Source organism: Nocardia xishanensis NBRC 101358, from assembly GCF_001613365.1.
Lineage (GTDB): Bacteria > Actinomycetota > Actinomycetes > Mycobacteriales > Mycobacteriaceae > Nocardia > Nocardia xishanensis.
In genome coordinates, this window is the sequence record NZ_BDCF01000025.1 from 1 (window position 1) to 100997 (window position 100997).

Annotated in this window: 94 protein-coding genes and 2 pseudogenes; 50 read left to right on the forward strand and 46 right to left on the reverse strand. The window is 68.7% G+C overall.

The genetic code is table 11. The features are described 5' to 3' along the window. Window positions 1–1348 (reverse strand): UvrD-helicase domain-containing protein (locus NX1_RS20330; protein ID WP_157119898.1); only part of this gene is annotated, 1348 nt, incomplete at its 3' end. 154 nt (window positions 1349–1502) lie between these two features. On the opposite strand from NX1_RS20330, the gene NX1_RS20335 reads away from it, so the two are divergent. From NX1_RS20335 to mtnC, 10 genes are all read left to right on the forward strand, one after another. Next, the gene (locus tag NX1_RS20335) at window positions 1503–2279 is read left to right on the forward strand and encodes an alpha/beta fold hydrolase (RefSeq protein WP_068061780.1); all 777 of its coding nucleotides are present in this window, start codon (window positions 1503–1505) and stop codon (window positions 2277–2279) included. Window positions 2280–2355: 76 nt separating this feature from the next. Next, entirely contained in the window at window positions 2356–2676 is a 321-nt protein-coding gene (locus NX1_RS20340; protein WP_068061783.1) for an MGMT family protein, read from the forward strand. Between the two features lie 9 nt (window positions 2677–2685). After that, the gene (locus tag NX1_RS20345) at window positions 2686–3423 is read left to right on the forward strand and encodes a VOC family protein (RefSeq protein ID WP_068061786.1); all 738 of its coding nucleotides are present in this window, start codon (window positions 2686–2688) and stop codon (window positions 3421–3423) included. A 96-nt stretch (window positions 3424–3519) separates the two neighbouring features. Then, window positions 3520–5259, forward strand: a complete 1740-nt coding sequence (locus NX1_RS20350; protein ID WP_084501600.1) for an NTP transferase domain-containing protein — start codon at window positions 3520–3522, stop codon at window positions 5257–5259. Window positions 5260–5383: 124 nt separating this feature from the next. After that, window positions 5384–5554, forward strand: a complete 171-nt coding sequence (locus tag NX1_RS36435; RefSeq protein WP_157119892.1) for a hypothetical protein — start codon at window positions 5384–5386, stop codon at window positions 5552–5554. Between the two features lie 171 nt (window positions 5555–5725). Then, window positions 5726–8038, forward strand: a complete 2313-nt coding sequence (locus NX1_RS20355; RefSeq protein WP_068061789.1) for an arylsulfatase — start codon at window positions 5726–5728, stop codon at window positions 8036–8038. A gap of 129 nt (window positions 8039–8167) precedes the next feature. Next, window positions 8168–8515 carry a DUF1330 domain-containing protein gene (locus tag NX1_RS20360; protein WP_068061792.1) on the forward strand — a complete coding sequence of 116 codons (348 nt, stop codon included), beginning with the start codon at window positions 8168–8170 and terminating at the stop codon, window positions 8513–8515. An 80-nt stretch (window positions 8516–8595) separates the two neighbouring features. Next, complete coding sequence (locus tag NX1_RS20365) at window positions 8596–10263, forward strand: bifunctional S-methyl-5-thioribose-1-phosphate isomerase/methylthioribulose 1-phosphate dehydratase (RefSeq protein ID WP_068061796.1); 1668 nt, start codon at window positions 8596–8598, stop codon at window positions 10261–10263. After that, window positions 10260–10835 (forward strand): 1,2-dihydroxy-3-keto-5-methylthiopentene dioxygenase, encoded by a 576-nt coding sequence (locus tag NX1_RS20370; protein WP_068061799.1) that lies wholly within the window; start codon window positions 10260–10262, stop codon window positions 10833–10835. The genes NX1_RS20365 and NX1_RS20370 overlap by 4 nt, the downstream gene beginning before the upstream one ends. After that, window positions 10832–11515, forward strand: coding sequence for an acireductone synthase (mtnC, locus tag NX1_RS20375; RefSeq protein WP_068061801.1), 684 nt, complete (start codon window positions 10832–10834; stop codon window positions 11513–11515). Before NX1_RS20370 ends, mtnC begins: the two co-directional genes overlap by 4 nt. A 52-nt stretch (window positions 11516–11567) precedes the next feature. Here the strand turns inward: mtnC and NX1_RS20380 are convergent, their stop codons facing one another. From NX1_RS20380 to NX1_RS38060, 4 genes are all read right to left on the reverse strand, one after another. Beyond that, complete coding sequence (locus tag NX1_RS20380) at window positions 11568–12509, reverse strand: hypothetical protein (protein ID WP_068061805.1); 942 nt, start codon at window positions 12507–12509, stop codon at window positions 11568–11570. A gap of 402 nt (window positions 12510–12911) precedes the next feature. Further along, the gene (locus NX1_RS20385) at window positions 12912–13772 is read right to left on the reverse strand and encodes a helix-turn-helix transcriptional regulator (RefSeq protein ID WP_068061809.1); all 861 of its coding nucleotides are present in this window, start codon (window positions 13770–13772) and stop codon (window positions 12912–12914) included. 449 nt (window positions 13773–14221) lie between these two features. Then, window positions 14222–14410 carry a YdeI/OmpD-associated family protein gene (locus NX1_RS38055; RefSeq protein ID WP_245668597.1) on the reverse strand — a complete coding sequence of 63 codons (189 nt, stop codon included), beginning with the start codon at window positions 14408–14410 and terminating at the stop codon, window positions 14222–14224. Continuing rightward, complete coding sequence (locus NX1_RS38060; protein ID WP_245668598.1) at window positions 14407–14640, reverse strand: DUF1905 domain-containing protein; 234 nt, start codon at window positions 14638–14640, stop codon at window positions 14407–14409. Before NX1_RS38060 ends, NX1_RS38055 begins: the two co-directional genes overlap by 4 nt. A gap of 436 nt (window positions 14641–15076) precedes the next feature. Here NX1_RS38060 and NX1_RS20395 point away from each other — a divergent pair, with 436 nt between their 5' ends. The 6 genes from NX1_RS20395 to NX1_RS20420 all read left to right on the forward strand — a co-directional run bounded on the left by NX1_RS20395 (window position 15077) and on the right by NX1_RS20420 (window position 22781). Next, window positions 15077–18832, forward strand: coding sequence for a nitrate reductase subunit alpha (locus NX1_RS20395; protein ID WP_084501601.1), 3756 nt, complete (start codon window positions 15077–15079; stop codon window positions 18830–18832). A 10-nt stretch (window positions 18833–18842) separates the two neighbouring features. Continuing rightward, window positions 18843–20609 carry a nitrate reductase subunit beta gene (gene narH / locus NX1_RS20400; protein ID WP_373864894.1) on the forward strand — a complete coding sequence of 589 codons (1767 nt, stop codon included), beginning with the start codon at window positions 18843–18845 and terminating at the stop codon, window positions 20607–20609. Next, entirely contained in the window at window positions 20606–21286 is a 681-nt protein-coding gene (gene narJ, locus NX1_RS20405) for a nitrate reductase molybdenum cofactor assembly chaperone (protein WP_068061819.1), read from the forward strand. The genes narH and narJ overlap by 4 nt, the downstream gene beginning before the upstream one ends. After that, window positions 21283–22041 (forward strand): respiratory nitrate reductase subunit gamma, encoded by a 759-nt coding sequence (gene narI / locus NX1_RS20410; protein ID WP_068061821.1) that lies wholly within the window; start codon window positions 21283–21285, stop codon window positions 22039–22041. The genes narJ and narI overlap by 4 nt, the downstream gene beginning before the upstream one ends. A 120-nt stretch (window positions 22042–22161) precedes the next feature. Then, window positions 22162–22386 carry a type II toxin-antitoxin system HicA family toxin gene (locus NX1_RS20415; RefSeq protein ID WP_068061823.1) on the forward strand — a complete coding sequence of 75 codons (225 nt, stop codon included), beginning with the start codon at window positions 22162–22164 and terminating at the stop codon, window positions 22384–22386. After that, window positions 22383–22781, forward strand: a complete 399-nt coding sequence (locus NX1_RS20420; protein WP_084501602.1) for a hypothetical protein — start codon at window positions 22383–22385, stop codon at window positions 22779–22781. Before NX1_RS20415 ends, NX1_RS20420 begins: the two co-directional genes overlap by 4 nt. Window positions 22782–22885: 104 nt before the next feature. On the opposite strand, the gene NX1_RS20425 is transcribed toward NX1_RS20420, so the two are convergent. From NX1_RS20425 to NX1_RS20470, 9 genes are all read right to left on the reverse strand, one after another. Beyond that, window positions 22886–23338 (reverse strand): VOC family protein, encoded by a 453-nt coding sequence (locus NX1_RS20425; protein ID WP_068061825.1) that lies wholly within the window; start codon window positions 23336–23338, stop codon window positions 22886–22888. A gap of 106 nt (window positions 23339–23444) precedes the next feature. Continuing rightward, complete coding sequence (locus NX1_RS20430; RefSeq protein WP_068061828.1) at window positions 23445–23891, reverse strand: cupin domain-containing protein; 447 nt, start codon at window positions 23889–23891, stop codon at window positions 23445–23447. 105 nt (window positions 23892–23996) lie between these two features. After that, window positions 23997–24332, reverse strand: coding sequence for a TfoX/Sxy family protein (locus NX1_RS20435; protein WP_068061830.1), 336 nt, complete (start codon window positions 24330–24332; stop codon window positions 23997–23999). Between the two features lie 327 nt (window positions 24333–24659). Next, window positions 24660–25439: a sirohydrochlorin chelatase gene (locus tag NX1_RS20445; protein ID WP_068061835.1), complete on the reverse strand. Its 780-nt coding sequence runs from the start codon at window positions 25437–25439 to the stop codon at window positions 24660–24662. After that, window positions 25436–26680: a uroporphyrinogen-III synthase gene (locus NX1_RS20450; protein WP_068061839.1), complete on the reverse strand. Its 1245-nt coding sequence runs from the start codon at window positions 26678–26680 to the stop codon at window positions 25436–25438. Before NX1_RS20450 ends, NX1_RS20445 begins: the two co-directional genes overlap by 4 nt. A gap of 6 nt (window positions 26681–26686) precedes the next feature. Next, window positions 26687–27082 carry a nitrite reductase small subunit NirD gene (nirD, locus tag NX1_RS20455; RefSeq protein WP_068061844.1) on the reverse strand — a complete coding sequence of 132 codons (396 nt, stop codon included), beginning with the start codon at window positions 27080–27082 and terminating at the stop codon, window positions 26687–26689. 64 nt (window positions 27083–27146) lie between these two features. Continuing rightward, window positions 27147–29684 (reverse strand): nitrite reductase large subunit NirB, encoded by a 2538-nt coding sequence (gene nirB, locus NX1_RS20460; protein ID WP_068061846.1) that lies wholly within the window; start codon window positions 29682–29684, stop codon window positions 27147–27149. Between the two features lie 28 nt (window positions 29685–29712). Beyond that, complete coding sequence (locus NX1_RS20465) at window positions 29713–31170, reverse strand: nitrate/nitrite transporter (RefSeq protein WP_068061848.1); 1458 nt, start codon at window positions 31168–31170, stop codon at window positions 29713–29715. A 263-nt stretch (window positions 31171–31433) separates the two neighbouring features. Next, a complete protein-coding gene (locus tag NX1_RS20470; protein ID WP_373864893.1) occupies window positions 31434–32693 on the reverse strand; it encodes a CynX/NimT family MFS transporter in 1260 nt (419 codons plus the stop codon). Between the two features lie 65 nt (window positions 32694–32758). Here NX1_RS20470 and NX1_RS20475 point away from each other — a divergent pair, with 65 nt between their 5' ends. Then, window positions 32759–33430, forward strand: coding sequence for a FadR/GntR family transcriptional regulator (locus NX1_RS20475; RefSeq protein ID WP_068061851.1), 672 nt, complete (start codon window positions 32759–32761; stop codon window positions 33428–33430). A gap of 256 nt (window positions 33431–33686) precedes the next feature. Then, on the forward strand, window positions 33687–35165 hold the full coding sequence (locus NX1_RS20480; protein ID WP_068061854.1) for an MFS transporter: 1479 nt from the start codon (window positions 33687–33689) through the stop codon (window positions 35163–35165). Window positions 35166–35467: 302 nt separating this feature from the next. Here NX1_RS20480 and NX1_RS20485 read toward each other — a convergent pair whose 3' ends face one another. From NX1_RS20485 to NX1_RS20495, 3 genes are all read right to left on the reverse strand, one after another. Then, window positions 35468–36319 carry a TIGR02569 family protein gene (locus NX1_RS20485; RefSeq protein ID WP_068061858.1) on the reverse strand — a complete coding sequence of 284 codons (852 nt, stop codon included), beginning with the start codon at window positions 36317–36319 and terminating at the stop codon, window positions 35468–35470. Between the two features lie 357 nt (window positions 36320–36676). After that, window positions 36677–37861: an adenylyltransferase/sulfurtransferase MoeZ gene (moeZ, locus tag NX1_RS20490; protein ID WP_068061861.1), complete on the reverse strand. Its 1185-nt coding sequence runs from the start codon at window positions 37859–37861 to the stop codon at window positions 36677–36679. A gap of 94 nt (window positions 37862–37955) precedes the next feature. Further along, window positions 37956–38948, reverse strand: coding sequence for a DUF3152 domain-containing protein (locus tag NX1_RS20495; RefSeq protein ID WP_245668604.1), 993 nt, complete (start codon window positions 38946–38948; stop codon window positions 37956–37958). Window positions 38949–39517: 569 nt separating this feature from the next. Here NX1_RS20495 and fasR point away from each other — a divergent pair. Beyond that, the gene (gene fasR / locus NX1_RS20500) at window positions 39518–40204 is read left to right on the forward strand and encodes an HTH-type transcriptional activator FasR (RefSeq protein ID WP_068061863.1); all 687 of its coding nucleotides are present in this window, start codon (window positions 39518–39520) and stop codon (window positions 40202–40204) included. 94 nt (window positions 40205–40298) lie between these two features. Here fasR and NX1_RS20505 read toward each other — a convergent pair whose 3' ends face one another. Together NX1_RS20505 and NX1_RS20510 are read right to left on the reverse strand one after the other, a co-directional pair. Beyond that, the gene (locus NX1_RS20505; RefSeq protein ID WP_068061983.1) at window positions 40299–40526 is read right to left on the reverse strand and encodes a DUF3107 domain-containing protein; all 228 of its coding nucleotides are present in this window, start codon (window positions 40524–40526) and stop codon (window positions 40299–40301) included. Between the two features lie 153 nt (window positions 40527–40679). Beyond that, complete coding sequence (locus tag NX1_RS20510; protein WP_068061865.1) at window positions 40680–41231, reverse strand: YceI family protein; 552 nt, start codon at window positions 41229–41231, stop codon at window positions 40680–40682. 101 nt (window positions 41232–41332) lie between these two features. Here NX1_RS20510 and NX1_RS20515 point away from each other — a divergent pair, with 101 nt between their 5' ends. After that, window positions 41333–42172 carry a helix-turn-helix transcriptional regulator gene (locus NX1_RS20515; RefSeq protein WP_068061869.1) on the forward strand — a complete coding sequence of 280 codons (840 nt, stop codon included), beginning with the start codon at window positions 41333–41335 and terminating at the stop codon, window positions 42170–42172. A 53-nt stretch (window positions 42173–42225) separates the two neighbouring features. Here NX1_RS20515 and NX1_RS20520 read toward each other — a convergent pair whose 3' ends face one another. Then, window positions 42226–42921 carry a ferritin-like fold-containing protein gene (locus tag NX1_RS20520; protein ID WP_068061872.1) on the reverse strand — a complete coding sequence of 232 codons (696 nt, stop codon included), beginning with the start codon at window positions 42919–42921 and terminating at the stop codon, window positions 42226–42228. Between the two features lie 75 nt (window positions 42922–42996). Continuing rightward, window positions 42997–44043, reverse strand: a complete 1047-nt coding sequence (locus tag NX1_RS20525; protein WP_084501604.1) for an alpha/beta fold hydrolase — start codon at window positions 44041–44043, stop codon at window positions 42997–42999. Window positions 44044–44572: 529 nt separating this feature from the next. Between NX1_RS20525 and NX1_RS37470 the strand changes: the two are divergent. From NX1_RS37470 to NX1_RS20550, 5 genes and pseudogenes are all read left to right on the forward strand, one after another. Next, a pseudogene (locus NX1_RS37470) lies at window positions 44573–46161 on the forward strand (DEAD/DEAH box helicase); the annotation flags it as partial. 1011 nt (window positions 46162–47172) lie between these two features. Next, the gene (locus tag NX1_RS20535) at window positions 47173–48408 is read left to right on the forward strand and encodes an Rv3212 family protein (protein WP_068061880.1); all 1236 of its coding nucleotides are present in this window, start codon (window positions 47173–47175) and stop codon (window positions 48406–48408) included. Between the two features lie 46 nt (window positions 48409–48454). Further along, window positions 48455–49063 (forward strand): acid phosphatase, encoded by a 609-nt coding sequence (locus NX1_RS20540; RefSeq protein ID WP_245668599.1) that lies wholly within the window; start codon window positions 48455–48457, stop codon window positions 49061–49063. Continuing rightward, a complete protein-coding gene (locus NX1_RS20545) occupies window positions 49060–49548 on the forward strand; it encodes a GNAT family N-acetyltransferase (RefSeq protein ID WP_084501605.1) in 489 nt (162 codons plus the stop codon). The genes NX1_RS20540 and NX1_RS20545 overlap by 4 nt, the downstream gene beginning before the upstream one ends. 16 nt (window positions 49549–49564) lie before the next feature. Further along, window positions 49565–50254 (forward strand): endonuclease V, encoded by a 690-nt coding sequence (locus tag NX1_RS20550; protein ID WP_245668600.1) that lies wholly within the window; start codon window positions 49565–49567, stop codon window positions 50252–50254. 17 nt (window positions 50255–50271) lie between these two features. Here the strand turns inward: NX1_RS20550 and NX1_RS20555 are convergent, their stop codons facing one another. Beyond that, window positions 50272–50700, reverse strand: coding sequence for a hypothetical protein (locus NX1_RS20555; protein ID WP_174555500.1), 429 nt, complete (start codon window positions 50698–50700; stop codon window positions 50272–50274). A gap of 128 nt (window positions 50701–50828) precedes the next feature. On the opposite strand from NX1_RS20555, the gene NX1_RS20560 reads away from it, so the two are divergent. Together NX1_RS20560 and NX1_RS20565 are read left to right on the forward strand one after the other, a co-directional pair. Beyond that, window positions 50829–51776: a diacylglycerol/lipid kinase family protein gene (locus tag NX1_RS20560; RefSeq protein WP_068061882.1), complete on the forward strand. Its 948-nt coding sequence runs from the start codon at window positions 50829–50831 to the stop codon at window positions 51774–51776. Between the two features lie 248 nt (window positions 51777–52024). After that, window positions 52025–52279 (forward strand): WhiB family transcriptional regulator, encoded by a 255-nt coding sequence (locus NX1_RS20565; RefSeq protein WP_011211115.1) that lies wholly within the window; start codon window positions 52025–52027, stop codon window positions 52277–52279. A gap of 346 nt (window positions 52280–52625) precedes the next feature. Here NX1_RS20565 and NX1_RS20570 read toward each other — a convergent pair whose 3' ends face one another. After that, complete coding sequence (locus NX1_RS20570; RefSeq protein WP_068061884.1) at window positions 52626–54140, reverse strand: sensor histidine kinase; 1515 nt, start codon at window positions 54138–54140, stop codon at window positions 52626–52628. Between the two features lie 20 nt (window positions 54141–54160). Beyond that, window positions 54161–54376 (reverse strand): biotin/lipoyl-binding carrier protein, encoded by a 216-nt coding sequence (locus NX1_RS20575; protein ID WP_068061886.1) that lies wholly within the window; start codon window positions 54374–54376, stop codon window positions 54161–54163. 133 nt (window positions 54377–54509) lie between these two features. Here NX1_RS20575 and NX1_RS38720 point away from each other — a divergent pair, with 133 nt between their 5' ends. Beyond that, window positions 54510–54584 carry a 50S ribosomal protein bL37 gene (locus NX1_RS38720; protein WP_022597109.1) on the forward strand — a complete coding sequence of 25 codons (75 nt, stop codon included), beginning with the start codon at window positions 54510–54512 and terminating at the stop codon, window positions 54582–54584. 73 nt (window positions 54585–54657) lie between these two features. Here the strand turns inward: NX1_RS38720 and rsrA are convergent, their stop codons facing one another. Beyond that, the gene (gene rsrA / locus NX1_RS20580; protein WP_068062005.1) at window positions 54658–54921 is read right to left on the reverse strand and encodes a mycothiol system anti-sigma-R factor; all 264 of its coding nucleotides are present in this window, start codon (window positions 54919–54921) and stop codon (window positions 54658–54660) included. Window positions 54922–54941: 20 nt separating this feature from the next. Continuing rightward, window positions 54942–55706, reverse strand: coding sequence for a sigma-70 family RNA polymerase sigma factor (locus NX1_RS20585; protein ID WP_245668605.1), 765 nt, complete (start codon window positions 55704–55706; stop codon window positions 54942–54944). A 196-nt stretch (window positions 55707–55902) separates the two neighbouring features. Between NX1_RS20585 and ybaK the strand changes: the two genes are divergently transcribed. Beyond that, the gene (gene ybaK / locus NX1_RS20590) at window positions 55903–56394 is read left to right on the forward strand and encodes a Cys-tRNA(Pro) deacylase (RefSeq protein ID WP_068061888.1); all 492 of its coding nucleotides are present in this window, start codon (window positions 55903–55905) and stop codon (window positions 56392–56394) included. 201 nt (window positions 56395–56595) lie between these two features. Further along, a complete protein-coding gene (locus NX1_RS20595) occupies window positions 56596–56982 on the forward strand; it encodes a hypothetical protein (protein WP_068061891.1) in 387 nt (128 codons plus the stop codon). A 36-nt stretch (window positions 56983–57018) separates the two neighbouring features. Here the strand turns inward: NX1_RS20595 and NX1_RS20600 are convergent, their stop codons facing one another. Next, entirely contained in the window at window positions 57019–57825 is an 807-nt protein-coding gene (locus NX1_RS20600; protein WP_068061893.1) for an SOS response-associated peptidase, read from the reverse strand. A 170-nt stretch (window positions 57826–57995) separates the two neighbouring features. On the opposite strand from NX1_RS20600, the gene NX1_RS20605 reads away from it, so the two are divergent. The 4 genes from NX1_RS20605 to NX1_RS20620 all read left to right on the forward strand — a co-directional run bounded on the left by NX1_RS20605 (window position 57996) and on the right by NX1_RS20620 (window position 62757). Beyond that, complete coding sequence (locus tag NX1_RS20605; protein ID WP_068061896.1) at window positions 57996–59504, forward strand: aldehyde dehydrogenase family protein; 1509 nt, start codon at window positions 57996–57998, stop codon at window positions 59502–59504. Window positions 59505–59624: 120 nt separating this feature from the next. Next, entirely contained in the window at window positions 59625–60920 is a 1296-nt protein-coding gene (gene aroA / locus NX1_RS20610; RefSeq protein WP_068062011.1) for a 3-phosphoshikimate 1-carboxyvinyltransferase, read from the forward strand. Continuing rightward, on the forward strand, window positions 60917–61918 hold the full coding sequence (gene rsgA / locus NX1_RS20615; RefSeq protein WP_084501615.1) for a ribosome small subunit-dependent GTPase A: 1002 nt from the start codon (window positions 60917–60919) through the stop codon (window positions 61916–61918). The genes aroA and rsgA overlap by 4 nt, the downstream gene beginning before the upstream one ends. A gap of 83 nt (window positions 61919–62001) precedes the next feature. Further along, window positions 62002–62757, forward strand: coding sequence for an aminoglycoside adenylyltransferase family protein (locus NX1_RS20620; RefSeq protein ID WP_245668601.1), 756 nt, complete (start codon window positions 62002–62004; stop codon window positions 62755–62757). Between the two features lie 60 nt (window positions 62758–62817). Here NX1_RS20620 and NX1_RS20625 read toward each other — a convergent pair whose 3' ends face one another. After that, window positions 62818–63195 (reverse strand): YybH family protein, encoded by a 378-nt coding sequence (locus tag NX1_RS20625; RefSeq protein ID WP_068062013.1) that lies wholly within the window; start codon window positions 63193–63195, stop codon window positions 62818–62820. A gap of 358 nt (window positions 63196–63553) precedes the next feature. Here NX1_RS20625 and NX1_RS20630 point away from each other — a divergent pair, with 358 nt between their 5' ends. Next, window positions 63554–63970: a hypothetical protein gene (locus NX1_RS20630; protein ID WP_068061904.1), complete on the forward strand. Its 417-nt coding sequence runs from the start codon at window positions 63554–63556 to the stop codon at window positions 63968–63970. A 236-nt stretch (window positions 63971–64206) separates the two neighbouring features. Here NX1_RS20630 and NX1_RS20635 read toward each other — a convergent pair whose 3' ends face one another. Together NX1_RS20635 and secA are read right to left on the reverse strand one after the other, a co-directional pair. Continuing rightward, window positions 64207–65784 carry an AAA family ATPase gene (locus tag NX1_RS20635; RefSeq protein WP_218024157.1) on the reverse strand — a complete coding sequence of 526 codons (1578 nt, stop codon included), beginning with the start codon at window positions 65782–65784 and terminating at the stop codon, window positions 64207–64209. Window positions 65785–65973: 189 nt separating this feature from the next. Beyond that, window positions 65974–68814 carry a preprotein translocase subunit SecA gene (gene secA, locus NX1_RS20640; protein WP_068061908.1) on the reverse strand — a complete coding sequence of 947 codons (2841 nt, stop codon included), beginning with the start codon at window positions 68812–68814 and terminating at the stop codon, window positions 65974–65976. 648 nt (window positions 68815–69462) lie between these two features. On the opposite strand from secA, the gene NX1_RS20645 reads away from it, so the two are divergent. From NX1_RS20645 to bluB, 6 genes are all read left to right on the forward strand, one after another. Beyond that, window positions 69463–70881: a WS/DGAT/MGAT family O-acyltransferase gene (locus NX1_RS20645; protein ID WP_068061910.1), complete on the forward strand. Its 1419-nt coding sequence runs from the start codon at window positions 69463–69465 to the stop codon at window positions 70879–70881. Between the two features lie 13 nt (window positions 70882–70894). After that, window positions 70895–71443 carry a DUF6912 family protein gene (locus NX1_RS20650; RefSeq protein ID WP_068062016.1) on the forward strand — a complete coding sequence of 183 codons (549 nt, stop codon included), beginning with the start codon at window positions 70895–70897 and terminating at the stop codon, window positions 71441–71443. 220 nt (window positions 71444–71663) lie between these two features. After that, entirely contained in the window at window positions 71664–72800 is a 1137-nt protein-coding gene (locus tag NX1_RS20655) for a ferredoxin reductase (protein ID WP_068061912.1), read from the forward strand. Window positions 72801–72922: 122 nt separating this feature from the next. After that, window positions 72923–74362 carry a fatty acid desaturase family protein gene (locus NX1_RS20660; RefSeq protein ID WP_068061914.1) on the forward strand — a complete coding sequence of 480 codons (1440 nt, stop codon included), beginning with the start codon at window positions 72923–72925 and terminating at the stop codon, window positions 74360–74362. 99 nt (window positions 74363–74461) lie between these two features. Next, entirely contained in the window at window positions 74462–75736 is a 1275-nt protein-coding gene (locus tag NX1_RS20665) for a fatty acid desaturase family protein (RefSeq protein ID WP_068061919.1), read from the forward strand. A 108-nt stretch (window positions 75737–75844) separates the two neighbouring features. Beyond that, window positions 75845–76567, forward strand: a complete 723-nt coding sequence (gene bluB, locus NX1_RS20670) for a 5,6-dimethylbenzimidazole synthase (RefSeq protein WP_174555501.1) — start codon at window positions 75845–75847, stop codon at window positions 76565–76567. Between the two features lie 209 nt (window positions 76568–76776). Here the strand turns inward: bluB and NX1_RS20675 are convergent, their stop codons facing one another. After that, window positions 76777–78069: an acetyl-CoA C-acyltransferase gene (locus NX1_RS20675; protein ID WP_068061922.1), complete on the reverse strand. Its 1293-nt coding sequence runs from the start codon at window positions 78067–78069 to the stop codon at window positions 76777–76779. A gap of 407 nt (window positions 78070–78476) precedes the next feature. Between NX1_RS20675 and NX1_RS20680 the strand changes: the two genes are divergently transcribed. From NX1_RS20680 to NX1_RS20695, 4 genes are all read left to right on the forward strand, one after another. After that, the gene (locus NX1_RS20680; RefSeq protein WP_084501609.1) at window positions 78477–79178 is read left to right on the forward strand and encodes a helix-turn-helix domain-containing protein; all 702 of its coding nucleotides are present in this window, start codon (window positions 78477–78479) and stop codon (window positions 79176–79178) included. A 10-nt stretch (window positions 79179–79188) separates the two neighbouring features. After that, window positions 79189–79626, forward strand: a complete 438-nt coding sequence (locus NX1_RS20685; protein WP_157119894.1) for a hypothetical protein — start codon at window positions 79189–79191, stop codon at window positions 79624–79626. A 114-nt stretch (window positions 79627–79740) separates the two neighbouring features. Next, on the forward strand, window positions 79741–80265 hold the full coding sequence (locus NX1_RS20690) for a zinc metalloprotease (RefSeq protein ID WP_245668602.1): 525 nt from the start codon (window positions 79741–79743) through the stop codon (window positions 80263–80265). Further along, on the forward strand, window positions 80262–81425 hold the full coding sequence (locus NX1_RS20695; protein WP_068061932.1) for an MAB_1171c family putative transporter: 1164 nt from the start codon (window positions 80262–80264) through the stop codon (window positions 81423–81425). Before NX1_RS20690 ends, NX1_RS20695 begins: the two co-directional genes overlap by 4 nt. Here the strand turns inward: NX1_RS20695 and hpf are convergent. From hpf to cofD, 15 genes are all read right to left on the reverse strand, one after another. Beyond that, a complete protein-coding gene (hpf, locus tag NX1_RS20700) occupies window positions 81412–82086 on the reverse strand; it encodes a ribosome hibernation-promoting factor, HPF/YfiA family (RefSeq protein ID WP_068062019.1) in 675 nt (224 codons plus the stop codon). The genes NX1_RS20695 and hpf overlap by 14 nt on opposite strands. Before the next feature lie 324 nt (window positions 82087–82410). Beyond that, on the reverse strand, window positions 82411–83073 hold the full coding sequence (locus tag NX1_RS20705) for a ComF family protein (protein ID WP_068061935.1): 663 nt from the start codon (window positions 83071–83073) through the stop codon (window positions 82411–82413). A gap of 41 nt (window positions 83074–83114) precedes the next feature. Then, complete coding sequence (lpqB, locus tag NX1_RS20710; protein WP_068061937.1) at window positions 83115–84923, reverse strand: MtrAB system accessory lipoprotein LpqB; 1809 nt, start codon at window positions 84921–84923, stop codon at window positions 83115–83117. Beyond that, window positions 84920–86821: an MtrAB system histidine kinase MtrB gene (mtrB, locus tag NX1_RS20715; RefSeq protein ID WP_373864895.1), complete on the reverse strand. Its 1902-nt coding sequence runs from the start codon at window positions 86819–86821 to the stop codon at window positions 84920–84922. The genes lpqB and mtrB overlap by 4 nt, the downstream gene beginning before the upstream one ends. Window positions 86822–86907: 86 nt before the next feature. Beyond that, window positions 86908–87585, reverse strand: coding sequence for an MtrAB system response regulator MtrA (gene mtrA, locus NX1_RS20720; protein ID WP_068061939.1), 678 nt, complete (start codon window positions 87583–87585; stop codon window positions 86908–86910). A gap of 78 nt (window positions 87586–87663) precedes the next feature. After that, window positions 87664–88311 (reverse strand): dTMP kinase, encoded by a 648-nt coding sequence (locus tag NX1_RS20725; RefSeq protein ID WP_068061945.1) that lies wholly within the window; start codon window positions 88309–88311, stop codon window positions 87664–87666. 219 nt (window positions 88312–88530) lie between these two features. Further along, window positions 88531–90015 (reverse strand): adenosylhomocysteinase, encoded by a 1485-nt coding sequence (gene ahcY / locus NX1_RS20730; protein ID WP_068062022.1) that lies wholly within the window; start codon window positions 90013–90015, stop codon window positions 88531–88533. A gap of 104 nt (window positions 90016–90119) precedes the next feature. Next, window positions 90120–91214, reverse strand: coding sequence for an alkane 1-monooxygenase (locus NX1_RS20735; protein WP_307651202.1), 1095 nt, complete (start codon window positions 91212–91214; stop codon window positions 90120–90122). A gap of 327 nt (window positions 91215–91541) precedes the next feature. Continuing rightward, window positions 91542–92162 (reverse strand): TetR/AcrR family transcriptional regulator, encoded by a 621-nt coding sequence (locus NX1_RS20740; protein ID WP_068062025.1) that lies wholly within the window; start codon window positions 92160–92162, stop codon window positions 91542–91544. 40 nt (window positions 92163–92202) lie between these two features. Continuing rightward, window positions 92203–92385: a rubredoxin gene (locus NX1_RS20745; RefSeq protein ID WP_068061951.1), complete on the reverse strand. Its 183-nt coding sequence runs from the start codon at window positions 92383–92385 to the stop codon at window positions 92203–92205. After that, complete coding sequence (locus NX1_RS37475) at window positions 92382–92555, reverse strand: rubredoxin (protein WP_068061954.1); 174 nt, start codon at window positions 92553–92555, stop codon at window positions 92382–92384. Before NX1_RS37475 ends, NX1_RS20745 begins: the two co-directional genes overlap by 4 nt. Window positions 92556–92705: 150 nt before the next feature. Continuing rightward, window positions 92706–93941 carry an alkane 1-monooxygenase gene (locus NX1_RS20755; RefSeq protein ID WP_068061956.1) on the reverse strand — a complete coding sequence of 412 codons (1236 nt, stop codon included), beginning with the start codon at window positions 93939–93941 and terminating at the stop codon, window positions 92706–92708. 227 nt (window positions 93942–94168) lie between these two features. Further along, window positions 94169–94687 carry an NUDIX hydrolase gene (locus NX1_RS20760; protein WP_068061959.1) on the reverse strand — a complete coding sequence of 173 codons (519 nt, stop codon included), beginning with the start codon at window positions 94685–94687 and terminating at the stop codon, window positions 94169–94171. Beyond that, the gene (locus NX1_RS20765) at window positions 94684–96027 is read right to left on the reverse strand and encodes a coenzyme F420-0:L-glutamate ligase (protein ID WP_068061962.1); all 1344 of its coding nucleotides are present in this window, start codon (window positions 96025–96027) and stop codon (window positions 94684–94686) included. The genes NX1_RS20760 and NX1_RS20765 overlap by 4 nt, the downstream gene beginning before the upstream one ends. Further along, on the reverse strand, window positions 96024–97022 hold the full coding sequence (gene cofD, locus NX1_RS20770; protein ID WP_174555502.1) for a 2-phospho-L-lactate transferase: 999 nt from the start codon (window positions 97020–97022) through the stop codon (window positions 96024–96026). Before cofD ends, NX1_RS20765 begins: the two co-directional genes overlap by 4 nt. Before the next feature lie 489 nt (window positions 97023–97511). On the opposite strand from cofD, the gene NX1_RS36980 reads away from it, so the two are divergent. From NX1_RS36980 to NX1_RS20795, 5 genes and pseudogenes are all read left to right on the forward strand, one after another. Next, complete coding sequence (locus NX1_RS36980) at window positions 97512–97745, forward strand: WhiB family transcriptional regulator (RefSeq protein WP_029901515.1); 234 nt, start codon at window positions 97512–97514, stop codon at window positions 97743–97745. A gap of 64 nt (window positions 97746–97809) precedes the next feature. Next, entirely contained in the window at window positions 97810–98292 is a 483-nt protein-coding gene (locus tag NX1_RS20780; RefSeq protein WP_169810921.1) for a metallopeptidase family protein, read from the forward strand. A 158-nt stretch (window positions 98293–98450) separates the two neighbouring features. Next, window positions 98451–98828 (forward strand): DUF3499 domain-containing protein, encoded by a 378-nt coding sequence (locus NX1_RS20785; RefSeq protein ID WP_068061965.1) that lies wholly within the window; start codon window positions 98451–98453, stop codon window positions 98826–98828. A gap of 245 nt (window positions 98829–99073) precedes the next feature. Next, complete coding sequence (locus NX1_RS20790; RefSeq protein ID WP_068061968.1) at window positions 99074–100450, forward strand: phosphomannomutase/phosphoglucomutase; 1377 nt, start codon at window positions 99074–99076, stop codon at window positions 100448–100450. 169 nt (window positions 100451–100619) lie between these two features. Next, window positions 100620–100997 (forward strand): annotated as a pseudogene (locus NX1_RS20795) (tobH protein); the annotation flags it as partial.

Here is a 100997-nt window from a genome sequence, read left to right on the forward strand (position 1 = left end):
CGTCGAGCGCGGGCTGTCGCACCGGCACGCCCGCCGCGAGCAGCGCGCGCCGCAGCGGTGCGAGGGACAGCGGCACCGAGCGGACGATCACCGCCATCTCGGACCAGGGAACCCCGCCGGTGAGATGGGCACGCCGCAAATGATCGGCGATCAGGGCTGCCTCTTTGGCAGGCGTGGCGAGCACGCGGACGCGGACCGCCGCGCCGTCGTCCTGCTGGGCCGCCTCGGGATCGGGCGGCGAAAGCCGTTGCGGCGCACTGCCCGGCAACCGGGCCGCGACCCGCGCGACGGCCAGCCGCACCTGGGCGCCGGATCGGTGGTTGTGCCGCAACACGATGCGCCGTTCCTCCGGCGCGCCGGGATCGGCGGCGAATCGAGGGTCGGCGCCGCGGAAGGCGAAGACGCCCTGGTCGGGATCGCCCGCGACGACCGCGCAGTGCGCCGCGGCCCCGATGACGCGAACCAGGGTCGCGGCCTGCGGATCGAGATGCTGCGCGTCGTCGACCAGCAGGTAGTCGATCCTGGACCGTTCGGCGGCAAGCAGATTCGGGTCGCCTGCCAGCGCGTCCAGTGCCGCGCCGATCAGTTCCGCGGCGTCCAGCGCGGGCGCGGTCGCCTCCGGCGCCTCGACGCCGACCGACCAGCGCAGCAGCATGGCTTGCTCGTAGCGTTCCGCGAAGCGGCCCGCCGCTACCCACTCCGGCTTGCCGTGTTCGCGGCCGAGCGCTACCAGATCCTCCGGGCCGATACCACGTTCGGTGGCCCGAAGCATGAGATTGCGCAACTGCTCCGCGAACCCGGCGAGGCCGAGCGCGGGCTGCAACCGCTCCGGCCACAGGCCGGTCGCGCCGTCCGCGATGTCGGCGAGGTCGCCGCGCAGCATCTCGCGGAGCACGGCATCCTGCTCGGCACCGGTCAGCAAACGCGGCGGCGGGTTGCCGTGCGCGGCCGCGTGCCTGCGCAGCACGGCGAACGCATAGGAGTGCAGGGTGCGCACCAGCGGCTCCCTGGTGGCTCCCGGCACGCCGCCTTCGTCGTCGGGGTTCGTGCTGATCGATCGCGCCGTGACGCCGTCGCGCACCGCGGCCGCCGCCTGCTTCGAATGGGTCAGGAGCAGTACCGATTCCGGATCGGCCCCGGCCGCGATGCGAGTGGCCGCGAGATCGGTGAGCAGCGCGGTCTTACCGGTCCCAGGACCGCCGAGCACCTGCCACGGTCGCCATCCGGGGCGCGCGGGCGCGGCGCCCGCCATGGCCTCGAGCAGCGGGCGCACCTCGGCGCCCCAGAGCCGCGCCCTGGGTGCCGTCGCGTTCCGGCGAACAAGTCGCACCGCGCTATCCGATCGCACCACGTCGGCTATTGCAACAGACAGGGCCGACACGCCGTAGGCCCGCTCCGGCCGGAAGTTGTCCACGTCACGGCCACCTCCGCGACACCGGGACGTCGACGGCCCCGGCGGACCGAACGAGCGGACGAGCCGCCCGACCCGACAGAATGGGCCGGTGTCGACTCTCCACGTTCACCGCTTCGGTCCCGCCGAAGGACCGGCCGTGCTCGCCCTGCACGGGCTGACCGGGCACGGCCACCGCTGGGCCGCGCTGGCCGCCGAGCACCTGCCCGATATTCGCGTCGTGGCGCCGGACCTGCGCGGACACGGCCGATCGACGGCGCTGCCGCCGTGGGACTTCGAGACCGTGGTCGCGGACCTCGTCGACCTGCTCGCCGCCGAGACCGAAGGACCGGTGCTGGTGGTCGGCCATTCCTTCGGCGGCGCGGTCGCCGTGCACCTGGCCGCCCGGCATCCGGAGCTGGTGCGCGGGCTCGTCCTGCTCGATCCCGCGATCGCGGAGGACGCGGGCCTGCTCGCCGACATCGCGGCAAGGACCGTCACGCATCCCGACTACGCCGATGTCGACGACGCGCGCCGGGACAAACTCGCCAGCGCCTGGCACGACGTGGAACCGCGGCTGCTGGAGGCCGAGCTCGCCGAGCATCTGACGCCCACCGAACACGGCCGGGTCGGCTGGCGGCTGAACCTGCCCGCCGTCATTTCCTATTGGGGCCAGCTGGCCCGCGCGTTCGTGCTGCCGCCCGCCGAGGTGCCGACGGTGCTCGTGCAGGCGATGAAGGTGCAGCCGCCGTTCGTGACGCCCGAGTTCCGTGCCGCGCTCGCCGCGCATCAGGGATCGCGGCTGACCGTGCACGAGTTCGACTGCGACCACATGGTGGCCCAGGCGCGTCCGGCCGAGACCGCCGCCCTGATCCGCGCGGCTCTGTAGTCGTTCCGGTCTCGGGGAGCCCTTCCGGTCCGCTCCTGCTGTTGACGACCACCGCTCGGCAGGGCACATTTGTCCGGTGCCGACCTCCGACGCCGATATCGAGCGGGTCCGCGAGCTCGTCGCGAGCATTCCCTCCGGCAAGGTCGCCACCTACGGCGATATCGCCGCGGCGGTCGGGCTATCCACTCCCCGCACGGTCGGCTGGATCATGCGGACCGACGCCGCGGACCTGCCGTGGCACCGGGTGCTCGGCGCGGGCGGCAGGCCCGCCGCCCACTTGGCCGACCGCCAACTGCGGCTGCTCGCGGCCGAAGGCGTGCCGATCAGGGACGGACTGGTGGATCTTCGCGCGGCTCGTTTCCGGTTTCCCGAACTTCCGAATCCGCCAAGGCGTTAACGTGGAATCATGCCCACCCGCCTGGCGTGTGTCGTCTTCGATGCGCAGCAGCCGCGCGTCGTCGCGGAGTTCTGGGCGCAACTGCTCGGCTGGTCGGTGACCGTCGACCGGGCGGACCGAGTCGACGTCGCGGCGCCCGATCCCGACGGCATGGACATCGCGCTGACGTTCCTGCCCGTCGATACCGCGAAGGGCGGTAAGAACCGCCTGCACCTCGACCTGGCCAGCCGTTCGCTGGACCATCAGCGGGTCCAGGTGGACCGGGCGCTGGTGCTCGGGGCGCGGCACATCGACATCGGGCAGGGCGGGGTGCCGTGGGCGGTGCTCGCCGACCCCGAGGGCAACGAATTCTGCGTCCTCGAGCCGCGGGAGCAGTACGTGGACACCGGCGCGGTGGCGGCGATCGTGATGGACACCCACGAACCGGCGCGGCTCGCTGGCTTCTGGTCGGCCGCCTCTGGCTGGCCGGTCGCGCATTCGGGCCCGCACGTGGCGGGGCTGCGTTCGGCGACAGGGCTGGGGTCCTGGCTGGAGTTCGTCCGCACCCCGGACGCGAAGAGCGGACGCAACCGGCTGCACCTCGATCTCGCGGCGTTTCCCACCGACGATCCCGCGGGCGAGGCGGCGCGGCTGCTGGCGGCGGGCGCCGTCCCGCTCGGCGACGTCGGACCGAAGGCCGTGTTCGCCGACCCCGAGACCAACGAGTTCTGCCTGCTGCGCCATTCGCCCGACCTGTCGCGGGTCTGAGCTCGGGATCGCCCCGCCGACGGGCTGCCTGCGTCGCGGGCCGAGCGCCCGAATTAGCATTTCGGGCATGGTGTACCTCGCTGCGGAGCCAATCCGGTGACAGCCGCCGACGCGATCGTGCTCGCGGGCGGACGCGCCAGCCGCATGGGCGGGGTGGACAAACCCGCCATCGTGATCGGCGGCCGCTCGATGCTGGACGCGGCGCTCGCGGCGGTCGCGGGTCGCGGGCGCACCGTGGTCGTCGGACCGCACCGGCCGGAGCTGAATCCGGAGATCCGTCAGGTCCGCGAGGTACCGCCCGGTTCCGGCCCCGTCGCCGCGATCGATGCGGGGCTGCGCGCGCTGGCCGGTTCCACCGCGCCGCTCGTGGTGGTGCTGGCCGCCGACATGCCGTTCCTCACGCCCTCGACCATCGCCGAATTGCTCAGGCACGAAGCGGAATCCGGCGCCGAGGCGGTGTTCGCCGCCGACGAGTCCGGCCGCCCGCAGTATCTGATCGGCGTCTGGCGGCGCTCCGCCCTCGGTTCCGCACTCGCCGAACTGGATTCGCTGATCAACCAGCCGATGAAGGCGCTGGTGCCCGCCGACACCAGGATCGTCGCCCTGGCCGGTATCGCCGACTGCGACACCGAGGAAGAAGTGCGCATGGCGCGGGCACTGGCCGCGGACACCACGCCCATGACGCTCGACGAGGCGCGAAACACGCTGCGCGACAGTCTCACCCGCCTCACCGCCTATCGGACGAACCTGCCGAGCGTGCGCGGCGCCGCGCTGGCCGCGCCGCTCATCGCTGCGGATGCGCTGCCCCGCTTCGACGTGTCCGCGATGGACGGGTACGCCGTCGCCGGGGACGGACCGTGGCGATTGCGCCGCGATATCGGCTTCGCGGGCGGACAGCGCCCGGTCGGTCTGCTGCCCGGTGAGGCGGTGCGCATCGCCACCGGCGCGCACGTGCCCGACGGCACCACCACCGTGGTGCGCGACGAGTTCGTGCGGGTGGACGCGGGCGGAACCCTGCACCGGCTGCCCGACACGCCGATCCGTGACGACATCCGCCGCCGCGGCGAGGACCGCGGTCCCGGCGATCTCGTCGCGCCGGAGGGCGCCCCGGTGACCGCCGCGCTGATTTCGGCGGCCGCCAGCGTCGAGGTCACCGAGGCGGCGGTGCGCGGTCCGGTCCGCGCGCGAATCGTCATGACCGGCGACGAGATTCGCAGCGAGGGCCCGCTGCGGGCGGGACAGACCAGGGACTCGATCGGTCCGATCCTGCCCGACCTGCTCGCGGGCTCCGGCATCCGCACCCTGGACCGGGTGCATCTGCGCGACACCCCGAACGGCTTCGACGAGGTCCTCGCCGCCGCCGACGATTGCGATCTGCTCGTCATCGTCGGTGCGACGGGCGGCGGCGCGGCCGATCAACTCCGCGGCGCGATCGCGCGCGCCGAGGCCAGGATCCTGGTCCCCCGCCTGCGGCTGCGTCCGGGCGGGTCCACCGTCGTCGCTGAAACACAATGCGGCACAACCATTCTCGGACTTCCAGGCAATCCTTTCGCGGCCGTCGCCACGCTGCTCGCACTCGCGCCGGCCATCGTCGAGGGACGGACCGGAGCGCACCCGGCCCGCCCGCTGACCGGACCGCTGCACAATGCCGCCGACGTCTCGGGACCGGTCGCGCGCATCGTTCCGGCGCGCATCGCGCCCACCGGCGGCTGGATCGGCGATCCGACCGTGCGCACCGCCCATCTGGGCGGCCTCGTCGACCGAGACGGCCTCGTCGTGGTGCCCGCAGAGGCGTCCGACGGGATTTCCGTGGAATTCCTGGTTCTGCCGCTCTGAAAAACGGCCGCCGACCGGGGCATCTCTACATATTTTCACTCTTCTCTTCCCCGATTGATTCCCGCTCGCTATCGTTGTTTGTCGTTAGGCGAAATCAAATCACTTCGGAAAGGACCGAGTGGAGATGGCTGAAAAGTCGAAGAAAACGCCTAAGAAAATGCCCAAGCAGATGCCCAGGCAGCAGCAACAGCAGCGCCAGGAGCAGGGAATGGGCCGCTCAGGGTCGAATCCCAACGAGCGCATGACCGAAGAGCAGCGCGAGCGCGACCGTGATCGGCGCCACGGTCAAAACTGAATGACTCCGAACTGCGTCTGCCGGTTTCTGCGGAACCGGCAGACGCGGTTCTTTTTCGCACAACATTTTCAATTCGGGCGTATCGCCCGGGTACGGCGCTTGTCACACGGGTTTCGCGCACCCTGCGCCAAACCCTGGTGAGCCATACCTTTTCGATCGTCTACTGAAAAGATGGCAGTTCCATCCTCCGCGCGCGGTTACGAATCCTTCAACGGCGCCGTCGGCCGCACCACCGCCGACTCGACACCCGACTGGACGTATCCGCCCACCGCGCCGGAGGGCGCGCCCAACATCGTCGTGGTGCTGGTCGACGACATGGGCTACAGCGACATCGGGCCGTTCGGCTCCGAGATCGATACCCCGACGCTCGACCGGCTGGCCGCCGGCGGCGTGCGCCTCACCAACTACCACACCACACCGCTCTGCTCGCCGTCGCGCGCCTCGCTGCTGACCGGAATCAACGCCCACCGAGCCGGTTTCGGCTTCGTCGCCAACGCCGATCCCGGCTACCCAGGTCTGCGGCTCGAGCTCGCCGACGACGTGCTGACGCTTCCGGAGATCCTGCGCCACAACGGATACGCCACCTACGCGGTGGGCAAATGGCATCTGGTGCGCGACGCCACGATGAACCCCGCGGCGCACCGGGATTCGTGGCCTACCCAGCGCGGGTTCGACCGGTACTACGGTTCGCTGGAGGGGCTGAACTCCTTCTACTACCCGAACCAGCTGGTCTCCGACAGCTCGGTGGTGGACGTCGAGCAGTACCCGGACGGCTACTACCTCACCGACGACCTGACCGACAAGGCGATCGGCTACATCAAGGATCTGCGCGCGCACGACGCGACCAAACCGTTCTTCCTCTACTTCGCGCACGTCGCCATGCACGGGCCTCTGCAAGCCAAGCCCGTGGATCTCGCCAAGTATCGCGGCCGCTACGCCGCGGGCTGGGACGAGTTGCGCCGCAGCAGGTTCGCCGCCCAGCTCGCCGCGGGTATCTTCCCGCCGGGTACCCAGCAGAAGCCGCGCAATACGGAACCGGGTTACGAAGCGGCCGAATGGGATTCGCTCACCGACGACGAGCGCCGCCGATTCGCCAGGTACATGGAGGTCTACGCCGCGATGGTCGACAGCATCGACCAGAGCGTCGGCCGCATCATCGACACACTGGAACAGCTCGGCGAATTGGACAACACCATCGTGGTGTTCACCTCGGACAACGGCGGCACCGCCGAGGGCGGGCCGGAGGGCACCCGCAGCTACTTCGCCGAGTTCGCGCACATCGACGACCCCGACTGGATCGGCGACGTGCCGCACGACGAGGAGCTGATCGGCACCGAACGGCTCGGCGTGCACTACCCGCGCGGCTGGGGCCAAGCCTCCAACACGCCGTTCCGCTTCTACAAGGGCCAGACGTTCGCGGGCGGCGTGCGGGTGCCGCTGCTCGTCTCGTGGCCGAAGGGGCTGCCGCGCGCGGCGGCCGACGACGGCATCCGCCACCAGTACGCCTACGTCACCGATCTGGCGCCGACATTGCTCGAGCTGGCCGGGCTGACCCCGCCCAGCGTGCGCAACGGCCTGCCCGCCAAGGACTTCGACGGCGTATCGGCCGCCGACTTGCTGCGCGATCCACAGGCGACGACGCGGCACACCGAGCAGTACTCGGAGATAACCGGTCACCGCGGCTTCTACCGTGACGGATGGAAACTGCTGTCGCTGCACGAACCCGGCGGCGATATCGACCAGCCGCACTGGCAGCTGTTCGACGTGCGTGCCGATCCGACCGAGCTGCACGACCTTTCCGAGCGTCATCAGGACAAGGTCGCCGAGCTGGCCGCGGCGTGGGACGAATCCGCGTGGGCCAAAACGGTTTTCCCGCTGCTGACCCGCCAGGATCTGGTCGCGCGACGGCCGGAGGAAGCCCGCTTCACCGCGCCGGTGCGGCTGCTGGCGGGCACTCCGACGCTGGAGCGCTACCGATCTCAGCGCCTGATCGCCTACCGCGACTTCGAGATCGCCGTCGAGCTTGGCGGTTACCGGCCGGGCGAGGAGGGCGTGCTTGTGGCGCACGGCGATCCGCTTGGCGGCTACCTGGTCTACATCGAGGACGGACGGGTGGTGTTCGGCGTCAACAGCTACGGCGACTACGCCGAAACCGCCACCGAGCCGCTCGCGCCCGGCGTGGAACGGATCACCGTCACCGCTCGGGTGCGGCCGCGGCTGCGCTGGGACTTCCGCGTCGAGGTACCGGGCGGCCCGCACGCGGAGCTGACCGACCGGGTGCAGCTGGTCGGCATGTCGCCGTGGACCGGCATCTCCGTCGGCGTCGACGCGCGCGGCCCGGTGTCGTGGGACCTGCGCGAACGCCGCGGCCCGTTCCGCTACACCGGCGACCTGCGCGCGGTCACCTACACGCCGGGCCGGGTCGGGGTCGCGCGCAGGACCATCGAGGCCGTCGAGCGCGAGGCGGAGTTCGTCGCGGAATGAAAAGCCCTGCTCCACCGACCTTTCGACGCTCCGTCATTACCTCGCGGGTAATCGACGCGCGGCGCGGACGGCGATACGTTCGGCGCACCGCTCGCCCCGCAGCGGCCCACCGCGTCGCAGGGAACGATCATGTCCGCATATGGCTTCGCCCACCTGCGCAGCCGCCGTCCGCACCCGGACATCCTGGAGTACCTGGAACGCATCCAGGACACCCTGGACCCGTTCGATGGCCGGTTCGTGATCCACGGACCGCCGGTCGAGGTAGTGGAAGGCGACTGGCCGGGCAGCATGGTGCTGATCGAGTTCCCGGACATCGCGCGAGCCAAGGCCTGGTATCACTCCCCCGCGTACCAGGCGATCCTGCGTCTGCGGGCCGATCACATCGACGGGGACCTGCTGCTCATCGAAGGCGTCGGCCCCGATTACGACCCGCGCGAACGTGCCGCGAAGCTGCGCGCGGAGTCGGCCGGGCACTGAGCCGGGTGTCGGCCGCCGGGGCCGGTCGGATACCGTTTACCAGGCAGTATGCAGTTCTTCGCGACAAAGGATGCGCCTGAATGGACGACAGTTCCCTGGTCTGGGACGACGGTGCGCTGGTCACCATCGACCAGCGCGGACTGCCGCACGAGGTGCGGGAGCTGCGCCTCGGCACGGTGGACGAGATCATCGAGGCCATCAAGACGCTGGCCATCCGCGGCGCGCCCGCGATCGGGATCGCCGGAGCGTTCGGCGTGGTCATCGCGACCGCCGCGCACACCGTCGACGGCGTCGTGGACGAGGCGCGAGTGCAGGCCGAGGCCGACCGCATCGCCGCGGCGCGGCCGACCGCGGTGAACCTGGCGTGGGCCGTCGAGCGGGTCCGCACCCGTGTTCCGGCGGGTGCCGACGCGGTGCTCGCCGAGACCCTGGACATGCTGGCCGAGGACGGCCGCGTCAACCGGGCCGCCGCCACGCACGCCGCCGACCTGGTGCAGCGGCTGTGCGAGGACCGACCGCTGCGGGTGCTGACCCATTGCAACACCGGCCGACTGGCGACCAGCGCTTTCGGCACCGCGATCGGCGCGCTTCGGGTGCTCGCCGAGCGCGGCGCGATCGAGAACGTGCTGGTCGACGAGACCCGCCCGCTGCTCCAAGGCGCGCGACTGACGGCGTGGGAGCTGGCCGAGGCGGGCATTCCACACCGGCTGACCATCGACTCGGCCGCCGCGTGGGCGATGGCAACCGGCCAGGTCGACTGCGTGCTGGTCGGCGCGGACCGGGTCACCGCGAACGGCGACGTGGCCAACAAGATCGGCACCTACGCCGTCGCACTGGCCGCCCACCGGCACGGCATTCCGTTCGTCGTGGTGGCTCCGGAATCGACGCGGGACGCGAACACGGCCACCGGCCGCGACATCGTCGTCGAGGAGCGAGCCGCGGCCGAGGTGACCGGATTCGGCGGCGTCGCAACGGCTCCCGGGAACACCGAGGTGTTCAACCCGGCCTTCGACGTGACGCCGAGCGAGCTGGTCACCGCGGTCGTCACCGAGAACGGCGTGGTGTACGGCACGAACGGTGAAGCGGAAGAAGATGATTCGGCACCCGGCGCGGAACTCGCCGCCATCGCGAAGGAACTCTACGTACGCGGCTGGATGCCGGGCACCGCCGGCAACCTCTCGGTGCGCGCGGGCGCGACCGCCGTGGTCACCGGGAGCGGACTGTCGAAGGGCGAGCTGACGCCCGCGGACATGGTGACCGTGTCCGTCGAGGACTCCGCCCCGCTGCCGGGGCAGCGACGGAAACCCTCCGCCGAGACCTCCATTCACACCGCGGTGTACCGCACCACCGACGCCGCGGCCGTCGTCCACGTGCACTCGCCGTACGCGACGGCGCTGGCGACCGAAGCGGGCGCGGCCGAGCGGGAAACCACGCTGCGCATCACCGATTTCGAACTCGTCAAGGGGCTCGGTTCCGTCGATCCGACGGCGATCGATATTCCGGTGTTCCCCAACTGGCGCGACGTCCCGCGCATCGGCGCCGATATCGAACGCTATCTGCGCGACAACCCCACCGCCCCACCCGTGTTGTGCATCGCCGGGCACGGCATCACCACCTGGGGGGAGAATCTCTCCCGGGCACGTGATCGCGCCGAATGCCTGGAAGCCCTGTGCGAGCTGGTGATTCGCACCGGGCGCAGGCACGCCTTCGCCACCCTCGCCGAGCGACTCGAGATTGGACTGACATGACCCTGCTCCAGGTGATGCCCGCCGGCAACGCCGCCGATGTGCGCGTGCGGACCACCGACGACGCCGTGATCGCCGCCGAGCTCGCGGCGCGCGGCATCACGTTCGACCGCTGGCCCGCACTCGTCGACGCCACGGCGACCTCTTCGGACGACCTGCTGGCCCACTACGCCGATCGGGTCGCCCAGCTGAACGACTCCGGCCGCTACAAGCACATCGATATCGCGCGCATCCACCCCGACGACGCCAACCCCGAATGGCCCGCGATCGCCAAGGGCGCCCGCGAGAAGTTCCTGAACGAGCACCGGCACGCCGAGGACGAAGTGCGCTACTTCGCGGCAGGCCGCGGCTGCTTCTACCTGCACCTGGGTGAGGAGGTGCTCGCGGTGGTCTGCGAGGGCGGCGATCTGCTCTCGGTCCCCGCGGGCACGCTGCACTGGTTCGACATGGGCACCCGCCCCGATTTCATCGCCATCCGCTTCTTCGAGGAGGAGGACGGCTGGGTCGGCGACTTCACCGGCGACCGGATCAGCGAGGGCTTCCCCACGCTCGACGAACTGCTCACCGCGTCGTGACCCGCGCGATCGTCCTCGACATCGAGGGCACCACCAGCCCGACCAGTTCGGTGCGCGAGGATCTCTACGGCTACACCCGGGACCGGCTGCCACAGTGGCTGGCCGACAACAGCGCCGGCGCGGCGGCGCCGGTCCTCGCGGGCGCGAGGGAACTGTCCGGACGCCAGGACGCGGACACCACCGAGGTCGCCGAGATCCTGCGCGGCTGGCTCGGCTCGGACGTGAAGGCGGAGCCGCTGAAGACCGCGCAGGGCCTGATCTGTCACGAGGGCTTCCGCAGCGGCGCCCTGCACGGCGAGTTCTTCCCCGACGTCGCGCCCGCGCTGGCGGATTGGAAGGCGGCGGGGCTGACGCTGTACGTGTACTCGTCGGGTTCGGTCCGCAACCAGCGCGATTGGTTCGATTTCGCGCGCGGCGGCGAGCTCGGCTCGTTGATCAGCGGGTATTTCGATCTGTCCACCGCGGGCCCGAAGCGCGATGCCGCGTCCTACGACAAGATCGCGAGCGCGATCGGCGTGCCTGCGGCGGAGATCCTGTTTCTCTCGGACCACCCGGACGAACTCGACGCGGCCGTCGCGGCGGGATGGTCGGCCATCGGGGTGCATCGGCCCGGCGAGCCCAACCCCCCGCGCCCGCCGCATCGGTGGATCGGCTCCTTCGCGGAGATCGCGCCGGCCTGATTCGTCCGTTTCCGGGCCCCTACCACCCGGACGCGAACAGGTGTGCCGGGTGTCAGGCCCCTGACACCCGGACCTGCTGACGCACGGCGCCGATGCGACCGTGCTGGACCGCGGCGAAGATCCGGCGCGCGTGCACCGCCACCGGGCTGGTCGACCACGGCGCCAGCGCGGTGGTGAACATCAGTTCGCACCACGACAGAGCGGGCACGTCGCCCGCGGCCAGCGTGGCGATGAGCGACATCTCGGTGTCGTTTCCGGCCCATGCGGCCAGCAGCCAGGCCGCGTCCAGACGGCCGAGGAACTCGTCCGCGTCCTCCGGCGGGCCGTGCGGCGTGTCCACCGCGAGGTGCACGGCGGCCGCGATCGCGTGCCGCATCTTGGCGTCGAGGCCGACGGCGTCGTGCAGCAACAGCGCCTCGAGCGCGGCCCGCAGCTCCACGCCGGGGTCCACCGTCGGCTTTCCGCCGATCGGACCGATGTCTCCTGCGTTGCGGATCATGGGCAACCCTTCCTCGATGTCGTTGTTCGTAGGGGTGTCGACTGCGCGTAGATGCCTGCCGGACCTCGGGTCGGGCGCCTCGGCGTCGACCAGACTGACCAACGCGCCGGGATTCCAGTCCAGGCTGCCGAAGACATGGCACCAATCGAGGGCCGGATTGTCCTCCGACCAGACCAGATCCAGCACCAGCCCGGATATGGACGCGGTGCACGCCAGGGTGACGGTATCGATATCCGGTTCGGTTACGGTGAGATGCAAGGTCGCCTCGGCGTGGCCCGCGTCGGCGCGAGCACGGCCCGCCAGCCACACCGCCCGGTTGGCGGCGGCCATCGCCCCCGCGAACCGATCGCCGTGCGGATGGTCGGCGTCGCCGTCCAGAAACGGCCCGTACCACAGCGCTCGTCCCTCCTCGCCACACACCGCGAATGTGCCGTTGGCGCAGTTCGCGGCCGCGGCCAGCGAGATATGCGGTACCAAACCGATGTCATCAACCATGAGCACTCACTCCCCGCAATGTTCGCGCAATCCGTTGTCGTCCGAGATCGAAGCACAGTGTTGCGACTAATTGCCCGACCTCGCCGATAAACGGATCAAATACGTTTCCCGAACCGTTGTCCAGGCGAAGTGGGACTTCCCGCGCGCCCTGTGAGGTACCTACACCACCCAGTGGAAGTACCACCACGTCGGTTACCCGTTCACGACCACGGCATTTATCCCGCAACGCATTTCGACAGCGTAACCCGAGCGGCGCCGGATACCGCGCACCTTCGCCCGATCATGTTTCACCCCAATAGATTTCACGCACACGCAGACCCACGGCGCGACGATGCAACGCCGCACCGAGCAGTCGGCGGGCGTACGCGGGCCCTGGCGTGCTACGCGAAAACCGCGCTGCCGCTAGGGTTTCACGGCGGACGGAGCGCCGCGGGAGCCGTTGACCGCGGCCCGTAGGCCCGCACCCCGCGACGCCGGGTACGGCGTGCGGATGCCGAGGAAGAATTGAATGCGGCCGGGGTGGCTCCCGGAATCCACCCGGAACAGCTGTACATCCAGGCTGAAGTGCTCGCCCGTTTCGATATCGCGCAACCGCATTTGCGGGCTTTCCCGGCCGTACGCGGTGCCGCCCGCCGCCCACATCCGGCGAAATTCGGGATACCGCCCGAGTTCGTCGAGCAATTCGGTGGACCAGTCGCTGCCAGCGGACTGCCCGATGAGTCCGCGCAGCCAGTCGACGGTGAGCGCGGCCTCGCGCTCCCATTCGACCATCACCCTCCTGGACAGCTCGTTGCCGAAGAACCAGCGCAGGATGTTCACGTCCTCGACCAGACCTGGGAAGATCGCAGCGTAGGGGCCGTTGCAGGAAAGAACGTTCCATCGGGTGTCCAGGTAGCCCGCCGCGTTCGGCTCGTGCACCACCAGACCGTTGCGCATGTCCTCGGTGATCTCGGCGCGCAGTTCGGCGACCGTCGGAGCCGACGCCTCGGACAGTCCGGCCAGGTCGAACAGGTGCCTGCGCTCGGCCTCGGAGAGCGGCGCGACCCGATGCAGATATCCGATGAGCGCCTCGACCACCACCTTGGTCGGGTGCGCTCGGTCGCCGCCCTCCAGGTGCGTGATGTAGCTCGAACTCACCCCCGCCGCGAATGCCAGCTTTTCCCTGGATACCCGCCGGTCGTCGCGGAATCTGCGCAACAACCCGCCGAAGGTCGGCGGACGCAGCAGATCTCCTGGGCTGACTTCGGTCGACTTGCGTGACACAGCTATTCGCTCCTATGAAACCGTAGATGTATCAACCATCTGGCTACTTCCAGGTGGCAACGGTGTCGAATCTCCCGAGATGACAGCACCGCGGCCGCGAAGGGGTTGTCCATGGCTCCAATCGTCAATGATTCCGGCTGTTACCCATAGCGGACGATATTAACTGATATCCCTTCTTTATATTCCGCACAAGCTCCGTGTCATGGCTACAATTTGGCAATCTTCGGGGCCGCGAAAAGTGACCTCCGCCACTGCCATTCACATCCAGCCGCCGATTCGGCAACACGCCGGACGAACGGGCGGGTCGGCCTGCGGAGTGCGATTTCGCGCCATTTCCAACCGGTCGGTTTTCTACGTGCGAAATGCGACCTCGCCCAAAGACATTCGAGCGGATCCGATTTCACCGCACCGGAAAGGCGGCCGAGCCGGGAAAGAATCGAGTGCGCATTTCACCCGGCCGCGGCGACCGCCTCGTCGATCCGCCGAGCGCGCGTCTGCGGTCGCTCGGCGGACTCGATCGCACCGACGCGCTGCCCGCGTCGCGAACAGGGAAACGGATCGAAGGCCGCCCGCCCACCCTCCGCCGGATCCTCGGGCACCTCGACCGTCCACTCGGCCGTGTCACGACCCAGGGTCACCGCGACGGTGTCGCCGGGCCCTTGCCGAGCCGCTCGCGAATCGCCTTCAGCACGCCGAGACACGGGCCGCCGCCCATCGACACGATCGAGCCGGTGCACTCGACGCCCTCGAAAGAGGCACACACCGGAATCCGCCCGCCGCCACCGAGGGCAGCGACTACGTCGGCGGATACCGCGATATACGCGCCGCCGCCGCGCGCGGTCTCGATTTCGGCCTCGAATCGCCGCATACGCGCAGCGTAATCACGCCGCCGAAGACCGGTGTCCGATATCGGCAAACGAATGGCGAACCAGAAGACCCTGGACGAATCGGGGTCCGACATGGTAGCCACGACAGCAGTGGGCGGCGCCACAATTCGGCCAGAACAACCCCGTCCGGTTGTGTTAACGATTGTAAACCGCCCGAGAACCCCCGGTTTCCAAAGCTTCACCGGCAAGGCCCCGAAACGCCTGTCCATTGCCGCATTTGACCCGGTCAGCCGTCATCGGCCCAGGTCACGTGAATGTCATGCGAGGACGATCGCAACCGCCCAGTGACCGCCAGGTTGCCGCGACCTCACAACTCACCGGCGGCCATCGCGCGCTGTGAGAGAATCGTTTGGCCGCGCGTCTTCACCTCCTTACAGTCGGTGCAACAGCCCGATTTCACAGCTCGAAGGGGGCGTCGTGGTTAACTCACGCACTCATGTTTCGGCACCCTCCGATCCGGCGGGCCCGCTTACCTCCGACGCCGGCGACGCATTGCTCCGGCTGGGCAAATACTTTCAGCGCGGTGAGGTCTCCGCGGACCAGCGCAGCCTGCACAAGGTGGGCGGCCGCCAGGCCGACGAGTTCTACCGGGACCGCTGGGCGCACGACAAGGTGGTGCGCTCCACCCACGGCGTGAACTGCACGGGTTCGTGCTCCTGGAAGATCTACGTCAAGGACGGCGTGATCACCTGGGAATCGCAGCAGACCGACTACCCATCGGTCGGCGCGGACAAGCCCGAATACGAACCGCGCGGCTGCCCGCGCGGCGCGTCGTTCTCCTGGTACACCTACTCCCCCGCGCGAGTGCGCTACCCCTACGTGCGCGGCACCCTGCTCGAGCTGTACCGGGAGGCCAAGGAACGGCTCAAGGATCCCGTGCTGGCCTGGGAATCCATCGTCGAGGACCCGGAGAAGGCCAAGCGCTACAAATCCGCCCGCGGCAAGGGTGGTTTCGTGCGCGCCGAGTGGTGGGAGGCCGCCGAGATCGCCGCGGCCGCGCACGTGCACACCATCAAGCGCTACGGCCCCGACCGGGTCGCGGGCTTCTCGCCCATTCCGGCCATGTCGATGGTCAGCCACGCGGTCGGCGCCCGGTTCATCTCGCTGCTCGGCGGATCGATGCTGTCGTTCTACGACTGGTACGCCGACCTGCCGGTGGCCTCGCCGCAGGTGTTCGGCGACCAGACCGACGTGCCGGAATCGGCCGACTGGTTCGACGCGGGCTACCTGATCATGTGGGGCTCCAACGTGCCCGTCACCAGGACCCCGGACGCGCACTACATGACCGAGGCCCGATACCGCGGCCAGAAGGTCGTCGTGGTCTCCCCCGACTACGCCGACAACACCAAGTTCGCCGACGAGTGGGTGCCCGCACGGCCGGGAACCGATGCGGCGCTCGCCATGTCGATGGGTCACGTGATCCTGAAGGAGTTCTTCCTCCAGCGCGACACCCCGCGGTTCCTCGACTACGTCAAGCGCTACACCGATCTGCCGTACCTGGTCTGCCTGGACGATCCGGCGGGCTGGGACGCCGAGGGCGTCTACCACCACGACGGCGCGCTGGCGGGCAAGTTCCTCACCGCCGCCGATCTCGGCGAGACCGCCGAGGGCGCGGCGCACAAGCCGGTGCTGCTGGACGACGCCGGAAATCCCGTGGTACCCAATGGTTCTCTCGGCCACCGCTTCACCGAGCGCGACGCGGGCAAGTGGAACCTGGACCTGGGCGACGTCGACCCGCTGCTGAGCCTCTATGGCGCGGAAGGCAATCAGCCCGTCGCGGTGCGCCTGCCGCGCTTCGACACCGACAAGGCGGGCGTGCTGCTGCGCGGCGTGCCGACGATCACCGTCGCGGGCAGGCGGGTGACGACCGTGTTCGATCTGCTGCTCGCGCAGTACGGCGTCGGGCGCGACGGACTCCCGGGTGAATGGCCGACGGGCTACGACGACGCCTCCACCCCGTACACCCCCGCGTGGCAGGAGACCATCACGGGCGTCCCGGCCAAGCAGGCCGAGCGCATCGCGCGCGAATTCGCCGACAACGCCGACCGTTCCGGCGGACGTTCGATGATCCTGATGGGCGCCGGCACCAACCACTGGTTCCACTCCGATCAGATCTATCGCGCCTTCTTCACCCTCACGCTGCTCACCGGCTGTCAGGGCGTGAACGGCGGCGGCTGGGCGCATTACGTCGGGCAGGAGAAGTGCCGCCCGGTGACAGGTTGGTCCACTTTGGCCTTCGGCCTGGACTGGCAGCGTCCGCCGCGCCAGATGCAGGGCACCGTGTTCTGGTACCTGACCAACGATCAGTGGCGCTACGACCCGTTCACCGCGCAGTCGTTCGCCTCACCGCTCGGTAAGGGCGCGTTCGCGGGTCGCACCGCGGCCGACAACATCGCGCTGGCCAGCAGGCTGGGCTGGATGCCGAGCTACCCGACCTTCAACCGCAACCCACTCGACCTCGTCGACGAGGCCGAGGCCGCCGGCGCCACACCGGCCGAGCACGTGGTGGCCGGGCTCAAGTCGGACGAGCTGCGCTTCGCCTGCGAGGACCCGGACGCGCCGGAGAACTTCCCGCGCTGCCTGACCGTCTGGCGCGCGAACCTGCTCGGCTCCTCCGGCAAGGGCAACGAGTACTTCCACAAGCATCTGCTCGGCGCGGACTCCAACCTGCAGGCCACCGACGCGACCGGCGTGCGGCCGCAGGAGCTGGTCTGGCGTGACGAGGCGCCGTCCGGAAAGCTGGATCTGCTGCTCTCCCTGGACTTCCGGATGACCAGCACCACGCTCTTCTCCGACATCGTGCTGCCCGCGGCCACCTGGTACGAGAAGCACGACCTCTCCTCCACGGATATGCACCCGTTCGTGCACGCCTTCTCTCCCGCCATCTCCCCGCCGTGGGAGGCCAAGACCGATTTCGACGCGTTCCATCGGATCGCCCGCGGCTTCTCCTGGATGGCCGAGAAGCACCTCGGCAAGCGCAAGGACATCGTCGCGGTGCCGTTGCAGCACGACTCGCCGGACGCGCTGGCGCAAGCGGGCGGCCGGGTACTGGACTGGAAAGCCGGTGACTGCGAACCGATTCCGGGCAAGACCATGCCGAAGCTGGTGGTCGTCGAACGCGACTACCCGAAGGTCGCGGAGAAGATGGCCGCGCTCGGCCCGCTGATCGACACTCTCGGCGTCACCACCAAGGGCGTCACCACTTACCCCGAAGCCGAGGTGGAGTACCTGGCCGGGGTGAACGGCACGGTGGTTTCCGGTGTGGCGCAGGGACGTCCGTCGCTGGCCAAGGACACCCACGCCGCCGAAGCCATCCTCGCGCTGTCCGGCACCACCAACGGCCGGCTGGCCGTGGAGGGCTTCGAGGCGCTGGAACGCCGCACCGGCACGAAGCTGGCCGATCTGGCCGCCGAGCACGAGGGCAAGCGAATCACTTTCGCCGACACGCAGTCTCGGCCGGTGCCGGTGATCACCTCGCCGGAATGGTCGGGCAGCGAGACCGGCGGACGCAGGTACTCGCCGTTCACCATCAACACCGAACGGCTCAAGCCCTGGCACACCCTCACCGGACGTCAGCACTTCTACCTCGACCACGACTGGATGATCGAGCTCGGCGAGCAATTGCCGATCTTCCGGCCGCCGCTGGACATGACCGCGCTGTTCAGCGAACCCGGCGTGGGTGAGGTCACCGAGAAGGGCGTCACCGTCCGGTATCTGACGCCGCACTCGAAGTGGTCGATCCACTCCGCCTACCAGGACAACCTGCACATGCTCACGCTCTCGCGCGGCGGTCAGTCGATCTGGATGTCGGACAAGGACGCCGCGAAGATCGGTGTGGCCGACAACGATTGGATCGAGGCGATCAACCGCAACGGCATCGTCGTCGCCCGCGCCATCGTGTCCCACCGCATGCCCGAGGGCACCGTGTTCATGTACCACGCCCAGGACCGCGCGGTGGACGTGCCGCGCATCGAGGGCACGCCCGAGGTGAACGACGCGCGCGGCAAGCGCGGCGGCATTCACAACGCGCTCACCCGGATCATGATCAAGCCCTCGCACCTCATCGGCGGGTACGCGCAGCAGTCCTTCGCGCTGAACTACCACGGCCCCACCGGAAACCAGCGCGACGAGGTGACCACTATTCGCAAGCGGTCGCAGAAGGTGGAGTACTGATATGCGTGTCATGGCACAGCTCGCCATGGTGATGAACCTGGACAAGTGCATCGGCTGTCACACCTGCAGCGTCACCTGCAAGCAGGCGTGGACCAATCGCGGCGGCACCGAGTACGTCTGGTTCAACAACGTGGAAACCCGTCCAGGACAGGGTTATCCGCGCCAGTACCAGGATCAGGAGAAGTGGAAGGGCGGCTGGACGCTCACCAAGCGCGGCAAGCTCACCCTCAAGTCCGGTTCGCGAATGAAGCGGCTGCTCAACATCTTCGCCAACCCGGACCTGCCCACCGTGTCGGACTACTACGACCCGTGGAGCTACGACTACGACAACCTGCTGTCCTCCCCCGCCATCGACACCACGCCGGTGGCGCGGCCGAAATCGCTGATCACCGGCGAGGACACGAAGGTCACCTGGGGCGCGAACTGGGACGACGACCTCGGCTCCGGCCCCGAGCAGGTGGGCAAGGACCCGCTGCTGAACCGGCTCTCGGACAAGGTGAAACTGGAGTTCGAAGAGACCTTCATGTTCTACCTGCCGCGTATCTGCGAGCACTGCCTCAACCCGTCGTGCGCGGCGTCCTGCCCCTCCGGCGCGATCTACAAGCGCGCCGAGGACGGCATCGTGCTGGTGGATCAGGACAAGTGCCGCGGCTGGCGGCAGTGCATCACCGGGTGCCCCTACAAGAAGATCTACTTCAACCACAAGACGGGCAAGGCGGAGAAGTGCACCTTCTGCTACCCGCGCGTGGAGGTCGGCATCCCGACGGTGTGCTCGGAGACCTGCGTCGGACGGCTGCGCTACATCGGCGTCATGCTCTACGACGCGGACAAGGTGCTGGAGGCGGCCTCGGTCACCGACACCAAGGATCTGTACCCGTCGCAGCTCGGCGTCTTCCTGAATCCGCACGACCCGCGCGTCGTCGCGGAGGCCGAGCGCGCCGGGATCTCGCCGGAATGGATTCAAGCGGCCCAGGATTCGCCCGTCTACAAGCTGATCGTCGACTACCAGATCGCGCTGCCGCTGCACCCGGAATACCGCACCATGCCGATGGTCTGGTACGTGCCGCCGCTCTCGCCGGTGGTGGACGTGCTCACCGAGACCGGGCACGACGGGGAGAACCACTCGAACCTGTTCGGCGCCATCGACGCGCTGCGCATTCCGGTGGAGTACCTGGCCGAGCTGTTCACCGCGGGTGAGGTCGGTCCGGTACGCGCGTCGCTGCAACGGCTCGCGGCGATGCGGTCGTTCATGCGGTCGGTGAACCTCGGCGAGGAGCCGGACCCCTCGATCGCGCCATCGGTGCGGTTGGAGCCCGAGGAGATCGAGTCGCTGTACCGGCTGCTCGCCATCGCGAAGTACGAGCACCGCTACGTGATCCCGCAGGGCGCGACTTCGCAGGCGCACGAACTGGATTCGCTGGCCACCGGATGCAGCCTCGACACCGACGGCGGGCCTGGCATGACGGCGTTCGACCAGATGGTGGAGAAATTCCATCTGACCGACAGCAATGGCGCTGCGCCGGAGGAGAAGTCGAACCGGATCAATCTGCTCAACTGGGATGGGAAGAGCACCAAGGGATTGGTGCCGTCCGGCAACGGCGCTGGTTCCAACGGCTCTGCATCGAACGGCTCGGCGGCCGACGGCGCCGGGCACAACGGCGCGAAAGCGAACGGCAGCAACGGCGCTGCCGCGGGAGGGGCCGCGAACGGCAGCAACGGCGCTGCCGGGACCGGTTCGTCCGACGTGTCTGCGGCGTCCAGCGGGGCGGCCCGATGAGTCTGCTGAAGCTGCGCCGACGGCCCGAGCCCGCCGTGCGGATGGCCGAGCGGGACCGCCGCCTGGTGTGGCGGCTCGCCGCGCTGCTGCTGGACTACCCGAGCCGGGACACGCTCGCCATGGTGGACCAGTTGTCCAGTGCGGCAGACGAATTACCCGACGAGGTGCGGCCGGGGCTGGCCGGGATGCTGACCCACCTGCGCACGACCTCGCCGATCGACCTGGCCGCCGACTACGTCGCGACCTTCGACATGCGGCGGCGCGCCAGCCTGCACCTGACCTTCTACGCCTACGGCGACACCCGCAAGCGAGGGATGGCGCTGCTGCGTTTCAAGCACGCCTACCGGCACGCCGGGGTGGAGCTGGGCGATCAGGAGCTGCCCGACCACCTGCCCGTGCTGCTCGAGTTCGCCGCGACGGTGGACCCGATCGGCGGTGAGCGCCTGCTCGGGGAACACCTTCCGGTGATCGAGCTGCTGCGGCTTTCGTTGTCCGACAGCGGTTCTCCGTACGCCGGGGCGCTGGGCGCGGTGGTGGCTACGCTGCCGCCGCTCACCACGGCCGATCGCCGGCGCATCGCCGAGCTCGCGGCCGAGGGCCCGCCGGAGGAAGAGGTCGGCCTCGAGCCCTTCTCCATGGACCCCACGATGTTCGCTCAATCGGAAGGCCGTCGATGAACGCCGTCCCGCACCTGCCCGTCGAATTGTGGCTGATCCTGCCGTACGTCGCGTTCACCTCGTTCGTGCTCGGCCACATCTGGCGCTACCGCAACGACCAGTTCGGCTGGACCACCCGGTCCTCGCAGATCTACGAGAGCAAGCTGCTGCGGCTGGGCAGCCCGCTGTTCCACTTCGGCATGCTCGGGGTGTTCTTCGGGCACGTGCTCGGCGTGCTGATCCCGGAGTCATGGACCGCGGCAGTCGGCATCGACGAGCACACCTATCACCTGATCGCCGTCGGCGCCGGTTCGGTCGCGGGGCTTTCCGTGCTGGCGGGTGTCGGCATTCTGCTGTACCGCCGGTTCACGGTCACTGCGGTGCGCAAAGCGACCACCGCCAACGACAAGCTGATGTACGCCCTGCTCACCGCCGCGCTGGTCACCGGCCTGACCAACACCTGGGGCGCCAACCTGCTGTTCGGCACCTACAACTACCGCGAAACCGTCTCCCCCTGGTTCCGCAGCTTGTTCACCCTGAACCCGCAACCGGAACTGATGGTCGACACCCCGTGGCCGTTCCAGCTGCACGGGCTGGTCGTGCTGACCTTGGTCGCCCTGTGGCCCTACACCCGGCTGGTCCACATGTTCAGCGCCCCCATCGGCTACCTCACCCGCCCCTACATCGTCTACCGCCACAAGCAGACCAACGCCGCCGACACCCGCCGCTACGCGCGCGCCTGGGACTCCCCGGTCACCCCGGAACGCTGGCGCTGAACTCCGATTCCCCTCGCCCCCACCGCGATCCGGTGGGGGCGAATTCTTTTGCAATTGAACTAGCCACCACTCCGCCTAGTTCACTAGCAGAAATTTTGCCTAGACTGCTAGCATGAAATCATGATTGCGGAGCAGCCGACCAGGAAGGTCCTGAAGGCCCTCAAAGCTGCGGGCTGGTCGAAACTCCGCGACGGAGCCGGCAGCCACACGATCTACGGATGCCGCACCGGCAAGCACGACGTGAGCGTCCCGGACGGACACACCACCATCTCGCCGGGTGTGGCCAGGTCGATCAGCAAGGCCGTAGCGTCCTGCGACTGCCCGGAGGAGGAAGAGCAGCAGTGAGCAAGGCAATCACCTACAACGTTCACGCGAGCCGTGTGGGGCGGTGGTGGGAGATCACCATTCCCGATGTCTACGGAGAAGATCCCTGCGGCCAGGCGCGCCATCTGACCGATGTCGGATACGAAGCGCGCACCATCATCGCCGCGAAGCTCGATGTGCCGCTGTCGCGGGTGGAATCGCGATTGATCGTCGACGACTTCGGAGACGCGCACGATGTCAACGAGCGGGTAGAGCACATAGCGGAGCTCCGCTCGACCATCGAACGACTGACCGAGGAACTGAACGCGAAGCAGCGCTCGCTCGTCAAAGAGCTTCGGCGGGAAGACGTTCCCGACGTCGACGTTGCCACGTTGCTGAACGTGGCGCGTCAGCGAATCAGCCAACTGGCGAAATAGGCGTCCAGGGTCAGGAGCCGTGTGGGCCGCACCGGCACCGAATGAATTCGCCCCCACCGCGATCCGGTGGGGGCGAATTCTTCTGGTGGAGAGGTGCTTTGCGCTCAGGCGTTGTCGTAGGCGTCGCGGAGGACCTTCAGGTCCAGTTTGGACATGGTGCGCAGGGCGGTGCCGACGGCGGCGGTTTTGGCGGAGTCGGTGCCGGACATCAGGTCGAGGAGGGGTGTGGGGACGACCTGCCAGTGCATGCCGTAGCGGTCGACGAGCCAGCCGCACTCGCCGGGAGCGCCGCCTTCGACGAGCGCGTCCCAGAGGCGGTCGACCTCGTCTTGGGTGTCGACGGTGACCTGGATGGAGGCGGCGTCGGTCTGCGGGTGGCCGGGGCCGCCGTTCATGAATGTGACCGACTGGCCGTCGAGTTCGAGGGCGACCACGAAGGCCGAGCCGTCGGGGTTACGGGTGACGTCGGTGACGCGGGAGCGGGGCACCAGCTCGACGTAGCGGGCGGCGGCCTGCTCGGCCTCGGACTCGAACCAGAAGAAAGTGGTGACGGCCATGATGGGCTCCTTTGGGTTGTTCGACCTTGCTGTCACCCTTCGGTCGGAGCCGATTCGACGGCTTCGACATACTTCGGCGGAAATCTCGAAAGTTTTTTCCGGCGGATCAGGCGCAGTCCGGAGCCGGTGCGTCCCGGAAGAGCGGATCGCCCGTCGGCGGAGCGTAGACGACGTCGAGTACCAGCGGCTCCGTACCGAGGTTCTGGCCGATGTGCACGTTCCACTCCCCCGCCGGTTCGTAGATGAAATCCCCGGCGCGATACACCGGCGCCACACAATCCGGTCCGGGATGAGTGAGCGTGCCGGACCGGACGAACCCGAACACCGGCCCGTCGTGAAAGTGCCACCCGGTGGACCCACCGGGCCCGATGGTGATCTCCCGAACCACCAGATCGGTCCCCGCCACGAACGGCACCACCCCCGCCGGAATCTGCGCCTGCCCAAGGGTGACCGCCGTGATATCCGACCCGGGCGTAGCCTCCGCCCGCCCCACCCCGGCCAGCAACCCGCCGAGCACCGCCCCAACCACGACCCCGCGCGCAATGGGCATCATCGCCGCAGCGTATCGACCGCGAACCGGCAGCGGAAGATTACGCGACGATCTCGCCCGGACTGTCCGTTTCGGGACGGTGGAAGCGCAGCTCGGGGCGGCGAGCGGTCAGCGCTTGGCGGGGAGGGAGCGGGCGTAGCCGACGCCGCGGTCGACCCATTCGCGCAGGGTGGTGTCGTTGGGAAGGGCGGCGGAGGTTACGCGGAGCCAGCCGTTCATTTCGCGCCCGCCCATGATCATTGGTGTCACGGCGTCGCCGTCGATCAAGGCGTCGCCCTCGGCGGGATCGATGCGGACGAGAAGTCCGCCCTGGCGGCTGGCCGCCACCGCCATGTTGCCGCCGATCAGGAAGGCGAGGCCGCCGAACATCTTCTTCTCGGTCACGTCGGGGCCGGGCTCGATCAGGTCGCGAATCCGCTCGGCCAGTTCCTCGTCGTATGCCATGTGTCTCAGTGTGGACCCGGGGACCGACAGGTTCGCGCGAGAACCGCCGGTGCGTGGCAAGCACCTTGCCCGGCGGCCAGCAGCGGCCCGAGTTCTGAATCGAGCCGCGCCACGAGCGGATTCGCTGCATCCTGCGGCGCGGGAAGGGGCAATGGATCCGACTCGGGCTCGGCCTCCACGCCGAACGGGATCAACGGTCCATCGACGTCGAGGAAGGGCAGGGGACGGTGCGGCATGTCCATCACCATCGCACGCCGGACGCAGGACTCGGCCGACGAACGATCAGGTCAGGGCCACCTCCCTCAGCGGCCCTGACCGAAGTCGCGCTCAGCGCACGTGGATGTTGGCCAGTTCAGGGACGGCCGCGCGGTAGCGGTCGGCGATGAGCCGGACCACCGCGGGGTGGACGCCGATGGGTTCGGCGACGCCGTCGGCGCCCGCGTCATGCAGGCGCTGCTGGAACAGGCCGTGCGCGAGCAGGTAGGACGCGATGAACACGCGCCGCGCGCCGGAGGAACGGAGTTCCGCGACCACCTCGGGGACGCGGGGCGCGCCGGTGGCGACGTAGCCGATGCGCACGGGCGCATCGAGGTGCTCGGCCAGCATCGCGGCCGCGCGCCGAACGTCTTGGCGCGCACGGGCATCCGAGGAGCCAGCCGCCGCGAAGACCACCGCGTCGCCGGGCCGCCGTCCCGCCGCACGCAGCCGCATCGCCATGATCCTGGCCAGCGCCGGGTCCGGACCCATGGCCGGGGTGACGGCCACCGCGGCGTGGCCGCTCTCGGCGACCTCGCGCGGCACGTCCTGGTAGACGTGGTAGCCGGACGCGAGGAAGGCCGGAACCACCACGGCGGGACCGGATTCCGTCACACCGAGGAGGTCGCGCAGCACCTCCGACGGCGACGGGCCGAGCACGTCGACGAAGGCGGTGCGGACAACGGGCGCGCCGGTGCCGGCGCCGCGCCCCGAAATCGCGGCGACCAGCTCCGGAACGGCCTGCGCCGCACCGAGTTCACGGGTGACCGCCTCGGCCAGCGCGGCGATCATCTCCACACCCCTGGTGCTCCGGGTGCCGTGCGCCACCAGCACCAGGGCAGGCGCGCTCACCAGCTCCCCATCGCTTGCGGGGCGTACTTGGGAGCACGGAAGGGCGCGCCGACTCCTGGCACCTGCGGCCGCGTCTGCGGCAGCTGGCGTGGATTGTTGTCGATGCACTCGGCCGGATCGAGAGCGAGCCGGTAACCGCGCTTGACCACGGTCTGGATCGCCTTCGGCGTGCCGAGCCCGGCACGCAGCCGGGCGATCGCCGTCTCCACGGCGTGTGTGTCGTCACCACCACCGGGCAGCGCCGCGAGCAAGTCCTCGCGGGAGACCACCCGGCCGGGCTGACGAGCCAGCGAACGCATCAGCGCCATCGGCGCCGGCGCCAGCTGACGCACCTGACCGTCGACGACGACGCAGGCGCCGCGCACGCTGATGTTGTGTCCCGCGGCGTGAATCCGGTTGGCGCGCCGAGGGAGTTCCTCCGCCACGTGCCTGGCCAGCGCACCGAGCCGTGCGCGTCCCGGCATCGAGGTCGGCACGCCGAGCTCTTCCAGCGGGGCCGCGGTGATCGGGCCGACGCACGCCGCGAGCACCCGGCCGCGCAGGGCGTGCAGTACGCCCTCCAGCAGCCCGGTTTCCTTGGCGCGCATCAACAGCGACGCGACAGCGGGCGCGCTGGTGAAGGTCACGCAGTCCATGCTCGCGGTGACGATGGCCTCGATCAGCTGGTCCATCGGCCCCTGATCGGAGGGCGGAGTCCAGCGGTACACCGGCACCGGAACGACATCCGCTCCGGCACAACGCAATACCTCGCAGAAGTCGGGAACCGGCTCCCACTCGGTGGTCGCGCCGTGCAGCTGAACCGCGATGCGAACGCCCTCCACGCCCTCGGCGAGCAGGTGATCGAGCACCTCGGCCGAGGATTCGGAAGCGGGCGACCATTCCTCGCGCAGTTCCGCGGCGCGGATGGCGCCCTTGGCTTTCGGGCCGCGGGCCAGCATGCGAGTGGCGGCCAGCGTGCTGCGCAGGTCTTCGGCCAGCCCCCAGCCTTCGGCCGCCTCCATCCAGCCGCGGAACCCGATGCCGGTGGTGGCCACGGTGATCTGCGGCGGCTCGGCGACCAGCGTCCTGGTGACCCGCTCCAGTTCGGTGTCGTCGGCCAGCGGAATGATCCGGATGGCGGGCGCCGACACGACGGTGGCTCCCCTTCTGACCAGCAGGGTGGCGAACTCCTCGGCCCGCCGCGCCGCCGTGATGCCCACCGTGAATCCGGCGAGACAGGCGCCCGCTTCAGTTGTCGTCATGGATGTTCACCCGTCCGAGGAATCGAGCGTCGCCGGCTCGTTGGAAACCGAAACGATGCCGTCGTCGACACGCACCGCGTACACCGGCAGCGCCGCCGATTCGTCGTCAAGGCATCGCCCGTCGAGCAACGAGAACGCCTGCTTCAGCAGCGGCGAGGCGACAACGGGCACGCCGCCGCGATCACCGACGATCCCGCGCGACATGACGGCCGCGCGACCGAAAGGATCGATATTGCCGACGGCGTACACACTGCCGTCGATCAGTCGGAACAGAGCGGCCTGCTGGCCACCCTTCAGCAACACCGCAACGCCGCGGCCAGGGATCAAATAGTCGAGTCGGCAAGCCTGCGTCCAACCGGTGGCCGTAGCTGGCGAGATGCTGGGTGTATCGATCACGGTCATCGGGTTCCTCCTCCGAACGCCATACTCATTGGTACCGGCGCCCTGTTTCCGCACGGTTAAGTCGTTATTTCCCGTGCGTGGCGGCCGGCATTTGTGGCACACCCAACAGCACCGGCACTTTGCGTTCGCCGCTGTCGTCGAACGAGATGGTCGGGTCGGCCTCTTCCGGCGCGTTGACGAAAGAGACGAAGCGCGACAGCTTCTCCTCGTCGTCGAGCACCGCGGCCCACTCGTCCTTGTAGCCGTCGACGTGCTTGGCCATCGCGGCCTCGAGCTCGTCGGCGATGCCGAGGCTGTCCTCGCAGACGACCGCCTTGAGGTAATCCAGGCCACCCTCGAGCGCCTCCTGCCACGGCGCGGTGCGCTGCAGCCGGTCGGCGGTGCGGATGTAGAACATCAGGTAGCGGTCGATGTACTTGATCAGCGTCTCGTCGTCGAGGTCACCGGCGAGCAGGACCGCGTGCTTCGGGGTCAGACCGCCGTTGCCGCCGACGTAGAGGTTCCAGCCGTGCTCGGTGGCGATCACGCCGACGTCCTTGCCGCGCGCCTCGGCGCATTCGCGCGCGCAGCCGGAGACGGCCAGCTTCAGCTTGTGCGGGGAACGCAGTCCGCGGTAACGCTTTTCGAGCAGCACGGCCATGCCGACCGAATCCTGCTGACCGTAGCGGCACCAGGTGGAGCCGACACAGCTCTTGACGGTGCGCAGCGACTTGCCGTACGCGTGGCCGGATTCCATGCCCGCGTCGACCAGGCGCTGCCAGATCTTCGGCAGCTGTTCGACGCGCGCGCCGAACAGGTCGATGCGCTGGCCGCCGGTGACCTTGACGTAGAGGCCGAACTCCTTGGCCACCTCGCCGATGGTGATCAGCTGCTCGGCGGTGACCTCGCCGCCCGGCATCCGCGGCACCACCGAGTAGGTGCCGTTCTTCTGCAGGTTGGCCAGGAAGTGGTCGTTGGTGTCCTGCAGTGCGGCCTGCTCGCCGTCGAGGATGTGGTCGCTGGAGGTGGAGGCCAGGATCGAGGCGACGGTCGGCTTGCAGATGTCGCAGCCGGTTCCCTTGCCGTACTTGGCGATCAGGCCGGAGAAGGTACGGATGCCGGTGACCTGGACGATCTGGAACAGCTCGGCGCGCGACTGGGAGAAGTGCTCGCACAGCGACTTGGAGACCTCGACGCCGGACTGCTCGAGCAGTTTCTTGAGCATCGGCACGCAGCCACCGCAGGAGGTGCCCGCGTTGGTGCAGCTCTTGATGGCGGGCACATCGCAAGCGCCCTCCGCGATCGCGCCGCAGATCGCGCCCTTGCTGACGTTGTTGCAGGAGCAGATCTGCGCGTCGTCGGGCAGCGCGTCCGCGCCGAGTTCCGCGCCCGCCGGGGAGATCAGCGAGGCGGGATCGGCGGGCAGCGGGCGGCCGACCAGCGGACGCAGCGCGGAGTACGCGGAGGCGTCGCCGACCAGGATGCCGCCCAGCAGGATCTGCGCGTCGTCGGAGACGACGAGCTTGGCGTAGGTGCCCTTGGCCGCGTCGTGCAGCACGACCGACAGCGCGCCCTCGGTGGTGCCGTGCGCGTCACCGAAGCTGGCCACGTCGACGCCGAGCAGCTTCAGCTTGGTGGACATATCGGCGCCGGGGAATTCGCCCGCGCCGCCGAGCAGCCGGTCGGCCACCACCTCGGCGGTGCTGTAGCCGGGGGCGACCAGGCCGTAGCAGACGCCCTCGACCGCGGCGCACTCGCCGATGGCCCAGATGTTCGGGTCCGAGGTCTGCAGGCCCAGGTCGGTGATGATGCCGCCGCGCGGACCGACCTCGAGGCCCGCGTCGCGGGCGATCTGGTCGCGCGGACGGATGCCCGCGGAGAACACCACGAGCGAGGCGTCGATGGTCGACTCGTCGGAGAGGGTCAGCTTCAGCTTGCCCGCACCCGCTTCCTCGATCGACTGGGTGCCGACGCCGGTGTGCACGTTCAGGCCGAGGTCGCTGACCAGGCGCTCCAGGATGGCGCCGCCGCCCGCGTCGACCTGGGCGGGCATCAGCCGGTCGTTGAATTCGATGACGTGCGGGGTCATGCCGAGCAGGCGCAGCGCGTTGGCCGCTTCCAGGCCGAGGAGACCGCCGCCGATCACCACGCCGACCGCACCGGGACCCGCCGCCTCGGCGGTGGCCCGGATGCCGTCCAAGTCCTCGATCGTCCGGTAGACGAAGCAGCCGTCCAGGTCGTGGCCCGGCACCGGCGGCACGAACGCGTAGGAACCGGTGGCCAGCACCAGCGCGTCGTAGGCGATGGTGTCGCCCGCCGAGGTGACGACCTTGCGCGCCGCGCGGTCGATGCTCTCGGCGCGCTGGCCGAGGCGCAGCTCCACCACCGCGTCGCCCGCGTACTCGTTGCCGGGCAGCGCGAGAGCGCTGGCGTCCCAGCTGCCGACGTACGAGGACAGGCCGACCCGGTCGTAGGCGGGCAGTTGCTCCTCGCTGAGGATGACGATCTGCCACTGGTCGGCCTCGTCACGCGAGCGCAGTGCCTCGACGAAACGGTGCCCGACCATGCCGTGGCCGACGACCACCGCGGTCTTGCGCTGGGCGGGATCGACTGTGGGGTTCATGGTGACCTCCCTGGGAATGGTTCGGGCGTCAGGCGCGAGCCGACGAGTTGGACTTGGTTGCGGCAGCTTCGGCTTCGAGGACCAGCGCCTCGGCCTCCTGCACGACACCGGCGTCGGCGGCCATGGAGGGACGGCGGAGGAAGACCAGCCAGGTCACCGCGGCGCAGGCCACGTAGAAGGCCACGAACACCCAGAAGGCGGCGGTAGCCGAGTTGGTCGAGGCGTAGGAGGTGCGCAGCACCAGGTTGATGCCGACGCCGCCGAGCGCGCCGATCGCGCCGACGAAGCCGATGAGCGCGCCGGAGGTGTTCTGCGACCAGGCGGCCTGCTCGGCCGGACCGGCGTCCAGGCTCTTGGACTTGGCGTCGAAGACCGACGGGATGATCTTGGTGACCGCGCCGTTGCCGATGCCGGAGAGCACGAACAGGGCGATGAAGCCGATGACCAGCGCGGTCATCACGCCGCCGGTGGCGACGCCGTTGTTGCCGTCGGCGGCCGTGCTGGCCACGCCGACCAGCAGCGCGGCGGCCATCATGGAACCGAAGACGTACATGCTGACCTTGCTGCCGCCGATCCGGTCGGCCCACTTGCCGCCGTACGGGCGGGCCAGCGAGCCGAGCAGCGGGCCGATGAACGCGATCTGCGCGGCGTGCAGCGCGGCCTGCGCGGCGGTGTCGCCACCGGCCTTGAAGCTGATCTGCAGGATCTGGCCGAAGGCGAAGCTGTAGCCGATGAACGATCCGAAGGTGCCGATGTAGAGGAAGGCGATGGCCCAGGACTGCGGCACCTTCAGCGCCGTGATCATGTAGGAGAGATCGGCCTTCTGGTTCTTCAGGTTGTCCATGTAGAGCGCGGCGCCGATACCGGCCAGCGCGACGAGCACCAGGTAGATCGCGCAGATCAGCGAGGCGTAGCCGTTGCCGAGCGTCGCGATGACCAGCAGACCGAGCAGCTGGATGACCGGGACGCCGATGTTGCCGCCGCCCGCGTTCAGGCCGAGGGCCCAGCCCTTGAGCCGCTGCGGGTAGAAGGCGTTGATGTTGGTCATCGAGGAGGCGAAGTTGCCGCCGCCGAAGCCCGCGAACGCCGCCACGATCATGAACGTGGTGTAGGACGTGCCGGGCTGGTTGATGAAGTACAGCGTCAGCAGCGTTGGGATCAGCAGCATGAACGCGCTGAAGATCGTCCAATTGCGTCCGCCGAACCGGGCGGTGGCCACGGTGTAGGGGATTCGCAGGAACGCGCCGACCAGTGTCGGCATCGCGACGAGGAAGAACTTGCCCGCGGCGTCGATGCCGAACTTGTCGGTGGGCATGAACAGCACCATCACCGACCAGATCGACCACACCGAGAAACCGACATGCTCGGCGAAGACCGACCAGATCAGGTTGCGCTTGGCGATGTCCTTGCCGCCCGCCTCCCAGGCCGCGACGTCCTCGGCATCCCAGTCCTCGATGTTGTGGTTACGCGTCAGCGTGCTCAACAGGGGCCTCCCAAAATCCGGTTGGCCCCAACGGTAGGTAACAGGTATTGCCGAAATGCTGCGGTAAATGACCGCTGAATCAACGGTTGCTCACGATTACCCCGATATCGGGGTGAGTTTCAACCGAATGTTTCACCCGTGTGACACAAGGGTTTCCGCGGGTGACAAACAGCCGATCTCGCGCAAAGCGGCCGGTGAGGTGTGACGCGCACAGCATGCGCCGCACCGCCCCGGCCCGCAACTCGAAACAGTGCCCTTCGCGGAGATCAGGCCCAGCTGTCCTCGAGCACGCGCGGTTTGCACGCCTGCCACGCGCCCGCGAGCAAGATCAGCACCGCGACGCTCAGCGTCGCGAACGGCGCGAGCCAGCCGCCCGTCGCCGAGTGCAGCATGCCGAACAGCAACGGTCCCGCACACGCCACGGCGTAACCGACGCCCTGGGTGAAGCCGGACAGCGCCGCCGAACCGCGCGGCGTCCTGGTGCGCAGATTGATGAGAGTGAGCGCCATCGGGAAGGTGCTCGGGCCGAGGCCGAGGATCACCACCCAGAGCACCGGCGCGCTCATCGGCGCGATCAACAGACCCGCGAACGCGACGAAGAACAGGGACGCGCAAACCACGACCACGGGGAACGGGTTGCGAAAACGCGCGACCAGGGTCGGCGCCGAGAGCGCGGCCACCAACCCGACGAGGGCGAACAGACCGACCATGGTGCCGCCGAACGCGGCGCTCGCGCCCGCTTCGCTGAGTATCTTGGGCAGCCACGCGAAGATCGCGTAGGTGGTCAGCGAGGTCATGCCGAACATGCCCGCCATCCCCCACGCCACCGGCGACCGCCAGACCTGCCCCGCGGGCTCGGTGTGTTCCGCGTCCACACCGGTGGTGTCGGCCAGGTCGCGACCGCGCCGAGCGCGCAGCACCGCGAGCCACGGCACCGCGGCGGCGAAACCGAGCAGCGCCCACAGGCCGATCGAGATCCGCCAGCCGTGCGACTCCGCCACCGGCACGGCGATCAAGGCGGGCACCACGGTGCCCAGCTGCACCATGGTGATGTAGAGCGAGCTGATGACCGCGAGCCGGTCCGGGAAGTACCGCTTGACCAGCGGCGGGATCACCACGTTTCCGATGCCCATGCCGCCGAGCGCGAGCGCGGAGAAGATCAGCAGTTCGGCGGTGCCGTGCACCGAAGCACGGATCAGCATGCCTGCGCCGGCCATCAGCATCGCGGTCAGCGCGGTGCGTTCCAGGCCGAGACGGCGCACCAGCAGCGGCGTCAGCAGGCCCGAGAGGGCGAACATCGCGGTCGGAATCATGCCGAAGACGCCGACGACGGCGGCCGAGTAACCGATGTCGGCGCCGATCCGCTCGGCCAGGGGGCTGAACGCCGTGACGGCGACGCGCAGGACCAGTGCGGACATCACGATCGCGGTGAGAACGAGCAGCCTGCCCTCGACGAGCCCGTGCTGACGCCGCTCGGGGGCGGCGGATTCGTGGCGGGTCGCGGTGTCCGCAAGGGTCGCTGTCACCGAGAAATCATAGGATGACCCGATGATCAGCGGCAACAATTTGTGACGGGCGGTACTCTGTTCCGGTGCAACCCGTCCGGCGCACCAGCCTCATCGCCCAGGTAACCGAACAGCTGCGTGCCGAAATCCGTTCCGGCCGTTGGGCTATCGGCTCCCGCATCCCGACCGAACCGGAGCTCACCGAGCTCACCGGCACGGGACGAAATACCGTGCGCGAGGCCGTCCAGGCACTGGTGCACGCGGGCATGCTGGAACGACGCCAGGGCTCGGGCACCTACGTGATCGCCGCCTCGGAAGTCGGTGGCACGCTGGGCAAATACTTCGCCGATGCCGAGGAGCGCGACGTCCTCGAGTTGCGCCTCGCCCTGGACACCACGGCCGCCGCACTGGCCGCACGTCGCCGCGACGACGCCGACATCGCGAACCTGCGCCGTTTGCTAGAGGAACGCAGCCACCACTGGGACGAGGACACCCGTACCGCCGTCGCGGCCGATGTGGCGCTGCACCGCGCGATCGTGGTCGCCAGCCACAACGCGGTGTACCTCGAGTTCTACGACTCACTGCTGCCCACCATCGAACAGGTGATCCGCTCGCGGACTTCGAAATCCGACGACTCCTACGACGCGGAGCACAATGAATTGGTGCAAGCCGTCGTCGACGGCGACGCCGATCGCGCGGCGCAGGCCGCGCGGTGCTTTCTCGGATCGCTCATCGCGGAATACCCGGACGCCCGATAATTCCAGCCGGTTCTATAGCGGGCGACCAGGTAACCAACCGGTCACCGAGGGCGTTTCCGCCGTGTGAGTCGGATTTGCCCGGAACGTCACGGAACGCCATTGGCGCGCAACAACCGGCTTCTACCTTTGTCTCGACCGTACAAGGCAACTCGACGGCCCCTCTGTCGAATAGAGGGGCGTCCCGAGACGAACAACGTCGCAACGGCGCGACGATTGCCGCGATGAGGGTCGGTCGAGACAGATCGGAAGGAAGCCGATGACTGCCACAGTTGCTGCCACCGGCCAGCAGTCGGAATCGTTCAGCCACCAGAAGCGTGGCCGCTGGCTCGAGCACTGGGAACCGGACAATGCGAAATTCTGGGAGTCGGGCGGAAAACTGACCGCGCGGAAAAACCTGGCCTTCTCGGTATTCGCCGAGAATCTCGGCTTCAGCGTGTGGGTCATCTGGGGCACCGTGGTGACCAGCATGGGCGCGGCGGGCTTCGACTTCCTCGCCGGGCTCGGCAAGGGCAACCCCACCGCGGTCAGCAACGCGCTGCTGCTCACCTCCACCCCGACGCTCGTCGGTGCGGCACTGCGCATTCCGTACACCTTCGCCATTCCGAAATTCGGCGGCCGCGCCTTCACCGCGTTCAGCGCGGCCATGCTGCTCGTCCCGACACTCGGCCTGGCCTACTTCGTGAACCAGCCCGGCACGCCGATGTGGGTGTTCATGCTGCTCGCGGCGCTGGCCGGCTTCGGCGGCGGCAACTTCTCCTCGTCGATGGCCAACATCTCGTTCTTCTTCCCGGAAGGGAAAAAGGGTGCGGCCCTCGGAATCAACGCCGCGGGCGGCAATCTCGGCGTCGCGCAGACCCAGCTGGTGCTGCCGCTGCTGATCACCCTCGGCACCCATCTCACGGCCAAGGATCCGGCGGGCTACCGCTTCGGCATCACGCTCTCGGTGCTGGTCTGGGTGCCGTTCATCCTGATCGCCACCTTCGGCGCGCTGCGCTACATGGACAGCATCAGCACCGCCAAGTCCGACGGCAAGTCCTACAAGCTGGCGCTCACCAACCGCCACACCTGGGTGATGTCGTTCCTCTACATCGGCACCTTCGGCTCGTTCATCGGGTTCTCCTTCGCCTTCCCCACCCTCATCAAGGCGAACTTCCCCGACCTGGCCAAGATCGGCTGGATCACCACGCTCGGCAACCTCGCCTTCCTCGGCGCGCTGGTCGGCTCGTTCAGCCGTCCGTTCGGCGGATGGATCTCCGACAAGGTCGGCGGCGCCAGGATGACCCTGCTCGTCTTCGGCGGCATGTCCGTCGCGGTCGCCGGGATCATGGCAGCGCTGGAGCTGAAGAGCTTCCCGCTCTACCTGACGGCCTTCCTCGCGCTGTTCATCCTCACCGGCATCGGCAACGGCTCCACCTACCGGATGATCCCGTCCATCTTCAACGCGGAAGCCAAGAAGTACGCCTCCGAGCACGGCATGGACATCGCCGAAGCCGCGGCGTCGGCGAAGCGACAGGCGGGCGCGGCGATCGGCGTCATCGGCGCGATCGGCGCCTCCGGCGGCTACCTGCTGCAGCAGGCGCTTCGCCTGTCCAACATCAACTTCGGCAGCATGGCGCCCGCCTTCTGGACCTACGCGGCGGCCTTCATCGTGATGGCGGCCGTCACCTGGTTCTTCTACCTGCGCTCCTCCTTCGCCATCGGCCGCATCCCCTCGCTGGCCTACGCGAAGGTGTAAACCGCACCCGCCGTCCGGTATTCGAACCCGAACCCCGAATACCGGCCCGGGCCGGGCAGCCCGAAACCCTTTCCGGGCCTGCCCGGCCCCCGAATGCCGCTGGGAAAAAGGGCCTCCCAGCGGCATTCGGCGTTGCCGCGCCGCCCACACCGTTGGCCCGGTCCGCGCGAAATCGTGAAAGTTTCAGCGTCTACGGCGAATGCCTACTGCGCAAGATGTCACTCGACGGCAACGGCGTCCGGCCAATCGTTTTCTGTCGATCGGCTTTTCGGGCGCTGACGCATTGCGGCGGAACCCTCCTGTCAGAGCATCAGCCGGACCATGTCCGCGGTGCGGGCAAGGCCGGGGAAGGCTTCAGGTGTGGAGCGGGGATGGAGGGCGTGCACGGCCAAGCGGAATATGACTGCGCGAAGCAGCATTTGGGGCCATTCGGGAAGGTCGGACCAGCGGTCGACCAGGCCGTTGTCGGCGCCACCCCAGGAGAGGGCGTCGATGACGATGACGCCCGCGGCCCATGCGGCGGGGCGCCAGTACGGAGTGATGTCGGTGAGGCCGGGGGTGAAGGCGCCCGCGAAAAGAACGGTGCCGAACAGGTCGCCGTGAACCAACTGGGCCGGGGTATGGACCGGCTTGCGCAGAGTGGCCAGCTGGCCGATGAGTTCCATGCTTCGCCTGCCGTCGGGCGAGGTGGCGGGCATCGCGCCGCCCGCGCGCAGGCTGCGCAGCGGCACCGCCTCCCAGGCGGCGCGGTCGGCGGCCACGAAGACGTCGACGTCGACCCACGGCGCGACCGGTGGTTGCACCAGGAAGCGAGGCCGCTCGAGTTGGGTGGTCGCCTGGTGCAGGCGCAGCGAGATCGAGACGACCTCGTCGTGGCGCGGCTCGGGACTGCCTTCCAGGTAGGTGTCGGCGCGCCAGCCGGAGACCACGTAGCGCCCGTCTGTGGCGCGCACCGGACGGGCGATGCGCAACCCGTCGACCTTCAGCGTCTCGCGGATCTTGGCCGACCACGCCGCCCTGGCATGATCGGCGACCGGGGTCAGCACCACCTCACCGCAGCGCCAACCACCGTCCCAGTCTCCTAGCGGGACCGGCGTCACCTCGCGCAAACCGAACGTGGCGCGCACGTGCTCGGGAGGTTCCACAGAAGTCACGGCCGTACGGTACCGCCGGTGAAGGGCCGGATTCAGACGCCGCGCCGGTCAGGGCGCGCACCTGGTTACCGCACGGATACGGGTCTTGTACGGCGTTTATCCGTCGTATCGCTCCCCTGCGCGTCCGCCAAGCGAACTCGACAGCTCACCGGAAGAGATGCGAAGTCAGCCCGATGCCCGCATCCGGGTCGATCCCGGAGCAGAGGTGCGCCCGACCAAACATCCCCAACCCATACATTCCGCCGGTTGGCGCGCAGCCCGGATGACCAATGCCGAGGCCCGCCGGACCGCGCAAGCGAAACGAAGACCCAGCTGTGCGAAGCCCCACCGCACCTCGCACAGCTGGAACGAAGCCGCTCAGTAAACCGGCAGACTAGTGTCGACCTGGTTGGCCCAGGCGACGATTCCACCCTGCACATGGGTGGCGTCGGAGAAGCCCGCGTTCTTCAGCACCGCGAGCGCCGCGGCGGAACGGACGCCGGTCTTGCAGTGCAGCACGATCGGACGGTTCTGCGGCAGCTCGGACAGCGCCTCGCCGGAGAGGATGCGGTCCTTCGGGATGAGCCGCGCGCCCTCGATGTGCACGATGTCCCATTCGACCGGCTCTCGCACGTCGATGAGCTCGATCTCCTTGCCCGCGTCGATCAGTTCCTTCAGCTCGCGCGCGGTGATGGTCGACCCGGCCGCGGCGGCCTGGCCCTCCTCGGACACCACACCGCAGAACGCTTCGTAGTCGATCAGTTCGGTGATCGGCTGGCGCTCCGGGTCGCGGCGCAGCTTGATGGTCCGGTAGCTCATGTCCAGTGCGTCGTAGACCATGAGCCGGCCGAGCAGCGGGTCGCCGATGCCGGTGATCAGCTTGATCGCCTCGGTCACCATGATCGAGCCGATGGACGCGCACAGCACGCCGAGCACGCCGCCCTCGGCGCAGGACGGGACCATGCCGGGCGGCGGCGCCTCGGGGTAGAGGTCGCGGTAGTTCAGGCCGCGGCCGTCGGGGGCGTCCTCCCAGAAGACCGAGACCTGGCCTTCGAAGCGGTAGATGGAACCCCACACGTACGGCTTGCCAGCCAGCACCGCGGCGTCGTTCACCAGGTAGCGGGTGGCGAAGTTGTCGGTGCCGTCGAGGATCAGGTCGTAGTCGCGGAACAGCTCGACCGCGTTCTCCGGCTCCAGGCGGAGCTTGTGCAGTCGCACCTCGATGCCGGAGTTGATCTCCAGGATGGAATCGCGCGCGCTGTCGGCCTTCGGACGGCCGATATCGGATTCACCGTGAATGATCTGGCGCTGCAAGTTCGAGGAGTCGACCTCGTCGAACTCCACGATGCCGAGGGTGCCCACCCCCGCGGCGGCCAGGTACAGCAGGGCCGGCGAGCCGAGCCCGCCCGCGCCGATCACGAGCACCTTGGCGTTCTTCAGACGTTTCTGCCCGTCCACACCCACGTCGGGAATGATCAGGTGACGGCTGTAGCGGGCGATCTCGTCCTTGCTCAGCTCCGCGGCCGGCTCGACCAGCGGCGGCAGGGACTTCGGTGATGACACGTCCAGGACTCCTCGAATCGAATTGACCGATCGCGATATGCAACGCCGACGATCGAACCGTTCTTCCCACTATCGTCGCGCACCGCTCCGGCGATCAGCCGCGCGGGTACGGCCACGGGTTGAACCGACAGCTCTTGCCGTCCATCGGGACGAGGCCGTCGGGGTCGAGCGCGGCGATGTCGTTGTTCTTGGTGCCGAAGGTCTGCTGCATCATGATCGGCGCGAGACCGCCGTCGGTCTCGCACGGCTGATGCTGGTGGTAGCCGATGGCGTGGCCGACCTCGTGGTTGATCTGATACTGCCGGTAGGAGCCGATGTCGCCTTCGAAGGCGAGCGCGCCGCGCACCCAGCGCACTTCGGAGAGCACCACCCGGTCGAGGTCGGCGTTGAAGCACGAGGAGTCGATCGGGATGTCGAAACCGCAGGATTTCCTGGTGGTCTGGCGCGAGGTGAGCGAGATCCGGAAATCCGGCTTGCCCTGATCGACGCGGCGGAAGGCGAACTTCTTGTCGTGCGCCCAGCTCTTGGGGTTGGCCAGGGTGCTGTCGATCATCTTGGCCACCGACTCGTCGCCGCCGAAGCCGGAGGTGTCGACGCCGTCCTCGATCTCGACGGTGTAGCTGAAGTGGTATTCCGCGCCCGTGCCGAACTCGGCGGTCGCGCCGGGGACCACTCGCCAGGTGCCCGCGCCGTTCTCGGTGAACGGGCCGCCCTCCGGCAGCGCTCCGGTGGGCAGATCGGCGGGGAACTGTCCGTCGCCGGGCGGTGCGCCGATGATGCCCGCGGTCGCGGCGCGCGGACTGAGCCGTCCGAAGCTGGGGGCCACGTTCGAACCACCGCCGGTTCCGCCGCCGCGGACCGCGTCGACAATCACCAGCACGGTGACCACGAACAGCACGGGAAGGGCGTACGCGCGCCAGCCGTAGGTGGAGACGAAACGACCGAGCGCGCTCTGCTTCTTGGTGTTGCGCTCGGGTCGTGGTCCGCGGGCGCGATTCGGATCGGGTGCCGTGGGGTCCCAGCGTGCCCGCAGGGGCTGGTGGGAGCGGTTGACGGCGCCGGGGTAGAGGCCGAGAGGGTCGTAGATCTCGACGCCGTTGGCGTCACGTGGCGGCAGGGGTGTCGGCGCGGTTTCCGCCTCGTCGCCGTCGGGTTTCCGCGGCCACGGATCGATGCGGCTCCCGCGCTCGGGTCTGGATCGGCCGGGCCGACCTGCGATCCCGGACCGCGGTACAGCGCCCGATCGGGCAGCCGCACCCGAACGCGTTTCGGGACCGGACCTTGCCACGGGTCCAGAGACTACGGAATCGGGCGACCCGGAGCCAGTGGGGTCGAGCGCATCGCGCCCGCCGCCGGACACGATGGACGGGCCGGAATCACGCGCCCGATCCCCGTTTGCACGCAGGGTCACATAAGACAGGTTCTCACAGAGCAGGCGACGGCCGGTCGAGCGCGTCCTGAGCGGGGGTTCCGCGCGATACGCGGCCGCTCGGCTCCGCGCACGCCAGACCAGGACCGGCGTCCGGCTGTGCGTCACGTCTCATTGGCCGGACGAGATCGACGGCCCCGATCGGCATGTGAGCTACAACCGGGTATCGTTCTTTGGATACCCGGTGCACAACCCCTTTTGCCGGGGAATCGACTGGGAGAGCCGAAATGACAGACCTCGTGGACCGGATGACGTCCCGCAGAATGTCGTCCGAGGCCATGGTGCCGGCCAAACGCGGTACGCGGTTGCCGCGTGACGAACGGCGGCAGCAGCTACTCCACGCCGCGAGCGAGGTGTTCGTGCTCCGCGGCTACCACGCGGCGGGCATGGACGAGATCTCGCAGGTCGCCGGTGTGAGCAAACCGGTGCTCTACCAGCACTTCACCAGCAAGCTGGAGCTGTACATCGCGGTCCTGCAGAACTATGTCGACATGCTGGTGTCGAGCGTGCGGCAGGCGCTGCGCTCCACCACCGACAACCGCCAGCGCGTGCGCGCCGCCGTGCAGGCCTACTTCGATTTCGTCGACAACGAGATGCAGGGCTTCCGGCTGGTCTTCGAATCCGACCTGACCAGCGAGCCGCAGGTGCAGCGCCGGGTCGAGCAGGCCACCGAGGCGTGCGTGGACGCCGTCTTCGATCTGGTCGCGCACGACTCGGGCTTGGATCCCTACCGTGCGCGCATCCTGGCCGTCGGCCTGGTCGGCACGAGCCAGTTCACCGCGCGCTACTGGCTGGAGGCGGACCGCCCGATCCCCAAGGACGAGGCCGTCGACACCACCGTCGCGCTGGCCTGGGGTGGTCTGTCGCACGTCCCGCTGCATCCGATCGAGAACTCGGGCAACTCCCGCTTCTGATCGCCCGCGCGGTCGACACACAGCGAACGCGAACGAGCCCTCGGATTCTCCGGTCGATGACCGGGAATCCGAGGGCTCGTCCTCTTCGATGTCGTCAGACGGCGGCGAAACCGACCCGGCCGCTGGTCGCGGTGCCGATCTCGACGTAGGCGACCTTCGAGGCCTGGATCAGGAACTTGCGGCCCTTGTCGTCGGTGAGCGCCACCACGCCGCTCGCGCCGCTCAGCGCGTCGGACACCTTCGCCTCGACCTCTTCCGGGGTCTGCGCGCTGTTGATCACGAGTTCGCGCGGGCTATCCGAAATACCGATCTTGACCTCCACGGCCAACCTCCGAACCTAGAGTCCTGTGCGGCGGTCGGACGTCGCGTCCGCCCGAGCGCTCTTGCTGTCCGGTCCAAGGCTAGTGCAGGGCAACGGCCGCACGGCACCGCACTGCCTACGCTGATCGCGAAACCCGGTCGGCCCGACGGTCGGTCACTTGGGTTCGATCAGCTGGATCTCCAGCTCGATCTTCACGGCGTCGCTGAGCATGCCTGGCATAGGGCCGCCGACGCCGAAGTCGGTGCGCTTGATGGTTCCGGTGGCGGAGAATCCGGCGTGCCGGTCGCCGGTCGGGCCGAAGTCCCGCACGCCGCCCCATTCCACCTCGAGGGTGACGGGCTTGGTGACCGGACCGAGGGTGGCCTCGCCCTCGACGGTGAACGTTTCGGCGACCTGCACCGGCCGTGGCGAGCGGAAGGTCAGCGTCGGCCGGTTGGCCACGTCGAGAAAGTCGGCGGTGCGGATGTGAGCATCGCGGTCGGGGTTGCCGGTGTCGAACGAGTCGAGGTAGATGGTGGCGCCGAGCGTCGCGGCGCCCGCGTCGTCGACCACGAATTCGGTCTCGAAGCGGGTGAATCCGCCGCGCACCTTGGAGATGCCGAGATGGCGGATCGTGAACGCGACCGAGGAGTGGGCGGCGTCCAGTGCCCAGGATCCTGGCTTCAGCTGCTGGGTGTCGGCGCTGGGTGCGGAAGTGTTCGTCATGCCATCGACCTTGTCCGGACCGCGGTCCGGTAGCCAGACCGCGGTTATCCTGGACCTGCCAGGGCGAGGCTGAATATCCGCGGAACGGGCACGATGGTGACATGGCACGCAACGGTTTCGCCGAATTCCTCGTCGCCCGTCGCGGCGAGCTCCGGCCCGCCGACGTCGGAATGCCCGAGGGCGGCAGGCGTCGTACGCCGGGACTGCGCCGCGAAGAGGTCGCGGTGCGGGCAGGGGTGAGCGCCGACTACCTGGCCCGGCTGGAGCAAGGTCGCGACACCAACCCTTCGGTGGCCGTGGTCGACGCGCTCGCCGACGCGCTGTTGCTCGAGGGCGCGCAGCGGCATCACTTCGGCTTGCTCGCGCTCGCCTCCGGCAACGAATCCCGTTGTCCCGGTAGCGAATCACCCACCGAACAGCTCGGCGAGACGATCCGCGCGGTACTCGACGCGCTGCAGCCGACGCCGGCGTTCGTCATCGGCAGGCGGCTGAACGTGCTCGGCTGGAACCACGCCTGGGCCGATTTCGCGACCCCGCTCGGCCTGATCGGCGAGCACGGCGAGGCAAACCCGGCCTGGTACACGTTCACCGATCCGCGGGCGCGGCGGACGCTGCGGAACTGGCCCGCCGCCGCGGACACGATGGCGACCGCGCTGCTGTGGGCGAAGCTGCGCTGGCCCGGCGACGAGGAGTTGCTCGGGATGATCGACGCGCTCCAGCGCGAGCCGCAGTTCCTGGAGCGGTGGAAGCCGCACCGGGTCGGCGGCGAGCCGGTGTCGAGCGTGCTGGAGTTCGATCACCCGGTCTACGGCGAGGTCGACGTGCCGTTCGAGACCATGACGACCGACCGCGACCAGAGCGTCGTCGTCTGGCTGCTCGACCAGGCCGCGACCCGCTCGCAGGGACTGCGCCTGGTGCACAACCGGGCCGCGAACGAATAGGGCGATCTCACGGCCGTGCGCGGGTCGAAGCCCGCGCCTGTTCGGGCCGAGGCTCAGATCCCGAGAACGGCCATCCGCTTGGCGTGGCTGTCCTGCATGCGCTCGAACAGCGCGGCGATGCCGTTGAGATCGCCGGTGGCGGTGAGCACCAGATCGGTGAGTTCGTCGCGCTGCGCCATGACGTACTGGGCCTGGGTGATCGCCTCGCCGAGCAGTCGCCTGCCCCAGAGCGTGAGCCGGTCGCGCTGGGAGCGACTGGCCGACACCGCCCGCCGCACCTCCTCGACCACGAACTCCGAGTGGCTGGTCTCGGCGAGCACGTCGCGGACGACGGTGGCCACGTCGGGCGACAGCGCGCCTGCGATCTCGCTGTAGAAGTCGGCGGCGATGCCGTCACCAACGTAGAACTTCACCATCGACTCGAGCCAGGTCGAGGGGTCGGTGGACGCGTGGTAGGCGTCGAGCGCGCGCACGAACGGCGCCATGGCGTCGAAGACATCGATTCCCCGATCGGCGAGCGCCGCCTCGAGGGTCTTGAAGTGGTCCATCTCCGCGGAGGCCATCTTGGCGACGGCGACCTTCCCGCGCAGGGTCGGCGACAGCTTGGCCTCCTCGGCCAGCCGGTAGAACGCGGAGATCTCACCGTAGGCGAGCACGGCGAACAGCTCGGCCACGCCGGGATGGTCTGCGGCGATGGGCGAAGTTGGATCGAACGAAACGCCAAGCGCTGCAGATGACTGTGCTCCCATGCCGCCTAGCTTAATAGGCTCGGCGGAGCAAAGGCGGCCGACAGCCCGTGCGAGGCCGAAGGAAAGGCAGGCCGATCAGTTCTGTTCCGCGAGGAACTTGTCGAGGTAGGCCCAGGTGGTGTCGCGCGCGGTCTCACCGGCGAGGATACCGAGGTGGCTGCCCGGCGAAGTCTCGTAGCGAACGGACGCCGAGCCGGTCAGCGTGCGAGTGCCCGCCTCGACGGCCGCGGCGGGGGTGATGGCGTCGGCAGGCCCGCCGACGAGAAGCACGGGCGCCGTCACGTCGGCGAGCGCGATGCGCCGATCGCCGAGCCGTACGACACCGCGGCCGATGTCGTTGTTCAGGATCAGGCGACCCCACAGCTGTCCGTAGAAGCGGCCGGGATAACCGGGCATCGCGGCCATGAACCGGTCGATGGACTCCATCTTGGCCAGCGTCTCGGTGCGGGCGATGTTGCTCGCCACGAACCACGGCCTGGTGAGTTCGCGGTCCCACGCGGTGACCCGGTAGGCCGCGCGGGTGAGCCGAGCCGGGATGCCGCCCGCCGCCCTGACCGCGGTCGAGGTGGCGATGCCGCCGGTCAGCTCGGCGACCGCGCGCAGCTGCGGGATGCCGGTCATCTTGTCGTAGTCCAGCGGGGAGCCGACGGCGGTGATGGAGCGGATCGGCAGGTGCGCGTGCGCGGCGGCGGTGAGCAGCGCCAGCGTTCCGCCGATCGACCAGCCGACCAGGTCGACCGGCTTGCCGCCGATATCGGCGGACGTGCGCGTGATCGCCTCCGGCAGGATGTCGTCGATCCAGTCCTCGAAGCCCATCCTGCGGTCGGCGAAGGTGATCTCGCCGTAGTCGACGAGGTAGGTGGCGCGGCCGGAGTCGCGCAGGAAGCGCGCCAGGCTCTGGCCGGGACGCAGGTCGAAGCAGCTGGCGGGCGCCGCGAGCGGCGGCACGAGGAGGACAGCGGACGTGCCGTCCGAGGCGCCTCCGTCGTAGCGGCGCAGCAGGCGGTGCGGCTCGTCCGAAAGCACCGTCGACGGGGCCGGGTCCGGCGCCTCGACACCCGAGCCGAAGGTCAGCGCCCAGGCGTTGCGGGCGGCGATGGTGACGGTCTCTGCGATGCTCACCCCAAGAATGTCTCACAGTGGGGTACCGGCGGTAACAGGCAAGTCCGTTTTGCGAGGTTTCCGCACGTCGGACTCCCGCGGCAGCCGACCGGCCCGACCGGCCGGGCGCGGCGCGCGCGAAGGTCACCGGAACGTAGCTTTTCGGGGGCTGTGACGGATTCCGCGACGACGGTGAATTGTCAAGTCGCGCAGCGTCGGTCGGCGCGCGCGCAACGGAAACCGGACTTTTACCGCACTATAACGGCAACGGCAATTCGAGCCGTGCACAATATCACGCTACAATCGCTGCGGACAACGGAAACTTTCGTTGCCCGCGCGTCCGCCGCTAGGTGTGGCGCTGGGGCTTCCGATGTCCAGGAAAATGTGCGCGCACCAGATCCGCACCGCGACTGCGCTGCGCCGATGTTCCCCGGTAGTTGCTGTCGACAGGCGGCACCCGACGACATCCGGCTGCGGCGAGCATTATCGGCGGATACGTGGTTGTCGCGGACCGGCCGGTCCGCCCCACGCCTCGTGCGCGCGTGACGCGATAACGAGGAAGGCACGAACCTGAGCAAGATCACTGTCGAGCAGGAACCCGGTGTGGCGGACACGCTGTTGACGGCCGAACTGGACGCGACACATACCGCCCCGACATTCGCCGAATTGGGGGTACGCGAGGAAATCGTTCGCGCGCTCGCCGAGATCGGCATCGAACGCACCTTCGCAATTCAGGAACTGACCCTCCCGCTGGCGCTGGCCGGCGAGGATCTCATCGGTCAGGCACGCACCGGCATGGGCAAGACCTTCGGATTCGGCGTGCCGCTGCTGCACCGCATCGCCACCGCCGATTCCGGTACCACGCCGCTGGACGGCACGCCGCGGGCGCTGGTCATCGTGCCGACCCGCGAGCTGTGCATCCAGGTCACCGAGGATCTGGAGAACGCGAGCAAGTACCTGCGCAACCACCAGGGCAAGCTGCAGGTCGCCTCGATCTACGGCGGCCGCCCCTACGAGTCGCAGATCGCGGCGCTGCGGTCGGGCGTCGATGTCGTGGTGGGTACCCCGGGCCGACTACTGGACCTGGCCAAGCAGAACCATCTGATCCTGGGCAAGATCGGCGTGCTCGTGCTGGACGAGGCCGACGAGATGCTCGATCTGGGCTTCCTCCCCGACATCGAGCGCATCCTGACCATGGTGCCGGAGAAGCGCCAGACGATGCTGTTCTCGGCCACCATGCCTGGTCCGATCATCACCCTGGCCCGCACCTTCCTGACCCGCCCGACCCACATCAGGGCCGAGGAGCCGCACGACTCCGCTGTGCACGACCGCACCGCGCAGTTCGTGTACCGGGCGCACGCGCTGGACAAGGCCGAGTTGATCGCGCGGGTGCTGCAGGCCGAGGGCCGCGGCGCCACCATGATCTTCACGCGCACCAAGCGCACGGCGCAGAAGGTCGCCGACGACCTGGCCGAGCGCGGTTTCGCGGTGGGCGCGGTGCACGGCGACCTCGGTCAGATCGCTCGCGAGAAGGCGCTGACCAAGTTCCGCAAGGGCAGCGTCGACGTGCTGGTCGCCACCGACGTGGCCGCCCGCGGCATCGACATCGACGACGTCACGCACGTCGTCAACTACCAGTGCCCCGAGGACGAGAAGACCTACGTGCACCGGATCGGCCGCACCGGCCGTGCAGGCCGCACCGGCGTCGCGGTGACGCTGATCGACTGGGACGAGCTCAACCGCTGGTCCTCCATCGACACCGCGCTCGGCCTCGGCATCCCCGATCCGGTGGAGACCTACTCGCGCTCGCCGCACCTGTTCAGCGACCTCGGCATCCCCGAGGGTGTCACCGGCACGGTGCGCAAGGCGCGCCCGGTCCGCGACGAGGACGACGTGGTGGTCGAGCGCGAGGCGCGATCTCCGCGCAAGCGCAACCGCAGGCGCACACGCGGCGGCAGGCCGGTCGAGGGGGCCGAGGTCGGCGCCGAGTCGACCGTCGAGGGCGAGGGAAGCGACGTCGAGCAGACCGCCGCGCCGAACGCGGAGGAGGGCAAGTCCCGCCGTCGCCGCCGTCGCCGCCGCTCCGGCGGGGCCGAAGGCGCCGACAACGGTGTGACGGAAACGAGCGCCGAAGGCGAGCCGACCGAGAACGCTGGGGAGCGCTTCGAGGCGGAGATCGCCGACAGCGGCGCGGAGGCGGCGACCGCCGAGGCTCCGGCCCGGCGCAGGCGTCGTCGTCGCAAGACCGCGGACGAGAACAGCGCTCCGGAAACCGTCGAGGCGGCCGAGCACGTCGCGGCCGAGAACGCGGCACCTGTCACGGCTGCGAACGCCGCGACCGGCAACGCGACGGCCATCGCGGCTCACACCACGACGGCTGGCACGGCAGAAACCGCGAAAGCGACTGCGGCGGAAACCGCGACGCCTACCGAAGCCGAAACCGCGGCACCCGTCGCGGTCGAGACCGGAGCATCCTTCGCAGCCGTAACCGCGACGTCAGCGGAGGCCGAAACCGCGTCGCCTGTCGCGGCGGAGGTCGCAACGCCCGCGTCAGACGCGACCGCGACATCCGAGGCGACCGCCGAGGAAGCGCCCGCGAAGCCCGTCCGCCGACGTACCCGCAAGTCGGCCACGGCCGAGACCGCGGACAACGGCACCGAGAACGCCAACGGCGAGGCCCCGGCCGAACCGGTCAAACGCCAACGCACCCGCAAAACGGCCACGACCGAAGCCGCGGACAACGGCACCGAGAACGCCAACGGCGAGGCCCCGGCCGAACCGGTCAAGCGTCGACGCACCCGTAAGACGGCCACGGCCGAGAACGGCACCGAGAACGGCAACGGCGAAACCGCAGCCGAACCGGCCAAACGCCAACGCACCCGCAAAACGGCCACGACCGAAACCGCCGACAACGGCACCGAGAACGCCAACGGCGAGGCCCCGGCCGAACCGATCAAGCGTCGACGCACCCGCAAGACGGCCGCGGCGGTCGACGGGAACGGCGACGCTCCCGCGGACGCGGAGGCCGCCGAGAAGCCGGTGCGGCGCCGCAAGCGCAAGGCCGACGAGGCGGAGGTGAGCGAGGCCATCGCGGCCACGGCGGGAACGGCTGCTTCGGCGTAGTTCGGCGGATCCGCTAGTCTCGCAATCGTGCTCGCACCTGAGCGGCGGACGCGCGCCGACATCATCTCCGCAGTCGCGATCGCCGTGCTCGTGGTGGTCGCGGCTCTGGTGGTGTGGGCGCGCGGCGACGCGACGGGCACCGAATCGGTGACGGCGCAGACCCCGGCGACCACCCCGCCGACGGCCGACAAGCTACCCGCGAACCTTCGGGAGCTGTGGCACGCGCCCGACGACGCCTCCGCGCGCACGTTGGTCTCCGGTGGGGCGGTGATCACCGGGACGAACGGCTCCGTCACCGGACGCGACCCGGTCACCGGCGCCGAATTGTGGCGCTACCGGCGGGATATGCCGCTGTGCGGGGTGGAGTCGCAGTTCGGCATGGTGATCGCGGTGTACCGGGACCAGCGCGGTTGCAGTCAGGCCACCCTGCTGGCGGGCGACACCGGGGAACGGCGCACCGCGCGCAGCAGCTACATGGATCCGAGCGTGCGCCTCTCCGTCGACGGCACCTACGTGCTCGCGCAGGGCGAGCGGCGGCTGGAGATGTGGCGCTCGGATCTGGTGCGGACGCTGGAGTACGGCTACGTCGACGCGCCGGTGAACGTGAAAACCCAACCGCGCAAAGGCTGCACGCTGCTCTCGGCCGGTTCCAGCTCGTCCCGCCTCGCCGTGCTCGAGCGCTGCCCCGAGGATCCGGCGACCCGGCTGACGGTGCTCAACCCGGCGCCCAAGGACAACACGGTGCCCGAGGAGTACGGTTCGCACGTGCTGGCGGGTCCCGGCGCCGACGCGCAGGACGTCAGGGTGATCGCGGTGTCGGACAGCCGGATCGTGCTCTACCTGCCCGGCGGAACCGCCTCCGGCACAGGCGAATCCGCGCCACCGCGGCTCGCCGTGTACGACAGCACCGGCAATCCCCTTGTGGTACATCAGCTTTCCGCGCCCCTCTCGGAGAACGCGACCACCACCCGGATCGGCTCGTCCTATCTGGTGTTCACCGGCAACAGCCTGATCGCTTTGAACGCGAGCACTTTCGATCCGCTGTGGGCCGCCCCCAACGCGCTGGGCTCGCCCGCGCTGATGGCCGGACGGCTGCTGATGCCGGTCGCGGACGGCATGGCCGTGCTCGACACGACGTCGGGCGCCGAGGTGGGCCGCATCCCGGTCGAGCGGCCCGGCTACACGGGCGATCCGATCTCCCTTGCCGTACTCGGCACCACGGTGCTCGAGCTGCGCGGCGGGGAGCTGCACGCGCTCGGCTGACGCACCGGGTGAGCGGCGGGGTGACCGCGTGACCATGATGGAGAACATGTCCGCACACAACCACGCCCGGCTGGTTCTGCTCCGGCACGGCGAGACGACCTGGTCGCGCGAACTGCGGCACACCAGTCGCACCGATCTGCCGCTCACCGAGCACGGCGAGCGGCAGGCCGAGGCCGCGGGACAGGCGCTCGCCGAGCTGAAGCTGCGCGATCCGCTCGTCCTGACCAGCCCGCGGCAGCGGGCGGTGCACACCGCGGCGCTGGCCGGTCTCCCCGAGTCCACCGTCGACGACGACCTCGCCGAATGGGAGTACGGCGACTACGAGGGCACCACCACCAAGGAGATCCGCGAGAGAGCGCCGGGCTGGACCATCTGGACCGGCGTGACGCCCGGCGGCGAGACGGCCGAACAGGTCCGCGCCAGGGCCGACCGGGTCCTCGCGACCGTCGAACCCGTCCTGCCGGAGCGGGATGTGGTGCTGGTCGGCCACGGGCACTTCTCCCGCGTGCTGATCGCGCGCTGGGCCGAGTTCGAGGTCGTCGAGGGCCGCCGCTTCACCATGTCCACCGCCGCGATCAGCTTGCTCGGCTACGAGCACGACGAGCGAACCATCCACGCGCACAACATCGTTTCGACCATCGAGGGAGCCAAGTGACCACCGACCGGATCCGCCGCGCCACCCCCGCCGACGTCCCGGCGCTGGTGGACCTCGTCTACGACCTCGCCGAGTACGAGAAGGCGCGCCACGAGTGCACGCTCACGCTGGGGCAGCTGCGCGCAGCGCTGTTCGGGCCAGCGCCCGCGCTGTTCGCGCACGTGGCGGAGGACGAGACCGGCGTTGTCGGCTGCGCGATCTGGTTCCTGAACTTCTCCACCTGGGACGGCGTGCACGGCATCTATCTGGAGGACCTGTACGTCAAGCCGGAGACGCGGGGCAAGGGCTACGGCAAGGCGCTGATCGCCGCGTTGGCCAAGGAGGCCGTCGACAAGGGCTACAGCCGCGTCTCCTGGTCGGTGCTCACCTGGAACACGCCGTCCATCGACTTCTACCGCTCGCTCGGAGCGGAAGAACAGGACGAGTGGGTCGGGTATCGGCTGTCGGGCGGCGAGCTGGTGAAGCTGGCCGCCGAAGCGTCCTGAGCCGCGCGGAGGACCGGTGCTGATCGACATCCCCGATCGCTGGCCCGCCGACGCCGAGGAGGCGATGGCGATCCAGGACGCGCTACGTCCGCTCGTGGTCGCGGCGAATCCTCGTCCGCCCGCGTTCCAGACGATCGCCGGGCTCGACTCGGCCTACGACGACGAGAGCGGGGTGGTCGCCGCGGCGGCCGTCGCGCTGGACGCCGCGACGCTCACGACCGTCGACACCGCCGTCGCTCACGGCGCGGTGAGCTTCCCGTACGTGCCGGGTCTGCTGGCCTTCCGAGAGTTGCCAACCACCCTCGGCGTGCTCGAACGACTCAGCGCCACACCGGATCTGCTGATCTGCGACGGCCAAGGCTCGGCCCATCCGCGCCGCTTCGGCCTTGCCTGCCACGTCGGCGTGCTGGCCGGGGTGCCGACGATCGGGGTGGCCAAGAACGCGTGGGGCGACTACACCGAGCCCGGGCCGCGACGCGGCGACGCGGCGGATCTGGTCATCGACGGCGAGGTGGTCGGCAGGGCACTGCGCACGCGGACGGGCGTGAAGCCGGTGTTCGTCTCGGTCGGGCATCTGATCGACCTCGACACCGCCTGCGCGCAGGTGCTCGCGCTCACGCCGCAATACCGCCAGCCGGAGACCACCCGGCAGGCCGACGCGCTGTGCAGGCAGGCGTTGCGGGAGGCGATCGCGGCCGCGCGGTAGTGCCGTGCGGCGTCCGGCTAGTCCGGCGCGACCCCGTAGTCCCTGGCCATCCAGCGGGTCGAGGACGGCACGAACAGCAAGATCAGCGCGGCGACCACGACGACGCCGAGCAGCGCGCCGTACACCGGCTGATGCGAATCGGTGAGCAGCGACCACGCCACGGGGAGCAGCAAGATCTGGGCGATGACGGCGATGGCCCGTCCCCAGCGGCGGCCGAGCAGCAGCCCGACGCCCGCAGCCAGCACCGCGCCGCCGAGAATCCCGAACCATGCCGCAGTGCCGTAGCCGCTGGCCTGCGACTGGTCGTGACCGAGCAGCCCGCGCACCACGAGCACGATCGCGACGGTCACCGCGACCGCGCCTTCCAACGCGACCAGTCCGCCCGCACCGCGCACCGTCGCGGGAACCACGTCCGCCGAAACCTCTGTCTTGCCGCTTTCCGCCACGCGCCAAGCCTACGACGCGTCGTAGGGTGTGCCCGGTCACGGCCGCGCCAGCCGACGCCACCCGCCGCGCTCCCTGCGTGGGCCTGCTGCCGGCGAACCCGCTCCGCCGCGCCTACTAGGCTGCGAACGTGCGGACGTTGCTGATCGTGAACCCGAATGCCACCTCGACCACACCGGCGACCCGAGACCTACTGGCGCACGCCCTGGAGAGCCGCACTCAGCTGACCGTTGCGCACACTCAGCATCGCGGCCACGCGGCCGAACTGGCCCAGTGGGCATCGACCAACGAGATGGATCTGATCGTCGTGCACGGTGGCGATGGGACGGTCAACGAGACCATCAACGGTTTCTTGCCGCTGCCCGAACTGAACGACGGGCAGGCGTTCATTCCCCGGCTCGGCGTGATCCCCGGCGGCTCGGCCAACGTGTTCGCCAGAGCGCTCGGCATCTCCCCCGATCCCGTGACCGCGACCAACCAATTGATCGACTTGCTGACGCTGGAACACGACCGCACCATCGGTCTCGGCCTCGCCGACGACCGCTGGTTCACCTTCAGCGCGGGCGTCGGACTCGACGCCGACGTGTGCGAGGCCATCGACGCCAGTCGCGCCAAAGGCAATGCCGCCACTCCCGGTCGTTATATTCGAACAACTGTGCGACAATTCTTTCGCGCGAAGCGCCGGGAACCGGACATTCGCATCGAAATTCCGGGACACGAAGTAGTTGACGGAGTGCACTACGCGTTCGTCACGAACGCCAGTCCGTGGACGTACCTGAACGCCACGCCGGTGCGCACCAACCCCGGCACGAGCTTCGAAACGGGGCTCGGCGTGTTCGCCGTCAAGTCGATGGCGGTGCTGCCGACACTCATGCTCGCCCGGCAACTCCTGTCCGCGAACGGAAATCCCAAGTCCCGCAATTTGTTTCGCGAAGACGACGTGCCTTCGGTGCATATCGAGACCAAGGAGCCCATCGGCCTGCAAATCGATGGCGACTTTATCGGGAAACGCAACGTGGTGGATTTCACGGCGGTCCCCGACGTGCTCGAAGTGGTCGCGCCGCAGCCTCGTCACTGACGAAACGCCGCGAAAAACTCGCGGTTGTGCTGCGAAAACCACCTCGAGCGAGTACAAAGGACCGGGCAGGTCCCCCTCGGGGACACCTCGATGGCGTGAGCTTCCCCACGGTGCACCGGATACCTATTGACATCTACGGTGTTCGTGAAAGCATTCACAAGCAACCGTGCGGAAACATTCGAGTCGCACAAGTGAACGATCCACTAACGACAGGCGCCCTGTGCGGCGCCCAGCAAAGGAGCAGAGGAATGGACTGGCGCCACAAGGCCATCTGTCGCGATGAGGACCCCGAACTGTTCTTCCCGGTGGGTAACAGTGGTCCTGCGCTCGCGCAGATTGCCGATGCCAAGCTGGTCTGCGCTCGCTGCCCCGTTACTGCCGACTGCCTGTCCTGGGCCCTGAAGTCCGGACAAGACGCCGGCGTGTGGGGTGGTATGAGTGAGGACGAGCGTAGGGCGCTCAAGCGTCGCAACGCGCGCACCCGCACCCGCACCGTCGTCTGACAAAGACGACCGGCCTTACCGGGCCCTCTCAGCCCGGCCCGGTAAAGCATTCAGCCCGGCACCCCTGAGGTGCCGGGCTCTATTGTTTTTTTGCCGCGACTTCGTCGCGGTTCGCGGCCTCTTTCACCTCGCGAACGCTCATGGACGGCCCTCCCTGCGCTCGAAACCTGTTGTTGGACAGGCTTATTGTGGTGATTGCGGGGTAACGGACGGTGACGCGCCGAAAGTGCGCAAGGACACGCCGACATGTCGGGAGATCTTCGTCACATGACGGTGGACGGTCGAGGGTCGGGGTGGCCTCGTTTCGCCCTTCGAAGAGGCGCGGTTACGACGGGGAAGGCGCAGGTCAGCGCCCGGAACGACGACCGAGCGGGACGCGAAGGACGGCGTCCGTGCCGACGTCGGCGCCGGGGTGCAGGCCGATGGAGCCGCCGAGTTCCGCGGTCACCAGCGTGCGCACGATCTGCAGGCCGAGGCGATCGGAGGCTTCCAGGCTGAAGCCGGGCGGGAGGCCGCGGCCGTCGTCGCTGATGATCACGTCGAGCCAGCGCGCGGAGCGCTCGGAACGAATCGTCACGGTGCCGGTCTGACCGGAGTCGAAGGCGTGCTCGATGGCGTTCTGCACCAACTCGGTCAGCACCATCACCAGCGGGGTGGCGCGTTCGGCGGAGAAAACGCCCAGCGAGCCCGCGCGGCGCACCTTGATCCGTGTGGTGTGCACGGTCGCGACGTCGGCCATTATCGGCAGCAACCGGTCGACGACCTCGTCCAGATCGACTTCTTCGTCCACCGACATCGACAGCATCTCGTGCACCGAGGCGATCGAGGTCACCCTGCGCACCGACTCCGTCAGCGCGACCTGCGCCTCCTCGTTCTCGGTGCGGCGGGCCTGCAAACGCAGCAGCGCGGCGACGGTCTGGAGATTGTTCTTCACCCGGTGGTGGATTTCGCGGATCGTCGCGTCCTTGGACAGCAGCGCGCGGTCGCGCCGCTTCACCTCGGTGACGTCGCGGACCAGCACCGCGGCGCCGGCGAGTTCACCGTGCGGGCGCAACACGAGGGTCCGCAGCAGCACGGTGGCGCCGCGCGCCTCGACCTCCATGCGTCGTCCGGTGCGTCCGGCCAGCGCGGCCTGGATGTCGCCGACGACCTCTTGGGCGTCGAACGGGTCGGTGATCAGCGAGCGGGTGGTGACGGCCAGATCCTGTCCGGCCAGATCGCTCTGCAGGCCCATCCGGTGATAGGCCGAGAGCGCGTTCGGGCTGGCGTAGACCACCGTGCCGTCGGTGTCGAGCCGGATGAAGCCGTCGCCCGCGCGCGGGCTGGAATGCGTGGCGGCCCGGTCCTCGGTGGTCGGGAAACTGCCGTCGGCGATCATCTGACACAGGTCGTCCGCGCACGCGACGTAGGCGATCTCGAGGGTGCTGCGTACCCGGGAGCGCTGCATGTCGGTGTCGCGGGAAAGCACCGCGATCACGTCGTCGCCGCAGCGCACCGGGATGGCCTCGCGGATGGCGTGCACCGGATGCGGGTGATAGACGCCCTGCGCCTCCACATCGCTGTCGGCGCGCACGATCTTGCCGGTCATCAACGCGTCGAAGACCTGCGGATGATCGGCCTGGACGGCGGTGGTGCCGACCAGGTCCTCCACGTGCACGGTAGCCGCCGTGGTCGGACGGCACTGAGCGACGCACACGATGTCCGCGCCTTCGACAATCGGACCCGCACCGACCCACAGCAGCAGGTCGGCGAAGGACAGATCGGCGAGCAACTGCCAATCTCCAACCACCCGTTGCAGATGATCCACGGCGACGCCGGGCAGGTCGGTGTGTTCGGCAAGAAGCTCGCTCAGTGTCGCCACGTTCGGTCTACCGCTTCGCGCTAGGAGATGACGGCGATGAGATCGCCCTGCTGTAGCACCTGGCCGGGCGCGACCGCGACGGCGGTGACCTCGCCGCCGTGCTCGGCGAGCACCGGGATCTCCATCTTCATCGACTCCAGCAGGATCAGCGTCTGGTCGATCTCGACGTGATCGCCCACGGCCACGTCCACGGTAATGACCGTGGACACCATCTCCGCGCGCACTTCCTCAGCCATGACACCTCATTCACTCGGTTGATCGGGCGGCTCCGCCGGACCTCGGGCGGCGACGCCGCACCGCGCCGTATCCGCTGAAGGTACAGCCAACCACACATGAAAGAATGGCCTTCAATCAGAAGGGAGACTACCTATGGGTAAGCGCGGACGTAAGAAGCGCAGCCGCAAGGGAAACGCGGCCAACCACGGCAAGCGGCCCAACGCCTGAGCCGCAGCGCACGAAACGACCGAGCGGCACGCTCCCCACTGGGAAGAGCGTGCCGCTCGGTCGTTTTCGGGTCTCAGGCCTCGGGGCTGTCGGACCTGATCACCGTGATCGACTTGTGGATCTCCAGAGTCAGCCGGTCGCGCAACGAGTCCGGCGCTCTGTCGCCGCCGCACTTGCGGCTGAGCAGACTCTTGATCTTCTCCTCGATGCCGTACGCCTCGATACACGGCGAGCAGTGATCCATATGATGCTGCAGGCGAGCGCGGGTCGCGTCGTCACATTCGCCGTCCAGCATGAGCCAGACGTCGGCCAGTACCGCCGTGCAGTCGAGGTCCATGTCGGGGTCCCGCTCCACACTCACTGCTTGACCTCCTGGCGCTCGCTGCGGTTGAACCCCCGTTCGCGCGCCACGTCGGCGAGCAAACCTTTCAATTGCTTGCGGCCGCGGTGCAGCCGGGACATCACCGTACCGATGGGAGTGCCCATGATGTCGGCGATCTCCTTGTACGGGAAGCCTTCGACGTCCGCGTAATACACCGCCATACGGAATTCTTCCGGCAGTTCCTGCAGCGCGGCCTTGATGTCGTCGTCCGGCAGTGCGTCGAGCGCCTCGACCTCGGCCGAGCGCAGACCGGTCGAGCTGTGCTCCGCGGTGGCGGCCAGCTGCCAGTCGGTGATCTCGTCGGTCGGGTACTGCGCGGGCTGGCGCTGCTTCTTGCGGTAGGAGTTGATGTAGGTGTTCGTCAGGATCCGGTACAACCAGGCGCGCAGGTTGGTGCCCTCCTTGAAGGACTTGAACCCCTGGAACGCCTTGACGTAGGTCTCCTGCACGAGGTCCTCGGCGTCGGCCGGGTTCCTGGTCATACGCAGCGCCGCGCCGTAGAGCTGGTCGAGCAGCGGGAGCGCGTCCCGCTCGAATCGCCGCGCCAGCTCGGCATCATCGACCGCGGTGCCGACCTCGCCGTCGTCGTGCACCACGCCTTCGTCGCTCGTCACACCTGTCCCTTCGATAGCTGTACCTGCCAAATCTACCGGCAAGTCCAGATCGGAGGGGAACCCGGCATTCGTCGGCGACGCGACGGTCCACACCGGACGTTCGTCGAGCAGAACGGACACCGACATCTCCTTCACGTGGTCCATCGTGCTGTTCGTCCGGCGCGACGGCGGTCCGCCGCGCCTGTTATCGCATGCAACATGCCCGCCTCACGCTGTGTTCCCACGCGCGGCGCTTCGCGGTTTCCCGCACGGGACGAACGGCACGGGGGCGGCTGGAAATCGAGTTGCGGAACGGGCGCCGCGCGCGGCTAATCTGTCGCCCATGGCAGGCGCTTCGACCCCCGCGATCCGCACCCTGACCAAGGCGGGCATAGCGCACCGCGTGCACTCCTACGCCCACGATCCGCGCGCCGACTCCTACGGCGCCGAGGCGGTCGATGCGTTGGCCGCCGAGCTCGGCGTGAGCGCGGCGCAGATCTTCAAGACGTTGGTGGTCGAGTTGTCGACCGGCACGCTCGCGGTCGCGGTGCTTCCGGTGCCGAATACGCTGTCGCTCAAGGCCGCCGCCGCTGCCCTGAGTGCGCCCAAGGCGGCGATGGCCGACAAGACCAAGGCCGAACGCACCACCGGTTACGTACTCGGCGGCATCTCCCCGCTCGGGCAACGCAAGCAGCTGCCGACCGTGGTCGACGACTCGGCGCTGCGCTGGGACCGTGTGCTGTGCAGCGCGGGCAAGCGCGGACTGGAGATCGAACTCGCGCCCGCCGACCTGGTCCGCGCCGCGTCGGCGGTCACCGCGTCCATCACGGCCTGAGGGCAACGCCGAAGGGCGGCACAACCGGCGGCCCTGCGGCGTCGAATTGCTCTGTGTAACGCCTCGGGCGGCACGACCCCGAAACAGCGGGCGCGCCGCCCCTTCTGTGCGTTACTGATCTGTGCGTCACCCGCTCCAAGTCGCTGATTTCTGCGTTACCGAACAAGGTCCGATTCATCCGACCCGAGGATGTGATGCGAAATGTCCCAGCACTACCGTCTGCGCACCGCGATCGTCGCTCTCGCCGGAGCCGCCCTGCTGACCGCAGGCTCCGCCGCGTTGCAGGCGCCCGAGGCCGCCGCCGCGCCGGGCGGCCCGTCCGCGACTCAGGTCGAGGGCCCGTTCGACGGGCTGGCCGGTGACGAGTCCGACGGCGATCCCTTCGCCGGGCTGGCCGGTGGGGATTCCGACAAGAAGTCCGACGACAAGTCCGAGAAGAAGTCCGAACTCGACAAGGAGCTGGACGAGAAGGCGGACAAGGCCGAGAAGAACAGCGGCGGCGTCACCAGCGCGATCATCGATCTGGTGGCCGACGTCATCAAGTGCGGGCTCAACATCGCCACCGACTCGGTGAAATGCAAGCTGTGAGGCACACGAGCCGACGGGAGCGCGAAGGCCGGGCGATCACAAAAGGCTGATCTGCCCGGCTGTCTCCGCGCCGCTGCCACCCGACACCTCGGCGAGCAGTTCGGGACCGTTGTTCTTCACGCTGTTCACCAGCGGCGACACCGGGCGCGCGACGATGCCCGCCACCTCGTCCACGCTCGGTGTCGCGAGCAGTTCCGCCGGGGCCGGGTGGTCCGGGTCCAGCCAGGCGTCCCAGTGCTCGCGCGCCATCGGCAGCGGCATCCGGTCGTGGATGCGGGCCAGGTCGCCGACCGCGTCGGTGGTCAGGATGGTGCAGGAAAGCAGCGGCTCGCTGTCGCGCACCGAGCGGTCCCGCCACACCGACCACAGCCCCGCCATGTACAGCAGGGAGCCGTCCGCGTTGGCCATGAAGTAGGGGTGCTTGACGGCCTTGCCCTTCGCGCCGCCGATCGAATCCGGTTCCGTCAGCCACTCGTACCAGCCGTCCATCGGCACCAGGCAGCGCCGGTATTTCACGGCGTCGCGGAACGAAGGGGTGGTGGCCGCCTTGTCCGCGCGGGCGTTGAAGAGCGGCTTGCCCTTGGCAGGGACGCCGGGTTCGGCGGCCTTGGTCCAGGTGGGGATCAGTCCCCACCGCATTCGCCGGATGCGCAGCTTCGGATCGTCGTCGGGGTGGTCGTGGTCGCGCCGCTCGACCACGGTCAGCACCCGATTCGTCGGCGCCACGTTATAGTTCTCGAAACCACTTGCGCGTGAGTCTTTTTCGCTGCCGGTCTCGTCGATGGCGTCCAGCTCGACCGCGAGCCTGCCCGGGTTCGTCGTCGTCGCATATCGTCCGCACATATCTCCGATACTCCCACCTCACACCGACAAGCTCGGGGACAATCGATACCGAGTGGTGACCTGGTGAGAGTTTTGACCTAGCATTCTCTCAACGGATGGGGCGGCCATCACACCCATCCGCTCCGGCACGCGCACCGACCGGCCACCGTAGAGGCAAGAGGAGAGCCCACGTGACAACCACCGAGACCACCCCCGCCACACCCGACACGCTGCTGAAGTCTGTCGACCCGGCAACGGGCGAGGTCATCGCCACCTACCCGATCGCCGACGAGGACGCGGTGCGCGCGGCCGTCGCCAAGGCCCGCATCGCCGCCACCACCTGGGGCGCGCTGAGCTTCGACGAGCGCCGCAAGCACCTGCTGCGCTGGTCGAGCCGCTTGGTCGCCGACTCCGAGGAATTCACCGCGCTGATCCACAAGGAGAACGGCAAACCGCTCGACGACGCGTTCCTCGAATTGATGCTCGCGCTCGAGCACATCGCGTGGGCGGCCAAGAACGCCAAGAAGCTGCTCGCGCCGAAGAAGGTCTCCCCCGGCGTGCTGATGTCGAACTTCGCCGCCCGTCTCGAGCAGCGCCCGCTCGGCGTCATCGGCGTGATCGGACCGTGGAACTACCCCGTCTACACTCCGAACGGCTCCATCGCCTACGCCCTCGCCGCGGGCAACACCGTGGTGTTCAAGCCGAGCGAATTCTCCACTGGCATCGGCAATTTCCTCGCCGAGGCGTTCAAGAAGGCCAACCCCGAACTGCCCGAGGGCATCTTCGAGACCATCAACGGCTACGGCGCGACCGGCGCGGCGCTGGTGAAGTCCGGCGTCGACAAGATCGCCTTCACCGGCTCCACCGCGACCGGCAAGCGCATCATGGCCGCGGCCGCCGAGACCCTCACCCCGGTCCTGCTGGAGTGCGGCGGCAAGGACGCGGTGATCGTGGCAGGCGACGCCGACGTCAAGGCCGCGGCCGACGCGGTGGCCTGGGGCGCCACCGCCAACAGCGGCCAGACTTGCGCGGGCGTGGAGCGGGTCTACGTCGATCGCTCGGTCCGTGAGGAATTCGTCGCCGAGGTGAAGCGGATCCTGTCCGACATCAAGCCCGGCTCGGACGACAAGGCCGCCTACGGCCCGATGACCATGCCGAGCCAGATCGACATCGTGCGCCGCCACATCGAGGACGCGCTGAAGAAGGGCGGCACCGCGATACTCGGCGGGCCCGAGTCGATCAAAGGCCCGTTCATCGAGCCGGTGGTGCTGGTCGACGTGGACGAGGACTCCGAGGCGGTGGCCGAGGAGACCTTCGGGCCGACCGTCACCATCCGCACCGTCGACGGCGTGGACGAGGCGGTGGAACTGGCCAACAAGTCCAAGTACGGCCTGTCCTCGGCGGTGTACTCGAAGAAGAACGGCCTGGACATCGCGCGCCGGTTGCGCGTCGGCGCCACCTCGGTGAACTCGGTGCTCGCCTTCGCCGCCATCCCCGGACTGCCGTTCGGCGGGGTCGCCGATTCCGGCATCGGCCGCATCCACGGCGAACCCGGCCTGCGTGAGTTCGTGCGGCCGCATTCGATCGCGGTGCAGCGCTTCACGGTTCCCGGTATGGCGCTGCTCAGCTACACCCGCACCGATTCGACCATGAAGCTGCTGCGCAAGCTGGTTCCGTTCCTGCACGGACGGCACAAGTAGACGACGCGGGGTATGCGCGAACCCGCCGCCGCGGACGACGGGTTCGCGCATACCCGCGAGCCCGTCCACCCGGCACCGATTCGGCCGCAGTTCGCGACCGACAGTGTGTCCGATCCTCCGATGGGCCAAGATGGACTGGTGACTTTCTGGCCAGCGCCCCACGTCGATGTCCCGGTACACGCGACCGTCACCCTGCCCGGCTCCAAATCGATCACGAATCGCGCACTGATCCTCGCCGCGCTCGCCGACGGACCCTCCACGATCACGGGGGCGCTGCGCAGCCGCGACACCGATCTCATGATCACCGCGCTCCGCGCGCTGGGCGCGGACATCGCGGGTGACGCCGAGACGCTGCACGTCACCCCGGCGAAGCTGGGCGGCGGCGCGGTCGATTGCGGCCTCGCGGGCACCGTGATGCGGTTCCTGCCGTCGGTCGCGACGCTGGCCGTCGGTGATGTGGCCTTCGACGGCGACGCCCAGGCTCGGGTGCGGCCGCTGCGCACCATCCTGGACGCGCTGCGCGGGCTCGGCGCCGAGATCGACGGCGACGCGCTGCCGTTCACCGTGCACGGCAAGGGCGCGCTGCGCGGCGGCCCGGTCACCATCGACGCCTCGGGATCCTCGCAGTTCGTTTCCGGGCTGCTTCTCTCCGCCGCCCGTTTCGACGAGGGCGTGACCGTGCACCACGACGGCAAAGCGCTGCCGTCCATGCCGCACATCGAGATGACCGTGGAGATGCTGCGCCGCGCCGACGTTCGAGTGCAGGCGCCCACCGACAGCCGCAAGGCGCAGACCTGGGTGGTCGAGCCGGGTCCGATCCGCGCTGTCGACTGGGACGTGGAACCGGACCTCTCCAACGCGACACCGTTCCTGGCCGCGGCGGCGGTCACCGGCGGCGAGGTGCGGATTCCGCACTGGCCGCGACTCACCACCCAGCCCGGTGACGTGATCCGCGAGATCCTCGTGCGCATGGGCGCGGAGGCCAGGGTCTTCGACGGCGTGCTCACCGTGCGCGGGCCGGAACGACTGGCGGGCATCGACATCGATCTGCACGACGTCGGCGAGCTCACCCCGACCGTCGCCGCGCTGGCCGCGCTGGCCGACTCTCCGTCCTGGCTGCGCGGCATCGCGCACCTGCGCGGGCACGAGACCGACCGGCTGGCCGCGCTGTCCACCGAGATCAACCGGCTCGGCGGCAAGGTCACCGAGACCGAGGACGGGCTGGAGATCGTTCCCGCACCGCTGCACGGCGGCGCCTGGCACTCCTACGCCGACCACCGGATGGCCACCGCGGGCGCGATCCTCGGCTTGCGGGTGCCCGGCGTCGAGATCGAGGACATCGGCACCACCGCCAAGACGCTGCCGAATTTCGTCGCGCTGTGGGAGCGGATGCTGAACGACGGAGCCGCGCACTGAGCCGGCCACGACGCTCCGCCGCGGGCTACGACGAATCCGACGTACGGGTTCGTCCCGGCCGAAGTTCGCGTCCGCGCACCAAAACTCGTCCACAGCACAACGACGCCGAGTCCGCCATGGTGGTCTCCGTCGACCGCGGCCGCTGGGGCTGCGTGCTCGACGGCGACCCAGAACGCAGGATCGTGGCCATGCGGGCGCGCGAACTCGGCCGCACCCCGATCGTGGTCGGCGACCAGGTGGACGTCGTCGGCGACCTGTCCGGCAAACCCGACACGCTGGCGCGCATCGTGCGCGTCGGTGAGCGCAGGACGGTACTGCGCCGCACCGCTGACGACACCGACCCGTTCGAGCGGATCGTGGTCGGCAACGCCGAAAAGCTGTTCGTCGTGGTGGCGCTCGCCGACCCGCCGCCGCGCACGGGTTTCGTCGAACGGTGCATGGTCGCCGCGTACGTCGGCGGGCTGCGTCCAGTGCTGTGCCTCACCAAGCACGACTTGGCCGCCGACTCCGAATTCGCCTCCGCCTTCGACGATCTCGATCTCACGATCGTCTACGGCGGCATCGACGATCCGCTCGATCCGGTGCTCGACATGCTGACCGACCACCTCACCGCGTTCATCGGGCACTCCGGCGTCGGCAAGTCGACCCTGGTGAATCGCCTTGTGCCGGATGCCGATCGGGCGGTCGGCGAGGTCTCCGGCGTCGGCAAGGGCAAGCACACCTCCACCCAGTCCATCGCGCTGGCGCTGCCCGGCGGCGGCTGGGTGATCGACACTCCCGGCGTGCGCTCCTTCGGCCTCGCCCACATCACCCCGGACGACGTCATCCTGGCCTTCAGCGATCTCGCCGAGGCGATCGAGGACTGCCCGCGCGGCTGCACCCACCTCGGGCCGCCCGCGGATCCTGAATGCGCGCTGGACACGCTGCCGGACAAGGAACGGCGCGTGGCCGCGATTCGCCGGTTGCTGGTGGCGCTGAACTCCAACGATCCCTGGTAGGACTTGCCGATCGTGCTGGGGTCGGTTGGCGGGAACGATCCGCTTCCCGCGCTGACGTCCCCGGCGCAAGTAGGGTGGAGCGGGTGACCCAGGAAGCCGCCGTCGCCGCTCTGCTCCGCGCCGCACTCGGGCCCCGCTTGCTCGGCGCCTACCGCCACGGTTCGGCCGCGCTCGGCGGGTTGCGGCCACACAGCGATCTCGACATTCTCGTCGTCACCGACGGGCGGCTGGACAATTCGCAGCGGCGGGCGCTGGTCGACGGGTTGCTCACCGTTTCCGGCGATCCGCGCGTACCCGGCGCGCCGCGACCGGTCGAACTCAGCACGGTCGCCCAGGCCGACGTGCGGCCGTGGCAGTTCCCGCCGACCCTCGATTTCCAGTACGGCGAATGGCTGCGTGACGACTACGAACGCGGGATGCTGCCCACGGCGGCGCCGGATCGTGGCCTCGCCGTCCTGGTCACGATGACCCTTCAGGCCGACTCGCCACTGGTCGGCCCGCCGCCCGCCGAGTTGCTCGACCCCGTACCGCCCGAGCATCTGCGCGGCGTGCTGCTCGACGGCGTCACCGACCTGCTCGCCGAGCTCGACAGCGATACTCGCAACGTGCTGCTCCGCCTGGCCCGCGTCTGGATGACATTGGAAACGGGCGAGATTCGCGCCAAACCCGAGGCAGCGAGCTGGGCCGTCGATCGGCTTCCCGCCGAGCACCGCCCCGCGCTCGCACACGCCCGTGCGGTTTACCTCGGGGACGCCGAGGACGTGTGGGCCGATCGGCTTCCGCAGGCGCACGACACCGCTTCCGCGCTCGTCAGCGAAATACTTCAGTACAGCGCGTGAATCGCATCGATCGCGGTGAAACCGAGGGGTCGACCGAAACGACTGCCTGGTGGTCGCGGGTCAGTGACCGTCGGGTTGCCCTGGTGCGAACGGCCACTCCTCGAAGTGCACGCAGCGGCCGGAATCGTCGAAGCGGATGATCCACAGGTCGCGCCAGCGGGCGGGATCGTCGCGCTCGTATTCGACCTGGACCCGGACCACCGCGGTGTCGCCGTCCACCGCGACGAGGTCGGAAATCATGGTGAACAGCTCGTCCGGTCCGTCCCGGCCCGCTTCCCAGAACTCGGCCAGCGCCGTGCGGCCGACGATCGGGTTCGCCCACGGGGACACCACGTAGCGGGTGTCCTCGACGAACAGTTCAGCGAGCGCGTTGGTGCCCGGTGTGCGCCAGGCACGTTCGTAGGCCGCCACCCATGCGCGAACCGTTTCGCGATCCATGCCACGGACGGTACTCCGAGCGATGCGCGGGAACGAAGAATTACGAACACGTTCGACGTGCCGCCGGATTCGGCCGACGCGCTGCGCGGCTTCGGCGCCGTCGATGATGGGCTCTTCTGCGAACTCTGAAATCGAATCACGCACTGCGAGTGATCAATCCCCGCATCCGTGCGCCAAAACCAGGGAGCAGGTACGGAATTGGGAACAGTTCCGAGTGGAGAGTTCGGCCCACCCCCCTTTGCCGGAGAGAAAGCCGATCGCCGTGCCGAATCGGTCAAACGACCTAGATCAATCCGTCTACGGTGTCGGGGAATTCAGAGATTCGTCAACGACGATGCAGTCAGAAGGCGAGGCAGTTGTGGACAGGGATTTCGGAACCCGGTTGACCCTGGCGTTCGAGATGTGGGAGCGCCGGTACGGGCAGCCGCTCTCCGATCAGACCGTCGCGGCGTGGTTGACGGCCATCGGCCGGCAGGTCACCCCCGACTACGTGCAATGCCTGCGCACCGGCCACATCGCCATCGTCCCGGCCGAACTGCGTTCCGCCATCGCACAGGTCTTCGGCGTCGACCCCGGCTTCTTCGCCTATCTTCCCCTCCTGTCGCACGCCGAGGACGCGGCCGTCCTCGCCGACCTCGACAACCCCACCCTGCGCCGCCTCGGCCGCGTCGCCACCGGCCTCTCCATGCGCACGATGCTCTACCTGGAATCGGTCGCCGACACCCTCCGCCGCGCCGACGGTCTTCCCCCGATCAACTGGACCGCCCAAATCTGACCCACAATTCGTGGTGGCCCCTCGCCACGAAATACCTGAGGCGTCCGGGAGAACCCGGGCGCCTCTTTTCGTGTGATCCGGATACGGCACATCCTCCGTGCCGGACGGGCCGCACACTGGCGGACCGCCGCCGTAGAACCAACACAATCGGCTGCAGAGGTCCCCGCCTTTCGGGTCGGATGCCGGTCAGTGCCCTACCCAGCAGACCCTGAGAGGTCGAAACACGCGGGAACAGTTCACGCGCGCAAGACGGTGACCGTTCGTCCTGCGGGTGTGGTCGCTTCGGAGAATGCGGTGCGTTGATCGATCGGCTCGGCTGCGGAGCGGCGGTCGAAGATCACCAGTACTCCGGTGCTCAATTCGAATCGGTCCAGGTAACCGTCGAGCTGGCCGAGCCCGACGGCGAGCGGATCGGTTTCCCTGTCCCGCCAGACTTTCAGCTCCAATGCCTCGCGCTGCCACGCTCGGTGGCCGTCCGCGTCTGTGTAGGGCTGGCGGACGAGCAGATCGATGCGGCCGCGACCCACGCCGTATTCGCGGTCGATGTACCCGCCGCCGTTGACGATTCGGTGCAGGAACGCCATCATCACCAGTTGCGCTGCCGCCTCGTGGTAGCCCTGTTGGGCGGCGAGAACCTCGCCGTTCAGTTTCCAGAATGCGGCGAATTCGGTGAGCAGACGGGGGAAGTCGAGGCGCCCGTCCGGCAGCCGGAAGCTGCTCGGCTCGAGAAGCACGTTGTTCTCGATCGCCGAACCGAGAACCCGGAGGATGACCTCCTTGTAGATCGGATTCGCGATCCTGATCGGCCGGTCGTCGGCGATCAGGCCGAGATCCCGGACGTAGGAGACGGCGTCGTTGAACGTTAGATCCGCATCCAACAACGTGCCCGCGATCAGCGGTTCGATGACCATACGCACGCGATCCTCGCCGAGCTTCGACACCAGCGAGTCCAGGTGGGTGGCGCGCGCGACGATCAACCGTTCCTTGGCTTCGTCGATGTGGTCGTCGGTGATCGTGGTTCGCACTTGCATCTTGTCGACGACCTCGGCCGCAAGGGCGTTGACGAGCCAGGGCTGGCCTTGGGTGTAGAAGTAGGCGAGATCGACTGCGCGGGAGGTGAATTCCTGCCCGGTTTCCTCGGCGTACTGCGAATACAGCTCGGCCACGTCGGCATGGGTGAAGTCACCGAGCCGCATCGACTCGACCTTGATGTTGAACGGGCTGGCGGATCCGAGTCGCGACGGGTCGCCCCCGGAAGCCGCCTTGTAGTCTCTGACGTCGCGCAGCCCGCACAGCACGATCGCGTGTACGAAGCCATCCCGGTTGATGGTGTAGCCGTCCCGCAGTTGCCGTAGTACGCTGCGCAGGCTCTCGCCGCGAATGGCGTCGATCTCATCGAAGAACAACACCAGCGGCCGCGGACAACGAGCAGTCCACGCGGTGAGTGCGGCGTTGAGGCGATTGCCCAGCTTCGCCTCGGGCCACGGGTCGGGGGGCAACAACTCGGGAGCGAACCCACGCGCCATGGCCCGCTTTCCTATCACGTCCAGCAGGACTCGCTCTACGGTGTCGACGTCGTCGGCGAAGGGTTCGGCGGACTCGCAAGAAAAGTGCAGCGCAAGATACTCTCCCTCCTCGGTCAGCTCCCGCGCCAATTCCGCCAGACTGGTCGTCTTCCCCGACTGTCGCGGCGCGTGCAGGACGAAATACTGCCCGCGGTCGATGTGCCTGCGAGCATCGATCAGCCGCTCGGCGGCCGGAAGCATGTAATGCCGTTTCGGGTCGCAGGGCCCCGCGGTATTGAAGTAACGCACTGCAAGTCCTTCCCCTCCGGGCCGCTGGAGTCACCTCGCTCGCGGCTGACCAGCACACACTACTTGTGCGCCCTGACAAGCGGTGACGACGGCATGCCTCGTTGTTCGCGCGACTCCGAATCGAATGAGCAGGTCGAAAACGACGAAGGCGCCCAGGGGAACCCTGGGCGCCTTCGATGTTCGGGTCGATCAGTGCCGACGGCGCGTCTTCGGAGCGCGCTTGCCCTTGCTCTCCGCGCGCGCCGCTTCACGGCGTTCGCGGCGCGTGGTGTGGGCGCCCTCGGAGCCGTACTCTTCAGCGTCGCTGTGGATCTCGGCGCCGCCGCGCTCGTCCGGGCCCGAGTAGCTGAAGCCGCGGGTGGTGCGCTCGTCGATGCCCTTGGCGCGCAAGGCGGCCGGGGCGCCGTTGCCGGCGGGGGCTTCCTGGGTGGGCAGCGGGGCCGGAGCGCCGGACATGGCGCCGACCGGGGAACGCAGGCCGGGGTCGACGGTGACGCCGGTGGGCTGCGGCTGCTGCACCTCGACCTGGAGGTTGAACAGGAAGCCGACCGACTCCTCCTTCAGGCCCTCGAGCATGGCCGCGAACATGTCGAAGCCCTCGCGCTGGTACTCGACCAGCGGATCCCGTTGCGCCATGGCGCGCAGGCCGATGCCCTCCTTGAGGTAGTCCATCTCGTAGAGGTGCTCGCGCCACTTGCGGTCCAGCACCGAAAGCAGCACCTGCCGTTCGAGATTGCGCATGGAGCCCTCGCCGGCCAGGCCGTCGATCTCCTGCTCGCGCTTGTCGTACGCGTCGTGCGCGTCGTCGAGCAGGGCGTCGAGCAGCTCGTCGCGAGTCAGGTCGCCCGCCTCGCCGATGCCGGTCTCACCGGTCAGCTCCTTGTAGTCCACGCCGACCGGGTAGAGGGTCTTCAGCGCGGTCCACAGCTTGTCCAGATCCCAGTCCTCGACGTAGCCGTCGGCGGTGGCGCCGTCCACGTAGGCGGTGATCACGTCGGTGATCATGTTCTGGACCTGGCCCTCCATGTCCTCACCGCGCAGGATCCGGTTGCGCTCGCCGTAGATGACGGTGCGCTGCTGGTTCATCACCTCGTCGTACTTGAGGACGTTCTTGCGGATCTCGAAGTTCTGCTGCTCGACCTGGGTCTGCGCGCTCTTGATCGCCTTGGAGACCATCTTCGCCTCGATCGGCACGTCGTCCGGCAGGTTGAGCCGGGTCATGATCGCCTCGAGCGCCGCGCCGTTGAAGCGCCGCATCAGCTCGTCGCCCAGTGACAGGTAGAAGCGCGACTCGCCCGGATCGCCCTGACGGCCGGAACGACCGCGCAGCTGGTTGTCGATACGCCGGGACTCGTGGCGCTCCGTGCCGAGCACGTACAGACCGCCCGCCTCGCGAACCGCCTCCGCGTCCTCCTCGGTCTGCTGCTTGACCTGCTCCAGGGTCGGATGCCAGGCGGCCTCGTACTCCGCCTGCGTCTCCACCGGGTCGAGGCCCTGCTTGCGCAGCAGGATGTCGGCGATGATGTCCGGGTTGCCGCCGAGCACGATGTCGGTACCGCGGCCCGCCATGTTGGTGGCGACGGTGACCGCGCCCGGCCTGCCCGCCTCGGCGATGATCTCGGCTTCCTTCTCGTGGAACTTCGCGTTCAGCACGTTGTGCGGGATGCCGCGCCTGGTGAACTGCTTGGACAGGTACTCCGAGCGCTCGACGCTGGTGGTGCCGATCAGCACCGGCTGGCCCTTTTCGTGCCGCTCGGTGACGTCGTCGACCACGGCGGAGAACTTGGCCTCTTCGGTCTTGTAGATCAGGTCCGACTGGTCGGCGCGCACCATCGGCTTGTTCGTCGGGATCGGCACGACCCCGAGGCCGTAGATCTGGTGCAGCTCGGCCGCCTCGGTCTCGGCGGTACCGGTCATGCCGGAGAGCTTGTCGTAGAGGCGGAAGTAGTTCTGCAGCGTGATGGTGGCCAGCGTCTGGTTCTCCGGCTGGATCTCGACGCCTTCCTTGGCCTCGATCGCCTGGTGCATGCCCTCGTTGTAGCGACGGCCGACCAGGATGCGCCCGGTGAACTCGTCGACGATGATGACCTCGCCGTCGCGGACGATGTAGTCCTTGTCGCGCTGGTAGAGCTCCTTGGCCTTGACGGCGTTGTTCAGGTAGCTGACCAGCGGCGAGTTGGCGGCCTCGTACAGGTTGTCGATGCCGAGCTGATCCTCGACGAACTCGACGCCCGCCTCGTGCACGCCGATGGTGCGCTTCTTGATGTCGACCTCGTAGTGCACGTCCTTCTTCAGCAGCGGCGCGATGCGCGCGAACTCGGCGTACCACTTCGACGACGCGTCGGCAGGGCCGGAGATGATCAGCGGGGTTCGCGCCTCGTCGATCAGGATGGAGTCGACCTCGTCGACCACGGCGAAGTTGTGCCCGCGCTGCACCAGGTCGTCCAGCGAGTGCGTCATGTTGTCGCGCAGGTAGTCGAAGCCGAACTCGTTGTTGGTGCCGTAGGTGATGTCGGCGTTGTAGGCGGCGCGGCGCTGGGCCGGGCTCATCCCGCCGAGGATGACGCCGACCTCGAGGCCGAGGAAGCGGTGCACGCGGCCCATCCACTCCGCGTCGCGCTTGGCGAGGTAGTCGTTGACGGTGACGACGTGCACGCCGTCGCCGGACAGCGCGTTGAGGTAGGCGGGGAGCACACAGGTCAGCGTCTTGCCCTCACCGGTCTTCATCTCGGCGATGTTGCCGAGGTGCAGCGCGGCGCCGCCCATCACCTGGACCTTGTAGTGCTTCTGGTTGAGCACCCGCCACGACGCCTCGCGCGCTACCGCGAACGCCTCGAGCAGCAGGTCGTCGATGCTCTCGCCGTCGGCGTAGCGCTGCTTGAACTCGTCGGTCTTCGCGCGCAGCTCCCCGTCGGTGAGCTGCTCGTACTCCGCGTCGAGCGCGAGGACCTCGTCGGCCAGATGAGCGAGCCGCTTGACGGTGCGACCCTCACCAATCCGTAGCAACCTCGTCAGTGTCAGCGCAGGCACGGGTCTCGTCAGTCCTCTGGTCGGTGTGTCAAATGTTCGGCCCCCACATCTTCCGCCGGGCACGGCGGAATCCGCAGCACGCCTCATGGTAATGCTGCAACCATGCTAGCGACGTCCGCGTTCGCCCTGGCCATGTGCGTGGGCTCGGAACGCGCCGCGTCCGGCTGTGTGTACTGGGCGCCATCGCCGCGGCGGCCGCGAGGCGTCGCTTCTCACCGTACTCGCCTCGCGGTGCGTGCGACGGCCGTGGCGGACGCGAATCCGCGGGTCAACGCCTCGGCGTCCGTCGGCCGCGCCGCAAACCGGGGGCGAATCACACTCGAGCCGAGCCGCTTCGGAGGAAGGTGCCATACGATGGCAGGGGTCCGACGCGCCGGTGGCAGCGGCATATGCGCGGGACGGCAAGGGCAGTGCGGCTCGTGATCTCCTGATACGGAGCGAGCGAAAGCGACGGTCGCCGACTGTGCAGTCCCCACCCTTCTCGAAACCCCATCCCGCTCGAACGAGCTCGGACAACCCTGCCCCGGGGGCTGCCAAGGGTAAAGATCTGTACCGATTTCGCTGGATATGCCACAGGATCCACCACCTTTTCCTTGTCGCGAACGACAATGGGGCGGGGACACGGCATCGGAAGGAGCACCGGGCAGCGTGATCACGCGTTTGACGCCGCAGGACGCGGCGTTCTATCGGCTCGAGTCGAGCAGCAATCCGATCCACATCGGCTCGCTCGCGATCGTCCGCAACACCGACGGCCTCCTCGACGGCGAATCGCCCCTCGACTACGACCGGCTCGTCGATCTGGTGGAAAGCAGGCTCTCCCTGGTCCCGCGCTACCGGCGCAAGGTGCGCGAGATCCCGTTCGCGCTCGGCAGACCGGTGTGGGTCGAGGACAGCCGCTTCGACATCACCTATCACATCCGCCGCTCCGCGCTGCCGAGTCCCGGCACCGACGAACAGCTGCACGACCTGGTCGCGCGGCTGGCATCGCGGCCGCTCGACCAGAGCAAGCCGCTGTGGGAGATGTATCTGATCGAAGGGCTCAGCGAGGGCCGCAGCGCCATCTTCACCAAGACCCATTCGGCGCTGGTCGACGGCATCGGCGCGCTGGAGATCGGGCACGTCATCCTCGATGCGAGCCCGTCGCCGCGCGGCCTCGCCGACGACGCCTGGGTGGCGCCTCGCGAACCCACCGACGTGGAGCTGCTGGTCGGCGCGCTCACTCATCTGGCTGCCCAGCCACGTGAGGCGCTCGAGGTGGCCCGCGACGCGAGCGCGGACGCCTTCGCGATGATCGGCGCGGCGGGCCGCGCGGTCGACTCGGTCGTCTCCGCGGTGCGCACCGCCGCGATCGGCGCGCCGGACAGCCCGCTCAACGCGCGCACCTCGCGCAGCCGCCGCTTCGACGTGGTGCGCACCGACCTGGACGACTACCGCAAGATCCGCCACCGCTTCGACTGCTCGACCAACGACGCGATCCTCGCCGTGGTCACCGGGGCGCTGCGCAACTGGCTGCTCTCCCGCGGTGAGGCGCTGATCGAATCGACCACGCTGCGCGCGGTGGTGCCGATGTCGGTGTACGTCGAAGGCCCGGACCGGGATCGGCTCGAGCCGGCGAGCGAGGTGTCCTCGTTCCTGCTGGATCTGCCGGTCGGCGAGCCCAATCCGGTGATGCGGCTCTCGCACATCGCACACGCCACCGAGGCCAACAGCAAGGCCCGGCGCGGGGTGCGTGCGCGCACGCTGGTGCACATGGCCGGGTTCGCTCCGGCCAGCCTGCATGCGATGAGCGTGCGGGCGGCGAGTACGTTCGCAGAGCACACGTTCAACTTGGTGATCACCAACGCGCCGGGTCCGCAGACGCCGATGTACATCGGCGGCGCGCGGATGCTGGAGATGTATCCGGTGTCGCCGCTGCTGCGCAATCAGGCCTCGAGCATCGGGATCACGTCCTACGACGGGCGGGTCTTCTACGGACTCAACGCCGACCGCGACGCGATGGCCGATATCGAGGTGCTGGCCGCCGCGGTGCACGAGTCCATGGAGGAGATGCTCGGTGCCTGCGCCTGATCAGAAGAACATACTGCGGGTGTACGTACCCGCGACGGTGCCGATGCTGCGCGCGCTGGTCGAGGAGCGGGAGATCTTCCCGATCGGCGGCACGGCTTTCGCGGTCACGCCCGCGCTGCGCGAGGCCTACGCGTCCGGCGACGACGAGGAGCTGGCCGAGGTCGCGATGCTGGAGGCGGCCCGCGCCTCGCTGCGCCTGCTCGCCGCCGAACGCGAGGCCATCGTCGAGGACATCGAGGACGGCGAACCCGCGGCGGCGCGGCCGTCCGGCGGCCCGGTGTACCGGCGGGCCGTGATCGCCGCGGACGTCACGGGCGCCAAGCTGCGGCCCGACCTCGACGACGCGGTGGTCAAGCTCGCGGGGCCGATCGGCTACGAGCGGATCGCCTCGATCCACGTCGACCTGGCCGAGGCCGAGCCGGAGGTGGCCAAGGCGGTGGACGTCATCGACGCGGCCGATCTCGGTGACGCCGACGCCGAATTCGTGCTCGGCGACGCGGAGGACCACCAGCTCGCCTGGTACGCCGCGCAGGAACTTCCGTTCCTGCTCGAATTGCTCTGAACTCGATCGCGGTCGGGTCGGATGCCCTGCGCGGAACCGCGTTGTGGCGAAGACGCCGGGTCGTATCCTCGGGTCGAATCACGTTGGGCCGGAAGCGTTTCGAAGCCGCGGCGGGAAGCGGGCGCGCGGTCGCCCGTGCCCGCTAACCTACGATGCCGTAACCTAGCCGAGAGCGACCCCGACGGCGGTCGCCACCTCGACAGAAAGACGAACGGCACCGATGGTCTTCAAGAATGTTCGCGACTGGCTCGAAGCGCCCGCGGCGAGCGTCGCCGATCGCGGAGGTCGGCTCAACGTGTTGCGCGGGGCCGTCGCCCGAGTGACCACGCCGCTGCTGCCCGACGACTACCTGCACCTGGCCAATCCGCTCTGGTCGGCGCGCGAACTGCGCGGCCGGATCGTCGACGTGCGCAAGGAGACCGCGGATTCGGCGACCCTGGTGATCAAGCCGGGCTGGGGTTTCGACTTCAAGTTCCAGCCGGGCCAGTACATCGGCATCGGCCTGCTCGTCGACGGCCGCTGGCACTGGCGTTCGTACTCGCTGACCTGCCCGCCGGACTGGAGCGCCCCCGAGCACGGCGGCAAGCGCGTCATCTCGATCGCCGTGAAGGCGATGCCGGAGGGCTTCCTGTCCAGCCACATCGTCGGCGGCGTCAAGCCGGGCACGATCGTCCGGTTGCAGGCGCCGCAGGGCGGTTTCGTGCTGCCCTACCCGCCGCCCGCCAAGGTGCTGTTCCTCACCGCGGGCAGCGGCATCACCCCGGTGATGTCGATGCTGCGGGCGATGGACCGGCGCGGCGTGGTGTCCGACGTGGTGCATCTGCATTCGGCGCGCACCGCCGAGGACGTGATGTTCGCCGGGGAACTGCGCGAGCTGCACGACCGGCACCCGAGCTTCCAGCCGCACCTGCACCTGACCGGCGAACAGGGCAAGTTCGCGCTCGCCGACCTGGACGCGAAGTTCCCGGATTGGCGCGAACGCGACACCTGGGCCTGCGGCCCCGCCGCGATGCTGGACGAGATCGAACAGCACTGGCGCGCGGCGGGCATCGGCGAGCGGCTGCACGTGGAGCGGTTCGAGATCGAACGCTCGGCGATCGGCGAGGGCGGCACCGTCAGCTTCGGCAAGTCCGGCCGCAGCGTCGAGGTCGACGGCGCGACCAGCCTGCTCGAGGCGGGCGAGTCGGCCGGGGTTCAGATGCCGTTCGGCTGCCGGATGGGTATCTGCCAGACCTGTGTGGTGACATTGAGTTCCGGACACGCCCGGGACCTGCGCAACGGCGAGGAGCGCCGCGAGGGCGACAAGGTGCAGACCTGTATCTCGGCCGCCGCCGGTGATTGCACACTCGACGTCTGAGGCGGTCAGGCCCGGAGGCGGTAGCGCAGCGTGACCACGCAGGGCTCCGCCGCAGACAACATCCATATCGTCTGAAGCGCAGGTACCCTCGACCGCATAAGTCGAGCAGAGAAGGGACTCCGGTGGCCATCACCGATATCCAATCGTTCTCCCACCTCACGGCCGCCGATATCGAGACCCTGGGGCAGGAACTCGACAGCATCCGGCGGTCCGTGGAGCTTTCCCGCGGCGAACGCGACGCGAAATACATCCGCCGCACCATCGCGGCCCAGCGCGGCCTCGAGGTCGCCGGGCGCGCGGTGCTGTTCGGCAGCCGCAACCGCTGGGCCTGGCTCGCGGGCACCGCGCTGCTCTCGGTCGCCAAGATCATCGAGAACATGGAGCTCGGGCACAACGTCAGCCACGGGCAGTGGGACTGGATGAACGATCCGGAGATCCACTCCAGCACCTGGGAATGGGATATGACCGGGCCGTCGTCGCAGTGGCGGCGCGCGCACAACTACTCCCATCACACCTACACCAACGTCCTCGGCAAGGACGAGGATCTCGGCTTCGGCATCCTGCGGATGACCCGCGACGAAGAGTGGCGCCCGATCCACCTGGTGCAGCCGCTGGCCAACCTCGTGCTGGCCGCGACCTTCGAGTGGGGCATCGCGCTGCACGACTGGAGCATCGAGAAGGAGCTGTCCGGTGTCCCGCGCCGGGAACTGCTGTCGGCGCCGAACCGGGAGTTCGCCCGCAAGATCGCGCGCCAGGTCGCCAAGGACTTCCTGATCTATCCCGCGCTGACCGGTCCCGCGTGGAAGTCGACGCTGAAGGCCAACGCCACCGCCAACCTGGTGCGCAACCTGTGGGCCTACGCGGTGATCTTCTGCGGCCACTTCCCCGACGGCGCGGAGAAGTTCACCATCGAGCAGCTCGAGGACGAGACCGGCGCGGAGTGGTACCTGCGCCAGATGCTCGGCAGCGCGAACTTCAAGGCAGGGCCCGCGATGGCCTTCATGAGCGGCAACCTCTGCTACCAGATCGAGCACCACCTGTTCCCCGACCTGCCGAGCAACCGGTACCCGGAGATCGCAGCGCGGGTACGCGAACTCTGCGACAAGTACGACCTGCCCTACACCACGGGCTCGCTGGCCAAGCAGTACCTGCTCGCCTTCCGCACCATCCACAAGCTGGCGCTGCCGGACCGATTCCTCAAGCGGACCGCCGACGACGCCCCAGAGACCTCGTCGGAGCGCAAGTTCGCCGGCATCACGCTGCCGAGCACCGAGCGCTGGGCCGACAACAACTGGCTGCTGACCGATCCGGAGACCGGTCAGCGGCGCGGCCTCCGCTCGGCGTTGCACGAGGCGAAGGTTGTGCTGGAGGAGAAAGCTCGGCACGAGAAAGAGGTGTTGCGTGAGGCCAAGCGGGCGCTGAAGGAGAAGGCCACGCAGGAGAAGGAGCTGCTGCGCGAGGCCAAGCTCACCCTGCAGGAGAAGGCGCGCGCCGAGCGGGCGGCGCTGCGGCGGAAGGGCGTGCGGGAGAAGGTCTTCCCCGCGCGCTGGCGACGCGCCTGATATAGCATTCGACGGTCACGACGGCAATGCGGGATTTGCCACAGCAGAGACGCGAATCCCATAACCTACGGTGTCGTAACTTACGGTACTGTAACCACCATGGCGATCTCGGATGTCAAGGAGTACGCGCACCTCACCGCCGCCGATGTGGAGGCGCTCGGCGCGGAATTCGACGCGATCCGGCGGGAAATCGAATCCTCGCGCGGTGAATCGGATGCGCGGTACATCCGCAATGTCATCAGGCTGCAGCGCGCGCTGGAGATCAGCGGGCGCGCCGTGCTCTACGCCGGTTTCCTACCGCCCGCCTGGCTGGCCGGCGTCGCCCTGCTCGGCACCGCCAAGATCATCGAGAACATGGAGATCGGGCACAACGTCATGCACGGGCAGTGGGATTGGATGAACGATCCCGAGGTGCACTCCAGCTCGTGGGAGTGGGACAACACCGGCCCGTCCAAGCACTGGAAGCACACCCACAACTACCTGCACCACAAGTACACCAACGTCCTCGGCATGGACGACGACATCGGCTACGGCCTGCTGCGGGTCACCCGCGACCAGCGTTGGAAGCCGTTCAACATCGGCAACCCGGTCTACAACCTGCTGCTGCAACTGTTCTTCGAGTACGGCGTTGCGATCCAGCACCTCGAGCTCGGCAAGCTGGCCGCGGGCCGGTACAGGGAGGGCAGCCCGGAGCGCGCCGAGTTCGAACGCAAGCGCAGCGAGGTGCTGACCAAGGTCGGCAAACAGGTGCTCAAGGACTACGTGATCTTCCCCGCGCTCACCGGCCCGCTGTTCTTCTCCACGCTCACCGCGAACCTGGCCGCCAACATGATCCGCAACGTGTGGTCCAACGCGGTGATCTTCTGCGGCCACTTCCCCGACGGCGCGGAGAAGTTCACCAAGGCCGACATCGACGGCGAGACCCAGGCCGAGTGGTACCTGCGTCAGATGCTCGGCAGCGCCAACATCTCCGGCGGCCCCGTCATGCATTTCATGACCGGCAACCTGAGCCACCAGATCGAGCACCACCTGTTCCCCGATCTGCCGAGCAACCGCTACGCCGACATCGCGGTGCGGGTGCGCGCGCTGTGCGACAAGTACGACCTGCCCTACACCACCGGATCGCTTCCGGTGCAGTACTTCAAGGCCTGGCGCACGATTCTCAAACTCGCGCTGCCGAACAAGTACCTGCGCCACACGGCCGACGATGCCCCGGAGACCGCCTCCGAGCGCAGGTTCGGCGGCAACGCCGTCACCACCATCGACCCGGTCACCGGCAAGCGCCGCGGGTTGCGTACCGCACTGGCCGAGGGCAAGCGGCGCATCGCGCGCCGCGCGGCACGCCGTGAGCCCGCACTCCGGCTGGCTCGGTGAGGCTGCGCACCGGCAAAGCGTCGCGGACTATCGGCGCGGCGCGCTAGCGAACCTTCGAAGCGGACCGGCGGGTGCAAACCCGCCGGTCCGCTTTGGTTGACTGACCGGGTGAGCGAAGATCGACTGAGCGTCTACGAGGCCATCCGGTTGCGCCGCGACGTGCGCGCCGAATTCACCGGGGCGCCCGTCGACGAGGCCACGCTGTGGCGGATTCTCGATGCCGCGCACCGGGCGCCCAGCGTGGGCAATTCGCAGCCATGGGATTTCGTCGTGGTGCGGAATCCTGCGACGCTGCGCCGCTTCGCCGAACACGTGGCGGACAAGCGTGTCGAGTTTCACGACGCGCTGCCGCCCGAGCGGGCCGCGACCTTTCAGCCGATCAAGATCGAGGGCATCGTCGAGAGCGGCACCGGCATCGTCGTCAGCTACGACCACGACCGTGGCGGCCCGCAGGTGCTCGGCCGCGCCACCGTCCCCGAAACAGGCGTCTACTCGGCCGTTCTCGCGATCCAGAACCTATGGCTGGCCGCCACCGCCGAGGGCATCGGAGTGGGCTGGGTGTCGTTCTACGATCCGGCGTTCCTCGCCGACCTGGTCGGCCTGCCGCCCGGTATCCGCCCCGTCGCATGGCTTTGCGTCGGTCCGGTGCACGAATTCCAAACGGTCCCAGACCTGGAACGCTTCGGCTGGCGCACCGGACGCCCGCTCTCCGAGGCGGTGCACCGAGAAACCTTCGGCGGAACCGGATTTGCGACCGAACCGCCGACGAGCGCGGCGATGGACACGCCGCACCCTGACGAACCGCACCATGGCTCGGTGGCGGCGTTCTGAATCGGATCAGCCGACGGAAGCGCTCCTAACAACCGGACGCAATATCCGCGCTCACCCAACCACCCCAGGGCGAGTCTTACGAGCCCGTTCGCGGCCGTCTCGCTTCTGAGCGGTCGAAGCGCATGCGACGAAGTCGCGAGTCTCGACCGCTCAGAAGCGAGACATAAGAGGCCGCGAACCCGCGCGCGCCAGCGCGCCAAAAACACAGCTCACACTCGCTCGAGCACCGCCGACGCGCCGATGCCGCCCGCCGCGCAGATGCCGAGCAGGGCGGTGTTCTTGCCAGTGCGGGCGAGTTCGTTCGCCATCGTGGTGACCATGCGGGCTCCGGTGGCGCCGAAAGGGTGGCCGAGGGAGACGGAGCCGCCGTGCACGTTGAGCTTGTCGATGTCCACGGTGCCGACGGCGGTGTCGCGGTCCAGCCGGGTCTTGGCCCATTCGTCGCTGGCGAGCGCGCTGAGCACCGAAAGCGTCTGGGCGGCGAAGGCCTCGTGGATGTCGACGAAGTCGATGTCCGACAACGTCATTCCGGCCTTGTCCAGCGCGCGCGGCATGGAGATGGCGGGCCCGATGAGCACCTGGTCGGTGGGGTCGACGCTGACATAGCTCCAGGATCGGAACGCGGCCAGCGGCCGGTAGCCGAGCTCGCGAGCCTTCTGCTCGCTCATCAGCAGCACTGCCGAGGCGCCGTCGGTGAGCGGGCTGGCGTTGCCCGCGGTGACGGTGCCGTCCGCGGCGAACACCGGCTTCAGCTTGGCCAGCTTCTCGACGCTGGTGTCGGCGCGGACGAGTCCGTCGCGCTCGATGTCCGTGCCGTCGGGCGTGCGCACCCGCAGCACCTCGTCGTCGAATCGCCCGGAAGCGATGGCCGCCGCCGCGCGCTGATGCGAGCGGGCCGCGAACTCGTCCTGCTCGGCCCGGCCGACGCCGTGGATGCGGGCCATCTTCTCCGCCGACTCGCCCATCACCTCGCCGGTGGTGCGCTCGGCGATCTTCGGCCTGCTCGGCAGGATGTCGGTGAACGGCGCCAATTGCGCTGCCGCCGAGAGGTAGTCCTTCAGCTTCGGCTTGCCGAGCGCGAGCGGGGCGCCCGCGTGCACCAGCTTCTGCGGCAGTTTCACCTCGGCGTTGCTGGTGGAATCGCTGCCGCCCGCGATCATGATGTCGTATTCGCCGCGCTCGATCGCGGCCGCGGCGGCGGTCACCGCCTGCAGACCGGACGCGCACGCCCTGGTGACCGTGTAGCCCTCGCAGCCGGGGTCGAGGCGCAGGTCGAGGGCGATCTCCCTGGCGATGTTGGGCGCGGCGCTCGGCAGGATCACCCCGCCCCAGACGATGGCCTGCACCTGTGCGCCCGGCAGCCCGGTGCGCTCCAGGAGACCGCGAACGGCGGCGTCGGCAAGCGCGATGGAGTCCATTCGGGTGAAGCCGGTGAACGCCCGCACGAACGGGGTGCGCGCACCGGACACGACAACGGCACGGCGAGCGGCGTCGGAAGCCATGCGAATTCCTTTCCAGAGACGTAGAACACAAACTTACTCCGAAGTAAGTTTTCGCGTCCACGCCAACGGACGGGAAACGGACGGGAAAACGCCTCCCCGCACCCCTCCGGGCGGGCAGGCTTTCCGTCCCCCACGACCCCGGATTCGATGCCACGCGACGAACGTGCGCGCCCCAGAGCGGCTCAGCGATCCCCTCCAGATGCCGCTGAGCCGACCTGCGGCGCGCCGTTGCGCCGCAGGCTGGAGCGCCCGTTCCGTCGAACGCCCCTGCTCGTCCCGGAACCGCGTCGAGTGCCGGCACCGCGCATCCGGCGCAGAAAGAACAGTAGCGTTCTTTCCACTGATTTTTCAAATCTTTTCTATGAAGTTGTCATTCGCCCGGAGTTCGGCATACTATGACGCCCACTATGAGAAGCCCTTCGGAGCTGTCGCGGCAGAAGCGCTTCGGCCGAATCATCAAGGAACGCCGAGACGAGCTCGGCCTCACGCAGCTCCAGATCGGCGATCTGGGTGGGCCCTCCGCGCCGACGATCCGGAAGATCGAGGACGGCGACGCCGCGATCAGCACCCACACGCTGAACAAGCTGGACGCCCCGCTGCGCTGGCTGCCAGGCAGTGCGGCGCGCGCGTACGCGGGCGGCGCGCCCGCGCCGAAGGAAGCAGGGGGCGAGCACGCGGGCGACGAGTCGATCGTGGCCGGCCCCACCTCGATCCGGTTCGACATCTCCGACCTCACCGGACTGCTCGCCGCCACCGGCCGCCTGACCGACGCCGTGGAACGCGGTCAGACCACCGAACCCACGGTGGTGGAGGCGATCTCGGACCTGAACCGGGTGGTGTCCCGGCTCTCCGCCCGGTACGCGACCGTAATGCTGGAGCGCAACGGCGGACCGGGCCGCCAGCTGCACCCGCTGGTGGAAATGGCGTTCGCGCATCTGCTCGAGGTCCCCGCCGACACCGACGACGCGACCGAACTCGAGGAACGCCGCTATCGACGCTGGCTGGCCGGCCGCACCGAGAACGTGAGCCAAGGGACCGAGGCTCAGTTCCGGGCCAGGTGGCTGGCCGCCAACAGCGCAACCGCGCCGAATCGCAACGGCAAGCACTGAGGTGATCGACATGACCGAGGCCACCCGCCTACCGCTGAGCCACAAGATCAACCGGCTCTTCGCGGTGATGCATCCGCGCTCGGCGCCGGAACGCAGCACCGAATCCGTCGCCGAACAGGTCAGCGGCCAGCTGCGGCGCGCGGTCGCCGCCAGCTATCTCGAAGAGCTGCGCGGCGGTCGCTTCGACGACGAACACGACGGCGCGGCAGTCGAATTCGAACTACTGGCGGCGATCGCCTCCTGCTTCGGCGTCGCGCCACGGTATCTGACCACCACCGGACAGGCCGCCGCGAGCATCGACAGGGAGCTCGAGCTGCTGGCCACCATGCGCGACGCCAATGTCGCCAGCATCGCGCTGCGCGGCTCCGACGTGGACCGGGCCATGCTCGCCCGGCTGATCCGCGGCACCGAGGACGTCGCCGCGGGATCGAGCGACCTGCCGCGCTGACCCGCATCGGAAAGCAGGCGCCGACCGCGGGGTCGCCCACCACGCACCATCCTGGGTACCATCGTCAGCTACACGGGGCGGGACCGCGGAACTTGCTGTAGGAGAGCGCATCGCATGGCCGGTATGGACACCCGGTTCCGGGAACTTTCCCGAAACGTACCGATACCGCATCCGTGGAATCTGAATACCTACCTCGACGCCGTCGCCGAGTTCCGCGACCGCCCGATCACCTTGCAGCCGGTGGACACCGCGGTGCTCGCGGGCGCCGGCTGCGGCACCGGCAGCGGGCTGTGGATCGCCAAGCGGGACAGCGATGTCATCGTGTACGGCGCCGACACCACCGAATGGCACGCCGAGCACATCATCGCCCACGAACTCGGACACATGCTGCTCGGGCACGGCCCGGAATCGGAGCCCGCCCCGAGCGACCAGACCACGCACACCCTCGCCGCCGTGGCCGAGCTGCTGCCATCGATCTCGCCGGAATCCATTGCGCACGTGCTCGGTCGCACCGACTACGGCACCAGCAGAGAACGCGACGCCGAGACCTTCGCCGACATGGTGATGCTGCAGGCGATGCGCCCGCCGCGCCGCGACTCCCTGTTGCACCGCACGTTCTTCCGCGACCGACGCAGGTGAACTCGCCCGTCCCCGGCGTCGTCGCGGCGCCGCTGATCGGGTTCGTCGCCATGGTGACGTTCGGCCGTTGGGCGCTGCTGCACCAGACCGTCACCGATCGGCTGTTCAACCGGGCGCTGGCGTGGGCGTGCATCGGAATGCTGCTGCTGGAGCGCGGAATCGCGCCGCGGCACGGCAGCCTGATGCACCAACTCTCCATGGGCTGCATGCTCTTCGCGATCATGAGCGCCTACGGCGCGGCCATGCTGTGGTCGGGCGCCGACCCGAACGGCGCGCGGCGGCGCCAGCGCCGCTACGACCTGATCGCCGCCGCCTGCGGCGCCGTCATCCTGATCGTCGGCACACCCGCCAGGGAGCAAGGCACACTGCTCGGCGAGACGCCCGACGTGTGGTCGGCGGTCTCAGCGCTGGCGTTCTGCCTGCCCGCGATCGCGTGCGGCCGCCGGATGGCGCAGGTGCTGTACCGCGAACTGGTCAGCGAGGACGCTACCCGCCGGGAGCGACTCGTCTACGGCGCGCTGCTCACGGCGTTGGCCGTCGGGGCGAGCAGCTTGCCGTTCTCGGCGCTGTTGTTCGGCGGCTGGGTGCACGTCGAGGACCCGGATCTGATCCGCTGGGCGTGGCCGACCTTCACCGTCATCGTGCTCACCGCCACTTTGCTCGCCGTGCCGCTGTTCGACCTGCTGGCGACACGTGCGGGCTGGGATCGGTCCCGGCGTCTCTGCCATCGGCTCGTCCCGCTCTGGACGGATGTGACGGGCGCGGTGCCGGAGATCGTGCTCGATCCCGCGTCGAACGGACGCGACGAGCCGGAGGTCAAGCTGATCCGGATGACCGTCGAGATCCGCGACGCCTTGCTCCACCTCAACAGGTATGCGCCGCAAGACCTCCCGATACCCGCCGGGGCCGGACCGGTGCAGAGCTACGCGATGCGGATCGCGTACGCGATCAACGCCAAGGCCGAGGGTTGCGGTCCCGTGCACGCCGCGCCTCGGACCGGCGCGCCCGAGTCCCGCGACCTCGATACCGAGCTGCGACAGCTACTGGCGCTGGCCCGCGCGTGGCCTGCCGCGCGGGCCGCGGTCGACGCGGAGACGAATCGGCCGACGCCCTCGAGGGCGTCGGCCGGACTGTTTCGGCGCTTGGCTATGCGAGCCTGATGAGGCCGTAGTCGAAAGCGTGACGACGATAGACGACCGACGGTCGATCGGTCTCTTTGTCTTGGAACAGGAAGAAGTCGTGACCGACGAGCTCCATCTGGTACAGGGCGTCGTCGACGGTCATCGGAGTCGCGGTGTGCACTTTGGTGCGCACGATGTGGCCTGGACCTGCCTCGTATTCGGGCTCCTGCTCGCCGCGCTCACCGGGGTGCTCGTGCACCGCGGAGACGCCGTTCGTCAAAGTGAACAGCTGATCGTCGACCAGCTCGGCCGTGGCCTCGGCGACCGAGACGGGGGTCTTCTCCCCATAGTGGACCCGGCGCCGATCCTTGGTGCGGCGCAGCCGGCTCTCCAGCTTGGCGGTCACCGACTCGAAGGCGGCGTAGAAGCTGTCCGCGCATGCCTCCGCCCGGACGACCGGGCCCTTGCCGCGCGCGGTGATCTCGACGCGCTGGCAGGCTTTGCGCTGACGACGGTTGCGTTCGTGGAACAGCTCGACGTCGAAGAGGAAGATCGACGGATCGAAGCGTTCGAGACGGGAGAGTTTGTCCGCGACATAGATTCGGTAATGATCGGGAACCTCGACATTGCGGCCTTTCACCACGATGTCGGCGCGAGTGGCCCGTGGTTGGTCCGCTGCGGGTTGCTCTGTCGCATCCAAGGCGCCGGCATCCAGCACCGAAGGATCTGCGTCTTTCACTGAAGGACGTGAAGAAGTCGTCACGCGTACCTCCCGGATCTGGCCGCACGGACCGATTTCCCGTGCGGCGGGATTGAGCCGCGCCGTGCGATATCCGGGGTCGAGGGTGCGCGAGAGCCCATTCGTTGTCAGACAGGCTGACGCCTTCGGGCTTGGCTCACACCGGGGAATCGCGCGACACGAAGTTGTCCGAGGCGCCACCTCCAAACTCTCGGTTCGGGTGTGTGATCGCGACGGTAGTACGCCAACGGGCGGTCCGCCAGTGTTCACGCAAATTTCCCGGAGTCAAGCCGAACACGTCACCAGGACGGCACTTGTTTCGACTCCGGCCAGGCCTAGCGCGCGGACCGATTCGCGGACCGTCGCACCGGTCGTCAGCACGTCGTCGACCACGACGACCTCGGCGTTCCCCGCGCCACCCTGTCGCGCGAGTGGCCTGTGCCGCACCGATACCCGGCCACGCAGATTGTGTTGGCGCTCATCGGGTGTCAAGCCCACCGAATCGCGCACACCCCACCACACGCGCAACATCGGCACCATCCGGCAATCCGGTAGCCACCCCGCGGCTGCCCGCGCCGTCCGCAGCACCGGGTCCCCGCCGCGCCGCCGCGCGGAGCCACCGCGGCTCGGCGCAGGAACCAACACCAGGGGACGCCCGGGCGTACGCAAGCGAGCCAGCCCGCGCGCCATCGCCAGCCCGAGCGGTTCGCTCAGATCGCGCCTGCCGCGTTCCTTGACGGCGAGCACCGCCCGGCGCGCTGGACCGGTGTACGGCGCGAGCGCCCAGCAGGGCACGCCGGGATCGGTGCGCGGGCGCACCCGCCTCGGACCGTCCGTCAGCGCCGCGGCACAGCCGGGGCACCATCCGACGCCCGCCGCATCGCAGCCCGCACACGCGGCGGGCAGCACGAAGTCCAGCAGGGCGGCGATGTGCTCGGCGGCTCCCATGGCCGAAGTGTGCACCCGCCCACCGACATTCGTCGGCCGGATCAGCCGGGCAGCACCGGCGCGGTGTCGGATCCGAGGCCGGGAATCTCGGTCCAATAGCGCAGTTCGCTGGTCGGTTTGCTGGTCAGCTCGAGCACTCCACGGGAATCGGCCACGTACTGCGTGGTCGGGGAGGCCGACACCACGCGGACGGGGGCCGTGAGGTTCTGCGAGGTCATCGGGAACTGCTGGGAACCGTCGATGGCCACGGTGATCACCGGGTCGACGTTGCCCTCGCGCGCCACGATGAGCGCGTCGCCGCCGAGCCAGTCCAGCGAGAGCGCGCGGGTGCTCAGATTCACGGCCAGCGGCAACGGTGAGGTGAGTGCGTATTTGCCGTCCGGCCGCCGCTCGACCACCGCCACGTACACCTTGCCGTCGGCGATGAGGGCGGCCCGCACGCCGGTGCGGGAGATGCGCAATTCGGTGATCGGACCGCGGAAGGCCGGACCGGACCAGGATCCGTTCAGCGCCGAGGTGTCCACCTCCTGCACCGAGACATTGCCGGTGCCACGGTCGTTGACCGCCCGGATCACCCGGTCGCCGTCCACGACCGCCCATGCCGCGCTGCCGTCGGCGGTCCAGGACGGCCTGCTGATCGTGTTGCCCTCGGCGACCGGGAAAGCGTTGCCGCCGTAGGTGCCGACCATCAGGGTGCGCGGCGGCTCGGGCGCCGGCCGTCCGTTGGCGGCGACCGCGGCGACCAACTGCCCGTCGGGTGAGAGACCCACCGACTGCAGGTTGTTGACCGACCCGAAGTAGCCGGGCGCGTTCGACACGCCGCTCTCGCTCACCTGGGTCAGCGCACCGCCGCGCAGCGCGTGCAATCCGATCCGGTTCTGCGCGAACAGCGTGGGGCTGAGCTGTTCCACGTCGGCGACCGACCAGCCGTTCGCGGCGAAGCGCTCGTCCAGCGGTTTGCCGTCGGCCAGCAGCATGTAGGGGCCGAGGACGTCGGCGCCCGCCAACGTCAGCACCACCTGCGCGGCCAGCAGCTCGCGGTCGCGCGGGTTGAGCCCGGAGGCGCCCGAGAAGTCGATGCGCACGCCGCCGAGCCCGACGCCGACCTCCTCGGGGTCGCCGTTGGCCTTGGTGATCGGGCCGCGCAGCGAGACCGGCTGCGCCAGCTGGTTGCGCACCACCGGGGCGAGCTCGCGCTGAGCGCCCTCGGTGAGCAGGGTGAGCAGGCGCTGGGGAAGCTGGTTCTTGGACGCCGAGATCCAGCGCATGTCCGGCACCATCGAGGCGCCGCCCGGGTCGGGGAAGTAGAGCACGTAGCGGCGATAGGACTTGGTGAACGCCGTCCGGTCCATGACGACGCCGTCCGGTAGCTCGTCGATGCGCCACTCGCCGTCGACCCGGCTCATCTCGATCTTGTTCTCGACGATCCCCTCGACCGCGCGATAGCCGCCGTCGGGCGCGAGCTCGCCGACCTTCTGCGCGCGGATCACATAGGTGGCCCTGTCGCCGACGCGCGATTCGCGCAGCGTGTCCGGCTTGTCGACGATCGTCGTGCTCGCGCCGTCCTCCCACTGCGCGGAGGCCGCAGGCGTCATGAACTGGCGGGCGGCCAGGTGCCGGTTCGAGGGGTCGGCGGTGGCCTGCAGGAAGTCCCGCAGCAGCAGATCGGGATCGCGGCCCTGAATGGGCGGCGGCGGACCTTCCGAGGTGGGCTCCCGGTTGAGCGTGCCGAGCGCCTGCGGGGCCGACGACTCGGGCAGGCTCGCACATCCGCTGATCGCCAGCAGCGCCGTGACCAGCACCGCGCCTATCGCGGCGAGTCGAGAGGATGTGACGGCCCGCATGCTCATGACTGTACGTCTCCGCGTTCGGTCAGTACCTTGCCGGAGCCGTTCGCATCGGCCGCGTCCGGCCCCTTCTCGGCCTCGCTGACGCCGTCGCGCGCCGCGGTGGGCTCTCCGGTACCGTCCGTCGCCGCGGTGTGCTCAGCGGAGCCTTCCGCGCTCTCGGCGACGCCGTTCACCGCGGCGGTGGCGCCCGGCGATGCGGTCCCGTTCGCCAACGCGCCGATGGGCTCGCCGAACGCGCTCGGATCGCCGTGCGGGAACGGCACAGTCGGCGCATCGTCGGGCTCGGGCGGCCGCGGCGGAGTTCTGCGCAACGCGGGTTCCAGGGGCAGCGGGCTCGGGCCCATCTTGCGGCCGCGCACCAGCGGCAGGGTCAGCCGGAAGCTGGCGCCGACGCCGACCTCGCCCCACGCGTCCAGCCTGCCCTCGTGCAGATTGGCGTCCTCGACGCTGATCGAGAGTCCGAGGCCGGTGCCGCCCGAGCGCCGCATGCGCGACGGGTCCGACCGCCAGAACCGGTTGAAGACCAGTTTCTCCTCGCCGGGCCGCAGGCCGACGCCCTGGTCGCGCACCACGACGGCGACCGCGTTGGCCTCGGCGTCGCCGCGCATCCGGATCAGCACCGGCTTGCCCTCGCTGTGGTCGATGGCGTTCGCGAGCAGGTTGCGCAGCACCCGCTCCACGCGGCGCGGGTCGACCTCGGCGACCAGCGGATCCTCCGGCAGGTCGATGACGACCTCGACACCGGATTCCTTGGCCAGATGACGCACTGTCGAGATGGCGGCCCGCGCGCACATCCGCACGTCCAGCGACTCCACCTGGAGTTCGGCGACGCCCGCGTCGTGGCGGCTGATCTCCAGCAGGTCGTTGAGCAGACCCTCGAACCGGTCCAGCTCGGTGACGAGCAGCTCGGCGCTGCGCGCCAGCGCGGGGTCCAGGTCCTCGCTGCTGCCGTGGATCAGGTCGGCGGCCATCCGCACGGTGGTGAGCGGGGTGCGCAGCTCGTGGCTCACGTCCGAGGTGAAGCGCCGCTGCAGATTGCCGAACTCCTCGAGCTGGGTGATCTGGTTGGACAGGCTCTCGGCCATCTCGTTGAACGCCTGTGCCAGCCGCGCCATGTCGTCCTCGCCGCGCACCAACATGCGCTCCTTGAGGCGACCGTCGGCGAAGCGGCTCGCGATCCGCGCCGCGGACCGGATCGGCAGCACCACCTGCCTGGTGACCAGCGCGGTGATCGCCGCGAGCAGGACCAGCAGCACCAGGCCGCCGATTATCATGGTGCCGCGCATCAGCGCCAGGCTGCGCTCCTCGTTGGCCAACGGGAAGATCAGGTAGATCTCCAGGGTCGGCACCTCGGCGCTCGGGCTGCCGACGATCAGCGCGCGCCCGTGGTAGCCGTCCGGGTCCTCGACCGTGGCGAACTGGTAGCTGACCTGGTTGCGCTGCACGAACCGGCGCAGTTCCTCCGGCACCTCCCCGATCGGGCCGGTCGCGATCTGCTGCTGCGGCATACCGCCGACGATGCTCAGCGCGGAATCGAAACTGCCTGCGGCGCCCGTGGATTGGCCGGTGCCGCCGCGATTGGACAGGGCGTTGCGCGCGTCGATGAGACGCTGCTCCTGGGTGCCCGTGTCCTGCACGCCCGCCAGCTGGCTCTCCACCGTGTTGCGGGCGCGATCCATCTCCTCGACCGCCGCGTTGATCTTCGCGTCGAGCAGCCGGTCGGTGATCTGACTGGTCAGCACGACGCCGAGGATGGTGATCACGATCAGCGAGAGCGTCAGCGTCGAGACGATGACGCGCAGCTGCAGCGACCGCCGCCAGACATGACCCAGCGCGGTGCCCGCCTCCTTGAACCAGGCAACCACCGGGGCGAGCGCGTGTTCCAGACGTGGCAACAACCCGCTCGGTGCGCCCGCGCGGTCACCCGCGGCAGGCGCATCGTCCTGCGGGCGCTGGGCGCCCGCGGGCTGAGCATCGCCTTCGGTCACGGCGGTCCGGCCTTGTAGCCGACGCCTCGGACGGTGAGCACGATCTCGGGATTCTCCGGATCCTTCTCCACCTTGGCGCGCAGCCGCTGCACGTGCACGTTCACCAGGAGGGTGTCGGCCGCGTGGCGGTAGCCCCATACCTGCTCGAGCAACACCTCTCGGGTGAACACCTGGCGCGGCTTGCGGGCCAGCGCCACCAGCAGATCGAACTCGAGCGGAGTCAGCGAGATCTGCGCACCGCCCCTGCTCACCTTGTGCGCGGGCACGTCGATGACGATGTCCGCGATCGACAGCAGCTCCGCTGGTTCTTCCTCGGTGCGGCGCAGGCGGGCGCGCACCCGGGCGACCAACTCCTTCGGCTTGAACGGTTTGACGATGTAATCGTCGGCACCGGACTCCAGACCGAGCACGACGTCGACCGTGTCGGTCTTCGCCGTGAGCATGACGATCGGGACTCCGGAATCGGCCCGCAGCACACGGCATACATCGATGCCGTTCATGCCGGGCAGCATCAGGTCCAGCAACACCAGATCGGGGCGGATCTCGCGAACCGCCGCCAGTGCCTGCGTACCGTCGCCGACCACATGCGGGTCGAACCCTTCCCCGCGCAGGACGATCGTGAGCATCTCAGCGAGTGCCATATCGTCGTCGACGACCAGAATCTTCGGCTTCATAATTACTATGTTGTCATCTCCCAGGCCAGGATCGGGCCGCCACGCCAACACTGGTGCGAACCCGCCGCACATCCAACCCTATCCGGCAATCATTTCGGCGATACGCGCGGCCAGCGATGCCGGATCGTCACCGGATCGGAACGTCCACCACCGGCCGTGCCAGCTCCGTTCGGCCAGCTCACGGTACACCTCCAGGGTGCGGCGCTGAAGCTCGCCGTCGCGTTCGTACGCATCGAGTGCCCGTGACTCGTCGAGTTCGCCGCGCAGGCGCGCACGTTCGGCGGCGACCTCGGTGGAGACGTCCAGCAACACCTGCACGTCCGGCTTCGGCAGACCGAACCGGCCGAACTCCAAATCGGCTGTCCAGCGCGCGATCTCACCGTCCGCGGACTGGTGCAGGCGGGCCGCGTTGTAGGCGGCGTTGGAGGCGACGTAGCGGTCCAGGATGAGGATGTCGTTGTCCGCCAAGAGCTTCGCCAGTTCCGCGCGCGCCTCGGCGCGATCCAGCGCGAAGAGCAAGGCCATCGCGTACACCGAGTCGGCGAGGTCACCGTGCGCGCCGCGCAGCGCCTCCGCGGCGAGATCGGCGTGCACCGATCGCCCGTAGCGCGGGAACGCCAGCGTCGCCGTCCGTAGGCCGCGCTCGGCGAGCGCGGCGATCACGGCGTCGGTCAGCGTGCGCTTCCCGGCGCCGTCCAGACCTTCCACCACGATCAGGGCACCCATGGCAGGTCACAGTACCGATCGCGGCCTCGGCCGGGTCCACCGCCACCGGTGGCGCGCACGCGCGGTGGGTGGGGCCGACGACGACCGGCTCGACCGCCGATCCCGCCGCCGATCGCCGGACCGCACCGTGCGCGGCTACATGCTTGCGCGGCAAAGGCTTACACAGGAAGCGGCCCGGCAACCGCGCGGGTTGCCGGGCCGCTCTGGCCGAGCGAAGGCTCAGTACCGGTAGTGGTCCGGCTTGTAGGGGCCTTCGACGTCGACGCCGATGTACTCGGCCTGGTCCTTGGTGAGCTTGGTCAGCGTGCCGCCGAGCGCCTCGACGTGGATGCGGGCGACCTTCTCGTCCAGGTGCTTGGGCAGGCGGTAGACCTCGTTGTCGTACTCCTCCGGCTTGGTCCACAGCTCGATCTGCGCGATCACCTGGTTGGAGAAGCTGTTCGACATCACGAACGACGGATGTCCTGTCGCGTTGCCCAGATTCAGCAGGCGACCCTCCGAGAGCACCAGGATCGACTTGCCGGTCTCACCGAAGGTCCACTGATCGACCTGCGGCTTGATGTTCAACTTCGTTGCGCCGGAACGCTCCAGCGCCGCCATGTCGATCTCGTTGTCGAAGTGGCCGATGTTGCCGAGGATGGCCTGGTCCTTCATCGCCTTCATGTGCTCGAGGGTGATGATGTCCTTGTTGCCGGTCGAGGTGATCACGATGTCGGCGTTACCGATCGCCTGCTCGACGGTCACCACGTCGTAGCCGTCCATCAGCGCCTGCAGCGCGTTGATCGGGTCGATCTCGGTGACCTGCACCCGAGCGCCCTGTCCCGCAAGCGATTCCGCGCAGCCCTTGCCGACATCGCCGTAACCGCAGATCAGCACCTTCTTGCCGCCGATGAGCACATCGGTGCCGCGGTTGATGCCGTCGATGAGCGAGTGCCTCGTGCCGTACTTGTTGTCGAACTTCGACTTGGTCACCGAGTCGTTGACGTTGATCGCCGGGAACACCAGCTCACCGGCGGCGGCGAACTGATACAGGCGCAGCACGCCGGTGGTGGTCTCCTCGGTGACGCCCTTGACGCTCTCGGCGATCGCGCTCCACTTGCCCTTGTCGGTCTCGAAGCGCTCGCGCAGCAGGTTCAGGAAGACCGTGTACTCCGCGGAGTGGTCCTCGTCGGCGGGCGGCACCACACCGGCCTTCTCGAACTGCGCGCCGCGCAGCACGAGCATGGTGGCGTCGCCGCCGTCGTCGAGGATCATGTTGGCGGGCTCGCCCGGCCAGGTCAGCATCTGCTCGGCCGCCCACCAGTACTCCTCCAGGGTCTCGCCCTTCCAGGCGAAGACCGGGGTGCCCTTGGGCTCGTCGACGGTGCCGTGCGGGCCGACGACGACCGCGGCGGCGGCGTGGTCCTGGGTGGAGAAGATGTTGCAGGAGGCCCAGCGCACCTGCGCGCCGAGCGCGGTGAGGGTCTCGATCAGCACGGCGGTCTGCACCGTCATGTGCAGCGAGCCGGAGATGCGCGCGCCCTTCAGCGGCAGCACGTCGGCGTACTCGCGGCGCAGCGCCATCAGACCCGGCATCTCGTGCTCGGCCAGACGGATCTCCTTGCGGCCGAACTCGGCCAGCGACAGGTCCGCCACCTTGTAGTCGATGCCATTGCGGACATCGGGTGTCAGGGACGTGCGTGCGGGAAGTTCTGAGGTCGTCATCTGCCTCTCCATGGTCGGCTGTACCGATGCAAGGCTAGTCGCTGAACGCCCGTGGACGCACCGCGCGCCCGTCCCGGCCTCGCCGCCGTGACCGACGGCACCGCTCAGGCCGTCGCCCGGTAGCTCGCGAGGATCCGGGTGCGCTTGCGCGGCTGGATGTTCGCGCGGGTGATGTCGCCGTCGTAGTGGGCGAGCACCCTGTGGTCCATGATCGAGCGCCACAGCGGAGGAATGGCCGCGAAGACGATCATGCTCGCGTAGCCTGCCGGCAGCTGCGGCGCCTGGTCCGAGCTGCGCAGCGTCTGGTACCGCCGTCCCGGGTTGGCGTGGTGGTCGCTGTGCCGCTGGAGGTGGAACAGGAAGATGTTGGTGACGAGCCGGTCGCTGTTCCAGCTGTCGCGCGGCGAGCAACGAGCCCAGCTGCCGTTCGGCCTGCGCTCGCGCAGCAGGCCGTAGTGCTCGACGTAGTTCACCGTCTCCAGCAGGGCCGCGCCGATCGCGGCCTGCAACAGCAGCCATGGCAGCACCGCGATACCGAAGGCGGCGATCAACGCGCCGAACAGACCCAGCGTCATGGACCACGCCTGCAGCACGTGGTTGTGCACGGTCCACCATGGCAGGCCCTTGCGCGCCAGCCGTTCCTTCTCCAGCGCCAGCGCGGAACGGAAGCCGCCCGCGACGCTGCGCGGCAGGAACTCCCACAGCGACTCACCCATCCGCGCGCTCGCCGGGTCGTCCGGCGTCGCGACGCGCACGTGGTGGCCGCGGTTGTGTTCGACGAAGAAGTGCCCGTACCCGGACTGCGCGAGCGCGATCTTGGCCAGCCAGCGCTCCAGGTGCTCGACGCGGTGGCCGAGTTCGTGCGCGGCGTTGATGCCGATGCCGCTGACGAAGCCGAGGGTGGCGGCGAGGCCGAGCTTGTCGAGCACGCTCAGTTCGTCGCCCGCCCACATGTAGGCGGCGATGATCAAGCCGATCAGCTGGATCGGCAGGAACAGGTAGGTGCACCACCGGTAGTAGCGATCGTTGGACAGCAGCTCGTAGTCCTCGTCGCGCGGATTGCTGCCGTCCTCGCCGACCACCCAGTCCAGCACCGGGATGATCGCCAGCACGATGATCGGCCCGATCCACCAGAACACCGCGGCGCCCGTGTGCAACACGAGTTGCGAGGGCAGCAACGCGGAGGCCGGCGCGATCAAGCCGAGTACCCACAGATGGCGTTTGGGATCGGCCGATCCCGACGGTTTGCCAACCGATTGCACGTTTGCCCCGCTAATTATGAAACCCGACTCCGATGCATGAGAATACTTACAGGCGCGACCTCCGTTACACCGGAGTTCGCAAACGAAACGTGTCGACCGTTACAAGCGTGGTGGTCGGTTTTTCAGTGACTTCACATGTGATACCAGTCACCGCACACCGCTAGCAAATCGGGGGTGCGCCCCTAAGCATCCCCTAACCAGCATGGCCGGGGCCCCCATTTCCCTGGGCGCGATCCCCTATCCGAGCGAATCGGGGGCAGCCGTTCAGCCCACTTCGCGAGCGGCCAGGATCGCCTCGACGTAGGGACCGAGCAGCTGGGCCAGGTCGGCGGGCGCGTTGCGGCCCGGCGCGGGCGGTGTCGGAATGTAGCTGAGCGCGATGCGGACCAGCGCGCCCGCCAGCACCAGCGACTCCTCCTCCGTGGCGTCCACCCAGCTGTGCTGGAACACCGCGGCGAGGCGCTCGGTGGCGTGTTCGACGAGCGGCGCGGCGTCCAGGGTGATCAGGCGCAGCAGGTCGAGCTTCACCTCGCCCGCGATCAGCGACTGCACCAGCGGATCGGCGCCCGCGTCCAGGAAGAAGCCGGACAGCGCTTCCCGGAAGGCGGCGCGGACATCGCCCTCGTTGCCCGCGATGGCGCTGCGGACGTGGTCGACCAGGTCGTCGGCCAGCCGCAGCGCGTACGCCTGCGAAAGACCCGCGCGCGAACCGAACTCGTTGTAGAGCGTCTGCCTGCTCACCCCGGCTCTGCCCGCGACATCGCCGAGCGTGATCTTGGACCAGTCCCGCTCGGTCAGCAGTTCGCGCATGGCGTCGAGGACGGAGGTGCGCAGGAGTTCCCGCGCCGCCTCCTGATAGGGAACCCTCGGTCCAGTGCGCGGCATACCCGCGAGGTTGTCACGGGCGTCCGCCGCAGTCAAAATCTCACGACCGCTCGATCTCGACCATGAAGAAGTCGGCCTTGGCCGCGCCGCAGTCCGGGCAGGTCCAGTTGTCGGGGATGTCGTCCCATCGGGTGCCCGGCGCGATGCCGTCCTCGGGCCACCCCTTCGCCTCGTCGTATTCGAAGCCGCACTGGATGCACTGGTACAGCTTGTATTCGGTCACTTGGTCACCTCTGCCGGTTCGAAGTCGATCTTTTCGCGCACGCCGCAGTCCGGGCAACACCAGTCGTCGGGCACATCGGTCCACGGGGTGCCTGCCGGAAAGCCTTCGTGCGGAGCGCCTTTGGCCTCATCGAAGATGTAATCACAGACAGGACAACGATATGCGCTCATGCCTGCGCCTCGCTGACGCTCGGCTCCGGCATGCGCGAAGCGCGCTGGCACATGATTCGCTCTCTCCGTTCGCTCATGCCCGCGCCTCGCTGACGCTCGGCTCCGGCATGCGCGAAGCGCGCTGGCACATGATTCGCTCTCTCCGTTCGCTCATGACCCATCCCCCGCCCCGTACCGCGCGAGGACCCGGTCCCGCTTGCCCGGGTGAATGTTGGCGCGCGTGATGTCGCCGCCGTAGTGCGCGAGCACCCGCTTGTCCATCACCTTGCGCCACAGCGGCGGGAAGTAGGCGAGCAGGATCATGCTCGCGTAACCGCTCGGCAGGTTCGGCGCGCCGTCCCAGCTGCGCAGCGTCTGGTAGCGACGGGTGGGATAGGCGTGATGATCGCTGTGCCGCTGCAGGTGGTACAGGAAGATGTTGGTGACGATGTGGTCGCTGTTCCAGCTGTGCACCGGGGCAGGCCGCTCGTAGCGACCGGTGGCGGTGCGCTGCCTGACCAGCCCGTAGTGCTCGAGGTAGTTGACCGCCTCCAGCAGGCTGAAGCCGATCAATGCCTGCAACGCCAGGTACGGCAGCACGACGGGACCGAACGCCGCGACCAGCGCCGCGTAGAGCACCACCGACATCAGCCAGGCCGAGAGCACCTCGTTGCGCAGCGACCACGGCTTCTTGCCCAGCCGCTCCAGCCGCACCTTCTCCAGCCGCCACGAGGACTTCAGGCCGCCCCACACGGTGCGCGGCCAGAAGCCCCAGAACGTCTCGCCCACACGGGAACTCGCCGGATCCTCGGGGGTGGCGACGCGGACGTGATGGCCGCGGTTGTGCTCGATGTAGAAGTGACCGTAGAACGACTGGGCCAGCGCGATGCGGGAGAGCCACCGCTCCAGATCGACCTTCTTGTGACCGAGTTCGTGCGCGGTGTTGATGCCGATGCCGCCGATGATGCCGACCGTGATGGCCAGGCCGATCTTGTCGACGATGTGCAGTCCGCCGTCGATGCCGAGCCAGCTCACGTCGTCGGCGCTGATCAAGTAGCAGGCCATGATCAGCGAGGCGTACTGGAACGGCAGGTACAGGTAGGTCAGGTAGCGGTAGTACCTGTCGTTCTCCAGGTACTCCATCACCTCGTCGGGCGGGTTCTCGCCGTCCGGGCCGAAGAAGATGTCGGCCAGCGGGATCACCACGTAGACCAGGATCGTGCCGAGCCAGAACGGCACATGCGCCAGCCGATGCCAGCCGAGTTCGTTGAACGCCCAGACCAGCGGAAGCCCGATCGTGAACAAGCCGGTCGGCGCGAACAGTCCCCAGAGCCAGAGGTAGCGCTTGCGATCCCGCCAGGCCGGAGCCTCGACCGGGCGCAGCGGCGCGTCGGCATCAGTAGACATCGATGTCTCCCATCAGCGCGGCGCACACCGAGGTGTGACGCACAGTACTTCTGATGTGGACACTAGAACGACAACTGTCTCTTGTCTATACAAAACAAGCTATTTGTAAAGATGTTATGTCATAACGAAAAGACACCCGATCGGAACGAAGTACCGACCGGGCGCCTTTGCGCGGAGCCACCTTTCACGCAAGGCGGAGTCGTTGGAAAGCCTCGGTCGTGAAGGCCTCAGTACAGCAGGACTTCGGCATCCTCGGGTAGCGCGTCCACCGGCCACCATCGCAGGTCCGTCGACTCCGCGCTGCGCACCGGGACCGCGCCCGCGGGCGCGGTGACCCGGAACAGCAGATCCAGATGACGGGTCGGCACGCCGAGCGAACAGGTGATCGGATGCGCCTGCGCGCCGTAGAGGCCAGGCTCGATCCGCAGCCCCGGAATGCCCGACTCCTCGGTCGCCTCGCGCAGCGCGGCATCGGCGACCGTCTCGTCGCCCTCCTCGCAGTGCCCGCCGAGCTGAATCCAGCGTCCCACCTTCGGATGCAGGGTCAGCAGCACCTCGGCCGCGTCGTGCGAGAACACCACCGCCGAGGCGGTGATGTGTCCCGCGGCGTGCTCACGCAGACAGCCGCGCGGCGCCGAACCGAGAAACGCGAGCATGGCCTCGCGCAGCGACCGATCGTGATCCGCCGCGGGAGTCCAGGTCGTGAGCAGATCGGTGGCCGACGCGTGCAGCGACTCGGCGGTCACAGTTCCACCAGACCGCCGCCTGGACCGGACACCGGACGCGGGGTCAGCTCCTCCAGCGGATGACCGATGGCGATGGCGCCCAACGGATTCCAGTCCGCCTCCAGGCCGAGCACGTCCCTGGCGACCTCCGGGGCGAAGATGGTCGAGCCGATCCAGCAGCTGCCGATCCCCTCGGTGGCCAGCGCGACGAGCAGGCCCTGCACCGCCGCGCCCACGGCGACGGTGAACATGGTCCGCTCGGCGGCGCGACGGCGCTCGTCCGGATAGTCGTGCGCGCCGTCGGGCACGCAGAACGGGATGATCACCTCGGGGGCGTCGAACAGGATCCGGCCGCGCGCCACCCGCCGCTCCACCCGCTCGGGGCCGAGGCCGTCGGCCGCGAGATCGGCGCGCCACTTGTCGGCCATCGCGTCGAGCAGTTGGTCCCGCAGGCCCCGCTCGCGCACCCACACGAACCGGACCGGCCGGGTGTGGTGCGGCGCGGGCGCGGTCAGCGCGACGGCGACGGCCGCGCGGATACGCTCCGGATCGACCGGGGTGTCGGCGAATCGGCGCACCGAACGCCGCAGCAGCAATGCATCGCGCCGCCCGCGCTCGATGGCTTCCGCGGTGCCGAGCCAGAACAGGTCGTCGGTGCCGCGGCGCAGCAGATCCGTCGCGCCAGAACCGTCGTCGACGACCGGCAGGCCGCGCACCACCGCGACCGGAACGCCGCCCAGCTTGCCCTTCACCAGATCGGCCGCGGCGGCCAGCTCGTCGGCGACGGCCACCTGGGTCACGTGCAGTTCGTTGCCCTGCCCGTCCACCGAACCCGCGTAGTCGTGCAGCACCCGCAGCCCGGCCGCGCCGATCGCGGCGTCGGTCTGGCCGTTGCGCCAGGCCCTGCCCATGGTGTCGGTGATGACGACGGCGACGGTCACGCCGAGCCGTTCGGCCAGCGCGGACCGCAGCGCCTTGGCGCTGCCGTCGGGATCGGCGGGCAGCAGCACCAGCTCGCCCTGCTCGACATTGGAGCCGTCGACGCCGGAGGCGGCCTGGACGATGCCGAGCTTGTTCTCGGTGATCAAGGTGCGGCCTTTGCGGGCGAGCACCCGCACGGCCTCCTGGTCGACCAGTGCGCGGCGCACGGCGTCGCGCTCCTCGGGATCCGATGGCGCGGCGACGATCCGGCCCTCGGCCTTGGCGACGATCTTGCTCGTCACCACGAGGATGTCGCCGTCGGTGAGCCACGGCGCGCGGGCGGCGATCCGCTCGGCGAGGTCGTCGCCGGGACGGAATTCCGGCAGGCCGGTGATGGGCAGAATGCTCAGCTCGCCTGCGGCGTGGTCGATCGAGGTCACGGCTTCACCCCCGCGAGATCCAATGCCTCGCGCACGATTTCGGCGGTCGTCGGCGGGTCGGTCATGAGCAGCGGGACGCTGCGCACCTCGACGCCTGGCACGTCGGCGGTGTCGGTGGTGTGGATGAGCCAGCCGTCCAGGATGCCGGTGGCCGAGCGCGCGCCGTAGTAGCGGCCGACCGCCTCGGCCGTCGTCTCGACGCCGATCACCGAGAGGCACTCGTCGGCCATGCCGCGCAACGGTTTTCCGTCGATGACGCCGGACACTCCGATCACCTTCGCCTCGGTCGTGCGCAGCGCGCCGCGGATGCCGGGCACCGCGAGGATGGCGCCGATGCTCACCACGGGATTGGACGGGGCCAGCAGCACCGCGTCGGCGGACGATATGATATCGGTCACATTTGGCGCCGGTTTTGCTTCATCCGCACCGATTGTGGCGAATCCATGGGTGTCGATGTTCGCGCGGTATCGAACCCACCACTCTTGAAAATGGATCGCGCGGCGTTCGCCAGGGTTCTCCGCGTCACTGACAACCACATGTGTTTCACACCGATCGTCGGTTGCCGGGATGAGTTTCACGCCGGGCTGCCACCTGTTGCAGAGCGCTTCGGTGACCGCGGAGAGCGGATACCCGGCGCGCAACATTTCGGTGCGAATCAAGTGCGTCGCGATATCGCGATCGCCCAAGCCGAACCAGTCCGGCTGCGCGTGATATTTCGCGAGCTCTTCCTTGGCGTGCCAGGTCTCGCCGACCCGGCCCCAGCCGCGTTCGGTGTCGATCCCTCCGCCGAGGGTGTACATGCAGGTATCGAGGTCGGGGCAGATGCGGAGGCCGTGCATCCAGACGTCGTCGCCGACGTTCACGATCGCGGAAACGTCGGCTTCCGGCAGCAGTTCCCGCACGCCCTGCAGGAAGCGCGCGCCGCCGACTCCGCCGACGAGGACGGCGATCTTGGGTCCCTTCGCGGGCGCGATGTCCGCTTGTTGTCCAGTCACATCCGCACAGCCTATGCGCTGGCGAACAGAGCGGTGCCAGGGATGTATTTGCTGCTCATTTGCTATGCCATACACCAAGATCAGCACGGAAAACCGTCGCGGATAGTAACGGAATAGCGACGACGGCTTGACCATCGACGCGTCCGGCGTGTCTAATCACAGTCGTGTCATTCCGGGTTCGCGCGAGAGTCCAAGGCGCGGACAGCTTTTCGAACAGACGTTCGAGCCGGGGTGGCGAGCTCGGGGATGTCCGCGGGACAACGTCGCGGGGTAGGGCCGTCGGTGTGCGTGTTGGTCCGACGGAAAGAATCATTCTGCGCTAACACACAGTGAGGAGGCGGAGCGATGGCCAACGATATGGTCTCGCAACCCGATTCCACAGCAGGCGCAGCACGTGGCGTCTGCGCAGACATCGGCCGGAGCGAGCAAGACGGCGGTGACGCGGTGTCGACACCCCGGCTCAGCCTGGTCGTGACGGGCTTCGACGAGATGTTCGAATCCATCGAAGAGCAGTGGCAAGAGCGTGCCCTGTGCGCGCAGACCGATCCGGAGGCGTTCTTCCCCGAGAAGGGCGGCTCGACCCGCGAGGCGAAACGGATCTGCATGGGCTGCGAGGTGCGCGACGAGTGCCTGGAGTACGCACTCGCACACGATGAGCGCTTCGGCATCTGGGGAGGGCTCTCCGAGCGGGAGCGCCGACGCCTCAAGCGCGGTATCGGCTGACACGTAGGTGTGTCGCACCGACCTCGATGCGCGAGGTCGGTGCGAGTTCACCTAGATTTTGGGTATGTCCCGTTCACGCCATCGACGCCCGCCCACTGCCAGGTCGGTGATCCGACGCGGCCGCGGGGTACGCGGGCCGATGCTGCCGCCGACGGTGCCCGCGTGGCGCACCAGGGGTCAGCAGTTCGACCGGCTCGTGCTGGAGGCGTTCGCCCCGCTCGACAGCCGCTGGCACGATCGGCTCACCAAACTCGACATCGCCGTCGACGATGTGCCGAAAATCCGTCCGCTGCACCCTGATTCGGTCACCTGGCCGGACGAGGTCGTGGCCGACGGACCGGTCCCGCTCTCCCGGCTCATCCCCGCGGGCGTCGACCGGCACGGTCAGGCGACCCGCGCGCGGGTCGTCCTGTTCCGCAAACCGCTCGAACTCCGTGCCAGCGATCCGGACGATCTCGTCGATCTGCTCCGCGAGGTGCTCGTGCAGCAGATCGCCACGTATCTCGGCGTCGATCCCGACGTCATCGATCCGGAGGCCGAGGAGTAAGGGCGGCCCACCCGACGGACGCAGCCGGACGAACGCCGCCCGGAGACCGCGCATGGCCGGAGCGAAGGCGGCGGGTACACACGTGTGAGCCGTGACTCTTAGCGCGTGTCTATCCACATCCGGAGGCCAGGGGGGTTACTCTCATCGGCGTGATCCCCATGCGTCGTTGCTGCCGACCCGGCTGCAAGAATCCGGCCGTCGCGACGCTCACGTATGTCTACTCCGACTCCACCGCGGTGGTCGGTCCGCTCGCGACGGTGGCCGAGCCCCACTCGTGGGACCTATGTGAAACTCACGCGTCCCGGATCACCGCGCCGAAGGGGTGGGAACTGGTTCGCCACGAAGGCGGCTTCTCCACGACGCCGGACGACGACGATCTCACCGCGCTGGCCGAAGCCGTCCGCGAGGCCGGTCTGCGTCGGCGTCCCCCCGAACCCGAGCAGCGCGGCTATCGCGACTACGCGCCTGCGCCGCAGCGCACCCCCCGCACTGGCAGGCGCGGGCATCTGCGCGTGCTGCCCGATCCGCCGAACTGAACCGGCCTCGGGCGCCGCGCCGCCGAGTCGAGCCTTGGGCACGGCCGGTTCCGAGTTCCCGACACGTCCTCGATCGGGCGGCCGTCCCGCCCGGCGTACAGAACGAAACCGTTTGTCCGCGGCGAGGATCCGAACCGTGATCGGCCGTCGCGTCCAGCGCGCCGTACCGAGCCCACGCGCGGAAATCGGGCCCATGGGTAGGGAGCGGTCCCGCGGTCGCGCAGGGGCACACTAGGGTAGGGGCCATGACAGTCGCCCGCTCTGCCGAATTCGTGAACGCGGTGATCAAGGCCTACGACGTTCGCGGTGTGGTCGGTGAACAGATCGACGCGCAATTCGTCAGGGACGTGGGCGCTTCCTTCGCGAGGCTGATGCGCGACGAGGGCGCGAGCCGCGTGGTCATCGGCCACGACATGCGCGAGTCCTCCCCCGAGCTGGCCGCCGCCTTCGCCGACGGCGTGCTGGCGCAGGGCCTCGACGTGACGCACATCGGCCTCGCCTCCACCGACCAGCTGTACTTCGCCTCCGGCCATCTCGGCTGCCCCGGCGCCATGTTCACCGCGAGCCACAACCCCGCCCGCTACAACGGCATCAAGCTGTGCCGCGCCAACGCGCTGCCGGTCGGCCAGGACACCGGCCTCGGCGCCATCAAGGACGAACTCGTCACCGGCGTCCTGGAATTCGACGGACCGCGCGGCAGCGCCACCGAGGTGGACCTGCTCGCCGATTACGCGAAGTTCCTGCGCGGGCTGGTGGACCTGGACAGCATCCGCCCGCTCACCATCGCGGTGGACGCGGGCAACGGCATGGGCGGGCACACGGTGCCCGAGGTGCTCGGCACGCTGCCGCAGGTGACCGTCATCCCGCTCTACTTCGAGCTGGACGGCTGGTTCCCCAACCACGAGGCCAACCCGCTGGACCCGAAGAACCTGGTCGACCTCCAGCAGCTGGTGCGCAGCTCCGGCGCCGACATCGGCCTCGCCTTCGACGGCGACGCCGACCGCTGCTTCGTGGTGGACGAGAACGGCGAGCCCGTCTCCCCCTCGGCCATCACCGCGCTGGTCGCCGAGCGCGAACTCGCCAAGGAACCTGGCGCGACCATCATCCACAACCTGATCACCTCGCGGGCGGTGCCCGAGCTGGTGCACGAGCTCGGCGGCACCCCGGTGCGCACCAGGGTCGGCCACTCGTTCATCAAGCAGCAGATGGCCGCCACCGGCGCGGTGTTCGGCGGCGAGCACTCCGCGCACTACTATTTCCGCGATTTCTGGGGCGCCGACTCCGGCATGCTCGCGGCGCTGCACGTGCTGGCCGCGCTCGGCGAGAAGGACCGGCCGATCTCCGAGCTGATGTCGTCGTACGAGACGTATGCCGCCTCGGGCGAGATCAATTCGACGGTGGCCGACGCGAAGGCGCGGACGCTGGCGGTGGTCGAGGCATTCGAGGATCGCGCCAAGTCGGTGGACCGGCTCGACGGGGTGACCGTTCAGCTCGCCGACAACGCCTGGTTCAACCTGCGCGCCTCGAACACCGAGCCGTTGCTGCGGCTGAACGTCGAGGCCCGATCGCAGGAGGAAGTAGACGCACTCGTAACCGAGATTCTGACCATCGTCCGGTCCTGACTGGGATAGTGGAGATACGACGGAATGGAATCACACGCTCAGGATTCGACCGGGAAAGCAGACGATTCTGCTCGACGCGAGATCCCGGGCATCGTCCACTCCCGACTGGAATAGTGGAAGCACAGTGGACGATCCGGACGCAGCGCGATGAGGGGAGGTGGGACGCCCGATGATCGCTGGAACACCGGTGCTCGACCTCGACGATGCCGCTTCGCTCGAGGCGGCGGATAGCGGCGGCGCCCTGCGCTCCGCCGCCTCCGGTGGCGCCCAGGTGCGCGCCACCGCGGCGGCCATCGGCGAACACGCGCTGGCCCGTCTCGCCGGACTGCGCCCGCGCAGCGTGGTGCTGGTCTCCGGTTCCGGCCGCGCCGCGCGCGCCGCGAGTCTGCTCGTCGCCGCGCTCGGCGACCGCGCTGGCCTGCCCGTGGTGCCCGCTTCCGCGCTGCCGCCCTGGGTGGGGCCGCTGGACGTGGTGCTCGTCGCGGGAGACGACGCGGGCGATCCCCGCCTGATCGACGCGGTGGACCGCGCGCTGCGCCGCGGCGCC

Excerpts from the sequence above, each read along its gene's own strand:
- NX1_RS20510 (WP_068061865.1), bottom strand. The coding sequence starts at position 41,231 with ATGACGAACACTTCCGCACCCAGCGCCGACACCCAGCAGCTGAAGCCA.
- NX1_RS20450 (WP_068061839.1), bottom strand. The coding sequence starts at position 26,680 with ATGACGACAACTGAAGCGGGCGCCTGTCTCGCCGGATTCACGGTGGGC.
- narI (WP_068061821.1), top strand. The coding sequence starts at position 21,283 with ATGAACGCCGTCCCGCACCTGCCCGTCGAATTGTGGCTGATCCTGCCG.
- NX1_RS20740 (WP_068062025.1), bottom strand. The coding sequence starts at position 92,162 with ATGCCGCGCACTGGACCGAGGGTTCCCTATCAGGAGGCGGCGCGGGAA.
- NX1_RS20755 (WP_068061956.1), bottom strand. The coding sequence starts at position 93,941 with ATGTCTACTGATGCCGACGCGCCGCTGCGCCCGGTCGAGGCTCCGGCC.
- NX1_RS20365 (WP_068061796.1), top strand. The coding sequence starts at position 8,596 with ATGGACGACAGTTCCCTGGTCTGGGACGACGGTGCGCTGGTCACCATC.
- NX1_RS20575 (WP_068061886.1), bottom strand. The coding sequence starts at position 54,376 with ATGGCTGAGGAAGTGCGCGCGGAGATGGTGTCCACGGTCATTACCGTG.
- NX1_RS36980 (WP_029901515.1), top strand. The coding sequence starts at position 97,512 with ATGTTCGAATCCATCGAAGAGCAGTGGCAAGAGCGTGCCCTGTGCGCG.
- NX1_RS20675 (WP_068061922.1), bottom strand. The coding sequence starts at position 78,069 with ATGGCTTCCGACGCCGCTCGCCGTGCCGTTGTCGTGTCCGGTGCGCGC.
- NX1_RS20380 (WP_068061805.1), bottom strand. The coding sequence starts at position 12,509 with ATGGTTGATGACATCGGTTTGGTACCGCATATCTCGCTGGCCGCGGCC.
- mtrA (WP_068061939.1), bottom strand. The coding sequence starts at position 87,585 with ATGAAGCCGAAGATTCTGGTCGTCGACGACGATATGGCACTCGCTGAG.
- NX1_RS20430 (WP_068061828.1), bottom strand. The coding sequence starts at position 23,891 with ATGATGCCCATTGCGCGCGGGGTCGTGGTTGGGGCGGTGCTCGGCGGG.
- NX1_RS20480 (WP_068061854.1), top strand. The coding sequence starts at position 33,687 with ATGACTGCCACAGTTGCTGCCACCGGCCAGCAGTCGGAATCGTTCAGC.
- NX1_RS20565 (WP_011211115.1), top strand. The coding sequence starts at position 52,025 with ATGGACTGGCGCCACAAGGCCATCTGTCGCGATGAGGACCCCGAACTG.
- NX1_RS20705 (WP_068061935.1), bottom strand. The coding sequence starts at position 83,073 with ATGGGAGCCGCCGAGCACATCGCCGCCCTGCTGGACTTCGTGCTGCCC.
- NX1_RS20625 (WP_068062013.1), bottom strand. The coding sequence starts at position 63,195 with ATGGATCGCGAAACGGTTCGCGCATGGGTGGCGGCCTACGAACGTGCC.
- rsrA (WP_068062005.1), bottom strand. The coding sequence starts at position 54,921 with ATGGACCTCGACTGCACGGCGGTACTGGCCGACGTCTGGCTCATGCTG.
- NX1_RS20600 (WP_068061893.1), bottom strand. The coding sequence starts at position 57,825 with ATGTGCGGACGATATGCGACGACGACGAACCCGGGCAGGCTCGCGGTC.
- ahcY (WP_068062022.1), bottom strand. The coding sequence starts at position 90,015 with ATGACGACCTCAGAACTTCCCGCACGCACGTCCCTGACACCCGATGTC.
- NX1_RS20345 (WP_068061786.1), top strand. The coding sequence starts at position 2,686 with ATGCCCACCCGCCTGGCGTGTGTCGTCTTCGATGCGCAGCAGCCGCGC.
- NX1_RS38060 (WP_245668598.1), bottom strand. The coding sequence starts at position 14,640 with ATGCGGCGATTCGAGGCCGAAATCGAGACCGCGCGCGGCGGCGGCGCG.
- NX1_RS20725 (WP_068061945.1), bottom strand. The coding sequence starts at position 88,311 with ATGGGTGCCCTGATCGTGGTGGAAGGTCTGGACGGCGCCGGGAAGCGC.
- narJ (WP_068061819.1), top strand. The coding sequence starts at position 20,606 with ATGAGTCTGCTGAAGCTGCGCCGACGGCCCGAGCCCGCCGTGCGGATG.
- NX1_RS20585 (WP_245668605.1), bottom strand. The coding sequence starts at position 55,706 with ATGTCGGTGTCCGTTCTGCTCGACGAACGTCCGGTGTGGACCGTCGCG.
- NX1_RS20415 (WP_068061823.1), top strand. The coding sequence starts at position 22,162 with ATGATTGCGGAGCAGCCGACCAGGAAGGTCCTGAAGGCCCTCAAAGCT.
- nirD (WP_068061844.1), bottom strand. The coding sequence starts at position 27,082 with ATGACCGTGATCGATACACCCAGCATCTCGCCAGCTACGGCCACCGGT.
- NX1_RS20515 (WP_068061869.1), top strand. The coding sequence starts at position 41,333 with ATGGCACGCAACGGTTTCGCCGAATTCCTCGTCGCCCGTCGCGGCGAG.
- NX1_RS20435 (WP_068061830.1), bottom strand. The coding sequence starts at position 24,332 with ATGGCATACGACGAGGAACTGGCCGAGCGGATTCGCGACCTGATCGAG.
- fasR (WP_068061863.1), top strand. The coding sequence starts at position 39,518 with ATGACAGACCTCGTGGACCGGATGACGTCCCGCAGAATGTCGTCCGAG.
- NX1_RS36435 (WP_157119892.1), top strand. The coding sequence starts at position 5,384 with ATGGCTGAAAAGTCGAAGAAAACGCCTAAGAAAATGCCCAAGCAGATG.
- NX1_RS20665 (WP_068061919.1), top strand. The coding sequence starts at position 74,462 with ATGGCGATCTCGGATGTCAAGGAGTACGCGCACCTCACCGCCGCCGAT.
- NX1_RS20685 (WP_157119894.1), top strand. The coding sequence starts at position 79,189 with ATGACCGAGGCCACCCGCCTACCGCTGAGCCACAAGATCAACCGGCTC.
- NX1_RS20355 (WP_068061789.1), top strand. The coding sequence starts at position 5,726 with ATGGCAGTTCCATCCTCCGCGCGCGGTTACGAATCCTTCAACGGCGCC.
- NX1_RS20540 (WP_245668599.1), top strand. The coding sequence starts at position 48,455 with ATGTCCGCACACAACCACGCCCGGCTGGTTCTGCTCCGGCACGGCGAG.
- NX1_RS20370 (WP_068061799.1), top strand. The coding sequence starts at position 10,260 with ATGACCCTGCTCCAGGTGATGCCCGCCGGCAACGCCGCCGATGTGCGC.
- NX1_RS20790 (WP_068061968.1), top strand. The coding sequence starts at position 99,074 with ATGACAGTCGCCCGCTCTGCCGAATTCGTGAACGCGGTGATCAAGGCC.
- NX1_RS20780 (WP_169810921.1), top strand. The coding sequence starts at position 97,810 with ATGTCCCGTTCACGCCATCGACGCCCGCCCACTGCCAGGTCGGTGATC.
- NX1_RS20520 (WP_068061872.1), bottom strand. The coding sequence starts at position 42,921 with ATGGGAGCACAGTCATCTGCAGCGCTTGGCGTTTCGTTCGATCCAACT.
- NX1_RS20690 (WP_245668602.1), top strand. The coding sequence starts at position 79,741 with ATGGCCGGTATGGACACCCGGTTCCGGGAACTTTCCCGAAACGTACCG.
- aroA (WP_068062011.1), top strand. The coding sequence starts at position 59,625 with ATGGGCCAAGATGGACTGGTGACTTTCTGGCCAGCGCCCCACGTCGAT.
- nirB (WP_068061846.1), bottom strand. The coding sequence starts at position 29,684 with ATGAACCCCACAGTCGATCCCGCCCAGCGCAAGACCGCGGTGGTCGTC.
- NX1_RS20425 (WP_068061825.1), bottom strand. The coding sequence starts at position 23,338 with ATGGCCGTCACCACTTTCTTCTGGTTCGAGTCCGAGGCCGAGCAGGCC.
- narH (WP_373864894.1), top strand. The coding sequence starts at position 18,843 with ATGGCACAGCTCGCCATGGTGATGAACCTGGACAAGTGCATCGGCTGT.
- NX1_RS20785 (WP_068061965.1), top strand. The coding sequence starts at position 98,451 with ATGCGTCGTTGCTGCCGACCCGGCTGCAAGAATCCGGCCGTCGCGACG.
- NX1_RS20595 (WP_068061891.1), top strand. The coding sequence starts at position 56,596 with ATGTCCCAGCACTACCGTCTGCGCACCGCGATCGTCGCTCTCGCCGGA.
- lpqB (WP_068061937.1), bottom strand. The coding sequence starts at position 84,923 with ATGAGCATGCGGGCCGTCACATCCTCTCGACTCGCCGCGATAGGCGCG.
- NX1_RS20655 (WP_068061912.1), top strand. The coding sequence starts at position 71,664 with ATGGTCTTCAAGAATGTTCGCGACTGGCTCGAAGCGCCCGCGGCGAGC.
- NX1_RS20360 (WP_068061792.1), top strand. The coding sequence starts at position 8,168 with ATGTCCGCATATGGCTTCGCCCACCTGCGCAGCCGCCGTCCGCACCCG.
- NX1_RS20680 (WP_084501609.1), top strand. The coding sequence starts at position 78,477 with ATGAGAAGCCCTTCGGAGCTGTCGCGGCAGAAGCGCTTCGGCCGAATC.
- NX1_RS37475 (WP_068061954.1), bottom strand. The coding sequence starts at position 92,555 with ATGAGCGCATATCGTTGTCCTGTCTGTGATTACATCTTCGATGAGGCC.
- ybaK (WP_068061888.1), top strand. The coding sequence starts at position 55,903 with ATGGCAGGCGCTTCGACCCCCGCGATCCGCACCCTGACCAAGGCGGGC.